Genomic DNA, 97,004 nt, shown 5'->3' on the forward strand with positions numbered 1-97,004 from the left:
ATAAATGTTGGGAATTAGTTTATGCTTTGATGCGTTTAAGTCGTCATAAGCTCGATAATTATTTACGAGGTATGAGAGCTATGAAGCTTATACAGTCTACTTTTTAGCTCTCATGTCGCCCCCCCAGCTTTGCAAATCAGACAGGTGATTTTGTTAGTGATGTATGGTATGTGACTGGTGGCCAAGTTACAAATCCGCAAAAAGCCAATAAAGCAGAAGAGAACTTTGGTAAACGATTTGATGCTCTTGCTGCACCATACCGTAAAGATTGGGAGGAGGGTAATTATGGAGAAGCGATTGGTCGTGGAGCTGTTGAACTATTCGGAACAAAAGGTATTGGAAAAGTTGCCAAGGCTGGCTCAAATCTAGAATTGCCCTCAGTATTACAGCGATCACCTGCTAAAGTTGCTGCTAGAGAACAAAAACGTTCAATTGAATATGGTAATGTTGATAAGCTGAGTAATAAAGACGTTTCAAATGTAACTGTTCTACAATTATCTCCAATACCTAGTGATAAACCTGATGGTAACTGGTTTCGTATAGTCTCGAATCAGGAAGAACTGGAAAAAATTAAAACTGGTACAGCCAGAGACTTTTCTGAATTGGTTCAAATCTCCCCTGGCTATAACCCAGATGCACCTTGGCATGGCACGTATAAGACAAATGCAAAAGTTTTCAATTATGATGGTCTTTTGGCTTCTGGTAAAGCATTAGAAAATCAACAATATGGCCCCGGGGGAGGAAATCAAGTTTATATTCTTAACAAACATCTTAAAAACCTCAGTCCTCAAGGTTCTTTTGAGCTGACAGATAATCTTGCTGACCATAAAATTATTGATAACAGGAATAAGATCGAAACTGAAAAAGCAAAGATTGAAGAAGATATTCGCAATATAAATCGTAAATTGAGTGCCTTTGATACAACTATTAAAACTGGAGTAGTATATGACAGACTAAATCATGATGATGAAGATTCATTTCTGGAACAAACGACCACTGAAACTATTGTCTACCAAAACCCTGAAAACCTGGCAGATAGTCAAACAGCCAAATGGGCGACTCGATCTATTACTCTTGAGGATGGAACAGTTGTAGAAGTTAAGGTAGATATTGAGACCGAAGAGATGCTAGGGATTCTTGATAAAGTAGAGCAAACAATTCAAGACCATGGTTTCCTAAATACTCACCCAACACTAGATACTCCCCTCCAAGATCGATCTTCGATTCAAGATCAAGAAAATCAACAAACCCCTATCATTCCTGAAGAATCCAAAAAAGATCCTGACAAACAATCTTACGACACAACCAATCCCGCTACTACTGATGTCTCTGTTGCTAATTTAGAACAAATTACCACAGAAAATATTATCTCCCCAAACCCTGAGGAACTGGCAGATAGTCAAACAGCAAAATGGGAGATTCGACACATTCTTAAAAATGGAAAGCTTGTACAAGCTAAAGTAGACATAGATAGTGAAGAGATTCTAGAGATTCTTGATCAGACAGACCCAACAACTCCAAACTCAGTCACACCAGCACTACAGGTTCACTCAACTCCAACAACAGAGTCAGACACAACCGAAAACAATCAAACCCCAGAAGCAGCAACCACTCTAGAAACTGCATACAAAATAATGCCGAATGGACGTTTGCTTGAAGTGACTACTGATACCAGAGATAACATCCAAGCAGAAGGAGACATTGTCAATGCCATAGACCAAGATACCCCAACCATAATGGATCATCAAGGTCAAGGTGTAGCCGTTGATGAGTTGATATCAATCCCTTTCTCAGATTTTAATTCTTCACTTACTAATTCATATCCATCAGAAAATCAATCACAAACCCAAGAGCCTGTAGAACAGCAGGCGGATCAAGCAGTCGAGCCAAACTACTCCTACAAAATACTACCTAATGGTCTTCTTGTTCCAAATGTACCTGATTTCCCAGATGTATCTGATACCAATGACCACAGCCAAATTGAGCAGACAGTAGATAGTCTTTATTCTGATGCTGAAGTGAATGGTAATTCCCTCCTGACACAAGAGACTTCTACAAACTCAAGCCACTATAATACACAGTCACCAAGTGATATTGATGCTGCTTGGGATGAAATTATGGCAAAACTTGAATCAGATCCAGAAGTCCCACCACCGATTTCAGAGATGAATTGGGAACACTCTGATCCATTTTCAGCCATCTTTAATTCTTCTGATCAATATGATGACCCATCAGCTGATCCCCTAGCTCAGGGACTTAACGAATTAAACTTTGATCACTCAAGTGGGATCCAGCAACCATCCTTTGCACCCGTAGAAGATAACTCATCATTTAACGATCCCAAGGATTCCCTTGAGGCACTGATTAATGAATCTTTTGAACGGGTTGAAGAAAGAATTAAACAAGAAGAGCAAGCAGCTTCTGGCTCAGGATTTTATTCAAGTGACCCCTATGACTCTAATTTTGATGAACATATTCCAGTTTCAACTATCGATGAAACTTCTACTTACGAAACTCCAACCTATGATGAACCGACGAGTTATGAATCCAGCTATGATTACGGAAATTATAATGATTCCTATGATTCCTATGATTCCTATGATTCCTATGATTCCTATGATTCCTATGATTCCTATGATAACTATTCGTGACTCTATGGATGATTTACTTTTTTTTAAATTTAAGTTTAACTTCAATAGATAAAAATATATTTTTTTTAATTATATTAAGGGCTTATATAAGTCCTCTTTATCCAAAAATCAGTTTGAAGGAGACATACAGTTATGGAAATTATGAAAGAAAAAATATTTCCTTATGATACAGAAAAGTTTATTCATCTTTTAATCCTATCAATTTATATAATTTTTCCTTGGCTACTAATTTCCCTAGTTAAAGTTCCCTTTGGGGATAAGGTGATTATTAAGTCTCTGGTTTTTATCGCTATTTATCTATTGGCGAGTATTCCTTGTTTTATCAAAATCAAAAATAAAGTGAATTACGATGTTCAGTTTGCTAATGCTTTTATTGTCATTGCAGTATTAGGTATGTTCCCTATCGTTTCAGTAATAGTGGCTGCCAACTCTCTATCTGAAACGATTATTTCTCAGTTCAGTAGCGATAGAAATACTAGTCTGATAATTGCTGGCTTATTATTTATGCTATCAGCCTATGGACTAACAATAGAATATAAAAACCTAAGCGAGCTTTTTAATGAAGTTTTTGAAGAACTTTTCTCGCTTTTAAGGGATTTCATAAATCATGGTATTATTTCTATAATACTAGTAGTTGTATCGATGATTGGAATCCGTATAGCTGAAATAAATCCAATTCTTGGTGCTATTCTGTTTATTTTGGGTATTGGTGTTTCAATCATAACGCTGGGTATAAGTTTTTTTGCTATTAGTAAATTTTTAAAGCTGATAGTTTGTTCGATATTCTTGATTATTACGTTTATTCCAGGTTTAATTGCATCCTTAATATTTGTTGGTGCTAGCCATACAATAGGTAATCTCCAACGTATTAGCAGCATCTTTTTTCCCAACGAAAAAAATTGGAAGCCGTTCATTTATATCGATGATGCTTTGAAAAATAATTCAATACCGTTATTAGCTATCTCCCTAACATTATCTACGCTATTGTATGGTTTATCAATTTATACTTTAGCCTCTCAATAAGCTTTAATTACGAGCCTATCGGTGAAGGTACTAGCTCCGATTTTAAACAGTGAAAAATCTATAATGAAATCACCTGAAAGCGATATTTGCCAAGAAGTCACAGCCCTGGAAAATGCGCCTACCTTAAGGCCGGGACAACAGGGTGATAAAGTTCGTATTTTGCAAAAGCTCCTCCTGAAAAAATATGGTTATCGGCAGAAGCAGGTTCCCTTGGATGGAACATACAATGATGGGACTGTAGCAGCAATTAAAAAATTTCAGCTAAAAAATAGCTTGAGTGCTGATGGGATTGTTGGTCCTCAGACATGGAAGTTATTAGTGGAGCAAAGTGGTTGCTTGTAGATGAAAAGGTCTAGAGAAGTATTCAGGTATCAGTCGTGAAGCTGATACCTGAAAGCTGAATTCTCACCAATATCAATTGATTCAATATCGCTCTAATAAAAGCTCGACTTCTTCCTCCAACTCAAAATCTTTCATTGCCTCCCACTCGGCTTTCCTTACCGCTAGATAGGCTTGAGCCAATTCTACTCCTAAGGCATCCAACAGTACTTGATCACCACTTAAGTTACCAATCGCTTCCCCTAAAGTAGTTGGCAATAACTCAATACCCCTCTGACTACGTTCTAATTCTGTCAAATGTCCCGGATCCACTGCCACGGCTTCTCCCAATTCCAAACTGTTACGAATTCCATCCAAGCCAGCCGCAATTACTGCTCCCAAGGCTAGATAAGGATTAGAAGAAGCATCAACAGTTTTTAGTTCAAAATTGGTTGGACTCTCACCGTCTGGGTTACTCGGTACCCTTACCGCTGCCTCTCGGTTATCGATTCCCCAACAACGGAACGCACCGCTCCAACAATGAGGGCGAATCCGTCGATAGGAATTAGTACTGGGTGTAGTTAGTGCCATTAAAGCTGGTAAATGCTGTAACATTCCAGCAATAAACTGACAGGCGACTTGGGAAAGCCCCCCATCCCCTTCTGGATTGAGTAACAGGTTTTTCCCATCCCGCCATAGGCTGATGTGGAGGTGACAACCATTACCAGCTTGGTCAGCTAGGATTTTGGGCAGAAATGAGGCAACCAGGTGATGTTGAAATGCGATCGCTTTTACTGTCTCCCGGAAGGCTATTTGTTGATCTGCCGCTGGTAGGGCTTGGGTGTACAGTATAGAAATTTCCTGTTGACCAGGACCACATTCTGGGTAATACTGCTCTACGGGCATCCCTTGCTCCACCAAGGCTTCAGCAATGTGGTCAATCACCTCTTGATGTTGATCCATTGCCAGCGTCGAGGCAAATACGGTATTGTCTACCGGTAGAATCCCCTCAGGGGTTGGCTGCAGCAGGTAAAACTCATTTTCAAATGCAGCAACCACTTGTAAGCCCTCACTTTCCGCTTCTGCTACCATCCTTTTGAGGAAGTTTCGGGGACAATACGGCCATGGGCTACCATTGTTGACCATATCCCCAAACACACGGGCATGACCAGGAGCATAGGGTAAGGGGGTTAAGGTTTCCCAATCCGGTACTAAGCGGATTTCACCGATGGGTCCCAAGCCACTGCCTGGGACTGGGACATCATACATCACCGGTAGAGCTTGCTGGGCTGCTGAAATGCCCACACCGTGCTTGAGGTAGTCTGGTAAGGTTTTCCAGTGGACTGCTTTACCACGGATGATGTTAGCATTGTCGCACCAGATGATACGCACAAATCGAATACCTAGTTCATCTATAGTGTTCAGGATTTTATTTTTCATTAAAAATTTTTTTTAAATTATTAGTTTTTAGGGTGTTTAACTAGTAGCAAATATCATCTCAAAAATCTAGACTCAGTATATAATAATTAATGGTTAATTGTTACTATTGTTAATAGTTAATGGTTAAAGTAATTAAGCATAAATCGGGTTTCTTAATATAATTACTGGATTTCAGCCTTTGATTTATAGCGATGCAGCGCGGTCTTGGGGGTTCCCCCCATGAGCGACTGCATCAAGACAAACAGAAACCCGGTTTGAAGGGTCTTGGTGCGTCAGTCCTGATTACTGAATACTAGTGATAATGAGGTGCATTGATGACATAGCACTTTCTTGCCCCTCATCCTACTAATACCACTATTACCCATCATCCCCCTATTCTTCACCTCCTCACTACCAAGGTCAAGACTTATCGGTCAGGGATAAGGCTGAGATGGGAATGCTCAAACTGCTATCTTGGAATGTGTTAACTTGTCCATCCTGGAACTACTGAAGACTATGACACGAAAGATTATCCGTACCCCCAATGCCCCAGCACCCGTAGGACCATACAATCAAGCGATCGCAGTCAGCGGTCAAATGATTTTTGTAGCTGGTCAAATTCCCCTTGACCCTAGCACCGGTGAGATTGTTGGTGATAATGATGTAGCCAAGCAGACAGAACAGGTAATGGCTAATCTTGAAGCTATCCTAGTCGCTGCTGGAGCTAAAATCCCGGACATAGTCAAAACCACCGTATTTCTGGCAGATATGAATGATTTTGCTACAGTAAATCAGATCTATGCCAAATACTTTAACGAGGAAGATGCTCCAGCTCGTGCCTGTGTTGAGGTTTCCCGACTACCTAAGGATGTTTTAGTCGAGATTGAATGCATTGCTGTGATCTAGGTTTTGTTTAGAAAATGATAAATTCAGTAAAATTACTCAGGTAAATTTAGGGAAGCGATGCTCTGAAAGAGCCGCTACGCGAACGCACTGTCAAGGTAATCTAACCGATTCCCAATCGCAGACACTCAAACCTTGGGATAGTCAACTGTTACCTGCCCAAAAACCTAGCGGTATCGCTACCCAAATACCTTGGACAATTTAGGTTGTAGACACCCGTTAGTAGTTGAGTCCCCGTTTTTGATAACGATACTTAGCCACAATCGGATAAACTATATTACGTAGCCGGTTGAGAGCTCCCACAGGACGATGAACCACTAAGCCATTCCACGGGGAAAATCGCAGGTTTTCAGCAGAGTCGTATTGTTTGTCAAAATCGATGATCTGATGCTTGACGGTAAGGCGACCAACCGTAAAAAATGGTGATTTCTTCTCACTCCAACGAATTGTGACATCATCGATGGACATTTTCGGGTTAGTTTGGAATTGGATGCCAAAGTCCCAGCAATAAAGGGCATCGGTTTTCGATAGTTGTTCGATCAGCTCGTCTCGATAGTAATTGTCCGGTTTGCTTCCATCCAATCCCAGAGCCTTGGCGCGATCGAAGAAGGGAAGTTTGGGAATACCTGGTCGGGACTGATATCGCATCCTTTGATGGGGAGGCTGGCATGAAACAGGGGTAAACGCATATTTGATCACAGCGGGATAGTCAACAGGAACTAGGCCCGGTTGAGACTGATCAAAATCTGGTTTGAGTCCAAGGGCAGAAGCAGAACCACTCCAATACCGTTCCGTTAATAAACTCTTTGGGGTTCGAGCTGTTACTTTAGCTAGGGCTAGCAATTGCCTGGGATGACTCCTGAGCCACTTCTGGGCAGCTTGCTCTGAGTCAACTATGGAGCCAAAAAATTCATAATAATATTTGATGGTTTTGATAAAAAAGATCTTGGCATTTTGAACAATAATATCTTGAGTGTTTGGCTCGTAGCTTTGTTCTAGGCTTTCTCCTTCAACACCAATCACTTTCACAGACATTGAGCGTGTGTCTGCGACATAGTCGTTTTCAACGTTTGTTCGCCCATTGGCAAATCGCAGCTGAACAGGATATTGTTTCGGTGTCGCAAAGAGTCCTTGCTTGAGGGAAATCCCATTGAGTTGCTCTTGAGTAAGCCGAGTTCGTTTCGCTAGTTCGCTTTTAATTTTATGTTCATCAAAATCAAAAATTTCTAGGTTTCCCTCCACCGATGCGTGGGTTTTGGCATGGGTGTCTCGCAAAGCCCGTTCCTGATCCTTGTAAAGCTTATCCATCTGAATCCTGACTTGCTCGGCTACAAGGTTGTAATAGTTTTGTTCGTCCTTTTCGGGATATTCTGTAAATAGCTTCATGGTTATTTTTTCTAGACAAATTTTGATGAATTGGTTGTGATCAAAAATGGGTTAGGATAGCAGCGGATTTGATCGGGTACTGTCAACTTAAGTGACCATAGATCTGGTGATTGAGACTCAAATTTTACTTAACCGGTGATTTCTCAATCAGAGAGCTTGAATTTTTTGTTTAATTTTTGCTTGACAATACCCGATGCCTTGCTTACGGATTGTCAAATGTTACTTTATACTTTTTATCTTGCTGTGGACTATTCCGGTTTACCAGATCTGAGAGAGTATTTGTGTTTTGTATTACTTCCCAACCGACCGGAGAAAAAGTTTCTTCGTTGAAGATATTTTCTGCCAACAGGGGATTGGTCAATGCTTGGGAAAAGGCATCAACTGCTATCATTCGGGTAACCAGGGGAGCTACTGCTGCATTTGGTGGCACATCCTCGGCATAGAGTCCCACATAGAATTCTATATTGTTGACATCACCGTATAACCGTTTTAGTTCCCTTTGAGTATCTTCATCCCCCGTGATCTGATCGAAATCCGTCACCCGAGGAAACTGACATATTTCCCGGTAATCATTATAGCTAGCCAGTTGAGCTTCACGACCTAAGTCGATACTTGCTAATTCAACAGGTATTAGGAATTCTGACGTGTTAAACAAACCAATTTTGCTGCCTGGTTGGGAACAGGTCTCCTCAAATAATGGTCCCAAGCCTTTATTGATCAGCATCTCATTATTCCAGAGGCTATCCACCATGGGAATTTGCTTGCTGTCATAGGTAAGAGTCTCGGGAAGGGCACTGTGCCAACGATACACCAAACTAAACTCCACTGTCATCCAATTCTGGCGATACCACTTCTGATTGGTAAACGCTGGGGGATCGACAATGAAATTAAAGTGATAAGAGGTAATGTGATTAACATACTCTTCCACCACAATTTTCATGATTAACACCATCACGATGTTTCTGGCCGTTTGGAAGAGTCGCTCGTCATCCCAATCGGGATAATGCTTAGCCAGTAAATCACACAGGCGATTGTGTTCCCTCAGACACAGAACGTTATGCATTACATAGCCAATTTGGACATTAGCTCGTTCTACACCCATGGCAAATAGTTTTGCTTTCTTGGCTGGGTCGAGTCGCTTCTCATCATTGAGCGGTTCATACAACCCGTCAAACTCTGGTTTGACCACTCCCTTTTCTGGATCGTCGTAATAGAAGAGAGGATATTCTTCACCATTGATGATCTGGCTTTTCAGTTTCCCGCCCTGATGGGATCTCAGCATGTCTGTAGATTTTCTGTTCAACCCATAGACGGGAGATAAATCGATGCCATGGTTAGAGGTATTCTTTAATCTATTGTAGCGATCAGTGCGCAGAAAGCCGTCGGTAAACCACTGCACCCAATAGGGAAACAACAGGGTAGATTTCTCGGAATAGATGGTTTTCCCCTCTTGTTTGCGAAACAAAACAGCAAGGTCTTCGAGAGGGGGAAGGTTCCCTGCTTTGTTGAACTCTGGATCGGGGGGTAAATGTCGTCCGATCCAGGTTCGGTCTGTTAATGAGTCCCAAGAGGTATAGGGTGCCATCGCACTTAACTTATGGGGACGAGTGGGCATTTTGTAGACGGCATTGTTAATGATAGTTTTGTTGACTTTACGTTTGAGAGAGTCGTTGCTTTGAATAAAGTCCCAAATCCCCTTGAATTTGTTTAAACCAACGCTTTCTAACTGGTTCCTAAATCCGTCTCTAGATGTATTCCTTTTTTTTGTCATTGAACTAGTTCCCTTTTACTATTTACCTTTTGTGTATAGCAGGATTACTTGTCCCAAAAGTTATTATAAGGTAAGTCTTCAGCTATCAGCGTGTCGCGTATCAGCTAATGCGCTACGCGCACGCTACACCGAACAGCTATCAGCGTGTCGCGTATCAGCTATTGAATAAAATAGATCAGCATTCGTTTAATCTGAGTTCCGTCAGCTAATGCGCTACGCGCACGCTACACCGAACAGCTATCAGCTTTTGAATAAAACAGGTCAGCATTCGTTTAATATCTATTACGTCTGCTGTTCGGTGTAGCGTGAGCCTTGGCCATTCGCGAATGGCTGACGGCTGACGGCTGACTGCTGACTGCTGATAGCTTACGTCTTATCCACAGTTTCAAAGGATTCTGAACCCAGTGGACTGGGTTTCCAGCCTTGAATATTGGCGCGCTTACCTAAAAGCGGTTGGGAGTGGACAATGGGAATGCGCACGGCTTGTTCAAATAAAATTTGATCCACTTGGCGATAGATTCTTGCCCTAGCATCCTTGCCTTGGGTCTTACGACCGGTTTCCAATAACCTTAGGATTTGGTTATTCTTCCAACGTCCAAGGTCAGCGGTAGCATTAGGTCCGAAGTGGGAATAGTAGAAGTTATCTGGGTCGCCATATTCCCCAGTCCAACCCAATATAAACCCTTGGAAACCAGGAGACTTTTGTCGGTCTTTCAGATAATCTTTCCAGGGTTTTGTTTTTAAAGAAACCTTGATGCCAATCTTACCCAAGTCATCAGCTATGGCTTGGGCGATCGCTTTCGGATCAGGATAGTAGGGGCGGAAAATTTTCATATACCAGAGTTCGAGGTCAAAGCCTTTGGGGTAGCCAGCTTCCCTCAGCAGTTGCTTGGCTAGCTTTGGGTCATATTTATAGCTACCAAAATTAGATGACTCAGACCAATCCAGTAGGGGTGGGGTGAAGTGAGCATCACTCTCCCCTAAACCCTGCCAATTTTTTTCGACAATCTTTTGCTGATTAATTCCTAAGGCGATCGCAATCCGTACCTTTTGTTTGGCAAGGGGTTTGTAGTTGGTATTGAGGGATAGATATCCGACATTGAAGGAGGGACGGAAAATAGATTTGAGGTTAGCCTCACCAACTAAATTTTCTAATTGCTTAGGAACTAGGTCTGAAGTGAAGTCAATCTCTCCAGATTTCAACATGGTCAGGCGTTTGCTAATATCCGGGATGAACCGCACGATTACCTTTTCTGCTTTAGGTAGGTTTGGTTTCCAGTAGTTCGGACTCTTTTCTAGGATAATTTCCTTGCCATTACGCCACTCTTTGAATTTAAATGGACCTGTCCCTACTGCTAGAGATGACTCACGACCATACTTAGAACCTGCTTTCTTGATGGCTGTTGGGCTAGCGATACCAAAGTAGCCTGACCCAATCATAGCTGGAAAAATGCTTAAGGGCTGTTTCAGGACAAATTGAATTGTATACTTATCTTTGATGACTATCTGTTGTAATAGGGATTTCGAGTTTCCCTTGAAGCCACCAAATAAATCAGCCCAAATTTGATACTTTCTGTCTTTATCGCGATAGCCGTATTTGTTTTCCGGGTCCCACCAACGCTCGACATTGAACTTAACCGCTTGAGCATCGAAATCAGTGCCGTCATGAAACTTTACCCCTTGGCGCAGTTTAAATGTCCAAACTCTGCTATTGCGAGACGCTTGCCAATCAGTAGCTAATCCTGGTTCCAGTTCAATCGTTCCCAGCTTGTATTCCACCAGGCGATTGTAAATTTGTTTCTGGACAACCAGGGATTCCCGGTCGCTGATATTACCTGGTTCTAGGTTTTCTGGTTGTCCCACTGCTCCGTAAACGATAGTCCTGCCCTTGGAATCCTTAGGAGGTTTAGTTGGGGAAGGAGTAGGAGTAGGAGTAGGACTAGGAGTAGGAGTAGGGCTGGGAGTAGGGCTGGGAGTAGGACTAGGAGTAGGGTTGGGAGTAGGGCTCGGGGAAATACTAGGAGTAGGACTCTCAGACACAGTAGGAGTAGGACTCTCAGGGGTATTTTTCCCAATCCAATTAGAAGGGCTAACGCAGTTAGAGAGAACTATAGTTAGGACAAAAGCCACAAGCAACAGTATGGGTCGCCATCGCCTCATTGATAAAACTCCTTTATATTGCGGCTGTTGCCAGGAATCGGTAACTAATAGTAGTCATTTGTGATTAGTTTTTATTGACTCGACTTACCCTTGCTTCTGTTCCTTAACCATAATTGTAGGGGGGCAATGGTTTCGTCATCACTATATGTAGCGCAACTGCTGAAATCCTAATGGGTTTATGTTGATTTGGATACATGCTCCCATTATAAAAATAATTTCCGAACTTTTAGCCGTTAATTGTGTTATTTAAGTTGTTTATGTTATCACAAAAGTGGTCAAACCCAAATTAACCAAAAAGTTGGAAGCCAGAACTTTGGCCAGGCGCACGCTAGTTTCCCGCTCCCGATCACTTGCTCCCTATCACTAAAGACACAATAATTATGGTAAAACCGATACTTTTTAGCTACCATAATCTCCCAGAAAGTCAATTTTGGCTCGCCAATGCAAGCTGATTACGAGGGCCAGGGTGTATCTACCAAAGCCCTCAGGAATATCCCACGAGCGCCATTAATGTCACGTTCGCACCTCAAGCAGCGTCGGCTTTGCCGAAAGCGTGACCAAAGGTCAATCCATAGATCGCCCATCGATTTTTGATTTAATTTTCTTACTGCCACCAATATTGATCAATTCACCTGTCCAGCTAACAGTTTTGCTAGTATAGGCTTCACAGACGTCTACCATTGTTTTTCCTGTTTCTAAGGCTTTGTGCTTGAGAAACTCTTTGAAGCGATAATGAGCAAAAGAAAGCAAATTACGAACAGTTTTAGACCTGATCTTCCTGCTTCCCTTCTTGGCCATTTCAGATGTTTCAAAAGTGGGCAGTAGTATGACGTCGAAGTTGTTAACTAAGAAGCGGGCAGCTTTGTGATGTAATTCGTTAATCAGATTCTGAATTATGATAATTATTCGTCTGGCAGCTTTTCTCATTCGGCGTTTTTGCTTTCTTTTTGCCTTACTTATTTTTGATAAAAGGCTATCAAGGTGAGAGCAAAGTCGTTGAATCCGATAAAAATCCCCACAACCAATTTTCCCAATAGAATTTTCGCCCTTAGAACGTCAAGAACGTTCTAACACCAGGGTCTAAGGCTACTACTATACCTTGGTTCTCGGTTTTTACTTGAGTAGTCTTGTGGGGGACTGTCAGATATAGCAGAAGTCAGAAGTCAGAAGTCAGAAGTCAGAAGTCAAACTCTTGCGCTTACAAAGGGTGTGAGACTTTTGTCATGTCCTAACTGCCCTGGCGACTGCTATAATAGTCCCCATTAGTGCTAGTTAATCGACAATCTCCGATATCGCCTGGAAGTGTCTCAGCGAAGGTCAATTCACCCAGTTTTGTATGGTAAATCCCTTTGCTAGAGACAGCAGACTTGGGTATGTAGCAAGACTGAACAGGATTTTTACGAGATCTAAATCTTACCCGATTTATCTGTCCAGTCTTTTTGTATTTTTTCTTTGCCTCCCTGACAGCAGTGCAAGCATCCTTAATCGCTATAGATTTAATCTGATAAGGTACTGTCTTACACCACTCGGGTAGGTCATTTAATATTCCAGTCTTAATGGCTTTCCAGTTAGCTTTAACTTCGCCATATGTTCGCGTAGCGGCTCCTACGGAGCAAAGTATTTTGACAGTTTTATTAAAAACATAACGGGACACTCCAAACCACTGGCGAACTATTGTTCGCGTAGCGTGGCCTACGGCCAATCGTTGCTCAGGGTTTAGGAAGACTCGCATCTTCTTTGATTTTTTTGCCGTATTTTCGGAGTCCGTGGACGCGGCAAGAGAAGACGTGAATGATGGATAGAAGATCTGCGGTAAGTTCCGATTCTGGACAACTTTCATGGTTGTCGAGAACCAAGATTTTTCCACCGTTGATACTGACCAAGTACTCAAAGAGTTCAAACCCGAACCTGGTAAGTCTGCAAGGGCAGGCAACAATAATTGTGAGCTGATCTCCTTGCATAAGCCGTTCCAATATGATTCTAAGACCTTTTCTTTTGTAGTTAAGTCCTGAACCGATGTCCTTGACGATTTCCGCTTCCGGGAAGAGCGAATGCATGTAGGCGATTTGTCTGGCGAGGTCGTCTTTTTGTTTGTTACTACTGACTCGGCAGTAACAGATCGTAGCTTCTCTGTTTCCTTTACTTTTTCCAAGGCTGAGTAAACTAGTTGTGTCAAAGAGACGGTACCCGCTTGGGGTTCGTTCACATTTGATGATGCCATTATCTGCGTACTTCCGCAAAGTGTTCCTGGAGAGTCCCGTAAGTTCGACCGCCTTACGGATTGGTATTAATGCCATGAATATAGTCTAACAACTAATTTAATACTTTGATAGACTATGTGATACTTTTCAATACTGTCTACTAACCCCCGATTACACTACCACTGGCTCCACCTTATAGGCAGTACCTTCCCCCTGTCTAGCTTTTGCGTACGCGTAGCGTGGCCCTTCGCGCAGGGTGGCCCAAAGGCCAAGGCCAATCCCATGATGATTGATTGATAGTCCACTTAACCTTGACTTGATAACTCGGCACCATTACTGGATGCAAGACTGGATGCAAGATTGGCTTGTTTCACCTCATCTATCGCTTTCCGTCGTGCTTCGATAATTTGACCAATTTCACGGGCGAGACTTGGTGTACTTTCTATCATCTGATTAACCAGATCTGAATAAAGCGCAATAGTTTGCAAATCTTCCACAACGGTAACGGATACTGAGCTTGGTTTGCCGCTAAACAGTGCCATTTCGCCAAAAAACTCACCACTCGACAGAGTCATCACCTCCTGTTGTTCACCATAACTATCTTTGAGGTTGAGTACAGCTTTCCCAGCAATAATAATGTAGAGAGCATGACCAGGATCCCCTTGACGGATTACGGTTTCTCCCACACCGAAATGTTGTAGGACTGCTCCTTTCGAGAGATTCTCCAAGTTCTTTTGCTGTTTAGCTACAGGGACAAAGACAGGCATTGACTTCAAGCTCTCGGTAAACTTTGTCAAAGTGCTATCTGCCTGATTAGGGTCACTATCGAGTTTACGGAGTCTATAGATCGGAATGGTAGGTCCAAGATTGTTCCGTTGGGCTGCATACCAGATACGGGTCATCAACTGTTCACGGATTCTGGGCGCATCCTTATAGTCTTCGATAGAAAACTTGACCTCATAGTTACCCCGATAGTCGTTATATTCCATGGTGCGGATCTCTGGGGAAGGATCACTCAATATCCCTTCTGTCGCCAGTGCTGTTTCTTTTAATACTTGCTTAATTAGGTTGGGTGGATCATCACTGTCGAAGTCAATCCTAAAGGTTTCTACATGAATCGGTTTCGGTTTGCTGTAATTGAGGACTATTTCTCCTCCAAGTACCCGATGGGGAATAATAATCATGTCACCGTCCCGGGTTACCAGGTGAACAGCTCGCCAATTCATATCAATGACCTGACCAACTTTGTCTCCAATCTGCAACCAATCACCGACTTCAAAGGGACGAGCAAACAGTAGGGCAACGCCAGAAAAGACGCTGCCTAGAGAGTCCTGAAGCGCCAAGCCGATAACAATAGAACCCACACCCAAGGCAGTAGCTAGACCAGCGAGGTCGGCTCCCCAAACTTTCGATAGCACAATGGCAGCACCAAGGGCTACCAAAAAAAATCTTGACAAATCTAGGAGTAGTTTTGGGATCCGTCCTCGCCATGTATTTTCTCCAGCGGCTTCAAACAACACCGAATTGATTAGAGACAGAGAGGCGTCTATAACAAATATCCAGAGCAGGGTCTCGACAAGCTTGACAACATTGTTGTCCAGGTCTAATTCAACCACATTCTGGATAAATAGCAGGAATACTAAGACGGGTAAGACACGGTTACGAACTAGGCGGAGCGTAACTGCTATAGGCTGACCGCGTCTTTGTAGACGATGAGTAATTTCTGTGAGAATAATTACCAGGAGCGGGAACCCTATCCCTAAGGCTATTGCCCAGATAAACCAATCGTTTTGCCATATTACTTTGCTCATCAAAATAATCTCCTTGTCCCCTTATTTTTCTATCCCTTGAACAAGAGGGTGAACCCTCTGAACAAGTTTTCATCCCCCACAGGATAATGCTCGCGCGGGGGTTCTTAATTTCGTGTATTATGGTAATCTGAAAAGAATGTAATCAAGTATAGTTTGTTCAGTTACCAATTCCCCATTAGCAATTCCCCATTACCCTTGGGTCTTTAATAATTTGGCAAAACTGGGCAAAGCCCATGTCTACACTGTTGAAGCTACTAATTCCTGTGCAGTTTTTAACAACCAAGCTTTCTGCTGATTTTTGCCATTAGGTGTGATGTCCTCAGCCTGCTCAAAGTCGTAAATATCATGGAGACTGTTGTAGACATTTTGAGACACTAATATAGCTCCCCGTGGGCAGTCAAACATCAGCTTATTGGCAACATTGACTGTATCGCCCCAAACGTCGTAGACAACTTTTTCTCGACCTACAATACCAGCAACAATATCTCCGGAATGGATACCGATTTCCAGGTCTATGTCAAATCCTCGTTCATGACTGAATCGGTGGGTCAACGCCAGCATTTCTAAAGCAAAATCTACCGCCCGTTTTTGATGGTCTATATGTAATATTGATAATCCACAGACTGCCATGTAATTGTCACCAATGGTTTTAATCTTCTCTATCCCGTATTTGGCCGTGGCTTGATCGAACAGACTTACTAGATCATTAAGAATGGCAATGACTTCATGGGTATCCATGGACCTAGAGAGCTTGCCGAATCCAGCAATGTCGCAGAACAAAACCGTAACATTGGAAACACTCTCAGCAATGTTTGTCTCTCCCCGTTTGAGACGTTTGGCTACGGAGTCGGGAAATACACTTGTCAGTAACTTTTCATTTTCGCGATTTTTCTGCTCGACTAGTTTAGTTTGAGTGCGTAAGCTGCCAACCATTTGATTAAATGACTCAGCTAACTCCCCAAATTCGTCTTCCGAGTTTATATTCACCACCGCATCAACTTCTCCATCCGTGACTTTTCGGGCGCTAGCAATTAAAGCCCTAACTGGTTGCACAAACAGATGGGCGAGCACCATAGCGAGTAGGGTGATCAGCAGTATGATCAAGGCAGCTGAAACCAAAACTCTCTTTTGAAAGGCGTAAACTGGGGCATAGGCTTCGGCAAGATCCATCTCGGAGAGGATAACCCACTCCAATCCATCGATGTTTAAGGGAGCGTAGGAACTCAAAACTTCAATACCCCGATAATCATTGATAATTTGGGTACCTTCTTGCCCAGCTAAGGCTGCTTTTACAGCTTCTGTCTTTACTGGCTGTTGTAGAATTGATGTACCAAACTGCTCGATTCGTTTAAGGATCTGTTCCTTTACACCCTGTTCTCGCAAGGCTTTACTATAAGCTGTGGGGTCTTGAATTAGGAAACGGGAAACTGATCGCATCAGATAATCCTCTCCGACTAGATAGATCTCCCCTGTATCCCCGAGACCATTACTCTTCCATTTACGGTAACCTGTCATGACATTGTTAATCTGATTAACCGGAAGCTGGAATGCCAAAACACCTATAAATTTGGAGCCGTCATAGATGGGAGCAGCAATAAATGCTACTGGGGCTCCAAAAGAAGGACGGTAGGAATCAAAATCAAATATCTGCACATAATCCTTTCCCTTGGCTTTTCGGAGGTCGCCTAAGGCGAATGCCAAGTTACTATCACTGTATGGTCCAGTGGTGAGATTGGTGCCAAAGTCTGTTTCTTTAAAAACTGAGTAGACAATCTCACCGGTTTGAGGATCGATCAGCAACATATCCTGGTAAGCAAACTTTTCAACAATGTTGCGAAAAATTGGGTGGTAGCGGGTGTGAATACTACTGTACTCACTCTTGTCTTCTGGATCATCTAGGAGATGTTTCTCCCCAGCTGGGTTGGGGTTAGTGGCGATGTAATAGTACTGGAGGTAACGAGCCGCAGAGGTTTCTGGTAAGTAGGATTCTAATACAGGCTTCCCGTCGCTAGTTTCCGCTAGTTTGGTTAAAAATTCTTTACGGTAGTATTCTTTGAGGGTGTCCTCTAAATCAGTTGGTGTATCAGTTGGTGTCCTAGATTGTTGCAGTTGGTTGTAGGCTGTTTTAAATTCCTGCATCGCCTCGACCACCATTAAGTTTTCACTCAGGGTCTGGGTCTGATGGCGAATATCTTCAAAGTATGATTCTATTTGATCTGCTTTGGAAGCTCGTAGACTGGTTAACTGGTTTGATACTGTTTTGCTCAGATGAGACTTACCACTCCGATAACCGATATAAGCAGTCACGAACAGCGAGCAAGTGCTCAGAGCCAGCAACATAAATATAAGTTTTGACCTGATACTGAAGTTGTTGAGCAATCCCATGAACAGCCTCCCTGATCCCCAATTGTGAATGATGATACCTGTTACCTTGTGTGATCCTCAATTGCCTCACTCCACACCTGAGAGGCTATGGAATTTGATCTATCTTCTTCCTGCTCAGGAGTAGGTAAAGAGTTCGATAACAAAACTCTTAGAATGTACGCAGTTGGAATCTTGGCTAGATAATAAGCTATGAAAGGGCATTGACTATGGGGGGTTACACCCCCCAAAATTATTACAATTGACCATAACTTGAACAGGACTTACGCAAAAGGTGCGACCCGTGGCGAATTTAATAATTAGATGCGGAAAGCGCACCTCACTGGCTCCTAAACGCGCTAATGATGTAGGGTGCGTTAATAAGGCCCCCTACAGGGATGGAATGCTTTAGTTCATTTGTACGGGGGAACTTCAGTAAAAAAAAAGTTCGCGGCAAGCACCAGCAAAATCTAAGTCAACTAAGTATTTTTACTCGGATTATCTTAGAGAATTTGCGATCGCACTCGATAGTTCTTTTGTGCTACAAAATGAAGTGCGGAAAGTGGGCTCGCCCGGACTAAGCAAACCATTAACAACCAATTGGGTAAGCCGACGGCTACCCCGACTCGGCGCTTGGTATTTCAGTGCTTTCAGTCGATTCATTTAGTTATCCTGGGCGGAGTCGAGCAAATTGTCAACTTAACTCACGAGCATCACAGGATTCTTCGCTTTCTTGGTGCTCCCTGCCAAAAATATTATCTACTGGTCTGACAAACCTGCGGAATGTGGGAAATAATATTTCTGATCAGGCAATAACCACAGGGTAAACGCAATAATCAATAAGGCGGCATTATTCTCAACAATATTAATATAAATTTGCAATAGTGCTGAGCAATCTTGGCTTAATATGGTCATCATCCTTGCCGTATATCACATTTTTGCTCAATTTTTCTTGCGCTTACCCTGTCACCAGGATCAGTTTTATCCTAACTTTATCCACTGACTAACACAAAAAAATAACATTTAACAATTAATTAATAAAATTAGCAGTTAATTTCTTGCGATTACAAACTAAATCATCTATTCTTTTATTGAAAGCAAGCATTAACACCTTTCTGCATCCCTAAGGATACTTCACTATGTTTATCACCCAATCAACAACAAAAAACACCCACTTTAGTTCTCTACCAGATGACTTATTCGCAGCTATTGAAGATCTCAAGAAGGAGCTAAATGCAGTTATTTTAGTTCACTACTATCAAGAGCCTGATATTCAAGATATTGCTGACTATTTGGGTGATTCTTTAACCTTATCTCGCCAGGCTGCTACTACAGATGCTGATGTGATCGTCTTTGCTGGAGTTCATTTCATGGCAGAAACTGCCAAAATCCTTAACCCTAACAAGTTAGTATTATTACCTGATTTAGATGCGGGTTGCTCTATGGCTGATGGCTGTCCTCCCGAAGAATTTGCTGCTTTCAAAGCTGCCCATCCAGATCATTTAGTGGTGTGTTACGTTAATTGCTCTGCTGCGGTTAAAGCAATGAGCGATATTATTTGCACCAGCTCTAATGCGGTAGATATTGTGAATCAAATCCCAAAAGATCAGCCAATTATTTTCGCTCCTGATAAAAACCTTGGTCGCTATGTTAGCGAACAAACAGGAAGGGATTTAGTACTTTGGGATGGGAGTTGTATGATTCATGAAATTTTTTCGGAAAAGAAGATCGTACAACTCAAAATAGAACATCCTCAAGCAGAATTTATTGCTCATCCCGAATGTGAAGCTCCAGTGTTACGCCATGCGGATTACATTGGTTCAACGAAAGCTTTGTTTGAGTATAGCCAGGGAAGTGCTGCGGAACAATTTATCGTCGCCACTGAACCCGGTATTCTGTATCAAATGGAAAAGCATATGCCACACAAGCAGTTTATTGCTGCACCAGCGACGGGTAACTGTGCATGTAATGAATGCCCTCACATGCGGTTGAATACTTTGGAAAAGTTATATCTAGCAATGAAAAATCGGGCACCAGAAATTACCTTACCAGAAGACATTCGGATTGCTGCACTCAAGCCCATGCAACGCATGTTGGAGATGTCAGCGCAACTTTCCGTTACTAAATCTATGTTGTCCAGTGTCTAAATCGTGATTGACTGACGAAACTTCTAAAACCCTTGATTTTACTACGAAGCAAGATTTGTCAGTCAACAAATTATAAATCTTAGAGGATGTTTGAAAAAGTCTGTGAAGGATTGATTTTCAAACATTCTCCGATATAATTATGACACAAAGTATGACTAAAATTAGATATGTTATTACCTTAAAGTAATCATGACATTACCGCAATTGGAGAATCAATATTATTCCTCAAAAGACGCAGCTTTACTTTACGATTGGCGCATTTATAGTATTCGTCAAGCCCTTAAGCAAAAAGGAAAAGCTACCGGAACTTTAGAAATTCAAGACTTGCTAGATTTGGGTCATCTGGATCAATATCACTACTTTGGTAGTCAAGCTTGCGATCGCGCCATCAATTATTTATCGCTCAATCCCAACTCTCGCGTTTTGGATATAGGAAGTGGTGTGGGTGGGCCAGCTCGATATATTAGCTATAAAACGGGATGTCACCTCCAATGTGTGGAATTAAGACAGGACTTTAGTGAAATTGCCCAAGAACTCACCCAACGGATGGGACTCGATCAGCGCATCCAATACCTGACTGGCAATGTTCTCAGTTCCGAAATCATCGATGCCCTGTTACCCAATTCATTTGACAACATCATTTCATTTCTATCCTTATTACACATTGAAGAGCGTGACAAAGTCCTTGAAATTTGTTTTCGTGCTTTGAAAGAAAATGGCAGTATCTACGTTGAGGATTACGTGGCAAATTGCACCCTGACACCAGACGTAAAAACCACTTTAAAAGAAGTATTTAAATCTTCTTACGTGCCAACCCGTGAAACCTACCGACAGCACTTCGAACGTGCAGGGTTTACTGAAATTTGTTTCATTGATTTAACAACCGGATGGCAACGTTGTATAAAAGAACGCTATCAGAAATTCATCGATTCCAAGGAAGAATCAATCAAACTCTTCGGTGAAGACATTTTTGAACACCGCAGTCGATTGTATAGAATTGGTCGGGATATGCTTCAAGGGGGTAGCGTTGGTGGAGCATTGATCACTGCTAAGAAACCCTGTGCTCCAAAGATATACCAAGTACCAGACACCTATTTTTCTGCTTTAACCTCTGTTTATAATGAGCAATACCATTTCTTTCTCGAAGACGGCTCTCTCCTTGCTCTGAGACATTTTAAAACCAAAACCCTTGAGCATTACTCCGCCTGGTGGAGTGACACTCAGGGCAACTCTCAGGAACTGATTAATACCTCGGAACAAAGAAGCTCAGCTGAGCATATCTCTATCCAAAAAAACGATCAAACTGGAATAATTTGTTTGCCAGAAGCCAATCTGGAAGTGCAATTTGAAGTGACGACCCAATTCACCTGGGGTGTTCCTGGTGAAGAAAATCAGCGCGATGTTATCCATCAGCCACAACTTGAATGCATTGTTCATACAGATAATGGCACTCAAAAAGCGCAAGGATATTGCAAAATTTATGAGGGGAATTATCCTAGGTTTTGGGGCTACCATTTTGTTTATGCACTCTTCCCTGATTACGGGATTATTTGGAGCGCTGATGCCACATTTGGTCAAGAAAGAAACAATCATTTCAATTTCCTCAATACTTCTAAACTTAATACTTCAGAACTGGATAATTCCCAAACAGAAAAGCAAATATTGTTGCGCGGGGAAAAGTCTTATCATCGCCAAACAAGTGCTCATGCCAGCATTCAAAACAGAATGTATGACTTGATCTTCGATAGAGCCTTTGCAACTTGGTCAAGCATTCTGCGAAATCGAACATCAACGATGGAAAGTAACCTCAGCTTGGAATATAGGGAGGCCATTTTAATAATAGATGACCAAGAAGTGAGCAAAGGAGTTTGCTTAAAAGAATCTTGTTTTGGCACAATTGTATAAGGGCAAAACTATGCAAGACTCTCAAATTTCTCTATGTAATCCCTCAGAATTGCCAAATATTCCCTCCCAGTTTGATGTTATAATCATTGGCTCTGGTGCAGCAGGGCTCTATTCTGCTTTGTCTTTGCCTTCCTACTTGCAAGTGGGCTTAATTACCAAAGATGCCCTGAAAACCGGAGCAAGTAGCTGGGCACGAGGCATTGCTGCGGCAATCGATCCCTCAGATACTCCATTGTCCCATTGGGAAGACACCCTCAAAGCTGGGGCAGGTCTTTGCGAACCAGAAGCAGTCAAACTTTTAGCTGATAATGCTCCCGGTGCGATCAAGTCCCTTTTAGAGATGGGAGTCAACTTTGACCGCCACGGTCAGAAACTAGCCCTGGAGCTAGAAGCGGCACACTCTCGTCCTCGTGTCCTCCATTCTGGTGAAACGACTGGAAAGGTGCTGATTGATGCACTCACGGCTCAAGTTTTGGAACGGGAAAACATTCAGGTGTTTTCCCAGGCATTTGCCTTGAGTTTGTGGCTGAATGAAGTCACAGGGAACTGTCAGGGGGTGAGTGTCCTCTATCAAGGATATATTCGCTGGGTTAGAGCTGCGGCAGTGGTCTTAGCCACTGGCGGCGGCGGTCAAGTTTTTTCCCACACCACAAACCCCACGGTCAGTACTGGGGATGGGATTGGTCTGGCTTGGCGTGCAGGAGCCTTGATCCGAGATCCAGAGTTTGTTCAGTTTCATCCGACGGCGCTAACAGTAACTGGAATCCCCCGTTTCTTGGTTACTGAAATTGTGCGGGGGGAAGGGGCTCATTTAATCGATGCCCAAGGACAGCGTTTTGTGTTTAATCATCATCCTGATGGAGAGCTGGCACCCAGGGATGTGGTCAGTCTGGCAATTTTCTGTCACTTACAGCAAACGAAACCCGATCCCTATTGTGTTTATCTGGATTTGCGACCCATAAAAGCCCAGAGGATGCGAGATCGTTTTCCTAGTATTATTCAAGCCTGTCAACAGTGGGACATCGATTTGTTTACACAGCCCATTCCTATTGCTCCTGTGGCTCATTATTGGATGGGGGGAGTTGCGACGAATTTGGAGTGTTGTACCTCCATCAAGGGGCTATATGCTATCGGTGAAACTGCCAGTACAGGAGTTCATGGTGCTAATCGTTTAGCTAGTAATTCCCTACTAGAATGTATTGTTTTTGCTGCTCAATTGTCCCAGCTAAGGATTAACTCCAAGGTTAATGGTGGTGATGATATGGGATATCACTCTCTGCCAGTAAAGCAGGAACAGGATTGGAATAACGAGATGGATACGGTTAACTCAATCAGACAAAATTTACCTAAACTCATGTGGCAAAGTGCTGGTATTTCTCGCTCTCAAGCAATACTTGAAGATGCGATCGCACAACTAAATAGTTGGCGTTCTCAACTGACTGAGTTGAATATTATGGGATACTTACTCAAGGCGACACCCAAGCAAACAGTGCAATTAAACTCTGATCGAGCTGAGCAGCACCTGAGGCTAGCTGCAGAAACTCTAAATTTGACCGATGTTGCTTATTTAATCTTGAAAAGTGCGGCTTGGCGCACTGAAAGTCGAGGCGGACATTACCGTAGCGATTATCCTCAAACCTCTGATGATTGGCTATTCCATACCCTAATTCAGGGAGATTGTTGGCATAAGTCCGGCAAGATTACCAGTTAAACTGAGTTGGAAACAGATGAGCCAAAAAATGTCAGCATTCAGCTATCAGCATTCAGCTATCAGCTGATAGCTTACCCGGGGAGAGGTCACTAGGGAGTAATTTTCAAATGCAATTTTGGATCTTGTGCTGCCCAACCCCCAGGGGAATTCAAACGAACCTCAAAATGTAGATGGGCTTGGTCAATGTCAGGATTTCCGGTAGTCCCCACTGTCCCCAATAACTGTCCAACATTAATCTTCTGACCTGGACTGACAGTAGTACGGTTTAAGTGAGCATAGCGGGTTTGGCGTCCTCCCTCATGATTAATCACCACCAAATTCCCATAAGTGTCTTGTGGTCCAGCATAGGCAACTATACCGCTATCAGTAGCAACAACCTGAGTACCTTCCTGTGCCAGTAAATCGACACCAGCATGAAACTTCTTTTCTTCCTCACCAGCATCTTGCCGCCAACCGTAATCCAGTCCTATCCGTGCCACAGTTGGTAAGGGATAATTAGTCAATCCGGTGTACCTATCTACAGTTGGAGTTTCCCTCGTTGCTGTGGGAATACCTATCCCAAGGGAATTCAACCCTGGGATAAAGGCTTGCTTAGAGGGTTTTTTACAACCATTTAACTCAAATAAAACGGCAGCACGGACACCGTAGGCGTCTGCTAAGTCTTGCCAAGTGGCATTCAATGGCACATTCACCAAGATGCCATTGAATGGCGGAATCAGAATCTCTTGCCCCACTGGCATTGACTGTCGGCTTAAGCTTGGATTCAATCTAAGTAGTGTAGCCTCCTCAAGGTTGTATTGGTTGGCAATACTCTCGACAGTTTGACCTGCAGCCACTTGGTGGCGAGTTAAGCGGGAGAGCACTGGCGGTGGACAAATATCCTGTATTGTTGTGTTTTGACTTACTGTGTTTTGTGCCTGTTGTACTGTTTGTACTGTCAGGGTTGAAGGGTTTAGGTTGGCTGCTTGAAGTGTGGAATGTTTGAAATTTAACTGGCTTTGCGTTCGCTGAAAGCGGGACGAAGTCCATCGCCAACCATCATCTACAGATAAAGAATCAGGATAGGAATAAGTTGTTCCCAAGTTTGAACTAGCAACAGTTGGGGTCACTAGCCAAAAAATTGTAGAAATAATTGGGAGCCAGCGCACTACATTCATTGTTAAGGATTGAGTCATAGATCAAGACTAGGGCACAGGTAAACGGTTTCAACTTTTAGACTTCAAGCAAACAACCTAACCTTCGGGAATAGCTATGGTTTGAACTTTCTCCGTTCGCGTAGCATGGCCTTTTGGCCAAGGAATTTGATCAACCCTCTAAAACATTAAACCTTCAATAGCGTGAACCTTCAACTATTAAACCTTCAACTATTAAACCTTTAGAGCACTCTTAAAATGCTAGGAATACTATCGACTGCCTCTAGAGACCGAATTTCATCTAGAGCCTGTCGAAAGTTCCCTTCACGCACATCATGAGTGACGACCACAATCTCTGCTAAGTTTCCTTGGAAACCAATTTGCACCACAGATTCTAAACTGACATGATGTTTGCCAAAACAGGTGCCTAAATGCCCAATTACACCAGGATGATCTTGACTGAGGAAGCGCGCATAAAAGCGGGTGACCAGGTCTGAAATAGGAGCAACAGTACAATAGTGCTGATGAGCACAACTAAGTAGAGGATGTAGTTGCTTGGCTTCGAGATCGGTTTTGAGGACAGCAGCAATGTTTAAGATATCCGACACTACCGCACTGGCTGTCGGACCAGAACCTGCACCAGGACCAGAGAAAATCACTTGTCCAATCGGTTCGCCTTCTACCACAATCCCGTTATAAACATCATTAATACTGGCAAGGGGGTGAGTTTTGGAAACAAGGGTAGGATGTACCCTCAGCTGAATAGTTTCAGACTTTGGGTTATCCCCAGTTGCCATTGGGTCTCGCTTGGCTACAGCTAAGAGTTTAATTACAAACCCCAGTTTCTCAGCATAACCAATATCTGCTGCACTGACCTGACGAATTCCTTCACAGTGGACATCAGATAAATTAATCCGTCCTGCAAAAGCAATAGAAGCTAAAATAGCAATCTTGTCAGCGGCATCTAATCCATCCACATCAGCAGTGGGGTCAGCCTCAGCATATCCCAACTGTTGCGCATCAGCCAGAATATCGGCAAATTCTCCCCCTTCCCGTTGCATCCGGGTCAGGATGTAATTGGTAGTACCGTTAACAATGCCAGTAATACTATGAATACGGTTCACTCCCAATGCCTGTTTTAGGGGTTGAATTACTGGGATACCCCCCCCAACTGCTGCTTCTAACATGACGTAGACTCCTGCCTCTTCCGCCGCCGCAAAAATTTCATCTCCATAGCGGGAAATAACGGCTTTATTGGCAGTGACAATATGTTTACCTTGGGCAATCGCTTTGAGCATAAGCGATCGCGCTGGTTCTAATCCTCCCAGTAGCTCTACTACAATATCTATCTCTGGGTTGGTGACAATTTCTTCTAGGTCCGTTGTCATCAACTCCAGTGGTAGTTGCACTTCTCTGGGCTTATCAAGCGATCGCACTCCTACCTTGGCAATTTCTATCCCTTGCAGTAGTGGGTTACGTCCAGCTGTGTCGAGTAAAATCTTTGCTGTCCCTGTACCAACCGTCCCTAATCCTAATAAAGCAATCTTAAAAACCACAGTATTTATCCTGAATCTATATGCTTGCCAAACTAGCGTTCGCTGAAAGCGGGATGAAGTCCATCGCTGAAAGCGGGACGCAGTCCATCGCTTAAAGCGTGCAGATCGCGAATCTTTTTCTTTTCTAGCCTACTTTGCGGTTAAAGGTTCATCCGTTGAAGGTTGAAGGTTCATCCGTTGAAGGTTGAAGGTTCATCCGTTGAAGGTTGTTTCCTGCAATCTGCCAACCGGCTAACCTGCCAACGGGCTCACCCAGGTATAAGGGTTTCAACGTGTTTATATTTTTATTAATTTGTTGCTTTATTAATTTAGTGTTATTGATTTTTTTAGTGGATAAAGGTTTCATAATTTAGATGCATTTGCTTTATAGCTCAACAAAATACATTAAAATTACTTTTTTTTGAGCATCACATCTTTGGCAAACTGTTGTGTATTAAAAATATATAACAGCTTAACTGCTTACCTCACCATTGCCATTGGCATCTTTGCCGATATCCAAGCAGATTAGGTTTTGTTGGGTGCATCTCAATGGATGAAATTAAGCAAAAATTCGCGCGAGAATTCCCACACTCCCCGCGCCCCACACTCCCCGCGCCCCACACTTCCCACACTTCCCTTTTTTTGACAAATATGAGATACACCCGGTTTTGTTGACCTCTTTAATCTCCTCTGTGCTTGAGGCTGAAGCCTCTTTGCTGTTCCGCCTTACTTCCTAGAATACGGGGATAGCCACCTTCGGGTTATTATTTATTTTGGTTAACTCTTACTTTACCAAACACTTATAAATAATAAATGACCTCAACCCCATCAATCAAAGATAATAATCGCGTCTCCGTGACCGATATAGATATGCCTCCGACGCTGTTACTCGGACCTGGGCCATCTAATGCCCATCCTTCCATATTAAAAGCGTTGGGAATGCCCCCAGTTGGTCACCTGGATCCCCGTTTTATCGCACTGATGAACGAAGTGCAAACCTTACTCCGCTACGCTTGGCAAACTGATAACCCGATGACCATTCCCATGAGTGGCACAGGTAGTGCGGCAATGGAAGCTACTCTAGCCAATGCAGTAGAACCAGGTGATGTGGTTTTAGTTGGGGTAAACGGTTACTTTGGACACCGACTTGTGGATATGGCTGGTCGTTATGGTGCTGATGTCCGTAAACTAATCAAGCCTTGGGGGCAAGTCTTTACCCTTGATGAACTCCGAGAAGGCTTGGAAACCCATCGTCCTGCTGTCTTGGCTTTGGTTCATGCTGAAACGTCAACCGGTGCCCGTCAGCCCCTTGAAGGTGTGGCTGAGTTGTGCCGAGATTTCAATTGCTTGCTGCTGGTTGACACAGTCACCAGTTTAGGTGGGGTGCCACTGTTTATTGATGAATGGGGGATTGATCTGGCCTATAGTTGCTCCCAAAAAGGGCTTAGCTGTCCACCAGGCATTTCTCCTTTCACTATGGGAGCTCGTGCCCTCGAAAAACTCAACCAGCGTCGTACCCAAGTCGCTAATTGGTATTTGGATGTATCGATGTTGAGCAAATATTGGGGTGACGAGCGCACCTACCACCACACAGCTCCAATTAATATGAATTATGCCTTGCGCGAAGCGTTGCGATTGGTTGCTGAAGAAGGACTAACCGCTTGTTGGGAACGGCATCAAACTAATGCTGAATTGCTTTGGGAAGGTTTGGCTGATTTGGGTCTAGAATGTCACGTGGAGCAAGAATTTCGTTTGCCTACCCTGACCACGGTTCGGATACCAGACGGGGTGGATGGCAAGGCAGTTACCCGCAAACTGCTGGATGATTACAACATGGAAATTGGTGGCGGCTTGGGTGAATTAGCTGGTAAAGTCTGGCGCATTGGTTTAATGGGTTATAACTCTCAGCGAGAGAATGTGGAGCAAGTTTTGAGTGCTTTAAAGGAGGTTTTAGGGGATTCTAAATAAAACTTAATGGCAAGGCATTGGTAAGCGATGCAGCGCGGTCTTGGGGGTTCCCCCCATGAGCGACTGCATCAAGAAGGGATGTAACAGATGGGGTGCATCCTAGCTTGTTCAGAAATCTGGTGATTAGCTTATAGCTGACTGCTGATAGCTGAATCATTACCCTTGCCAAGCGGAAAAATACCACAAAGGGTGAAATGTTAAAAATTTCATAAGAACCAGAGCGATAGGATAAAACGTTGCTCGGATTATGGAATTTCATGATTCATCAATTGAAAAATAGGTAAATAGTCAAAAAAACTATACTTTTTGACTATTTACTCGTCAAATCCTCCTGACAAAGGATTAAGGATTTAATTCAGGATTTTTTTTCAGCATTTATTTACCATTATTTTATTAAAAATGCTACAATAATAGTTTAAAATTTTAATAGTGGCGAGTTCAAGCAACTCAAAATGATCTATGCTATACAGGTTCAGTAATAGTTAAAGGAGAATTGATAATTGTCTCGTCGCTATTTATTTACCTCTGAATCAGTTACCGAAGGTCATCCTGACAAAGTCTGTGATCAGATTTCTGACACTATCCTAGATGCTATGCTCGCTCAAGATCACCAAAGCCGTGTTGCGGCTGAAGTGGTCGTTAACACCGGTTTGGTATTGATTACTGGTGAAATTACCTCCCAAGCCCAGGTCAATTTGATTGATTTGGCGCGGAAGAAAATTGCTGAAATCGGTTACACTGATGCTGACAATGGTTTCTCTGCCAACAGTTGCTCTGTTTTAGTTGCTCTTGATGAACAATCCCCTGACATTTCCCAAGGGGTGACTGCTGCCCAGGAAAGTCGCGAGGAAATGAGTGACGATGAACTAGATGCCATCGGTGCAGGGGACCAAGGTCTGATGTTTGGCTTTGCCTGCAACGAAACCCCAGAACTGATGCCTATGCCAATCAGTTTGGCTCATCGGGTTTCTCGCCGTCTGGCAGCTGTACGTAAAACTGGTGATTTACCTTACCTGCGTCCTGATGGCAAAACCCAGGTCAGTGTGGCTTATGAAGATGGCAAACCGGTTGGGATTGACACGATTCTGGTTTCCACCCAACACGATGCCACTATTGGTGATATTACCGATGAGGTAGCTGTCCAGGCAAAAATTAAAGATGACTTGTGGTCAGCAGTGGTGGAACCCTGTTTCCAAGATATTGAGATTAAGCCGGATAACAACACACGCTTCCTGGTGAACCCCACAGGAAAATTTGTGATTGGTGGTCCCCAAGGTGATGCAGGTTTAACTGGTCGCAAAATTATTGTAGACACCTATGGCGGTTACTCTCGCCATGGTGGTGGTGCTTTCTCTGGCAAAGACCCCACTAAGGTAGACCGTTCCGCTGCCTATGCCTGTCGCTATGCAGCTAAGAACATTGTGGCAGCAGGTTTAGCAGACAAATGCGAAGTCCAGCTCAGTTACGCGATTGGGGTGGCTAGACCCGTGAGTATCCTTGTAGAAACCTTTGGCACTGGTAAAGTGGACGAGGAGATTTTGCTGGAATTGGTCAACAACTATTTTGAACTGCGTCCTGCTGGAATCATCCAAACTTTCAATCTGCGCCGATTACCCGCAGAACGGGGTGGTCGTTTCTATCAAGACACGGCAGCTTATGGTCATTTCGGGCGTACCGATTTGATTCTGCCTTGGGAAGAAACTGATAAAGCAGAAATCCTTAAGGAAGCTGCTGGTAAATCTGGTGCTGTATCGATGGCATAAACTAGTACTCGGTCAATGTACTTTTGAGAGTTAAATCAAGGTGTTAAGTGTTAGGCATGAGGCTTTAGGGATTAGTGAAAGCCTCATGGCTAGTGCTATTAAGCTATCAGCAATCAGCTATCAGCAATCAGCTATCAGCAATCAGCTATCAGCAATCAGCAATCAGCAATCAGCAATCAGCAATCAGCAATCAGCAATCAGCAATCAGCAATCAGCTATCAGCTATCAGCTATCAGCTTTTGTGAATAAAACAGGTAACCATTTGTTTAATCTGAGTTACGTCAGCCTAATGCATTAGGCTGACCCCTGACCGCTGACCGCTGACCCCTGACCACTGACGGCTGAATGCTTACCTAATAATGTCTCTAGGGTTTTTCCTGATTATCTCCCTTCTTAGTTTCAGCAGGTTTACTGGGTTGAGAGCGTTTTTTCAACTGAACAAAAAGTTGAAAGCGGGTGCGATTGGGGTCGATTTTGGCAACCGTTAAGCCGATGGTATTAATTGCCTTTGCTAAGATTTCTTGCTGGGTTGGTAGTTGGGCGAGATTGAGATTACTGCTATTGAGGGTACGCTCAACATCAAGGAAAAATTGACCAGTGTTGGGATTAGGTTTGGTTGGTACGGTGTTTTGAAACAGAGGTGCTTGAATTAGTGTCTTTTGGGGTTGAGGGAGCAGTTCACTAGCAATGGGGGCTCCTAGGGTGAAGAAGACTACATTCCCTTCTAACCAGCCGTGGGTAGCATTCACCCCTCCTAGAGTAGCTGTCCAGCTCACCATTGGTTGACCGTTCACCTGAGTTTCTACTACCGGTAACTGATAACTATTGGTGATTAAGTCATCCAATTGCTGTAGGGTTGCTTGAGCACTAGAGCGATCGCTTACTTTTACCATCAATGCTAGCCCAGCTCCTAAGGGCGCAGAGTAAGGGTTATCCTGAAGCGCCAGTTTTTCGGGAGACATTGGTATTAAGGCTAGGGCAAACTCCCCTTCCATCCAAGAGAGTAAATCCTTTTCCCAATCCAAGCCTAAGGTAGTTTTCAATCCACCTTGGAAATTGTCTGGGGAAATGGGGATGAGAGAATTTAATGCTCCTTGTTCGGTATAGTATTGCCAAAATTGTCTGATGTTACCCCCAGATATAATCGCTAGGGTACTCGCTGGCATCCGTCTAGGCAAAAAAGAACCGCTAGTGTCGTTACTGGCCTTAACAGTGCTTCTGGGTTTGACCCAGGAAATCCCTTCAAAACTTATCCCCTCTGGTGTTAGGGTTACTGTTGTGACTATGTCTTGCTTTAAGGGTTTAGCTGCTGTTTTTTGAGCCTGCTCCTGGGAATCAGGGGCTACTGCGGCTAAAAAAGCTGGTAGATTAATATACAACTGACCAAAGGACTGATCAGCTTTAATCTGAGCGATCGCATCTTGGTACCCAGCTTTACTAGCTACGGAAATAGCTCCTTTGTAGGTGTCAATCACCTGATCAATAATTTTGGGGTTTTCACTCACTACTAGAAAACGCCCCAGCACTGTTACTGAGTACTTTTGTGAGTACTTTTGGGAGTTACTCTTGTTTGTTTCGTAAACCTGAATACCTCTGTAGGTTCTCTCAACCCACTGTTTCCCTGATTGAGACTTGGCTTTTTTGAACAGCTCCATTGCTTGGGTTAGTTTGTCAATGGGTAGTACAATCAAACTGGGAAAAACTGATTGATCGTTTGATAAGACTGCTGGTGATAAGTCTCTAGGGCTAAAGTATGCTAAGGTAACTTCTTCACCCAACCAAGGTTTGATATCTTGCTGATAGTTGTAGCCGTTAGCGTTTAGTAAATTTTCCTGCAACTGACCAAGCTGTTTTTCCAAAACTTGTCGAGATTCAGTTGTGCCATAGTTTAGCAACTGTTGCCATTGTTTGGAGTCTGTAGAAATTGATGCAGTAAAAAAGGCATTTTGGGGAACTAACTGGGTACTTACCTGAATATTTGGTTTGAAAATCTGCCGCCGAACTAGCAACCAGTAAGCGGTTACTCCACCGCCTACTACCAAGACGGCTGCTGCAAAAATTAGCAGTAGAAAAGATTTCTTTTTTTTGGTCATGGATTTGATTGCTAGGGACATAAAGATAAAAGGTTATATCTCTGTGTGACCGTTGAATGTGATTACAATTGGTTGTTCGTAAATTACCAATTACTAATTACCAATTACTAATTACTAATTATCAATTACAAATTACCAATTAACAGGTATGGTATCAACCAGATTAGAAGTGATTAACTGGACTTGATCTTAGCTGTAAATCGTATCTCGTTGCTGATAGGGACGGCCAATGGATTGAATGGCTGCTTGTAATGTTTCTACTTCCATACAGGTACCCCCCATAGCTCCGGCCATGGTGGTGATATGCTCCTCCATTAATGTGCCACCAATATCATTACAACCCCATTTAAGGGCATCTGTCGCCCCAGCAAGACCGAGTTTTACCCAACTGGGTTGGTGATTTTTAATCCAGTTCCCTAGGAAAATCCGAGCTACAGCTGTGAGTAACAGAGCATCTTTCAATACCGGTTGATCCCGTCCAACCCGATGGCGTAATGGTTTGGGGGCTTCCTGTCCGACAAAGGGCAGTAAGATAAATTCAGTGATTAAGCCAGGGTATCCCTGGTTACAGGCTTTTTGTTGAAGCGATCGCAATTTTTCCAAGTGTGCCACTTGTTGTTGGGGTGTCTCAATATGACCCGAGAGCATAGTACTGGTTGTGGGCATTCCCAATTGATGAGCTGTTGACACAATCTCTAGCCAAGTGGCGGTATTGGTCTTTTCTGGACAGAGAATACGTCGGACATCATCATCTAAAATCTCTGCTGCTGTTCCTGGCATTGAACCAAGACCAGCCTCTTGTAGTTGAGCAATTACCTCGGCATAGCTAAGTCCATCTTGCTCAGCAATAAATTGCACTTCCTGGGGAGAGAAAGCATGGAGATGCAGCTGAGGAAAGTCTTGCTTAATGGTTTTTACCAACCCTAGGTAATAGGGCAAGGTTGACCCATTCATCTTTGCCTTGGGGTTGAGTCCGCCCTGCATGCAAATTTCTGTAGCATCCCGCCGCACCGCATCCGCTGCCTTTTCATGAATTTGCTGCCAATCGAGCCAATAAGCACCCTCTTCAGAGGCATCCCGCCGAAAAGCACAGAAACTACAGTGCTGGGTACAGATATTGGTAAAGTTGATATTACGGTTGATAACATAGGTAACCGTATCCCCAACTTGTTTATAGCGCAACCGATCCGCAGTTTCTTGAATTGACGCTACGGCCTGAGGTTCAGTTTGCTTCAAAAGCACAACCCCTTGATCGGGTGATATATCAACACCCCCTAAGGCACGGTTGAGAATAGTATCAATACTAGTGGTAATCACAGGCATATTCAGTAAACCTACATTCAGTAAATCTACAATGATCGCAGTGATCGCAGTTGAACACCTCCATGGTGTAGCCGGAAGGTGAAAATAACTTAGGGGCTAAAACCCCCTGTTTCCATATATTTTGTCTGTCATCTATTTCCATTCCATTGGCAAGTGTGCTCCTTTGCTGATTGAGGTTACTATTGTTGAAAATTTTCCTGAGAAGTCTCTGGTTCCACCCCCTGTTGCTATTGTTTTGGATTGCTATTGGCAGTGTTTTACGCTTCACTAACCTAACCCTGAAGTCTCCCTGGACTGATGAATTTGCCACAATCGTGTTCAGCTTGGGCAATAGTTATCAAACCTTACCCCTAGACCAAGCCATTTCCCTCTCTACCCTGTTACAACCACTGGCATTTAATCCAGAATCGGGAGCATCAGCAGTTATTCATCATTTATTCACTGAGGATCACCACCCTCCTCTATACTTTGTCCTCGCGAACTGGTGGATGAGGCTATTCTCCTTCGGTGTACAGGCGTTTGATGGAACATCCTTACAGGATAGCGACTTAGTAATTTGGGGAATGCGATCGCTTCCCGCCCTGTTCGGTATAGTATCAATTCCCGTAATCTATGGACTGAGCTGGGTAGGGTTTCGTTCCCGGTTAGTCGCTCAACTAGCAGCAGCAATTATGGCTGTGTCTCCCTACGGTGTCTTTCTAGCCCAGGAAGCCCGTCATTACACCTTAGCTATTTTGTGGGTAATGGCATCCCTGTGCTGCTTAGTTATTGCTGTACAACATCTTCAACGCCATACTGTTCTACCGATTTGGATATCCCTGTCTTGGGTAGTGGTTAATTGTTTAGGTATAGCAACCCACTATTTTTTTATCCTGACCCTCTGTGCTGAGGCCATGGTTTTATTAGGACTTTGGGGATTAGCCAAAATTTCTCCTTCTCGACCCTCTCCCATCCGGCGCATTGGTGCAGTTGCGGCAGGTAGTGCCATGGGAGGATTAGTTTGGTTACCAGTGTGGCTATCGAGTTACGATGCTCAGATGACTGAATGGATTATCAGTAGCAGTGAAGGGAGTTGGGCTTGGTGCAAGCCAATTTTTCAAGCTATCGCTGCTTGGATCACCATGTTATCGCTATTGCCCGTAGAGTCATCTTCCCTGATAGTGGTCATTGCTTCGGGTTTGGTGATGTTGCTGTTTCTAATCTGGTTGCTTCCGATTCTCTATCGCTATCTAAAAATACAACTAAATCACCCTCAGACTGCTTTGGTCACAACGGTTTTAGGGAGTTTCTTGATTAGTGCGATCGCATTATTTTTTGGTATTACTTACTGCCTTGGTACCGACCTCACCCGTGGTGCTCGGTATAGTTTCGTTTACTTCCCTGCTGTGATTGTATTAGTAGCAACCGCCCTAGCCGTGAGTAAGCGTCACCCTTCAACACCAAATCCCACTGACAATAGTAGCCATGGGAAACCGAAAACTATAGCGCTAGTTTTGTTAATGGGGTTTTTGAGTAGTATTACCGTAGTCAGCAATCTAGGCTATCAAAAATACTATCGTCCAGATTTATTGGTACCGATAATCGAACAAAAGTCATCAGTACCGATACTAATTGCTACTACTCACAACACCTTGGTACAGACTGGTGAAATGATGGGACTGGCTTGGGAATTCCAACAGAAGGCTGATCAAAAACTATCTTCAGTAAATCCCAAATTTCTATTGGCACATCAAGACCAAATTCAGTGCCAGCAGACCAATTGTCCGGCTGCTATCACTCTTAAAAAGACTGTTGCTAATTTGTCAAGTACCCTAGATGTATGGTTGGTGAATTTTAACGCAACAGTTGAAGAGTTACCTAATTGTTCTGCTGAGAATTCTGTTAATAATTTAATATCCGTGGATGGTTACCAAGCTCAGGTTTATCACTGTCTTGATTCTAAGCATTCAGCTGTCAGCTATCAGGCGTCAGCCGTTAGCCGTCAGCCGTCAGCCGTCAGCCGTCAGCTTATTTTATTCAATAGCTGATAGCTAATAGCTGATAGCTAATAGCTGATAGCTAATAGCTGATAGCTGATATCTGATAGCTGATAGCTAATAGCTGATAGCTTAAGCAAAATATGCGATAGTATCTTTTGTAACAAACTCTAATTAAACCCACCCCCATGAGTATCGCCCCCCTAACCTGGCAAGAACTAGAAGCTCTGACGGATTTTCAAATAGATACTGTTAATGGAGCTACTAACGCTCAATCCTGTTTGCGCCTATTTGGTTTTACTGAATCTGATATTCGGGTTACCCTATACCGCGATAACCACGCTTGGTGCCCTTACTGCCAGAAAACTTGGCTATGGTTGGAAGAAAAACAGATTCCTTATCGTATCAAAAAAGTTACCATGTTTTGTTATGGTAAGAAAGAAAGTTGGTACAAGCAGAAAGTGCCATCGGGGATGCTACCAGCTCTAGAGCTAGATGGTAACTTGATTACCGAAAGTGATGACATTTTAATCGGATTAGAACGGGTTTTTAAACCCTTAGAACAAAGCATGAAAGACCCCGCTGTCATCAACCTACGGCAGTTGGAGAGACTTCTGTTTAGAGCTTGGTGTACTTGGTTGTGCTATCCTACACGTTCATCTAAAGAAGAACAAAATCACCAAGACCAATTTGTTAAAGTGGTGGAGATGGTGGAAAATGCCCTAAGCTCCACTCCGGGTCCTTACTGTTTGGATCAGTTCGGTACTGTTGATGTGATTTTCATGCCTTATGTCGAACGCATGAATGCCAGTCTTTATTACTACAAAGGCTATTCTTTGAGGGAAGAAAATCCTCGATTGGCAGCTTGGTTTGAGGCCATGGAAACCCGACCTACCTATCGTGGCACCCAGAGCGACTTCCACACCCATGTCCATGATTTGCCTCCCCAGATGGGGGGCTGCTGGCCAAACGATAAACCCCAGACGTTAATCAATCAGGCACGGGTGGACAATGGTCCTTGGGAAGGGCTACCGGATGTAACTTACCCAGAACCGGAAACTTCCCGTACTGAAGCTCTCCAACGAGTGCTTAAACACCGCACCAATATCATTCGAGTTAACCCCGCCGACGAGACCTTGTTTGATCCAGCCCTGCGTTGTGCCTTGACACACATGATTACCGGGGAAACCTGTATGCCACCCTTGGGTTCAGATCCTGCTCTGCGATATTTGCGCGATAGAATTAGTGTTCCTCGGGATATGTCTATCTATGCTGCTAAGAGGCTCAGAGAGTCTCTGGAAAAAACTGCCTCTTTAGTAGGAAATGGTCAAGGTTCTGCTATTCCCATCCGTCACCGACGTGACCAAGATCCAGCGAACTTTGCCAAGGCGATCTAGAGTTGCGATCGCACTAATTGGGTGTATCTTATATTTGTAAAAAAGTGATTAATCGTAGGGTGGGCAGTGCCTACCAACCCTATGGGCAGCTTCGTGAATCTGCCTGATCCACTGCCCACCCTACATCTTACCAACTACATCTCAGTAAGGTGGGCAGTGCCTAGCCACCTGATGGGCAACTTGGTGAATCTGCCTAATCCACTGCCCACCTTACATCTACATCAACTAGAGTTGCGATCGCACTAAGTTTATCCAGCATATTAATCCTAGGGTGGGCAGTGCCTAGCCACCTGATGGCCAGCTTAGTGAATCTGCCTAATCCACTGCCCACCCTACATCTACATCAACTAGAGTTGCGATCGCACTAAGTTTATCCAGCATATTAATCCTAGGGTGGGCAGTGCCTAGCCACCTGATGACCAGCTTGGTTAATCTGCCTGATCCACTGCCCACCCTACATCAAGCTCAATACAAATACAGGGTTGTATAGCAATGAAAAATAAATCTATGAATGGGGATCAGTCCCAACGGGCGAGCAAAAAGAAGCATCTACTAGCAGCAGATAGTAAAAAGAAAGATAAGAAAAAATTAAATAAGAAAAAATTAAATAAGAAAAAACTTAAGAAACAAAAGAAGGCCAATCTCCCAAATTCAGAACGAAAAGTGTTCTACCACATTTCTGAGGCAGAAGGCAGCTCTAAACTTCCCAGGAAAATTTATGAAAAGGAGCTTGCCCGTCTACAATTGGAACTGGTGAAAATGCAATACTGGACTAAGCATACTGGTACCCGCATTGTGATTGTGTTTGAAGGACGTGATGCAGCTGGTAAGGGGGGCACTATTAAACGGATTACCGAACCCCTAAATCCACGTGGCTGCCGAATTGTGGCATTGGGTACACCGAGTGATCGGGAAAAGACCCAATGGTATTTCCAGCGCTATGTCGCTCATCTGCCCGCAGCCGGTGAAATTGTCTGTTTTGACCGCAGTTGGTACAATCGCGCTGGGGTGGAGCATGTGATGGGTTTTTGTACCGATGCACAGTATCAGGAATTCATGCAAACCTGCCCAGAATTTGAGCGGATGTTGGTCAGATCCGGCATAATTTTGCTGAAGTATTGGTTTTCAGTTAGCGATGAAGAACAAGAGCGACGCTTCCAATCTCGCACCACCGATCCCGCTCGTCGCTGGAAGCTCAGCCCGATGGATCTAGAATCTCGCGATCGCTGGGTGGAATATTCCCAAGCAAAAGACAACATGTTGGCTCACACCAATATTCCCGAAGCCCCCTGGTTCACGGTGGAAGCTGATGACAAAAAGCGGGCTCGTCTTAATTGCATCAGTCATATTCTCAGCAAGATTCCCTACATTGATATGACACCGGAACCTCTAGAATTACCCCCACGCAAGAAGGCTCCCAATAACTATGTGCGCCCACCTCTGTATGAGCAATTCTTTGTGCCCCAGTTGTATTGACATTTGGGAACGTCCTAAAATTCAGGACTTAGGGGTTTCTTCCTGTATTTTATTTCATTATCCTTTGCCTGAGACAATAACTGATAACTATTTCGATAAGCTCCTCTAGGGTCAAGTAAAGACTGAATCTTTTGTGATGTTTCTTCAATAGCATGTAGAATCCTGCCAACGATATCAGTTTGCTTAGCTTTAACTAGCAACAAACACTGATTAGGGTAAAAAACAACAATCAGCAAAGTATCTCTAGATTCCATGAATATTTTTTCGTTGTTTACCAGACTAGGTAAGCGGTTAATCGATTGGTGAAACTCGATTATTTTATCGGCTATTTTTAGAATTTCAGTTTTATTTAATTTACCTATTAACTGAGTAATTGGCAACTGTTTATAGAGGATAACTGCACCTAAAATGTCATCATTATCAGCTACTAAATCCCTAACAATGCTATCGTAATCTTGTGTGTTTTTTGACATATTGATTATGTTCATGGGATTAATTTTGATTAAACTACTCTAGCAAAGGGAACAGGGAACAGGGAACAGGGAACAGGGAACAGGGAGTAGGGAATATGGCATCAAAATTATATCAATTGCTACACGGATTGCTATATTGATAGTCTTGATCGGTATCCAATAAAACTATGATCACACTATTCCTAAACTAATTTCATTTATGATCATAATCCTTTGGCTTAGTTTGTCTGTATCAAATTAAACTTATTTGCTGGAAAATACTGTTATTGATTACCTTCATAACCGGCTGAATCCTAGAATTTAATGGGTTTGCTTGTATCTACAGAACAGTGTGTTAATTTTGTCTTTGCTGATCCCTCAGCGGTGATTGCTTGAGATCTCCCTTAAACAAAAAGCCACTGTAGGCATTCATACGGTGTTCGTGGAAATCTAGACCTTCAATTTCTGCTTTTTCTGTAACCCTTAGACTTGAGGAAAGTATACGTTTAACTAATAACCAAGCTAGCCAGCTCAGGAAAACCGTTGACACATCTACAGCAACAATGCCGAGTAGTTGAATAAAAAGCTGCCGGATACTATCTATCCCGCCACCACAGAATAGTCCGGCTACTGGACCGTTACCAATACTATACAAATCACCAGGTCCTTCACTGAAAAGACCTAAAGCCAGTGTTCCCCAGACTCCACCGACAAGATGGACAGAAATAGCACCTACTGGATCATCAATTTTCATCCTGTCCCAGAAGTCTACTGAAAAGACCACTATTATTCCTGCCAGCAGACCTATGGTGATAGCGCTACCAATGGTAACGAATCGACAGGATGCGGTAATGGCTACCAAACCCGACAGTACTCCGTTAATAATCATAGTGGGGTCAGGCTTACTGTCAGGATCCCTTGGGTCAAGCCAGGTAGTTAGAGCTGCGGCAATACCCCCTGCACAAGCTGCTGTATTAGTGGTGAGGACAATATGGCTAATTGCGTTGGGATCTAAATTCGTCGTTCCGGGATTAAAAATCGTTGAGCCGGGGTTAAAACCAAACCAGCCCAGCCATAAAATCAAGCAACCTAGAATCGCCAGGCTGAGATTGTGTCCGGGCAGCCCATAGGAAACGCCATCTATATATTTGCCCTTGCGTGGTCCGAGAAGGTAAGCACCTACTAAGGCACAGCAACCGCCTACGGAGTGAACTACCGTTGAACCAGCAAAGTCCCAAAATTTCAGCCCTTGTAGCCAGCCTCCTCCTAGCCAGCCTCCTCCCCAAATCCAGTGACCCGTGATTGGGTAAATGATGCCCACAAGTAGAAGGCTGAACAGACAAAAGGCAGAAAATTTGATGCGCTCGGCCACTGCTCCAGAGACAATAGTGGCAGCAGTTCCAGCAAAAACCAGTTGAAAAAAGAATTTGGCGTTGAGGGGTATACCAATATCTTTTAGTGAATAGAAGACACCGTTGTAGGCTTCTCCTATGGCTGGACTATTATCTGATCCCGAAAGGAAAAAGCCATTGAAACCTAAAACAGGGTTGCCATCACCAAACATGAAAGCAAAGCCAACTGCCCAGTAAGCGGCTGTAGACAGGGCAAACACAATCAGGTTTTTAGTCAAAATGTTGGCGGCATTCTTTTGGCGGCAAAGACCAACCTCCAATATCCCAAAGCCCGCGTTCATGAAGAATACTAAACAACCAGTGAATATCACCCAGATAGTATTCACGGTGATTTGGAGCGATTCAAGGGTAGTCTTAAAAGGTGGATTCTGGGCTACTGCTACCTCGGCACACAACAGAATAATTATTGCGATTAAGGGCAAGCAAACTTTCCAGCTTTGCAGCCTCCAAGCGCTGATGCACCTTAACCTTTTGCGCTTTTGTTTAGACATTAGTAATCAAAGGTTTAGTGCTTAGAATAAAAATCAATACTTGTAAGCATTCAGCTGTCAGCTTACGTGGTAATCGACAGTGGTATGGGAATCATGGTCAAATAATTGATTCCAAATCCTGTCGATGGATACCTACAATCTCGGTTATCTGTGATCATTATGAATTAGTACAAATAACCTAGTAGACAACTGAATTAATTAATTTTTTTTGGCCTTGGGCTACTAGTGAAAACTCTTTTGGCGTAGATAAAATGTTGGCGTAGATAACACCCTAATCTTAAATCAGCCTAAGTCATGAGTGACCATTGACTTGGCTTATCCTTACACTAGTTCCCTTGATTCTATGAGTAACTATAACTATTAACTCCCCGGGCACTTGACAGTGTTTTTCCAGGAACAGTTAAGCACTATCTTACTCTTAGAGTAGACGATATTTTCACTATTGTATGCTAGCATTACCCTTTTTCTTTTTTTATTCGTCGAAATATATTCCTGTTTTTTTACTCTCATAAAATGTAATTATTCAGCAGTCAGCTGTCAGCCGTCAGCTGTCAGCCGTTGGCCTTTGGCACCTCAAGTAGCACCTCAAGTAGCGGATTAGCTGAATGCTTACAGTTGCGGCAGGAAACGGGCAAGATGCCCGTTCCACCAAGATGCCCATGGCACCAAGATGCCCGTTCCACCAAGATGCCCATGCCAGCAAGATACCCATGCCAGTAAGATGCCTGTTCCACCAAGATGCCCATGGCACCAAGATGCCCATGGCACCTACCGGGTCAAACCGCAAAAATGAGATGCACCCAACCAGGATTGATGATCGTGATTTTTTTTTGCATGATGGAAGTAACTCCTATTTAGGAGGGAGGAAAGCCGCGCTGGTCGTGGTTAACAGGTATTGCCAGCGCGGCTATTAGTTTCAGTCGTCACCTTCTATACTATACATAACTCATCGAAAAAATGCAAGGCTTAATTAAAGTTTTTTACATTTATTTACAAATAGTATTGATAGCCATTGATGTACTAAATTATGTTTAATTTGTACAGGTTTTTTTTATGGGATTATATTTTGCTCGAGCAGGGAACAGGGAATAGGAAATATCAAAAAATCTGTTTAACTGATAGAGCATCAAGAATATTAATGTAGGGTGGGCAGTGCCAAAGATAGATAACAGCAGCTGGCGATAGCATTAGTAGGCACTGCCCACCGCGCGAATTAATCACAATAGAGAATATTGATGTAGGGTGGGCAGTGCAAAAGATAGATAAGAGCAGCTAGAGATAGGATGACTAGGCACTGCCCACCAAAGAATTAATCACAATAGAATATTGATGTAGGGTGGGCAGTGCCAAAGATAGATAACAGCAGCTGGCGATCGCATTAGTAGGCACTGCCCACCACGGGAATTAATCACAATAGAGAATAGTGATGTAGGGTGGGCAGTGCCAAAGATAGATAACAGCAGCTGGCGATCGCATTAGTAGGCACTGCCCACCAAAGAATTAATCACAATAGAATATTGATGTAGGGTGGGCAGTGCCAAAGATAGATAAGAGCAGCTAGAGATAGGATGACTAGGCACTGCCCACCAAAGAATTAATCACAATAGAATATTGATGTAGGGTGGGCAGTGCCAAAGATAGATAAGAGCATCTGGCGATAGCATTAGTAGGCACTGCCCACCCTACTAACTACTAACTAACTCACCCAATTTAAAAATACTATAATAAACCAAGACTCTGAATAATCTCCTTCAAAAATGGAACCATTAGCTGCTGCCGTTGTCGCTATTGCTACTGTGCTAGGAACTAAAGCCCTAGAAAAAACTGGGGAAAATGTCGGGCAAGTTGTCTGGAACCAGACTAACCAGTTTCTGGAATCCCTGAGAAACCAGTCTCCAAATACAGTAATGGCGATCGAGCAAGCTCCAGAGCAACCTCTTGATTATGCCGAAGTGGTATTGGAGCTAGAAACAGCAGCGAAGCAAAATCCCGAAGTTGCCCAAGCCATGGAGCTTTTGGTGACTACGGTTGATGCTGAAGCTTTGCCTAATTTAGAGGAAATTATTCAAGACATTAACAAAGCCTTGGAATCCCACAAAGCTAAGCGTGACAATTACAACATTGAGAAAGTAGATAACCAGGGTAACTTCGTCCAAGGAGAGAGTATTCATAAAGATAATACTAATATTGGAGGAAGCCAAAATATTATTAAAGGCAACCAAATTATTAATCATAATACTTGAGTGGAGTCGCCTGGGAGGCAGGTTAACCAAACTCGACAAAATCAAGTACCCCCACTACCTCTGTATTATGTCGAACGCCCGGAAGTAAGTGAACAACTAAAACAAATTCTGTTATCCCAAGAAACAGCTAGAGCTGGCACCTTAGTAGTTAGTGCCATCTATGGCTTAGGAGGAATTGGTAAATCCACGTTAGCTGCAGCTTTAGCCCGTGATGAGGAGGTTCAATCCCATTTTACCGATGGGATTTTTTGGGCAACCTTAGGTCAGAACCCTGATATTTTATCCTTTCTAAGTACGTGGATACAGCAATTAGGTGATTATGATTTTAAACCGATTAATATTCATAGCGCTTCCTTACAATTAAGAACGTTATTATCCGATAAAAAAGCGTTGCTAGTGGTTGATGATGTTTGGAATACAGAGGATGCACAATTCTTTAATTTTGGTGGACCGAGTTGTCAAATTTTGGTAACAACTCGTGAGGCTGCGATCGCTAAAATTCTCAAAGCCATAGAATATCCTCTGGATGTGATGCAGCCATGGCAAGCTATGAAACTGCTAACCGAAAAACTAGGACATAACCTCACTGATACAGAAACTCAGGAAGCTGAAGCTTTAGCCAAAGAGGTCGGTTACCTGCCTTTGGCCCTAGAACTAATTGCTGCACAGGTGGCTGGTGGTACTTCTTGGAACGTTTTATTACAAGATATGCAGCAAGAGGTAGCTCGGTTAAAAGGATTGGATCAACCAGGGGCTAGAGATGCTAAGGATGAGGCAAGTTTAAAACAGCTCAGCTTAACTGCATCATTAAACTTGAGCATAAAAAGATTACCAGCACAACAACGAGAAGACTTTATTTGGCTGGGAATATTACCGGATGATGTAAACATTACTCAGGCAATGATTGCAACTCTCTGGGATATGGATGATGAGCGGGATGCAGCAGATGAGTTGCACTACTTCCAAGATAAAGCGCTGTTATTGTCTGGTATCCCTGGGGTAGATGGAACACCAACCTACCGTTTACATGACTTATTTCATGACCTTGCACGTAATTTATTGATTGCTCCTCCAAAACCGAAACGCAAAGGAAATCTACCAGGATTAGGCATAACTCTGCCTGCTGCTCATGGCACATTATTGGAGAAGTATCGAAATTTAACCGATAACAACCTCTGGCATACCTTATCCGATGATGGTTATATCTATAGCCACTTAACCTGGCACCTAGAGAAAGCCCAAAAGATAGATGAAATTCATCAACTCCTGAAAGAAGAAACTCCAGCAGGAGATAACGGTTGGTATTGGCAGTGTGATAGACAGGGAAACACTGCTAATTTTGTTAAGGATGTATCAAAAGCTTGGGCAATAGCAGCAGCTAAGTTTACAGAAAATCCTACAGAATCGATTAGTTTACAGTGTCGTTATGCTCTGATTACCACATCCCTCAATAGCTTGGCTAGAAATATTTTTCCAGAGTTAATGGCAGCATTACTGGAGAATAAAATCTGGACTCCAGCTCAGGCACTAGCTTATGTGCGACAGAATAAAGATTCGAGGAGTCAAGCAGAGAGTTTGAAGGCAATTAGTGAGTATCTTCCCGCTTCTTTATTACCGGAAGCCTTAGATTGCGCCAGAGGGATTTCCTATGAAATATACCGAGCATTAGCCTTAGTCGCCTTAGCCCCTCACTTACCGGAAGTGTTACCTCAAGCCTTAGATTGCGCCAGAGGGATTTCCAATGAATACGAACGAGCAAAAGCCTTAATCGCCGTAGCTCCCCACTTAAGCGATGTTTTACCCCAAGCCTTAGATTGCGCCAGAGGGCTTTCCAATGAATACGAACGAGTCTATGCCTTAGTCGCCTTAGCCCCCCACTTACCCGATGTGTTGTTACCCCAAGCCTTAGATTGCGCCAGAGGGATTTCCGATAAAAAAGACCGAGCCTATGCTTTAATCGCCTTAGCCTCCCACTTTCCCGATGTGTTGTTACCTCAAGCCTTAGATTGCGCCAGAGGGATTTCCGATAAAAAAGACCGAGCCTATGCTTTAATCGCCTTAGCCCCCCACTTACCCGATGTGTTGTTACCTCAAGCCTTAGATTGCGCCACAGGGATTGACCATGAATACGAACGAGCCGATGCCTTAGTCGCCTTAGCCCCCCACTTACCCGATGTGTTGTTACCCCAAGCCTTAGATTGCGCCAGAGGGATTTCCGATGAAGAACACCGAGCCGAAGCCTTAGTGGCCTTAGCCCCCCACTTACCGGAAGTATTACATCAAGCCTTAGATTGCGCCAGAGGGATTTGCAATCAATACTACCGAGCATTAGCCTTAGTGGCCTTAGCCCCCCACTTACCGGAAGTATTACATCAAGCCTTAGATTGCGCCAGAGGGATTTGGGATGAATCAGACCGAGCCAGAGCTTTAGTGGCCTTAGCCCCCCACTTTCCCGATGTGTTACCTCAAGCCTTAGATTGCGCCAGAGGGATTTGGGATGAAGAACACCGAGCCGATGCCTTAGTGGCCTTAGCCCCCCACTTACCGGAAGAGTTGTTACCCCAAGCCTTAGATTGCGCCAGAGGGATTTGGCATGAAGAACACCGAGCCGATGCCTTAGTGGTCTTAGCCCCCCATTTACCGGAAGAGTTGTTACCCCAAGCCTTAGATTGCGTTAGAGGGATTTCCCATGAATTCCGCCGAGCAAAAGCCTTAGTGGCCTTAGCCCCCCACTTACCGGAAGTATTACATCAAGCCTTAGATTCCGCCACAGGGCTTTCCCATGAATACCACCGAGCAAAAGCCTTAGGAGCCTTAGCCCCCCACTTACCGGAAGTGTTGTTACCCCAAGCCTTAGATTGCGCCAGAGGGATTGACCATGAATTCCGCCGAGCCGAAGCCTTAGGAGCCTTAGCCCCCCACTTCCCGGAAGAGTTGTTACCCCAAGCCTTAGATTTCGCCAGAGGGATTTCGGATCAATACTACCGAGTCAAAGTCTTAGAAGCCTTAGCCCCCCACTTACCGGAAGAGTTGTTACACCAAGCCTTAGATTACGCCAGAGGCATTGACCATGAATACCACCGAGTATTAGCCTTAGTGGCCTTAGCCCCTCACTTACCGGAAGAGTTGTTACCCCAAGCCTTAGATTGCGCCAGAGGGATTGACCATGAATACGACCGAGCCAAAGCCTTAGTGGCCTTAGCCCCCCACTTCCGTGATATGTTACCGGAAGCCTTAGATTGCGCCAGAGGGCTTGACCATGAATACTCCCGACCCGATGCCTTACAGAACTTAATTAAGACCTTAACTCCTTCATCAGTTGATTTTCCTCTTTGGCAACAAATTCTTGATGGTTTAGCTAGTCTAACCCGTCCCCATTTTCTTGAAGCTCTTCCTGAATTAGCGCCTTTAATCATCAAGTTTGGGGGTATTGAAGCCCTAAGAGAAACGGTGGCAGCGGTTGATGATGTTAGTCGATGGTGGAAATAGGGAAAAGGGAATCGGGAATCGGGAATCGGGAATCGGGAATCGGGGAGAGTTTTCCATCAACGTTATGGATATTTCAATAGATTGAGTTCTGAGATAAAGCGATAATCTCGTTGATTTTTACTGAGTAGAAGAATTTGATTTTCAATAGCGGTAGCAGCAATTAGAGCGTCTGGGATTAGGAGTCCATGACTGAGATAGTAGCGGCCCATCAACTGTTCTGCTTTGAGGGATATCTGAGCATTGAGTTGAATGATAGAAAACTGTCTGAGGAATTTATCCAAAGAGTCTAATTCTTGTTTATTTCGACAACCAACAATTAATTCTAGTTTAGTAATAATACTGATTTGAAATAGAGATGTTTTAGATTCTCTTACCAGGCGTTCTTTAGCAAGTGAGTCGTTATTGGCAAGATCAATCAAAATATCAGTGTCAATTAGAATTACTGCCATTTTACCCCTGCCAATGCTTTTGTCTAATTCTTCTCACCCATTCGCTACTATTTTGAGTATCTTGTCGATCACTCCACATACCAATAAAAGGTTGATTGTCTAATTCCAGAGGATTAAGAGATGCCGGTTTTTTCGTTACATACTGTTTTTTGAACACCTCAATGATATCGGCAATAATGTTTTGAGCGTCTTCTGGTAGTTCTTGAATATCTTTGGTCAGTTGTTCTAGGTCACGCATAAGTCTTAGGAAGTATGTTATAGTTATTGGCATGCCGAAAAAAATAAGACAATTAAAACAAATGTTGCAGAAAGCAGGATTTCAACTCTTGCCTAAGCGGGGAAAAGGTAGTCATTCTTATTGGGTTCATCCACTAATCACAAATCCTGTAGTTCTGTCTGGTAAAGATAGTAACGATTCCAAGCCTTATCAAGAAAAAGAAGTAATAGAAGTACTCAAAGAACTGGCACAATTAGAACAGGAGGATGAATCATGAAATATAGCATTTTAATTCAATGGTCAGAGGAAGATAACTCTTATGTGGCTAGTTTACCCGAATGGGGTAACTATGCTCGTACCCACGGTGACACCTATGAGGAAGCTCTTGAGAATGCTAAGGAAGTTTTAGAGGATTTGGTGTACGCCTATAGCCAAGTTAATAAAGAGTTACCAACTCCAAAGATACTAGAGGTAGCATTAAATTAGCCTAAAAGTAAGCATTAACCTATTATAGCAATTTTACGACTTGTGAGGTACAAATATCTGGGTTTTAGGGAGCAGGGAGCAGGGAGCAGCGCTGCATCGCTATTGCCTATTGCTAGCATGCCTATTGCCTATTGCTAGCATGCCTATTGCCTTGCGCTATACATCTTCATACAAAGCTTCAATACTAGTCCTAAAATCCACAGTTTCTAGATGAATCTCACTGCCCGGATCATAAAATTGCAATGTCCAAATTCCCTCGGAATTCCGGCGAAAGCAATCTAAGCGTTGACGGTTTTGGCTAATTAAAACATATTCCACCAAGGTGTCTAGTTTTCGATAATCATAAAATTTATCACCCCGGTCAAAGGCTTCAGTTTTTGGAGATAAAACTTCTACAATTAAACAGGGATATTTTTTATAATTGCTCAATTCTCGGTCTCTGGCATCGCAAGTCACGAAAACATCAGGATAATAATAACTATTGGATGCTTCGACATAAGCTTTCATATCTGCCATATAAACCCGACAGCCAGTGCCCCTGACATGATTTCTTAACAGAGCAAATAAGTTACCGGCAATAGTAACATGGGCATCACTCGCGCCAGCCATGGCATAGACTTCTCCATCAATATACTCGTGTTTGATGGCACTATCTTCTTCGTAGGATAGATACTCTTCGTTTGAAATGTAATTGGGGCTTGGATCAGCAATCATGACAATTTCAAGACAGTGACTCTATTAGTATATAATAAAGGGAGTCGGCAGTCGGTAACAGGCAAGAGGCAAGAGGCAAGAGGCAATAGGCATGCTAGCAATAGGCATGCTAGCAATAGACAAGCCGATTCCCGATTCCCGATTCCCGATTCCCGATTCCCGATTCCCGATTCCCGATTCCCGATTCCCGATTCCCGATTCCCGATTCCCGATTCCCGATTCCCGATTCCCGATTCCCGATTCCCTTGTTTACATTTCAACTAGAGCCATTCTCTTCAAAAGAACGCACCTTAATAACTTTAGCAGGAATTCCCACTACCGTTGCGCCAGCAGGTACATCAGATAAAACTACAGCATTAGCACCAATATTTGCCCCATTACCGATAGTAACCTTGCCAAAAATCTTGGCACCAGCCCCAACATTGACACTTTTTCCTAAAATGGGGGCATCCAAAGGACGATCTAAGTAACGATTCCCCAAAGTTACTCCTTGACGGAGGATAGTATCATCACCAATGGTGCAATCCCCATGAATCACAATCCCACTTTGATGCTCAATAATTACTCGGCGACCAAGCTTTACGGTGTAAGGTAATTCAATCCCATAGGTATTACGAACTTTACGATATAATGCTCGGTAGAGAATACTAAACGGAGCCCGTAGTAACTTCGGCTCTATGTTCATTCTCCAAACTCCAAACCGCTGCACCGCTACAGCCCGAAATCCCGGCTTAGTCCAATCACAACCATGGGCTTTCCAATCTTCTTTAATTTGTTGCCAAAGTCCCAAATTATCGGTTTTTGGCTGGGTAGAATTTGCCGTTAAATCTGTTGGCATCACCATAATCTGTTTTTAGAATGTAGAATTTAGAATGAAGAATTTAGAATTTAGAATTTAGAATCGGGAATCGGGAATCGGGAATCGGGAATTGTAAGCGGTCAGCGGTCAGCGGTCAGCTGACGTAACTCAGATTAAACCAATGCTTACCTGTTTTATTCAAAAGCTAAAAGCTGATAACTGATAGCTGATAGCTAATAGCTGAAAGCTAATAGCTGAAAGCTGATAGCTGATAACTGATAGCTGATAGCTAATAGCTGAAAGCTGATAACTGAAAGCTGATAGCTGATAGCTGAAACCTAATCACGAAATCTTCGGACTACTAAAAGCACCTCCTTTACAAAACACACTATTGCGCAGAAAATCAGTAAGTAACTGGGGTGGGTCATTATCGGGCTTACCTTGAACCATTCGGCGCAATTGCCACAATAAATAACTAGAAGCCCAGGTGTGATCCGCTAGAGCAGCGTAAAACCAACCATAGTTTTTAAGAAAATACCGTCGTCGAGAATCAAACACATACTGGGGTCGGCGTTTGGGTGGACGCTTGGTGTCGGTAACACCTGAACTTTGTCCAACTAAGTGGACTACGCGACTTTCAGGGACATACCAGCATTCCCAGCCAGCTCTCTGGGCTTGCAGGCAAAAGTCCATTTCTTCGTAATACATGAAATACGCTTCATCGATCAGGCCAACCTGCTCAAACACTTCCCGGCGAATAATCATACTTGCCCCAGCTACCCAATCCGTTGGACAGGGTTGGTCAGGAATCGGTGGCCAAACTACCCACTCCGATAATAATGTCGATACGATACCGAGACGCAAACCAGAATCTAGCTCACTGAGGACGGTATGAAACCGAAATGCTGAACACTGAGGGGTACTGTCAGGCTCTTCCAGGCGAGAGCCAGCAATACCCACCTGGGGATGGTCACTCATAAACTCCACCAGGGTTTTGATCGCCCTAGGACGAACAATGGTGTCTGGATTGAGCAACAACACATAATCCGGTGGCTGATTAGACTTCAGGGCTGGGCGGATCACAGCGTTATTGCCAAAGGCAAATCCACCATTGTGCTCTAGTGCCATCACCGATGCCCAACTACCCCAGTTTTCGTTTGCGATCGCATTTTTAATGGCAACAGCCGATCCATCCCCAGACGCATTATCTGCCACTACCACCTGAGTATTCGATAAACCTGGGATTTCATCCGCTAGAGAGCGTAAGCAATCAATAGTTAAACTAGGGGTTTTGTAGTTAACAATTACTATAAGTAAAGAATTTACGGGATTGTTTTTTAGTTCATTAGACATAACTAAATTTGGCGTTTTTTTTCCTTAGCTAAATAATTATTATTTGTTAGTTAATTTATATTTTTTTAGTAACAAAATCCTGTTGTTGATCGTAATAATTTACACAGATTTTTTACCCTACTCCCTACTCCCTACTCCCTACTCCCTACTCCCTGCTATATCATCCCTAATTCCGTTGAACTTGTCTTCGTTGATTACGATTTTGATTACGATTTTGATTACGATAACGCTGGGCTGCCAATGCCGGGACTTTTTTAACCTTATTGGTTGTAGGTTCTTGGATCACCAATCCTGATAGTCCTCCACAAGCCAATACAAAGACTGGATTACCATGGGCATTGAGCATAAATTCCACCATGTATAACGCTACGGCCACGGTCAGCACCGCCACTGGTGACGCTTGCCGCTTTGGCCACAACTCGGCTGGACAACGGAACCAAAACATAGTCAACACCGGCATTAGTAAGGATGTGGTCAGGCTGGCTAGTCCAACGGTACCAGTTTCACCAAACGCAATAATCCACAAACTATCTGGAACTGTAACTTGCTCACCCTTGTCATTAAAGATCAGACTTCTTCCCCATCCTCCCCAGCCAAACACGATCCGTTCCCGTGCTTTATCTACAAGTAGCTCTTCATTATCAAATCTAAACTGTAAGGATTGGATACGGTCTGCAGGAACCACACTCGATACATTTGAGATAATCTGATCACTAACGTAGGTTTCAGTCTGTGAGTTAATGTATAAGTAAGAACAAATAAGCCCAATTAGGATAAAGACTGGCAAAGCAGTACGAAATTGCTTGCCCACAAACAAGATGCCAACTCCCAAGAGTAGTAAAAAATAGGCACCAGTGGATTTGCACAATATAAATGTGATCAACAACGCAGCTACCAGCCACTTCATGGGAATATTCCAGAGTTGTTTGATCACCCCAGTGTGCCATAGCCAAATTCCCACTAAACTAGCTGCCATCATCCACATACCCACTGGCAAACCGTGGATCATAAATACTGTCGGTCTCCATCCCCCGTAACGCATTGTTTGGCCAAAGTCAGGATGAGCATGGAAGCCGTACAATATCCTATGGAGCTGGGGACTAAAACGAATTTCGTACAAACATAGGGGAACATATACCAACCCCCCCATGAAAATCCCAATTGCCAAGTCACGTAATCCACTCAAGTTATTGAGATAGATCCGACCGAGAAAATAGGGTACTCCCCAGGTCAAGGTTTGCGTCAAAACAGTAGAGAAACCATCGTAAGCCCCCAAGCCATTCGTAATAGATGAAGCCAATGGACATAGGCACCAAATCAGGATGGGCAAGTCAATCCAGCTGAATTTAAAGGAGCTAATACGCCCAACATCGTATATAAAAGTAGCCAACAAAATACCGTAGCAAGTTGCCGACATCTTAGTATAGTCAGGTAGACCAGGCAAAGCATATTCTGCCACAGGTAAGAATAGCCATGCTACGATGAAACTCACAATGACTGCCCGCTGAGCTGGAATTCTCATGAAGAGATAAAGAACAACTGGAATCCAGCCGAACATGACGATGGGGACTAAAAAACTCATTGGCTTTTTTGGGCATGAACGTGAACAGAGTTGTTTGAGTAATTATCAGCTATCAGCTATCAGCTATCAGCTATCAGCTATCAGGTATTAGCTATCAGCTATCAGTGATCAGCTTATGGGTTAGGTCACAGCGTCGAACCCTGGGGAGCATGTCAATTTTGTTAATCCCTGTTCAGATCCCCCGTTTCCCTTAATAAGGGGGACTTTTAAATCTAATTCCCCCCTTTTTTAAGGGGGGCTAGGGGGGATCTATGTACCTAATTACAAAGGTGACATGCTCCCAGAAGCCTGTTCCACGCTACTTGAGGTGCCAAAGGCCAACGGCTGACCGCTGACCGCTGACCGCTGACCACTGACCGCTGAATTCTTACTCAATAATTAACTTCTTAATAAATTTCTTGACTTTGGTTACTGGAGATTTTTTAAGTTGTATTTTTTCTCCTGGTCGAGCCTTAAATAATGTAGAATGGTCGCCACTATTAGAAAGCTCTTCAGCTGGTCTGCCATTGCTGTAGTAGTAAAGTGCCAAGGATTTCCGAGTCCGTCCTTCTGGACAAGTTAATGGCTCAGGATGTCCGTGATAGGAAAAATCGGTAGTATTAAATATGACACATCGGTTGAAGACGGGGAGAATTTTTTTCTGAGACTTTGTCATCTCTTTATCCCACATTTCAAAATAACCACCATAGTCTTCTTGCCAATCTTTGTTGAGATAGATCAGAAGATTTAAGCGGCGGTCAAGGCGCAATTTTGTATGGCGATTGAAATCAGCATGGATTTTTAAGTAACCACCTTTTTCGATCTGATGTAAGCCACCACCAACAAAATGAGGATCAGGGATTATTCCATCAATGCCAGTTAAGGTTTCTAAAAAGTTAAGGAAAGTTGATGAATTGAGCTGATACAGAAAAAATCGGGTGTACTCTCCCATTTGTATTTCCGATTTTGAGGCCAGTTTTTTTTCTGGTGCAGCATCAAACTTTTGCCAATCAATTGCATCAGCTTTAGGAAACTCATTCAGAATCTTATCTAGGACATCTTCTGGAAAAAAGTTATCCATGATAATGTGTGGAAATGGCTCAGACTGGGCGTATATTTCACAATTATCATTCGCAAATTTAGTTAATTTTTCTGGCTCTAGGCAATAGTTTAATTTGGAATACATTTTATCATCCATTAGTTTTTTTAATTAATTTTAGTTTTATTAAATAATAGCAATCCTAAATAGATTGTAATAATTTTTGTTACCTGTTCCCTGTGCCCTGTTCCCTGTTTTAAAAAAGTCCACTGATGGGATATCCAAAACCCAACATATATCGAGCCCAAATCACCCACATCAGTAATGTCAACAGTAGTGCAGTAGCCCAGAGGTCTTGCTTAATAAAGGAAAGCCCTTCACGACAGAGACCATAAGTTATTACTAGATAAGGGAGAATGTCATTGAAAGCAATCACGACTACTGCTCCGAGTGCTCCATTTCCCAACTTTTCCATCAGATAAAATCCTAGGGGTATGCCAATACAAACCTTAAGACTCTTGACCAATTGACTGTAAGCGTTATAGTTTGGCTTGCCAAGAGCCATCAGGGCTTGCTGAACGGTATCAATTAATAATGCAGGCCAGATGCCTAGGGTCAGGATTGGTAACATCCAAGCCGCCTCATAAAACCTCTCATCATATAAGATAAAAATCGCAACATCTCCAAAAGCAGTACTGACTGTCAACATCAATGCTGCAACCACTAGGATAAGTTGCCGATTGTACCAAATCTTGATCCGAAAGGTTTCCCGAGGCAAATCAGCCAGCTGAGAAAACGTTGGCAAAAGCACCTTGGAACTAATTGCCGAGATTACCTGGGAAGGTAGGTACGCTAAATTAAAGGCAACACCATAAATTCCCAATAGCTCAAATGAAAACAATTTGCCTAGAATTAGTCGGTCGGCTTGGGTCGCGAGAAAGGTAAGGGCCGTTGAAATAAATATCCATTTCCCGAAGGAAAAAATGCTGTTAGCTGCCTCTTTCTCCCAGGTAAAGCGGTTTGATTTTCCAGGAATTAACCAATGACTCATTACCATTTTGACCAATGCCGTCAGCACATTTCCAATAGCAAGAGCCCAGATTGTCCGATTGACAAAAGCCCAAGTGACCATCAAGATCAGGCCGGACAATTGCCCCACCAGCTCAAACATCATGATCTTGCCAAATGCCATCTGGCGGTTGAGGCTCCACACAGCAGTGGAGTTGAATCCCTCAATCAGTGGAATCACACCAATTACTGGCATCAGCCATAACAGCTGCGGGTTATTATAGAAGTGGGCAACTGGCCAAGTAATTATAAGACAAGCCACCCACAGCAAAAGGCCCCGCAAAACCTGAATAGTCCAGATAGTATTCAGAAAAACTGGGTCATCCCCACGTTTATTCTGGATGATGCTTGCACCAATACCGACATCGGAGAATAACCGTAAGCCAATGATGAAAACGTTGGCTAGAGCCATTAAGCCGAAAAACTCTGGTGCAAGCAGGCGGGTCAGAACAAGATTACTTGCCAGTCTCAGAAACTGACTTGTTCCATAACCAGCTACTGTCCAAATAGCCCCACGGAGGAGTTGTTTTTTAAGTGATGAGGACATGGTTAGATTTCCGAGTAGGTAGACGGGATGGGTGGGGTTGCAGACTTAAAGGCATCAGATAATTTAGTTAGTTTTAAAGATTGGCTCTACAGCTGATATCTGAGCATGTTGTGTAATGTAGGTTTTAAGTTACAGCTAGGTAGATAATAGTTGTTGAGCACCAGATGAATACTCGCGAACGGTCTTTTGCCAGAAACGGGCTGGCTCTTGAGATGAGAAATAACGACTAATATAGTCGTGAGCATTGCGTGAAATATTGTCACGAAGTTCTGCATGCTCTAGTTCCAAAAGACATCGTGCTGCCGCCTCAGGAGTCTCGGCAGCCATAGCAGTCTTACGGTGTTCCATGCAGAAATTTGCCCCACGGGCAGTCTTGCCCACTACCACAATTCCTGCTGCCATGGATTCTTGGGGAGGAAGGGCACAACCCTCAACCTCTGCAGATGCCAGGAAGACTTGTGGTCGTCTAAACTGCTTTGCTAGTTCGTGAAAGGGAAGTCCATCCACACGCTCAAATCTCCAGTATGTACCACCTAACTTTTGATACCATTCCTCAGTCTCGGTGATGAACTCAGGACCTTTTCTGGGAAAGGCGAAGACCAAACCTGCTTCTCTTTCTGCTTGAGGAATAAATGGAAATGCCTTGTTGTCAACTACATTGGGAACGATCTCAATGTCTTTGCCAGGATAAGTGGCTTCGCATATTTCCTTCATGAAGGGAGAGTCTGTCCAAAGAGCCACACGGCTATCTCGATAGTCAAAATCCGCTTTAACCAAAATTGGAACCTGGAGATAAGCGATCGCTGGTCCTTTGACATCATTGATCAATAGTGTGAGCCAATCAGGAATAATGCATACATCATCGGGACGACGATCTGCCCAACGGATAAAGGGTAGATCGTGAATCCCCCAAGTATTACCAAAGGTGTTACGACCAGTCATGGTGGCAATTACTGCATCAGCCCCAGATTCCCGAGCTGCCAAGCAGTGACGCATGATATTCAGGTCTCCGCCGTTTACTTCGGATTTATAAAGCCACCTACGCCTGACCCAACTCTGAATTGGCTTTAGCTTAGGACGGCGAAGGACACGGTATATTCCCTGCCAAGTGGTGCTTGTTGAAAAGTCTGAAAGCAAAAATACAAAACGCATCAGCTAACTGTTACAAATAAGGGAAATTATTCAAAATGGGGCGTTGCTAATTACAGGTATGATTTTGCCCCCCAACCCCCAATTCTGGGGGAGAAAGATAATTTCAAGTCCCCCAATTTTGGGGGACCCACGGGGGCGTTACTGAAACAAGACAAATAAATTCATACTTCAATTCAGCAACGCCGAAAATGCTCATCTGTTGCCCCGATTCACAATTTGATTCACAATTTAAATACGTGAGAGCTTAGCACTCCTTGGTGGTGCCTCAATCGGAGCTTGCTTTGGAGGTAGTTCAGGATTAGACAAAAATAGGGCTGACAATTTCTTGGCTTCTGTTGCGACATCATGCCGCCTAGCCACCCGCTCCGCCCCAGCTTTACCCATTTCCTCCAGGGTTTCCACCGGGGAGTTTAAGGCTTCAGCCATTGCTGCGGTTAAAGCTTCAACAGAACCGGGTGGCACCAGCCAACCACAGCTGCCATCACCCACCAACTCCGGTATCCCAGCAACATAAGTAGTAATCACTGGACGACCCAGGGCTAAAGCTTCCATGAGCACGACTGGTAATCCTTCCGCAAAGCTGGGCAGTACGAGAGCCCGTGCTGCTAAAATTTGTTGCTGAACCTCAGTATTACTAGCCCAGCCAGTAATCTCAATGTGGTCTTGCAAACCCAACTGGGCAATAGTTGCTTCAATTTGCGTACGCAACGGTCCATCACCCACTAGTACCAACTTGAACTGCAAGCCCTCAGCGGCTAACTGATGGGCCGCTTCAATCAAGAGTAGATGTCCTTTTTGTTCACTGAGGCGACCAACGCAAACTAAGCGTGGCACCTCTGGTATCGGGGTGTGGGTTTTACTCAAAAACATCTCATCCACACCACAGTGGATCACATGGATTTTTGACCACTGTTTGTGGCTGCACCATCGATAAAGCTGGCTTTTGCCAAAGGAGCTAACCGCGACCACAAAAGCAGCTCGGTTGATTTTTTCTCTTAAAGCGAGAAGTTGGGATTTATCAAACTCTTCTGGACCATGAACTGTGAAGCTGTAAGATGGTCCACCGAGAGCATGACATAACATCGCTACTGTAGTTGAGTTTGTTCCGAAGTGGGCGTGAACCTTCTCAATATCTGACTCGGAAAACCAACCCAGCAGAAGGCAAGCCTCAGCTAAGTACGCTAGATGATTCAAAACTCCTCGGTCTGAACCCCAGCCGATTTTGAGGGTCAGCTCTAAGGTCTTCAAAAGACGTATCGGTCTGGTTAAGGCAGTGCGTAATAGGCTAAAACACAAGCCCACGATGCCAACTCCTAAGACAAATCGAGTCTTCTGTAGCTCTAGTTGATCGGCTTGATCAACTAGTTCAGAGGCGCAGGAACGGATAGAAAAACGTTTGACTTGAATATCGCAAGCCTCAAGACCTGCAATCTCTCGCCGGATAAAGCTGTGACTTACCTTAGGATACTGATTAACTAGATAGGCAATTGTCATCGTGAACTCGGGGCAACGGTATGTCTGTTTCTATGAATTTTTCGTAGTTCGTAGATTGACACCTTATCTAAGAGATGGAATAGATCGAGAAAAATCTTCAAATGTTTCAAGGGATGTAACGCCTTCATTAACATCACCTGATTAGGCTCCATTGTCCGTACCAATTTTGCCGCCTCCTTAGACTAAAGCAACTTTGGTGACAGTATGTTATTAATTGTTCTTACTAACTGTGAACTCAGAATCCGGATTGCGATCCCATGGAGGATAGGTAATATCGTATCCGGCAGAATAAGTTTCGGTGGCAGGTTATTCGCGTAGGGTGGCCTAAAGGCCAAGGTTGTCTGTCAGAATGCAGAATGTAGAATGTAGAATGTAGAATTTGGAATTCTAAATTCTTAATTCTACATTCTTAATTCAAAAATGGCGAACAACCGAATAACCTTTAAGAACCGATGTTCTAGGGTGAGACAGTCAGGGAAGATGGTTGGACACGATTAACTACTACGCCCAGACAGGTTAAGCCAAACCTGTCTATTTGATCGAGGACTTGCTTGAATTGAGATTTCTTAGTTCCTCTGAATCCGACCACCATCAAGATTCCATCTGTATGGGCAGCTAGGAAATTGGCGTCTGTATAGTTCAGTAGATTAGGAGTGTCATAGATAACCAAGTCAAATTTTTCCTGAAAATGCCCCATAATCTTTTCCATGCGAGGAGAGGCCAGATCTGGAGCAGATTCTACTAAGGCTTGCCCAGAAGTCAACACAAAAAGATTATCTGAGAAAGGCGATCGCTCCATCACAACCTCTAGGTCGTTTGATAGCAAGTCGCTCAGTCCTGGCAAGTTCTGTAAATTCAAATTGGTGTGAAGTTGAGGTGAATGGAGATTACCATCTACTAATAGAACTCGCTGACCTCTGGAGGCTGCCATGTGAGCTAGGTTTAAGGCGACACTAGACTTACCATCCCCAGCCATAGCCGAGCAAATGGCGATGGAGCGAAGGGGTGGATTACAGAAGCGGAAATGCATGTTAGTGTAGAGAGATTCGAATGCTTTTTTAAATCGATTATCCTCAGAAATTCTGTCCTCATCGTTGTCAAAATCTACACTAAAATTATTGAATGGTTCAGGATTTTTACTAAATGGTATTTCTCCTAAAACAGGTAAATTATGGCCTTCTTCAATATCCTTGATTTCATAGAAGATATTCCGATACTTATCATAAAGGATAACTGTCCCCATCCCTAAAGCTAAACCGCCCATAACTCCCATCAAGATCAACTTATTCTGACTAGATTTTCCGATCGGTGCACCGGTCGGATCGCGGTAAAGCTGAGGTTGAGAAACTATCTCCCAAGGCACTTCCCGTTGAGCTTTCTCCACCTGCAAGGTCTCTTTCTGAGTTTCTAGTTGGTTGAGAGTTTGAGTAGCAATTTGTAACTGCCGCTGTAGATCATTATACTTACGGACAAAAATCGGGAATTCTTGGACTTCGCGATCAACAGTGTTTTTGGTTTGTATCAGAGCCTGATTACGAACCTGTAGTACCTCAATTTGGTTGGTGGTATCAACCAATTGTTGAATCAGTTGTAAACGAATTGGATTTTGAAGGGTTCGCACTCGGGGGTTAATCGGTTGACCTCCTAAGTTCTGACCCAGAATCCGTTGTACTTCCCGATTGAGAAGAGTTTCTAGGTTTTGCCGTTGCTCTAGTAGGGTTTGAATATTAGGGCTCTCTGGCTGAAAGCGGGCGGATTCTATCGCAATTCTACTTTCTATTTCTTTAAGATCCGCCAGTAACTTCTGATAGTTAGGATCTTCACTCAAGGCAGAAGAAGCTAAAGCTTCATTTGGCGATAGTTTTAATTGTCTTTGTAAGCTGTTTTTTAATTTAATTAGCTCTTGTAGCTGCCTGGTTGTATCTCTTTTTTGGTCGCCAATTTTACTAACTTTGTTTGATAATTGTCCCCCATCAAATTGAGGTTCAATTAGCTGATACTGCTGTTGCAGGTTTTGCAAATTTCCTTGGATAATATTAACTCTATCCTGTAATTTAGGAAGTTGCTCATTAATAAATTTAACCCCTTGGCCAATGCGAGTTTTTCGGTCTTCTAAACTATACTTTTCATATTCTTCAGCTGTTGTCTTTAAGACCAACTCTACTAGTTTGGGATCTGTCCCACTATAAGTAACTGATAGGATTTTAGTATTTTCACCTTGACTTTCTTCTTCGAGACGTTCAACTGTTAAATAATACTGAAGTAGCCCAAGCTTAAACTCTGGATACTGGAATTTAATTTTATTGACGATTTTAGATAAGACTTCAGGACTGGTTAGGATTTTAATCTGAGTTGCATAGTCCAGTTCAAAATTTCTCTCACCAGGTATTCTTCCCTGACCCCGAGTAAGTGTCATTGGTTCAGTGGATATTGCTGCAGCAGATGTGACTGGTTCGACTAACAGCTGAAAATTACCTGAATATATAGAGGGAGATTTGCTACTCAAAAAGGTAGCAGCAACAGTCACTAAACCTGCAATCCCTGCAACCACCATGGCTTGGCGTCGGGCAATCCTCAAAAGCGGACCTAGATTTAATCCTTTTTGAGGAGTATTTAACTCATCTTGCTCGTTTAATGTTAGTTGTTGCAATTGTCTGCCCCTTTTACTAGTTGATAAGGTTTCAGCCCCCTGTTGTATATCCAAGAGGATGCTAATTTTTGCAGGGAGACACTAATAATTACCAACTCTCAGGGCAATAATCCGGATTGTCCAGGTTTATAACCCTTTTCACATCGATGCTATAGTTGATCGATGTAGAAGCAAAACTTATCAATATTCCGGAGTGCTATCAACTCCTTTGGCTTGGGTTATTTATAGTATTTTTTTCACAATACTTTTGTCATGTCAAACTTGATTTATCTTAATAAATGTAAATCAATTTTATACCAATTCTGGAAATTACGGCTACAGATAAATTTAATCTTACCATCTCCTAATCTGGATATGTAGTCCTACTTTAACTACTTGGTCTTATCCGCCGCCGGTTTAATTATCTTTGATAATACACTTCTTTGATAATACACTTATGATGCTACCATCTTTGATAGGATTTGTGGGCAAACTCTAAAATAGTTAGATCCAAAATCGGTAAGCCCAAGGATAATTCCGTGGGCTAAATTATGGCATTAAAAATTTAATTAACCCTGATTATGAAACAATTAATTAGCAATCCTATAGCTATAACAATTCTATACCTAGGACCAGAGAATGATCTCTCCTAGTAGAATCAGTTGATGGCTGCATCTCAATGCATGCAAAAACACTCTTCGGCAATAGAAGGCTAATATCATGTTATGACAATTACCCTTAATAAAAATCTCCCCCATCTCCCTATATTCCCCTCCTGGTCGGGGTTAGGGGTGGGTTCCTATCTCCTCACTTGGGTAGGTTTTTTACATTTGGGCGAGTACGTACTGGCATTGGGAATAAATTTCTCAAAATATGTCGGAAAATCTCCCAGAATTTCCACCGATTACCGACCCATCTCCCGCTCTTCCCCTCCTGGTCGGGGTTAGGGGTGGGTTCCGATTAGCCATTCCCCATTCCCCATTCCCCATTCCCCATTCCCCATTCCCCATTCCCCATTCCCCATTCCCCATTCCCCATTCCCCATTCCCCATTCCCCATTCCCTATTACCTATTACCTATTACCTATCTCCAAAGTAAAAAACCTACCCTTGTCAGCCCCACACTTCCCACCCTCCCCACACTTCCCTTCTTTTTTACAAATATGAGATGCACCCCAGTTGATTAGGATGATGGGGTATCGACTGCATCCCGTTCTGTGCGAATCCACTTGGTCTGAGGTTCCACCAGAAAAGCCAGATAGAGGGGAATTTTCCACAGAATGTAAATCGGGACAGCTAAGAGCATCAGGAGCGGAAAGTCTGCTCGGCAAAACTTAGCCCAACCTTCAACAATCGCAATTAACAGCAGCACCCCTTCTATGAGTAACACAATAGTACTTATCCATGATGCTCCCAATGCTCCCCCGAGTAAAGCTCCCCCTGTAGCAGCCACCCAAATTAGAACCAATAGGGACAATGGTGGCACACATAAGTCTAATGCGATCGCTAATAGGTCTATTCGTCTTTGACGAATAGACTCTTTGAGCAACTCAGGAACTTGGTTTAGCAAAGTCTCGATATGACCATGCTCCCAGCGTGACCTTTGACTCTTTGCTGAACCCTGTTTCATCAGACGACCTGTGACTCCTGCTTCCTGGCAATATATTGGGGAATGTCCGATGATCGCTAAATCCAAAGCCAACTGCATATCATCAACTGTTTTACTGCCAGCCAAAGAGATTTTGCGAATCACTGACCAGGGGAAAGCCATTCCTGAACCTGTTAACAAACAAGGCAAGCCCAGTCGATGTAACCCACTCGGACGGACTGTATTTTTGAATTTAACCGCCAGGGTAGAGATCAAATCCTTTAGTACCGGGTTGTCTGGTTGTGTCATTAAGTAAGTTGACTGAACCGGTCGTTGTGTAGCGATCGCAAGGCGGGAAATCCGTGAAATCGTTCCTTGAGCAACAATACAGTCTGCATCAACCACCACCACGACATCCGGTGGATTAGGCTCAATAAACCCCATACCGAAGTCTAAGGCATATCCCTTACCTCTGCGCTCATGATCTTGTCGTTCAATTACAATAGCGCCAGATTTCCGAGCCACTGCTGCAGTGTCATCAGTGCAATTATCAGCAATGACTATTAGTCGGTCTTGCTCCGTAAGCTGAGGTAGTAATGTTTCCAGGGTGGCACTGATATCAGAGGCTTCATTGTGAGCTGGAACTAAAACAGCCACCGTTGGTCGGGGTTTGCTAGCATCCGACCATGGCTCAGAGCCATTAGGCAAAATTGCTGCACTACATTCAATAAAAAGAACTGTAATTGGAACGATAAGGGCAAATGCTATTACCAAGAATGGAATATCAATCAATGAGATGAATGGCTGATTAGCTAACACAATTCAACATCCTTAAAGCTTAAAATAAGTTATTTTTTTAGGGAACAGGGAACAGGGAATAGTGATTAGGGAACAGGGAACAGGGAATAGTGATTAGGGAATAGTGATTAGGGAATAGTGATTAGGGAATAGTGATTAGGGAACAGATCAGAGGTTTTAGTCAACAAAAAAAACTTTATTTATATTTTTTGATAAGTATTAACAAAAAAATATATATTATATAGAGCCAATAAATAATCGTTAAAGTCTAAAACAAACCTAGAGATAAATGATACATATCCAGATATTATCTAATAAAATTTAAATAAAAAACAATAAAATCAGATTTATTTGATAATGTTTAAGGTTACCTATTACCTGTTTACTATTACCTGTTTACTATTACCTTTTGCTATCAATCCTTTGTTTACAACTCAAATACAAACGCTATCTAACTGTTAGTATTAAGTACAGTTTTGTACTCAACCAAGTTACTACGCTGTCCGAGCAATCGATTTAGGTGAAATTGAATCTGACCTTGGACCTGAGGAAACTTGCCGATCATGCAAGACAGACTATAAAGTAAAGCATCTGTTGAGCTCAAACCTGTCTGGGACTTATGACGATAGATCCGGTAAGTCATCAGAGGATAACCCAACAACAGCAATAAGCTCAAGCCATGGGTGAGCCATGCGATCGCAAATACTAATATAGGTAAGAGTAATCCCCAGAACCAAATGCTCCGGCTTTCTTTGACCCAATGGCGTTCTGGAGTGTGACCGTGTAACCAGGCTCCCTCAGCGTAACCATGACCTGCTCTCAAGAACCGCTTCCAGCACTGACTAAAACGTGTCATTTGGGCATCATGCAAAGTCATTTCAGCATCTAGGCGAAAAATCTTCCAACCCTTCTGGCGCAGCCGCAAGCACAATTCCGGTTCTTCACCAGCAATTAGAGTAGGATTAAACCCTCCGACTTGTTCAAAAGCTTCTGTGCGCATCATTGCATCACCACCACAAGCGGAAGCTTCACCCACTGGTGTATCCCACTCCATGTCACACAATCGGTTATATATAGATGTTTCAGGGAAGCGCTCTCGTCGGCGACCACAGACTACAGCGACATTAGGGTTGGCTTCCAGTTCCTTTTGAGCATAGTTGAGCCATCCCCCTACTACCTCACAATCCCCATCCACGAATTGGACAAACTTAAGATTTGGCTCTAAATGTTTGAGATAGATATATCCCGCATTTCTAGCACGAGCTGCAGTAAAGGGTTTAGATAGGTCGAGTCCAATCACCTCTACCCCTAAAGAATGAGCGATTTCCACACTGTCATCTGTGGAGCCAGAATCGACATAAACCACACGAGCCACGTTTTTAATCACAGACAGTAAACACTGGCGTAGGCGTTCACCTTCATTGCGTCCAATCACAACTAATCCAATTTGCTTCAAACCTTGGGCTTTGTATTCTACAGCTGAGAGAGTGTTCATCGTTTAACTGCCTTGAAAATTTAGCTCTTTTCTTGCACTAGGCAAGGAATTGAAACGCAGAGGTAGCACTGAAACGCTGTTTCCCTAACGCTATCGTTGTTGGTGAAAAATTTTAGCCAGATTAAACTGTAACAGATTCACCCTTGTATAGCTTTCTAGGGAAGTTTACAGGATCAGGAATTTTGATCGATAAAGTCTATTAAGGCATCATACTTGGGTGAACTCTTTTGGTATACATGTTCTAAAGCCCCCCAGCTCCCCCATTTACTGGGCTTCTTGATATCAGAAAAGTGCATAAATAAGCCACCGCCCTGATTCTTCCATTCATTCAGGAGTTGTGTATAAATTTTATACATTTTTGGATGTCTATTAAGCTCAATGAAAAACTCAGTTAGTTTTTGATTATCGGACTTGACAAGATGTTGACCACCTTCGTAAACCACTAACTGTAGTTTTCTCTTATCTGCTACTTTGTGATGATAGTTAAAAATTTGATCAATATCACTTAAACTCTCATAGTCTTCTTCTTTGGGAAGTAACCCCCCGGATTTGATCTGCTTAAACGCTTTTGACACTCCCCCATCGGGTTCATTCAACCAAGATTCTATGGTGCTTTCGTTTTCTTCCGCGTTTAAGCTGCCATTAAAATATCCCGCGATCGCAAAAGCATCAATACTATGTTGATAACAAGGGGCATTACCCTCTGCTACCCACAGAGGACAATCCAAAGCAGCATTTTCCAAACCAAGCCATACGGTATGGGTAGCCATAACAGACACCACTTGATTGCTGTCACTACCAAATACATTTTTCCAAATATCAGACATTTGAGCAGTACGCATTCCATACCATTGCATGTATGCATCTCCTTTATCCTTGCCCCACCTAGCTTGACCTTGAGCTAACGCATAGTTAGCTTGTTGGAATTGCCAATTCCACACTTCATTAGACAGTTCCACATAAACCCTTAGATTTGGATCTAAGGTATCTTTAACTATTTGGGCAAAATTAGTGATATAGTCATCTGTAGCTTGATGGGGCATATTAAACCATGGATCAGCACCAATTCGATTGGCCAGTTTAACCATGATTTCTACAGGTACACCTTTACCGTAAGCGTAGGAGGCATCATCTACTTTTGGTATATTTGCCCATTCCCTTTGCTTAGAATGATTGGTTTCCATCCAGTCCATAAAACGGATGGCTTTAAATTTTTTAATTTTATTGATGAATTCCGGATTAAAAAGTTCAGACTCGTAAGTATCTTCATACTTAGCTTGAACAACACGAATGTTGCGAATATAATTACCCGTGTTATTAGGATCCGTAGCGGTAATTATTAAATAGATACTAGCCCCGGATGGCGTTACATTAATTACATCTCTTCCTGGCCTTGACGCTACCTCATCTTTGGTGGCATCAAACTTATATTCTATAGTGCCTTCTCCATCGTATAAAACCACATACTTTCCAGCTGGATAATTTTTCATCCCTGTAAAAAGTAGTGTAGCCACACGAGTATATTCAGGAGGAGCTTCTGGAGCAGGTAAAGACTTAACCCAGCCCTGTTCGTCTAAATCCAGTTTATCGTATTCCTCAGTATCCCACGAACCACTACAGCCTGTTTCTCCAGAGACACATTGAGTAATCCATGGTCTCGACGATTTGAAGGCATCTAAGAAAGGAAGTTCAGTTGACCAATCAGCAATTCCATTCAGGTTAGTTCCTAATTTAGGAGTTGTAAACGGAGAGTTTTGAACCGTTGATTTACTTAAAATAATATTAAGTTTTTGATAAAATTGTTCAGGATATGTTGGATGAAGCGCAATGAATAAAGTTAGACAAAAACTCAAAAAAAATAATGTAATTATTTGGAATTTATTAAAAACTATACTGTACACTAATTTTAACTATCAGGGCTAGCAAAACTGACTTGATAATTGGAAGTTATTGGTAAGCTGACTTCACTCAAGTAGCGTTCGTGGCACAGGCTTATAGCCTGTGACGCACGCCCATTAGCTTACTGCTTACATGGCTGGTAATTATCACCACTAATATATACTTAATAAAAAACAGCTATCCGGATTTTTGCTCTAGAGATTTTTATCAAAAGCTTACGCTATATATTAATTTAAGTTAATCTTGTTATAAAGTTATAATAACGAGAAGGATTTTTAGAAATCCATAGGTAAAGATCAAAGCAGGGGTATAACGGTAAACTTAGCTGTTGTATAACATAGACCAAATCGAGTTTAATGTCACTCTAAGACTTGCCAAGATTCACAAATGCCCCTGGTTAAGTTGCAGGTTGCATCTCCAGTATTAACATTTACTTTTAGAGAAATGAACAAGCCTGTTATTGTCATTGGACTAGATGCAGCTCAGCCCTCTGTCCTTGAGAAATGGATGTCTCAGGGACATCTCCAGACTATGCGTCGTTTGCGCGACCAGGGAACCTATGGACGCCTGAAAAATTTTGAAGCGTTTAGTGCAGAAACGCCTTGGACAACATTTTTGACTGGCTGCTCGCCTCACACAACTGGGTACTGGTCTCCCTTGGGATTCCGAGAAGGTAGCTATGAGTGCTACACCAAGGCCGCCTATGACTATAGTGAGTATCCTCCATTTTATGCCCTGGGTGAAGATTATCGAGTGGCAGTCTTTGACATGCCTCAAACTCGGCTCTGTGAGGAGGTAAATGGTCCCCAGGTTTTAGCTTGGGGAGCCCATTCTCCTCAAGTAGCTAGTGGCTCTTTACCGGCTTCACTGTTCCAAGAACTGGTTGACAAACATGGAGAACATCCAGGACTCCATAAGGACTATGCTGTGTGTGTTGATTTAAAGGGAACACTTCGACTTCGGAAACTTCTGGAGACAGGGATCTCCCGTCGCGCTACTATTTGTCAAGATCTCTTGGAACGAGAGTCTTGGGACTTGTTTTTAACAGTGTTTGGCGAAGCCCATGCACTGGGTCACAATTTCTGGCAGTTGAGTCAACCGGAACATCCTCTCTATGAGCATTTTAGTTCCCGTGTTTCAGGTGATCCCATGCTCGAAGGCTTTCAAGCCATTGATCGGGCAATCGGCAAGATTTTAGCCAAAGCACCAAAGGATGCTCATGTCGTCATTTTCTCCGCTCATGGCATGGGTCCTAACACCATGGATGCCCCCAGCACCACCTTCCTGCCTGAGTTTTTATATCGCCTTAGTTTCCCTGGGAAATTTGCCCTGGCTAATGGTACTGAGTTGGGAACACCCCCTGAACCGATAATTACCAAAATGAAATGGAACTATTGGGAGCGACATCTGTGGGGTACCAAGTATGATCCTAATCCCATTAAAAGGTTTTTGAGACGAGAAACTCCCACCAAGCTTTTCAAACTAATCGAGCCATGGTTAGATTCTTCTCAAGAACCCGATCTGATCTCCCCATTCAGGCTAGCGAAGGAAACCGATGTAGTACCTTTCCAACCAGCCGCTTGGTATGCACCGGTCTGGCACAAGATGAAAGCGTTTGCCCTACCAAGCTTTTCAGAAGGGTATATCCGTATCAATCTTCAGGGACGAGAACCCCAAGGATTGGTACCGGAATCGGAGTATGATGCTTTCTGTGATGAACTGATCCAAAAGCTTTACGCTCTTAAAGATGCCCGAAAAGGTGTACCCATGGTCAAGGAGATCATCAGGACACGGAAGTCGCCCACTGAGCGAAATTGTAAGCTGTCTGATGCCGACTTGGTACTTGTCTGGCAAGATGAGTATGCCACAGATGTGGTGGAAAGTCCTGATGTTGGACGTATTGGTCCTGTACCCCATTATCGTGCTGGCAGCCATCGCCCTGAGGGATTTATCATCGCCGCAGGTCCAGATATTGCGTCCGGTGTTGATTTCGGAGGCGGTCATGCTCTTGATCTTCCCCCCACAATTTTGGAATTGATGGGTGCACCAATTCCTGAATACTTTGAAGGTAAGCCACTACCATTGCTAGCAAAAGAGCTTGTCAACGGTTAATATGCTTACCGGCTTAGAGTGTGGTCAGAAACATTGCCCTCATAGTTAAGTCTTTGTAAATTAGAAATGAGGGATAAGGTAAAGAGGGGATGAGGATATTTTTACTCCTCTTTCCCCTCTTCATTTTATTCCAAATCTCACAAATCCGACAGGAATCAATTGAACATGCTTATCATCACACGATGTATACGTTCTGCCCATTTATCCCAATTTAGAGACTGATCGTATTCTTCTCTAGAAGACTTTACTAACTGTTCATAGACTGCCCGATCACCAAAGTTATTTGCTATCACACTAGCATACTGATCACTTGAGGCAGATAACGGTAACATATAACCATTTTTGCCATTTTTAATAATTGTCGGAATTCCTCCGACATCAGTTGTGATTACAGGGAGACCAAATGCATTAGCCTCACAAATCACAATTGGTGAACAATCAGCACGGGTGGGAAACATCAAAAAATGGGATTGCAAAAATAATTGATTAAGTTCCTCTCGTTGCTTAGGATTATTTTTATTCAAAAAAGGAATGACGTTGAGCCGCTCATGCTTAATGTCATCCGGTGGCACACAACCAAGCATAACTAGCTCAGCGTCAATTCCCATGTTGAGCAGAGATATCAGAGTTTCAAAGGCAATATTTCCACCTTTTCTCTGCCAATCTTTACCAATAAACAATAAACGGCAACGGGAAGCATTACACTTGGAAAATAGTTGATATACTGAGGGGATATCATCTAAATTTGCTCCAAAGGGAATTACTTCAACTTTCTCTGGATCTGCCTGATAGTCGCTAATGGCAGATTTGGCAGCCCAGTCTGAAGAATAAACTAGTTTATGAGATTTTGATAATACAGTAAATTCCTGTTTTTCTCCTAGTTCAAATTCTTCTATATTTCGGTAAATTTTATAGTATTCATTGTTGATTAGCTTCGGAGTGGCATCGGATAAAAAAATAATAGGAATACTAGTGTCAATTAAACTTAATTCTCCTGATGCAACGGGGCAAAATAGTAAATCACATGGGGTTTCTTTGAACTGTCTTTGAACTGTCAGTATGAATCGATTGAGCTGTTCATTGTGATCAGAAGACTTGAAACCTAAAAATGAATGGATTAATTGGATAGGCTTGACTAGCTTATGCCAATAGGATACTTTTTTGGGATTGCCGAGATTAATCAACTGAAGGTCTCTTGATGCCAGAGACCTATGCATATAATAAAGGGTGCCAGAAAAAGTATTTTTATCTAAATAATTCTGAGAAGAGAAAAAACCAACTCTCAAGGGCTGCATCATCGGTTTTACGAAGGTTGAATCTTGCCATCAAAATGTACCGCTTCAATTATAGCTCCCTATTAGTAAAGTATTTGATGTTAAACCAGCAGTATTATTAAATTGATTGATAATTTATTGCTCCCCAGTAGTTTACTTTTTAATGTAATCATTTTTAGGGATTTTTTAAAAAAACTAAGCAAAATTGCTTAGTTAGCTCTAGGTTAACACGGCATTAGGATTTTCTTTAAAGGTTTCAGGGGTTTCACCATACGCCTCAACTTATTATCAACATAGATCATATAACAGTCAAGAGGCTCGGCTCCAAAACTTTTCTTAAATGCTATAACTCCTGGCAATCCACCACTAGGATTAAAATCAAACCAAGAATATCCTTGTTCACAAGAATCTTTAACAATTTCATACATAACTAAGTTAACTGGTCTTAGATTCAAGTATTTTTCTAAGGATGAGCCATGCCAATACACCACATGTTTCTTGGCGTAGAAGCATAGTGCTCCGCTGATAATTTGGTCTTGATAGTGGGCTAGCCAAAGCTTAACGTTAGGTGACTTAAGTTGAAAAATTGTTTTAAAAAGTTCCCAATTATAGCTACCAAGACTATTATCTCCCCATCGTCGTAATGAATCTTGATAAACTTGATAATATTCCCACCATTGGTCTAGGGTAGATGCTGTAGTTACTGAAACTCCTTCCTTGATAGCTTTTCGGACTTTTCGAGCCATAGAACTACCGCCCTTTTTCCAAGTTTTGGAAATTGTTTCAAAACCCACGTCTAAGTTAATGGCGTGAGTGGTATCCTCCTCTTGTTCACTGACACAACTTAGGGCTACAGCTTTACTAGCTAGTTCATTGTAAGGATTTACTCGCCAACTTAATTTACCCCAAAAATTTTTATCGAGAAATTTAACTAGTAAAATGGCATGGTCAATGGTAAGTTCGTCTGCGGAAATCCATCCTCCAAAGGTTCCGTCTGGTGAGGATGAGTATTTCTTGATAAATTTCTGATTTCCAAGTTTATAGGAAAGGGCAATCAAAGCTCTTTTTTGATCTGAGAATAGGATAATTAGAGGGTTTGGACGAAATTCTCCTTGAGTATAGGTATTCCAGATTTCAGCCCATTCTCTTGAATGAAAATAAGTTGAATAATTGCATTGTTGCCAAATTTTGTCCCATTCTTCAGAATTAGCGAGATAGGTTTTGGTAATTGATAGGCTCATTGACTACTCCTATAATTAATTTTTGTGACCCTAAGTATTAGAAATGCCCTAGTGAATTGCTTGATTAATCTTGACCAAAGAGAATACAAAGTAAGCGTTCGCGTAGCGTGACCTACGGTCAATCGCTTACCTGGAAACATCAACAAAGCGATGCAGCTTCGGAACAGGGGAGGCAGCGCGGTCTTGGGGGTCTCCCCCACTCGCTATTGCCGTGGTTTCCCCCACTCGCTATTGCATCAAGAAGGGAAAAATGCGATTGACCGTTCGCGCAGCGTCGGGCTTTGCCCGAAAGGTCACGCTACGCGAACGCTTGAGTATTGGATTTATCGATTTAGATAGCTGGGCTGATTTTCACCTATCTATTTATTTCACGACTTACGCAGTAACTCTACTTGTAGGGTCTCACCCTACTATTTCTAGTGTTTGTTACCCAATTTTGCGTAAGTCCTGTATGTCTTAAAGTTCTGGTAAAGTTCAGAAAAATTTCTTAATTGATGCCACAACCCTTGCTTGGTCAGCCTCAGTCATATCGTTGTAAAAGGGCAGACGAAGTAAGCGATCGCTTACATCCTCAGTCACCAAGCAGTCTCCTTCTTTGCCCCCAAACTCTCGTCCCATATCAGACAAGTGCAATGGCAGATAGTGAAAAACGCTGTAGATGCCTTGAGCTTTTAAGTGAGCAATCAAGGCTTGGCGCTTCTCTAGGGACGGTAAGAGTACGTAGAACATATGGTATGCCTGGTCACAGTACTCTGGCACAATTGGCAAGCGGATACCGTACTCCGGTGCCCAATCCTTGAGATTTTCGTAGTAGTACTCCCAAATTTGCTGTCGTTTGCTCTGAATCTGTTGGCGACTTTCTAGCTGAGCATACAAGAAAGCTGCGAGTATGCCTGAGGGGAGATAACTCGAACCAATGTCTACCCAGGTGTACTTATCAATTTGACCGCGATAGAAGCGAGTGCGATTAGTTCCTTTCTCCCGGATAATCTCAGCACGTTCGATATACTGCGGGTCGTTGATCAACAGTGCGCCACCTTCTCCACAGGTAAAGTTCTTAGTCTCGTGAAAACTCTGGGTAGCTAGACAACCAAATGTACCTAGATACTTGCCTTTATACTTAGCAAATAGTCCATGAGCATTGTCCTCAACAACTGGTATACCGTAGCGCCCAGCAATCTCCAAAATAGCATCCATCTCGCATGCTACACCGGCGTAATGTACAGGGACAATGGCTTTGGTGCGAGGGGTAATCAGTGATTCTAATTTCTCTTCATTTAAATTGAGGGTATCCGGGCGGATGTCGATAAAGACAGGTTGAGCACCTCGTAAGATGAAGGCATTAATGGTAGAGACAAAGGTGAAGGAGGGAACAATGACTTCATCCCCTGGTTGGATGTTTAATAGTAGTGCCGCCATTTCCAGAGCATGGGTGCAGGAAGTGGTTAGCAGAACCTTTGGAATTGACAATATTTGTTCGAGTAGAGCATGACATTGTTTGGTAATAGCACCATCACCGGAAAGATCCATGTTCTTGATGGTCTGTTGGATATACTCAAATTCCGTTCCGACAGTAACAGGGCGGTTAAAAGGTATAGTTGACAAAGTAACTTCCATTTTTAGTTAGCAATTATTAGTTTCTACTTGGTATTAATCCGATTAATTTTTACAATGCACCTGAAATCCTATAGATTCTGACTTCTTGCTCTGGCTGGTTATTGCTAGTAATCCTAATAATTAGTAAATTTTTATTAGGGAGATGTTTAGTTGTAGCGCCCTGAACTTAACCGATGCTGAATTAACCACTGTTCATTTTCTGGTGAGTCATGTAGCCATCGCTTAATTAGGTCAGCAAATTTTACTGGAAGCTGCAAACTCTTCCAGGTTTCGTAAGAGGCTATAGACAGATTATGGTAAAGATCTGAATCGGAAAGCAGCTTTTGAATAGATTCTGCTAAAGCAACAGAGTTGCCAGCAGGAAAAATTTTCGCACTGATGCCATCTTTTAGTTTATTAATAAACATTGGGTGATCTGAAGCAATGATTGGAGTTCGAGCGCAAAGGGCATGAGTAATTGCTAGTGGGAAACCCTCTGGAAATTCGTGGCGACTAGGAACTAATACAAGATCAGATTCTCTCATCAGAGGAACTACGGTATTATTTGGTACTATTCCCAGAAACTCTACACAGTCTTCGATTTGTAGCTGCTTAGCTTTATTGACAAAGAAACCTGTTTTATCGTTACCAGCTATCTTCAATTTTATTGGAAACTTATTAGCTTTTAATTTAGCGATAGATTCTAATATATCCCCAACCCCTTTAGCTTCAATCATTGACCCAATGTAAAACAGTTGCCAAGACTTGGCCTGTGCTGGGAGAGTTTTTGGTGACAAGGATTCTGGGGTTTCAGTAACAATAAAAGTCCAAGGAATTATCTTGTCAGATTGGACTCCTATGTCCTGGAGTACTCGGGAGGAATCAATCCCATAACTACCAATCCATTGGATTCGATCATTATTTAATAATTGGCTTAGTAAATAATTACGAAACTTGTTACGCACCTTTCTGGTTGGAATAGATTCAGCAAATAGGGCTAGGGTTGGAACATTATTCTGAATTGCCCAACGAAAAACTTCCCGAATTGGTGTGCGAACAACTAAATGAGTGGGATGGTAATCTTCAATCAATTTGATTAAATTTTTAACCTTAATCTCTCCATTAAACCCTGCACCAATGGCACGAACTCCTTTTTCCAGTAGCTGATTGTAGGGTTTTTCGGTCATACAACAGAGAGTTGCAACTTCCCCAATTTGTTTGCCAATTTCAGCTACCGCATCTACAGAATATTTCTGAGCATAGTATGTCTCAGGTCCACCGTTAGCTAAGCGTTCAAAGGCTTCACGGTAATCTCCAGCATACTGAATAATCAATAAACGCATGAAATTAATTACGTTATTCTAACTCAATTTTCCTAAAAAACATTAATTTTTTTATAAATTACCGTTATTTTTTTTAATAAATAAAACTATACCCTTAATATAGACTATTCCATTTGATTAATTGTCATGATAGTGATTTTTAGTATAAATGTGTGATTTTTTAAAAATTAGCATACACTACCATTGATTTATTATCGAAATCCTTAAAGATTAAGTAAATAATATCAAGACTAGGTAACGCTAATTTTTCCTATCCATTTAATTTAAAAAATAGATAAAAAAAAGCTATAGAGCATCAGGTGTAAGCTAATAGGCATTTATAGCAGTCGAAGTAAAGCTTAAGACATATTTATGCTCCCTGCTCCCTTTAAACCAAAATACTCTGTCCTAAACTATAATTCGGTTGCTATAAATTTTAAGATCGATCCAGTTGTGCAAAAGGCTTCAATCCATCTCCCAATCTCCCAATCTTCCAATCTCCCAATCTCCCAATCAGCACCGATTCATAATTTACATGCGTGAAAGCTTAATTATCAATACAAGCTCAATCAAATAAATCCGGATTATTGAGCCTATTTTTAAAAACCAATAAAGTCAAACTGAGTGCCCTGGTCTATAGAGAAAATTTTGTTAAGGGTGGTTATTAATTAGTGGTTAGTTTATTTTTTTTACTAACTACTAAATAGTCAAGTAATAACCACCCTCCAAGGAGGTAATTAATCCGATGTTACTAGAAGTGAGCAGCACAGAAAACTGCCTAGATTTGGTAAGTAAAGGCAGCTTTGGTGGATAAAAATTAATGCACCATAGACGATGGACAATTACCAGCTTCCCTGAAGCGTAAGGAGCATGCCATTGACCTTAAAGAGGTTTGAGAGTATTAGCCAAAAGTGCAATGGCATCTTTAACGTCTCCCTGAGCTGATTCTGTGGCGCAAATTAACATCACCACCACATTTTTACCCAGCTGACGCGCTAAGATCACTCCACTGACTGGCTGAGTCTGACCACCTAGGGTTAAGCTACCTCTCCAAGGAAGAGACACCCCTCCTGGTACTGGCTGAAAATTACCAGTTTGAAATCCTTCACCCCGCCTAAACTGTTCAATAGCAATCTGTGCTAGGGAAGGGTTGCTTAATGGACGATCTGTCGCTCTTTGTTCTACAAGCACCGTGTAGGCTAAGTTACCATCGGGTGCTTCAATTAATGGGAAACCACCCATGGTACTAACCTTATACCCTTCCAGTATACCCACCTGAAAGCGCTTTGTGAGATCTTTATAAGGTTCTTGATTAAGTCTTAAAGTATGGGCTGAGGTATCAGCAGTAGTGGGAAACGCTGCTAGGGCAGACAATTGAGCTTGAGCTGGTAATGATTGTATTGGTATAGTCAATTCCTCAGGTTTAAACCAAGGGGTGCGCCCCCCAATTATCAGTAATAGGGTAGTTAGCAGAGTTAGACCAATCAGCCATACTTGGTTACGTTTCATGGAATTATGCAGGAGGAATTATGAAATATCAATTACAATTTTTACCATTTCAGAATTTAGAATTTAGAATTTAGAATTTAGAATTTAGAATTTAGAATTTAGAATTTAGAATTTAGAATTTAGAATTTAGAATTTAGAATTTAGAATTTAGACTTCACATTTGCTGACTTGAGACTATTTTCCCAAAATTGCTGGGTTGCCGAAATCAAACACACCAGCAATACAGCCAGTCATGTATGTAGCTAAAGTTGCTGCCCAGAGAGCTTTCCAGCCAATGGCGCTAATGTCAGCACGACGTTCGGGAACCAGACTTGCTAAACCACCAACAAAAATGCCAAAGGAGGCAATATGAGCAAAGCCACAGAGGACATAGCTGATAATCAAAATAGCGCGATCGCTAATTAATCCCTGGGCTGATAGCTGGGCTAACTTAAGATAGGAAGGAATTTCGGTTTGTAATAACCGTTGACCGATTAAGACAGAGGCTTGCCACAGTTCTTGCCAATTTAGGGAAATACCAGTGAGAAAGGTCAAGGGCAAAAATAGTACCCCAAAGATATTATCCAAGGTAATCACACTAAAGATATTACCGATTAGCTGTAGTAGGGGATTGTCACTAGCAGTCAAATTAGCCAAATATGCAAAAAAAGTATTGACGAGTGCGACTAAGCCTAGGATTGCAATGACTACAGCGGCAATTCCCACAGCCATCCTCACTCCATCCGATGCTCCCACAATTAAACTATCGATGAGGCTAGGTTTTTTCTGATTCGGGTCTTCTTCCTCTGTTGGTACCTTCCCTAAGGTTTTCGGCACATCGGTTTCTGGCACAATCAGTTTCGCCATCACGAAGCAGGCGGGGATAGTTAGCACAGAAGCGGACATCAAGTGACCAGTAATTGTGGGGAAAGTGGGTCGCAAGAAACTGGTATAGAGAGCTAATACTGTTGAAGCAATCGAACCAAAGCAGCATGTAAGAATAGCACACAGTTCGCTGCGGGTCATATCGGCTAAGAATGGCTTGACTGCGATCGCTGATTCAATCCCTACAAAAATATTTGCTGCTCCTGATAGGGATTCAGCACCACTAATACTCATAGTTGCCCGGAATAGTTTGGCAAAGACCTGAACCACTGGCTGGATCAGATGCAGTCGATACAACAGAGCAATTAAGGCGGAAAAGAAAACCACCTGGGGTAGGGAGCGGAATGCAAAAATAAAGCCGAAACTCAGATTATCTGGAGTGAGGCGATCCCCTGGGACAGAAACGTAAGGAGTTCCCACTGCTCGGTAAATCCAGCGTCCCGCTGGACCAGGACCAACCATCAATTCTGGATCAGGAACAAAGGCAGAATTACCACCACCGAGCATAAACCTAGCTCCTGCTTCTGAAGCATCCAAGATAGCATTGAGAGCGTCATTCAAGCCGAGGATGAATTGGCGGGTGGGGGCAAACAGGAATATTAACAGTCCCATCACCAGTTGTAAACCAATGCCGAAAATGATCACTTTCCAAGGAATTAGGCGGCGATGCTCAGAACTGAGCCAAGCAATGAAACATAGGGCAAAAATACCACAGAAGGAAATAAGATTGAGATATAACGGATGAGACATGGGCCCTTGTGTTTTCAATTAGGCAATATCGTCAGCCATGAACTAGCACGACCAGATCCTATGGCAGAGGTACTGCCTCAAGCTAACTAAAACAATATCCGATTCAGGGGAATTTATAGATGGTACAACCCCTAAAATAGTCTCAGGGAAATCAAGAATCCCAAATTAACGTAACTATTGCTAACTATTACCCCCCGAGACCCCGAGAGGATTGCTATATATATGGATGCTTTTGCCCCCTTACCGCCTCAGTGGACCAAATCAGCCACCCATGCCTTGGAATTCTGCTGTCCTAGTTGTCGAGCATCTGTTCTAGAAGCTGAGAAGGTTTGGATTAATCGGTCCTCACCAGTGATGGGTGAAGACCACCGCCGGAAGTGGCAAGAGTTTTATCAATGTCAGTGTGGCTATGTATGGTGGGCTTGGAGTAGCGATCGCCCACCCTCAGAATTGAGCAATCGAGAGAATCCTCCTATCGTTTAACCCCCGATCGTCCTTCCCGTTCTTTGCGTCTTCGTGGTTAAGTAAAAGCACTCTCAATTTTATTTGCGCTACCATATTGTTCACCAAATTAACACCCTTAGTGTTAGATGACCAGCAGATCACCAGGTAAACAGGCAGCTCCAAAAATGCGAACGCAAGAGAACGACTGGAGACTTTTCCTACGCCTAGTCCCCTACGCCCGTCGCAGCAAAGGCCCGCTATTTATTGCAATTACTTTATTGATACCCCTGTCCGTAGCAAGTGCCATTCAACCCTTAATTGTTGGGCAGGTAATCTCTTTAATTCGTCAAGAAGATCGAACTTGGTCTTTCCTATTAGAGCGCTCTCTCTCACAGAGCATCAATATTCTGATCTCTATACTACTATTAACCATACTAATCCGGTTAGTGTTCGTTGGGATTCAGGGATTCGTGGTGGTGAAGATAGGTCAACGAATCACTGCTGCTATCCGGGAAGACCTATTTGAGCACGTCACCTCCCTAGCGGTGCGATTTTTTGACCGCACACCAGTAGGGAAATTGATTACCAGGCTCACTAGCGATGTGGAAGCCCTAGGCGATGTCTTTTCCACCGGTGCCATTGGCATCGTGGGTGATTTACTATCCATGATAGTCATTGCTAGTACCATGTTTTTGGTGCAATGGCAACTGGCATCGATCTTAGTGCTAATGCTCCTGCCAGTGACTACTATCATTATTTACTTCCAGAAACAATATCGCAAAGCTAACTACAAATCTAGGGAAGAACTTTCCTCCCTAAACGCTATGCTGCAAGAAAACATCTCTGGCATTAATATTGTGCAACTGTTTCGCCGTGAACAATACAATGCCGAGATGTTTCGCACGGTTAACCAAAAATACGTCACTGAAGTAGACAAAACCATCTTTCACGATTCAGCGATTTCAGCAACCCTAGAGTGGATTTCCCTGGTAGCGATCGCAGCAGTGTTGTGGAGCGGTGGTCATTTTATCCTCAAAGATCACCTGAGTTTTGGTGATTTGTCTGCCTTTATCCTCTATGCTCAGCGGCTATTTGACCCCTTGCGTCGGTTTTCAGAAAAATTCACTATGCTCCAAGCTGGTTTCACTGCAATTGAGCGCATCAGTGACATTATGAATGAAACCATTGAAATTCGTGACCCCGAAGGGTTGCAGGTCAGACGGTTGCAGGTGGCAAGTTCTCCAGAGTTTGAGGGAGGGAAACAAGACCGGAAACAATCTGGGGATTTACCGATAAAGCCTCCAAGCAGCTTGAATGGTGATCTAGCCCATCACTCTTCTAACTTATCCTTGGGCAATGGTTATACCGAACAACCGTCTAACCTTGGCCAAAAGGCCACGCTACGGGAACAACCTTTGACCAACGGTCACGCTACGGGAACAACCCTAAACGGAGAGATTTGCTTTGAACACGTTTGGTTTGCTTACAAAGAAGATGAATATGTTCTCAAAGACTTGCACTTTACCATTCATCCAGGGGAAAAAGTTGCTTTAGTTGGTCCGACCGGTGCGGGTAAAAGTTCCATTATTCGGTTGCTCTGCCGCCTCTATGAACCAAGCCAAGGGAGAATTCTCGTAGATGGGATTGATATTCGGGATTTACCCCAGGCAGAACTACGACGCCACATCGGGGTCATCCTTCAGGAGGGATTTCTTTTTGCTGGTGATGTTAAGAGTAATATTTCCTTAGGAGAAACCTACTCCATTGAGGCAATTAAAACCTCAGCGGAGGTGACGAATGTGGCTAGCTTTATCGAAAAACTGCCCCAAAGCTACGATACCCAGCTGCGAGAGCGAGGAACTAATCTGTCTGCTGGCCAAAAACAATTGTTAGCCTTTGCTCGTGCTGCAATTCGTAACCCCCAAATCTTGGTGCTGGATGAGGCAACAGCTAGTTTAGATGTGGCTACCGAGGCTCTGATTCAAGAAGCGTTGGAACGGCTGTTAGAACAGCGGACTGCAATTATTATTGCCCACCGGCTGTCCACTATTCGTAATGTAGACCGGATTCTGGTACTCAAGCGAGGAGAGTTAGTAGAGTCGGGAAGCCATGAGGAATTGTTAGAGCAAAACGGATTATACGCTAGTTTATATAAATTGCAGATGCTAGGAGATTGATGGCTAATCTAGCATTTTCATTTAATGTGAAACTAGGATTGATGGGAATAGGGAACAGGGAATAGGGAACAGGTAACAGTAGGAAAGAGCGATGGAGCGCTATAAGACCACGCTCAATCATTCCTTGTTGCCTTGTCCGAAGTTCCCTATTCCACCTCAAGTAGCACTATATATAAAAATTCTCGTTTCTGCTTAAGATGCGTTCGCGTAGCGTGACCGTTCGCGTAGCGTGGCCTTTTGGCCAAGGTCAATCGCTAACTCCGGAAGAGTGACAGGTTCTACAATCTGTCGTCCCACTGCTGCTGCCACCGGCTTTAAGCTATGAACCAAATCCACCATTGCTTCGATAGAAAGCGCCTGTCTAGCATCAGAAACAGATTTTTCTGGTTCCGGATGACATTCAATAATCAGTCCATCTGCACCAGCGGCCACTGCAGCTTTTGCCAGAGGTGCCACTAATTCCCGCTTACCCACAGCATGGGAAGGGTCTACAATCACTGGCAAGTGAGTCAACTGCTTGAGTGCTACTACTGCTCCTAAATCTAAGATATTGCGGGTATAGTTATCGAAACTGCGAATACCTCGTTCACACAACACCACCTGAGAGTTACCGTGACTGAGGATATATTCCGCTGCCATGACGAATTCCTCAACAGTAGCAGCTAGTCCCCGCTTTAGCAGTATCGGCAAGTCTTGCTTACCCAAGGCTTTGAGTAAGTCAAAGTTTTGCATATTGCGACTACCTACCTGAAGCAGATCAGCGTGGTTAGCAATAGATTCAATTTGCCCAATCGACATCACCTCCGTCACTACTGGGATTTGGTGACGCCTGCCGATATCAGACAAAATTTCTAGTCCTGCTAGTCCTAGCCCTTGGAAAGAGTACGGGGAGGTGCGCGGTTTGAAGGCACCTCCCCGCAATGCTTGTACCGGGGCAGCTTTAAGTTTAGTAGCCACTGTTTCCATCTGGGCGTGACTTTCTACGGTACATGGACCACCAATAATCACCAGTTCTGAACCACCGAAGACAACTTGTTCTGAGAGTCTAACGATGGTTTGGTGATTGGGGTTAGTAGCTAATGCTAATTTAGCGTTCAACATGGTTATGGACTCCTTAGTTACAGATTTAGTTACAGATATGGACATAAAAAAAACCCGGAACCTTCAAGGAACCGGGTTGCTGTGAAAGGTTGGCACGACCTAACTACCCGGAACGATTTCTGGGCCAAAAAAAGTAAAAGCCGTAAATGTTGTAAAGGTAGGTGGTCATGTCTTGCTCTTGTCGCTGCTTTACCTAAAAAAACAAAGGACCGCAGATTATATTGCTGCGGTCCACCGGGGGGTTCCATATGGAACTATCCTCACCTCCGGTGAACCTTCCTAAACCAAAAATAAAAGTAATAGCTGGGGCTGAACATGTCTTTTTGGGGCGTTAGCTATAAAAGTTTGGCAATTTCTTTTTACTGGTACTACCCTAGCAAGGGTAATCGCCTCATGTCAATAGTTACTGGGAAATCAGGAAAATTCTGAGCTACTACCCCTGGCTTCGATGCAGCCTAATCCCATTTATAGTCGTCTAGTCTTTCACGATTTTTGCCCAACACATGATTTAAGATCACAGTATTAGTGCTCATTGCTCAGTTTAACGAGGCAAAGCCGTTGAATGCTAGTTTGATTGAAGTCAAAGTTCATTCCTCGTTACGGGATTTTTTGCGATCGCAGGGTCAACCCAATTGGCCTCACCAATTGACTATGGCGAGGCTAGTGGCACGAGCCTTGCGGTTAGGGCGTTCTGCTTTGATTCAGACCGGTTTAGAACCCTTGCAGGAAACCTCTCTACAGTCTTCCTATCGCCTGAGTTACCTGGCACCAGCCCTGGTTTGGTCTGGACCTGTGATCGTAGTAGCACCCTTATGGATACAAGAATGGTTGCTGCAAAAGGAAATTCCCCTTTTACAACAGTGGTTTGGTAGCGATAAGGTAATTCATACCAGTGATAGGTTTCCCGATCAACCCTTCCAAGGACTGTTGATTACTTCACCAGAATCGTGGCTAACAGACCGCTTGAAGCACAAGGGCTGGTTTCCTAATCACATCCCTACTGTGATTGATGGTGTGGATGACCTAGAATCTTGGACCAGTAACCAACTTAAAGGCTGCATCCAGCCCCAAGACTGGGACGCACTGATGCAAGCCCATCCACAACAGGCTGATGTGATTCGGGATGTGCGGGTAAAGCTAACCAAAGCCTTATTTCAGCGCCCTGCTAACCCCTATGAGTGCTACCTGATTGAAGCAGATCAGCAAGATGGCTTGGAACAGCTATTTGATCGACTAAGTTCCCTCAGCACTGAAGCACAATCTCTGTATCTGCTGGAACCCTGGAAAGATTTTTGGGACTGCTGGCAGCAGTCAGGTCAGCTAATGTGGGCAACCGTTGCGCGATCGCAAGGTCAGTTTTCCTTATATAGCGCACCAGTAGAAGTCGCTACAGCCTTAAATCCCATTTGGTCGAGACAGCCAGTAGTGCTAATCGGTGGGGCTCTAGATTTAGAGAAAACTGCCTCTGTGTACCGTCAGCAGCTCGGATTAGACGAATTAACCTGTTTGAAGTTTTCCCCTCACCGACAGATTCAACTGTATTTGCCCGATCGTCTACCCATGCCCAATACAGAGCGATTTCAAAACGCTCTGACTCAAGAAATTGGCACCCTACTGACCCTAAGTACTGACATCACCAGACCAGTAGTTATTTTAGTTGGAGATGTCCCCCTCAAAGCCCAGCTAGGGGCAGTCTTAGCAGCAGAATTTGGTTCCCGGGTGCAGGTAGAAACCACCAGTCTCAGTCACAGAAGTATTTTGATTTGTGGCTGGGAATTTTGGCATACCTATCAAGCTCAAATCCCCCGTCCCCAACTGTTGATGATTGCTACCTTACCAATTCCCTCTTTGGAAAATCCATTAGTTGCTGGTCGAGTCGCTTACTACAAGCAGCAACGTCAGGATTGGTTTCGTTTGTATTTGTTACCAACAGCATTGAGAGAATTACAACGAGCAGTGGCACCAGTTAGAGCTACTCAAGGCTGTGTTGCTATCTTAGATAATCGTGTCAACCGCCGCAGTTATGGACGCCATGTGTTATCAGCCTTGAGTCCTTTTGCTCGAATTAATTATTTAGATGCTAGTTGGTTTAATTCAGATTCCCCAGAAGGACAAGATACTTGGCTTTAGAAAGTCAGTAAGCTAAAACGAATTTAAAATGCGTTTTAGCAAGGCAAAAGGCAAAAGGCCTGCATGATAAAGGGGACTGGAATATATATTTTTTAGTTGATTTCACGGGCTTATACAGTTTAAATTCACAACAGTTTAGGTTAGTAAAATTAAAGCCAAAATGTTGAGTAACCCAAGTCCTAATTACAATCCAAGTTTGAATTAACTGTTTCCCACCCCTACAGAATTATCAAATGTCAACATTCAGCTATCAGCTCTCAGCTATCAGCTCTCAGCCATAGGCCAAGCCTGATGGCTGACGGCTGACGGCTGAATGCTTACTATCAAATTGCCGTATTGATAGCACATATTCCCCTTGATTTGCACTATAATTTGTTGAAACATCAAACACTAAACCATCTGTCTCAGCCTTGATATCAATTACATTCGGTAGATTTCCTTCTTTATTAAAGCTCAGTAGCTGATAAAGTCTATCTCCTACTTTGACAACACTCCCTAACTCAACTCTCGATTGAATCATTCCTCCAGCCGGAGCATAGTATCTCTCGATGTTATCTTTAGATGCTAATTTCATTTGGTAGGAGTCTGGATCAGTTATCGGAAAATCCGGCAATTGTAACATTCCTTTTTTCGACAAATAGTTTTTGATACCGTATACTCCCCGTTTCACATAATCTGGATTCATTTGCATCCCAGAACCCAATTCTAGAGTCCATGATTCAATATCAAACTGAAGGGTTCTGCCTAACTTTGCCAAGGCTTTCTCTAACCCTTGCCAAGGCTTAATAAATGCCTCATCGAAAGCATCCCCATCATACTCATCCTCATGCATCACAATTCCATAATCAAGAAGAAAGTCTTTGGCGCTTTCTTCCCGAGAGTAGAAGCCATACAAGAAATCAAGTCCTTGATTAGTAGAACTATGGATATCAATCACATAGTTAGCATCTACACATAAAGATTGCAGTTGATAGCGGTAAAGGTGACGAAACGGTAATCCCCTAGGGGAGTAGCAATCCTCTAAGTGTTGTTTCAAGCTAGACTGGATCCGTGCTAAATAGTTATTTCTGATTTCATCAGGATTAAAATTAAGTTGAGATTGGGCGAAATCCTCTAAATCATCACACTCTTTTTCATAGTCCCAAAAAATTCGATTCCAGTCTTGACCATCGTAAGGATTGAATCCTCCTGTGGCAAAGAAATGACTACGCTGATTAGTGCTAGCTGGATTACAAACAGGAACCAGCCAGATTTCCCCAGTCAGCTGAGTGTCATCCAGAGTGCTCAAAAAGTCAATCAACTGGTGAATCACCGCATTACCAACAATTTCACAACCATGGAGATTGCCTTGTAAATATGCCTTTTTTCCTGGTTGGGAGCCAACGAATTTATATACTTGGAGAGAGATGCGATCGCCTGACGTGAGTTGCTGAATTGGAATAGTAGAAATAGTTGGATTCATATAGCAGTTTGAAATTGGGTTAGGGAAAACGTCCTAGTTTTTAGGGAGTAGGGAGTAGGGAGTAGGGAGTAGGGCTAATAAAATTGACTGTACCTCATAAGGATACCATTTATAAATAGGTCATTTACAAATAGGTCATCAACAATATTGCTGATTTCTCATAACATCAAAAACTCTTCGCTTCTCTTTCCTACTGTTCGATGTTCCCTGTTCCCAAGTTCCCTTTTTCTATCAATCCTAATCAGCCCTCACCTCTACGCGGATATTCTACAAGTGGCGGGAGAGTAACTGGTGCATCTCAGATTTGAAAATCTTGCGTAGGGTGCGTTAGGGGGGCCTCATTTTCCGCCTGGTAGCTAGGGTTATGTTGCTGCCCGTAACGCACCACCTGGTCAAACAGCTTTTAGGAGATGCACCCAGAGTAACTGGCAACCTGAAACAGATGCGATCGCTTTCCCTATGCTGAGTTACCGAACAGACCTCTGTCACCTTCCATATTTGGCTAGCCAATCCGAGGTCCACATAAACGGAATTCCAGCTGCAACGGCTGCCTCAGCATCTTCGTTGCGATCGCCAACCATCAAAGCTGAAGAGCCGTTGGTTTTAAACTGCAAAATCATTCCCGGCTTTGGTTTTCGGTATTCTCCAGCATATGCTTTACTGGTTACTTCAGAAAAGTAGTGCCCCTCGCAATAATAACAGGTTGTCCCATAGTCAGGACAAAAAATAATTCCTTTGAGCTGGGGAAGTAATTTAAGAGTTTTCTGTTGCTCTTTAATACAATTTTTCAGGGTTTTATGTCGGGCTGCAACTCCAGCCTGATTGGTCACCCCAAGAATGATATAACCCTTATTTTTGAAACATTGCAGAGCTTGATCAGCTCCTTCAATCACTTTTTGCTGGTCAGGGTGGTCGATAAATCTACCTTGACCACTCGGCTGGCGAATGGTCCAGTCGCAATCTACAAATAGCTCAAGTTTTGAATTCATGAAGCTTGCTGAGTGGTACACCAATTAGCGATGCAGCAAGGGAACAGGGGAGGCAGTGCGGTCTTGGGGCTTCCCCCCATGAGCAACTGGCGTGGTTTCCCCCACTCGCGCTTTGCATCAAGACACGGAATGGAGTTATTAGCCGATGATGGAAATGTAACTTATCAAGATCATAAGACGCTAGATCGTCAGTAGCCATGGATTCATCCTTGCTCACCCCATCCATGAGCTGTTTAGTTTCATCAAGGTCGATCCACTCCCAGGCTAAGCAATCAGTTGGTTCTATAGCAGTCGCCAGGGCAGTTAGGACATCGACATTAGTCTCAAAGCTAAGTATAGCAATAGTTTTACTTCTGACTTCTGACTTCTGACTTCTGACTTCTGCTATAACTTGGTGTTAATTGCATCTTCTCCAAGTCCAGGGTAAGCGCAAGAATCAATAAGCCGTGGCTTACCCTCGAAAAAAAACCGCGTCATTCTCAACAAATCAACTCTATTGCGAGTACAGTTCTACGAGATTATAGGGGTTTCGAGGGACGATCAACCGATATCCAGCCAATGCACATTATGAGCCATTTTTTCTTGCGCTTACCCTGTCTCCAAGTCTTTTTCATCAAAGCTTCATATAGTTACTGGTTTAGTTAATGTTTTCGTCAATTTTTATGGAATTGTGAAAATTTTGCTGAAGTTATATCTATAATTGCTTTTAAAATAAAATTCAGCCATCCAATTCAACTAGTTCCTTGATATCCTGAGTACTTACGTCCATGCTTACGACATTTTGCTTGGATGTTTAACTTGATAGTACTCGCTGATTAAGATGCTCGCTTATTGTCTAAATAATTTGCTAAAACCAATTGTTTTTTATGCCAATTTATTTTTTAATTAATGACTAGAAAATTGAGATAATATTAAGGACAGGTTGTGAGGATATAGTGTGAATATTTTCCTGATTGGTTATTACGGCTATGGTAATATTGGCGACGATTTATTTGTCAATCAGTTAACTAATTATTTCGCTAGCAAAAAAGATGTCAAAAAAATATTTATCTGTTGCCAAACTAACTATTACCAAGGTTTGAGTGACAAAGTTGTGTTCTTTAGGAATGCACAACTATCAAAACTAAAAAGAACGTTATTACTTTTGAAAAGTGACTGCATAGCCTGGGGTGGGGGAACCTTAAACCTGCAAGACAGGCCAAGGAATTTATCAAGGATGCAAGCCTTGTCAAAATTAATGGGTAAGCGTTTCTGCTTCCTCGGTGTTGGATTAGAAAGCGTGAAATCTGAGAAGAAAAAAAAGATAGCTGATATCTTTGAAAAAGCCGACCTGCTATACCTTAGAGATAACCATTCCTATGATATGGCATTGCAACAGCTTCAACTTTCCAAATCACCTGACTTAGGAGGTGACTTGGCTTTCTTGGATTTGACTATGTATGAAAAGTTTGTCAAACCAGCCCAGCAAGCTAGTGATATTGCCAACATATCCTTCTCTGGAAAATTTTGGTGGGGTGAAGGCAGAGCTGAGTTTTATGCCAAACAGTTAATGCCACTCATTGACAAGTATAATTGTAGGATTCATTTGCTACCAGGACATGTAGGAAATGAAAGAAATGATAATCGCTTCCATGAACGACTGAAGAAATATTTACCCGCTGCTAATTGCCAAATCAAGTCATGGAAAAATCCGGAAGAGTTTCTAGCAATCCTGAGGCACATGGATTTTCACATAGGTAATCGCCTGCACTCAATTATACTAGCCGATCTCCTTGGGATTGCCAATATTGGAATTGTTAATTCCGAATCAAAAATTAAGCATTACATTGATAAGTCAGAAATGCTACCGACAGCAAGAGTGGTAAATTTTATGGAGCCCTTGTCTCTAGAGCGGATAGAAACAGTTTTCAAAAATTACAAAAGACCAGAAGAGTTTATCTTCCAAGAATCAAAAACTGCGAAAGAATGTCTTGAGAAAGTTTTTGCCAATAGATAGTTTTCCCTTTATTCAACTACACTAATAAATCTTATGAAACTACTGCATGTTGAAAAAATCATTGCTAATGACACAGTGAGACTTGTTGGTCTCGTGCAGGTTGATAGCCTTGACCAAGAAATAGAGATTTATTTTGAATATCCTCAACGATTCGCTGATTTTGTCAGTGAAAGCGCCGATGCTTTTGTTCCTGCCTTACTTTTACCGGCAATGGAGAAAGGTGAAAATCTGGAGATAAAACCGCTGATTTCTGCCAAGCTTTTCCGAAATTTACCTACCATACAAGATATCTTTCATCAGTGGTATCCATCCCAGCTTAAAAAAGTTTTAGTTACCGCAGAATCCCCAACAAACTATGATCAAAAATCAACTAGCAAAGTTGGTGCATTTTTCTCCTTGGGCGTGGATTCGTTTTATACCTTTATTAAACATACGAAGACCCCTAGTAACTTTGGACTTCCCCTTTCTCATTTAATTTATATGAAAGGCATTGAGCGACCTTTACGCATTTATAAACATGGTCAAGAAAAAAAGGTAATTTCAAGGATTATGGAAGTTGCCAATGCAGCCAGTATAGATTGTATTGTAGGTGAAACAAATATCCGCAATCATTTTAACTTACAATGGGGACCTTATTATCATGGGGCTGGCTTGGCTTCAGTGTCACTTTCTCTTTCAGCAGGTTTAGAATCTGTTTTAATTCCTTCCACAGATTCTTATAAAGATGTTTTTCCTTGGGGAACTAGCCCATTACTCGACCACCTATGGTCAACGGAAAAAACTAATATAGTTCATGACGGTTCAGAGACCCAAAGGGTTGAAAAAATTGCTAAATTTTTAGTAAAAGACCCTTTCGCTATGAAATATTTGAGGGTATGTACTAATAATGAAGGTGGTGAAACCAACTGTGGAACCTGCCCTAAATGCGTGAGAACTATGCTACCTTTACTGATTTCTGGCCATTTAGAAAAAGCCATAACATTTCCAGATAAATTACCCAGTAATTGGAACAGAATATTGCAAATTCAAGATACTCATGATCTAAGTCATGCCGTAGCAATTTTGAAGCTGGCGAAAGACGTTAAGGCCGACGAAAAACTAGTAAACACTCTTCATAGCAAAATAGAAAATGGTAAGGCCTATCTATTTTGCAAAGGCAAAACTATTGCTGGAGTAGTAGCTTCAATACTTCATGTTTATTTTATTAAGAAGCCATTTGATTTGGTCAAACAACCAATCAAAGATATTCTAAATAGCCTAAATTTATATAGCGCAAACCAGAGCTGAATGACACCCTGGTTAAGAGCGAGCTTAAGCGAAAAACTTGGAAAAGTCTGGTAGAACTGATCAGCATTCAGCTATCAGCACTCAGTAGTCAGCCGTCAGCACTCAGTAGTCAGCCGTCAGCCGTCAGCCGTCAGCCGTCAGCCGTCAGCCATTCCCGTAGCGTGCGCGTAGCGAATTAGCTGTTCGCGTAGCGTGGCCAAAGGCCTTTAGCACCTCAAGTAGCACCATCTGTAGCGCATTAGCTGATAGCTGATAGCTGATAGCTGATAGCTGATAGCTGATAGCTGATAGCTGATAGCTGATAGCTTACTCGCTAACTAACCCCCTGATAAAAACTGAGGCTTCGGCCAATGATATTGGTTCTTAACAGGTAACGGAGCTGGCTTACTTACCTTTTCTTTCCTAGCACCTTCAATAAAACTCCCTTGGCAAAGCATCTGAGCCATCAAAATCATTACAGTTTCAAATACTGAGGTCTTATTATTGGGATTAACAGCTACAATCGGGGGTTGATTAGGATCACCGACGTATGCCATGCGCATCATAATTTCCTCTGGAGTCCATGCCCCTGCAACATCAGTATGAGTCAGACCAATAATCATTGGAATAGTGACCCGCTCCTGCATAAACGATAAAATCTGACGAGCACTAGCAAAATCACTGCTTCGATTAGCTGCCATCAATAAAATATAGGCGTGAGCTCGGCGAATCAAAATGTCCCACATAAAATCAAAGCGAGCTTGACCAGGAGTTCCATACAGGTGCAAATCCAAGTTCCGATTTAAGGGACGCAAACCAAAGTCTAAGGCAACAGTCGTTTTTTTCTTAAACAATGATGTGGCATCCGTAGCCGTTCGTTCTGTTTCAATAACCGCACCTTCGCTGAATGTTCTGACAAAGGTAGATTTGCCAGCCCCTATTGTTCCCGTTACTACAATCCGTATATTGTCCATTGGGTTATGCTTCTCTAGCAAATACTACAGGTTATCAACTGTGCCAGTAAGTTGGGGTGAATCAAGGTAATTTGTTGACGATGGATGGTTGACGGTTGACGGTTGACTGTTGACTGTTAGTGGTCAACCTTGAACAAAAAATAGCTTACATTGAATTTCACACACCCACTGACGTTATACCAATAATCCAGAATGCGAACAACAATTTAACAAAAAAAAATACTATTTATAATGGGTAATGGATAATTAATACTAGTCTTTTAATTACCCATTACCCATTATCTATAAGCCATTACCAATGACTATCAATTACTATAATTTATCCCTTTTATCAACCAAAGTATTAGTAAACTAATTTACACAAATTTACTATAGCAACATTGGTTTTAATTCAGCCAGAGTTCGTTTAATTTCTAACATCAATACTCCCTGCTTAGCTGCTTTACTAGCTAGAACCAGAAATACCGCTTCTTCACCACAACTGGTCAAAACGCTAAATCCCTCTTTACCCTCAACATAGATCCGGTCGATTTCACCTCTAGCCAGTTCTGAGCCAATTCGCTCACCCAAGGAGAGCATAGCCGCAGACATCGCTGAAACCCGTTCTTCATCCATTTCTCCAGGCAAACTAGATGCTAACGGTAAACCATCGGTTGTGACTACAGCTGCTCCCTGAATATCAGCAGTCGATGTAACAAAATTATGCAGGATATACCCCAATTTTTGAGAATTGATCGCCATTGTTGTCTTACTCCAATTGCAGAATGTGTAATTCGGTTAGTTTGTGTTCCTCGAAACTGAGAGCTGATAGTTAAGTAGGAGTAGTGCCAATTTGCCAGAACTTATAGACTATTGATTTAGTTTCCAACAAAATCGACAGCTAATCTAGCAATCCTATCGGAAAAGTAAACAGTCACAGGTCTTACTCAGGACTCATAATTATCCGAGTCAGAACTATTTTATTCAGAGGTATTGTTCAGAAATGATTTAGGATTGCTCTAGTTACATAGAGCTAGCCCCAGTACTAATCAGACGTCTAAATAGACCCTCTGTCCAGCCAGTTTCTCTGAGAACCGCTGCCGAACTCACTTCTACATAGGCTTGCTCAATGAAGGCTAAATCAATCATGCAGATCCGACTCAGGGCATCCCGCAAGGCTTCATCTTTACTATCAGTTTTTATCCGGTTAGTAAATGCCTGCACCACAATTGCCATGGCTGGGACGACATGTTGAGGACCGATACCAATTTTCACATGTACTAAACCTATACGCCAACGACGTTCAGCATAGGCTTGTCCCCAGTCATCCATACCAGTGAACATTTCGTAAAACCATTGCACAAAGGTTGCCCGTAGGCGCTCCATACGACCTTCTTTCTCTTTCATAATGGCATCCATTTCTTCATCATTACCTAAGTAAGTATAGAAATGGTCTGCCATTTCAGAAGCAATTTCTTTTCCCCAATCTGCGTGTGATTTTAGAAGCGCTTTGTCTTCACTAGTCAACTTGACACGCTTTTCCATCTTGGTCATAAATTCCTGGGGATTTAAGCTCATAATTACTCCGATATAGCTGAATCTAACTCTAAGTTATTACTTGACTATTTAGCAAAACACCCCGATTTAATTTTCTAGTATTTAAACACTATAGCAATGTTTTTATGAATTATTATCTGAATAGATAATTTTCTGCTAATAGCTAATCCTGTAACTTGGTTATATTTTAGCTTTTTTAATTTCTAAAATAAAAGATTTACAAGTATTGTTTTGTATAATTTTAGTGAAGTTTATAGTTTAGGTTTACGATAAGTTTAAACTATTTACTTCATCTATCGTTGAATGTACCTATAACCTAAACTACTGGATGTTTAGTAGTGGAGACTACATTTATAGGTAAACTGTATAACGTTTACTTACTAACCTTTTCACCAAGGGATCCGTTCAATCCGGATTACTTTTTTTAGTGACGCTAATTAATGATTTGTGTAGTTTTATAAACACAAATTACAGAAGATGGCAATTCTTAGAAACGATAATCCTTGGGGCGAAGTATTCGGCTAGCAAATTTGGGAGCAAACCAAGAATTTATGTGCGAATGCTTAGCCCTGACAAACGTCCTTTCTTTTATGGGTTTCGACCTGACAGGGGTTGGTCACTTATTTGACAGTTATTTGAGCTGAACTGTACTAGCTACTGGCTGGTCTAGGAATCTAGGAGATCCATCAAAAGCACCAAAGCCTCAAGCACTGAGGTTCGCTGATTGGGATTAAGTATTACAGTTGGGGGTTGATTGTGAGGGTTGCTATAACCGAGAGTTCTGATAATTTCCTCTGAAGCCATTGCCCCTGGACAATCCATATGGGTTAAACCAATAATCATCGGAACATTTACTCGCTCCTTCATAAACAGGAGAAGCTCACGAGAGTGGTTCAAACTGCTGGGTCGATGAACCGGGACCAGTACAATGTAGGCGTGAGCTTCACGAATCAAAATATCCCACATGAAGTCAAAGCGAGATTGACCAGGAGTACCGTAGATATGAACATTTAGATTGTTACCAAAGGTAAGGCTACCAAAGTCAAAGGCAACGGTAGTTTTTTTCTTTAGCAGAAGTATTTCGTCGGTGGCTTTACCTTCTATTTCCACAGCTTCAAAATTACTTGCTGTCCTCACAAAAGTAGATTTGCCAGCTCCTACAGTTCCGGTTACTACCACACGGATACTTTTCATGGGATTTACTCCACCAAGGCTAATTAATACTGAGTAGATTTCTGTCTTAGCAAATTAGAAAGGGAAATTTGGCGGCGTAAGTCCTGTAATTTGAGTTATAGCAGTCGCCAGGGCAGTTAGGACATGACAAAAGTCTCACACCCTTTGTAAGCGATGCAGAGGTGCGACCCGTGGCGAATTTAATTCGCCAACGGAAAGCGCACCTAAGCGGTCTTGGGGGTTTCCCCCACTCGCTATTGCATCAAGAAGCGCAAGAGTTTGACTTCTGACAAATGACTTCTGACAAATGACTTCTGCTATAAAGGAGGGTTATCAAAGCGAATTTGGTATCAACACTTAACCTTCAACAGTATTAATCTCAAGTCCTCGACTTTGTATAGTTTGCTCAAATAATGGCGTAGACAGGGCTTGTTCCACCGGCCAAACTCCCGGTTTATTGAGTTGACCAGTAAGCATCAGTTCAGCAATACTACCAGTACCGACCCCAGCAGCGACAGCAGTATTCTGATGGACTAAGGTTGAGCCAGCACGGGCTGATTTACCATCTTTGTAACCAGTAACCTCTGAGCGAATGGCAACACCAACGCCACTAATGCGATCGCTTACATCGGTCATGATGTGGCTGACATGGGACAAAAACTCGATTCCAGCGGGATTTTTCAGCCAAGATGAGGGGAAGATATGGGCGGCTATCCAGGTCAGATGATTATAAAAATCGGGAACTGAGCCAAATTTAGTGATGACGGTGTTAACAGGGAATGAGTCCACTAAGGTCAAGGCTTCTGGCATATCAAACCAGTAGACACCAGCTTTACCATAGGGAGCAGGGAATTGGATGGTTTCCCTTACGCTATAAGGTTTCACGGTTTGCCACTGATTATCAATCCAAGCTTCAAACGGTTCTTGCAATCCTAGGAAAGTAGTACGCATCACCGTCACTCCAGCACCACCAGAACCGGCAACTACATAGCTGAGGTGAATCCGTTCTGCAACATCTAACTGTTCTACATCGTGACGCACCATGCTATTGGAGATACCAGGAAAAATGCCAGAATTGACAATAGCGGTGACACCAGCAGCAGTAGCTTGTTCACGGAAGGCTAAGGCTTTACGGGTAAAAGCACGGTTGTCACTGACATCGAGATAGTTAACTCCTTGTTCGATGCAAGTGTTTAGGACAGTAGCGTCTCGGTAGAGAAACGGACCAGCACAATGGATGACTAGGTTGTGAGATGCGATCGCATTTCTTAACCCCTCCTGATCAGCTAAGTCTAGAGGGATAAACTGCACGGGGGGCTGTAACTGTTGTGGCAGACCTAGGTCAAGTTTACCCTGACGTCCGGTAATCGTAATTTTCGCCTGAGTATGGGCAAGTAAGTCTTGCGCTACACTGTTCCCGATGCGTCCTTTGCCTCCTAGGATTAAAACCTGGTCTGTCATTAGATTATGTCTGCTTGAATACTGATCGCAGTTCTATCTTACGGTTGCTAGTTTCACTTAATGTCATCATTGGATTCAAGTCTAATTGAATTGTGTCCATTGGGTTTTACTAAAAGTAAATTTTTGAACTCTAGGGATCCCTGTAGGAATTGTGATAATTTTTGATGCCATATTCCCTACTCCCTACTCCCTACTCCCTACTCCCTTTAACAATATAGCAATTTTCAGGTATTGAAACGTAATAGAAGTCAGTCCGACTTTGGGGAGATTCTTTGCTATCTTCCCCATCTTTCCCATCTTCCCCATCGCCATCTTCATCAATTATCCCGATGTTGTGCAAACCCCTTCAGGGGATAGGCTTCACCTGCGCCATTTAGTTAAGTTTTGTTACAAAATTGCGACATCCGGCATAAACGGTAAGGCTTAATCCTGATAAGTATTAAAAGCCTTAAAACTAGCAACTAACTACCGTTTGCAGGACATGACCTAGCTCCCCCAAACTGATCAGTGTGAAATCGCCTCTGACGAGACTATCCAACTTTTTTTTAGAATAGGTCTACAAGATGAATACTATCACCAACTCTTTAGAAAGGGCAAATACTCAAGCACAACAGTTAGATCAGGTTTTCTTACAAGGGATACTGGAAGGATTTATTGATGGCATTTTGATTTTGAGTACAAAAGGAAAGATACTTCATGCCAATGAATCTGCTCGCCTTCTGTTGCATAAACTCACACCAGACAGTAAACCATCTAATTTGGTGCCTAAACAAATCTGGCGTATCTGCCAAGCTTTGAAGTACAGTTTTAAGTCCTATCATTCTCAGGCAGTTATTATAGATTCTTATCTTACTACGAGTCAGTCAACTCCTGTTCGGATACGAGTTCGATGGCTCAAATTAGAGTTATCCAAAGAGCCTTTTATTTTAGTCACTCTTGAAGACCAACATCAATCCATTCAAAATCTAGTGCTTGCAGAAGTTTACCACTATGGTTTAACTCCTCGTGAAGCAGAAGTCTGGTTACTGCGTCGAGTCAATTACTCCTATAAAGACATTGCCGCTAAGCTATTCATTACCCTCAGCACAGTGAAGAAGCACATGAAAAATATTCATGCTAAACGTAAGCTGACAGCCGTCAGCTGTCAGCTGTCAGCTTAAAATAAACCTCGAACGGTCGAATTTAATTCGAGATTAATGAGAATTGAAAGGGGTGCATCTCAATGCATGCAATTAGGCAAAAATTCTAATAAAATCTCCATACTTCCCACACTCCCCGCGCCCGGGCCCCACACTTCCCGTCTTTTTTACAAATATGAGATGCACCCAATTGAAAGTCTGGGGAAAATCCCATCAGTAGAAGTAACTCACATTAAACGAATCCTTGCCTCTTTTCTTCAAAAACTGTTCGCGTAGCGCATTAGCTGAATGCTTACAGCTAAAACCTTAAGCCAGTGCTTTGCAGCTAGACCAATGATTTGAAGCGAGCAGTTGTGGACTAGCTGCTGCATCTGGCTTACCAATTAGAGGAGTTGCACTCGGAGGGTTTGTTGTAGTCTGTAGCAACACCCCCGACTCAGGCAAACTCTTGTCAGGCTTACCTCAATCAATGTTAGGTATTGAACCATCAGACTAGACGAGGGCAAAATTCCCCTAACCGATCACCCCCTATTCACCAAGGGTTTCTATTGTTAATGATAAGTCAGTTTTAAACGTTATGAAAACTACTTTATGCAAAAAACATTTTAAATTCATGCAAAATATACATTAAAGATTTTTTTATGTAAAAAGCAATTGAATTTCATGCACCCGATACATAGTAACTCTATCTATTTAAGTTATTGTTGTCCATGATGAAAAAATAACCAATTCTCGTAAAAGACAACTGGGTCATGACAACAATGACATCAGAGACGGCTCAAGTATCATCGGTAAATCAAAGGACTAATCAGACGGAAAAATCAGATAGCTACAATCAACCCGTCAAGCTAGCTTATATAAAGCTAATCCTCTGCGCTACAGGGATTGGCATTGCTGGCGGATTAGTAGCAACTAGTTACTATTTTGTCCTAGAACAGTGTTTGCATTTTGTTTGGCATTGGTTGCCCGAATTTCTAGAACCCTATTTCCCCAGTTGGATACCCTCTTGGAATTATGTGTGGATTGCCACTACCATTGGTGGGTTTTTCGTGGGCTTATCCCTGTACTTCTTGGGGTTACCCGGTGAAATGGCGTTGGTGATCGAAAAAGTTCACGATCCAGGTAGGATGGAGCCTCGTCAAACTCCTGGCATGATTGTGACCTCTCTAATTTCCATCACCGCTGGCGGGAGTGCTGGACCAGAAGCACCTTTGGTACAGATTAATGGTAGCTTAGGTAGCTGGCTAGGAGTCAAGCTTAAACTGGCAATCAGCCATATCCGGATATTGACCTTCTGCGGGATGAGTGCTGCTCTTGGTGCCTTTTTTGGTGCGCCGATCGGGGGGGCATTGTTTGCCCTAGAAATTCCCCACCGCCGGAGTCTGGAATACTATGAAGCCATCGTACCAGCCATTGTCGCGTCAATTTTTAGCTTCTCTGTTTTCCGCTTTGGTACTGGGTTAAATGTGGGAGGAATTTACCGCTTTAACCTTTTTGATACATTACCTACTCTGTCCTGGCTAAATTTAATTGAGGGTGGATTACTCGGGGTTGCTGGTGGATTAGCTGCTATCGTGTTTATCTATATCTTTCGCTTTACCAAGTCTTGGATTAAATCTATTGAACATCGCCATATTTTGCTAGCTACACTAGGCGGATTATCTATTGGGTTGATTGCTGTATTCTTTCCCCAAACCCTATTTTTTAGTGAGGAGCAAATTGAAACAGTGATTGAACAAGGTCCCACTTTGGGGGTAACCATGTTACTGGGGATTGCCTTGGCAAAAATGTTTGCGATCAGTTTTACCCTCCACGGTGGGTTTAGAGGCGGATTTATCTTTCCTCTATTTTTCATCGGTGCCAATCTGGGTTTAGCTATCTCCATCGCCTTACCCGAAATTCATCCCACCATTGCTATGCTTTGCCTGATGGCAGCGGTGAATGTGGCTGTCACCAAAACACCGGTCAGTAGCACGGTTATTCTTAGCGTTCTGTCTGATACATCGATTCTTCCAATTATTGCTATTGCTAGCTTTGCCAGTTTCTTGTTAACTACTAATATTTCTTTGCTGAAAACTCAGCGATCGCGTAGTCAGGAGGGTATACCAGTAATGGCTTAAGAAGACTTAAGTCTGAGTTAGTCAAGGATTTAGTCAGTCAACAAAATCAGTTTTTTTGTTGAGAAGTTAGCTAATTGGGTAATTAAGAGTCAACCGCCAAAAAAAACCATCAGTTAGGTAAAATTGTATCGTTAACAGCTTCCTAGATAGGTACAGGGTGAAATCTTTAAAAGAGTTCTGTCTAAGTGTTGTTGATCTCGAATTGATGCCAACTGCGCTGAGGGTGGCTTTGGTCGTTGGCTCAGTTCTGTTTGTGATCAATCATGGTTCTGCTCTCCTACAAGGACAGATGACTCAACAGCGATGGATTTCAGGGGGTTTAACCTATATAGTTCCCTACTTGGTCAACATTCATGGTCAGTACACCATGCGTTCTAGGCAAACCGCTCGAAGAGGAAAAGCAGATTATAATCGCAATTCTGGTTGATTACGATATCCCTCTTCTGTCACTTTCCGAATTTAATGATTAACAAATAAGCCATATTATCCAGACTTAAAAAAGGATTGATATTGATGAATTTCACTAATTAGCTGATTCAACCCCAGCAATAATTTACTATTAG

The 97,004-nt window shown here is 42.8% G+C and carries 74 protein-coding genes and 3 pseudogenes; 31 read left to right on the forward strand and 46 right to left on the reverse strand.

Annotated features, from left to right (window positions below; translation table 11 throughout):
- The first annotated feature begins 170 nt into the window (after positions 1–170).
- The 3 genes from F6K63_RS21945 to F6K63_RS21955 all read left to right on the forward strand — a co-directional run bounded on the left by F6K63_RS21945 (position 171) and on the right by F6K63_RS21955 (position 4,016).
- Complete coding sequence (locus F6K63_RS21945; protein WP_287313118.1) at positions 171–2,651, forward strand: hypothetical protein; 2,481 nt, start codon at positions 171–173, stop codon at positions 2,649–2,651.
- Between the two features lie 132 nt (positions 2,652–2,783).
- Positions 2,784–3,674, forward strand: coding sequence for a hypothetical protein (locus F6K63_RS21950; RefSeq protein ID WP_287313119.1), 891 nt, complete (start codon positions 2,784–2,786; stop codon positions 3,672–3,674).
- Positions 3,675–3,737: 63 nt separating this feature from the next.
- Positions 3,738–4,016 carry a peptidoglycan-binding domain-containing protein gene (locus F6K63_RS21955; protein WP_287313120.1) on the forward strand — a complete coding sequence of 93 codons (279 nt, stop codon included), beginning with the start codon at positions 3,738–3,740 and terminating at the stop codon, positions 4,014–4,016.
- 81 nt (positions 4,017–4,097) lie between these two features.
- On the opposite strand, the gene F6K63_RS21960 is transcribed toward F6K63_RS21955, so the two are convergent.
- Positions 4,098–5,432: a glutamine synthetase family protein gene (locus F6K63_RS21960; RefSeq protein WP_287313121.1), complete on the reverse strand. Its 1,335-nt coding sequence runs from the start codon at positions 5,430–5,432 to the stop codon at positions 4,098–4,100.
- Between the two features lie 495 nt (positions 5,433–5,927).
- Here F6K63_RS21960 and F6K63_RS21965 point away from each other — a divergent pair, with 495 nt between their 5' ends.
- Positions 5,928–6,317, forward strand: a complete 390-nt coding sequence (locus F6K63_RS21965) for a RidA family protein (RefSeq protein WP_009148845.1) — start codon at positions 5,928–5,930, stop codon at positions 6,315–6,317.
- Between the two features lie 216 nt (positions 6,318–6,533).
- Here the strand turns inward: F6K63_RS21965 and F6K63_RS21970 are convergent, their stop codons facing one another.
- The 8 genes and pseudogenes from F6K63_RS21970 to F6K63_RS22005 all read right to left on the reverse strand — a co-directional run bounded on the left by F6K63_RS21970 (position 6,534) and on the right by F6K63_RS22005 (position 17,950).
- Positions 6,534–7,700, reverse strand: a complete 1,167-nt coding sequence (locus tag F6K63_RS21970; protein WP_009148852.1) for a catalase family protein — start codon at positions 7,698–7,700, stop codon at positions 6,534–6,536.
- Between the two features lie 202 nt (positions 7,701–7,902).
- Positions 7,903–9,471, reverse strand: a complete 1,569-nt coding sequence (locus tag F6K63_RS21975) for a peroxidase family protein (protein WP_009148856.1) — start codon at positions 9,469–9,471, stop codon at positions 7,903–7,905.
- 366 nt (positions 9,472–9,837) lie between these two features.
- Positions 9,838–11,631 carry an ABC transporter substrate-binding protein gene (locus tag F6K63_RS21980; protein ID WP_287313122.1) on the reverse strand — a complete coding sequence of 598 codons (1,794 nt, stop codon included), beginning with the start codon at positions 11,629–11,631 and terminating at the stop codon, positions 9,838–9,840.
- A 424-nt stretch (positions 11,632–12,055) separates the two neighbouring features.
- A pseudogene (locus F6K63_RS37950) lies at positions 12,056–12,778 on the reverse strand (zinc ribbon domain-containing protein); the annotation flags it as partial.
- A 105-nt stretch (positions 12,779–12,883) separates the two neighbouring features.
- Positions 12,884–13,363: pseudogene (locus tag F6K63_RS21990) on the reverse strand (nuclease/transposase family protein); the annotation flags it as partial.
- A complete protein-coding gene (locus F6K63_RS21995) occupies positions 13,341–13,928 on the reverse strand; it encodes an IS607 family transposase (RefSeq protein ID WP_009148864.1) in 588 nt (195 codons plus the stop codon). The gene F6K63_RS21995 and the pseudogene F6K63_RS21990, both read right to left, overlap by 23 nt.
- 209 nt (positions 13,929–14,137) lie before the next feature.
- Positions 14,138–15,643 (reverse strand): mechanosensitive ion channel family protein, encoded by a 1,506-nt coding sequence (locus tag F6K63_RS22000; RefSeq protein WP_009148866.1) that lies wholly within the window; start codon positions 15,641–15,643, stop codon positions 14,138–14,140.
- 237 nt (positions 15,644–15,880) lie between these two features.
- Entirely contained in the window at positions 15,881–17,950 is a 2,070-nt protein-coding gene (locus F6K63_RS22005; RefSeq protein WP_207554311.1) for an adenylate/guanylate cyclase domain-containing protein, read from the reverse strand.
- A gap of 621 nt (positions 17,951–18,571) precedes the next feature.
- On the opposite strand from F6K63_RS22005, the pseudogene F6K63_RS22010 reads away from it, so the two are divergent.
- The 4 genes and pseudogenes from F6K63_RS22010 to nadB form a co-directional block, all read left to right on the forward strand.
- A pseudogene (locus tag F6K63_RS22010) lies at positions 18,572–18,775 on the forward strand (IS1634 family transposase); the annotation flags it as partial.
- 368 nt (positions 18,776–19,143) lie between these two features.
- Complete coding sequence (gene nadA, locus F6K63_RS22015) at positions 19,144–20,151, forward strand: quinolinate synthase NadA (protein ID WP_009148870.1); 1,008 nt, start codon at positions 19,144–19,146, stop codon at positions 20,149–20,151.
- Positions 20,152–20,340: 189 nt separating this feature from the next.
- A complete protein-coding gene (locus F6K63_RS22020; RefSeq protein ID WP_009148872.1) occupies positions 20,341–22,056 on the forward strand; it encodes a methyltransferase domain-containing protein in 1,716 nt (571 codons plus the stop codon).
- Positions 22,057–22,066: 10 nt separating this feature from the next.
- Entirely contained in the window at positions 22,067–23,767 is a 1,701-nt protein-coding gene (gene nadB / locus F6K63_RS22025) for an L-aspartate oxidase (protein ID WP_287313123.1), read from the forward strand.
- Between the two features lie 89 nt (positions 23,768–23,856).
- On the opposite strand, the gene F6K63_RS22030 is transcribed toward nadB, so the two are convergent.
- From F6K63_RS22030 to F6K63_RS22040, 3 genes are all read right to left on the reverse strand, one after another.
- Complete coding sequence (locus tag F6K63_RS22030) at positions 23,857–24,924, reverse strand: M23 family metallopeptidase (RefSeq protein WP_287313124.1); 1,068 nt, start codon at positions 24,922–24,924, stop codon at positions 23,857–23,859.
- A 218-nt stretch (positions 24,925–25,142) separates the two neighbouring features.
- Complete coding sequence (locus tag F6K63_RS22035; protein ID WP_287313125.1) at positions 25,143–26,456, reverse strand: homoserine dehydrogenase; 1,314 nt, start codon at positions 26,454–26,456, stop codon at positions 25,143–25,145.
- 148 nt (positions 26,457–26,604) lie between these two features.
- Positions 26,605–26,727, reverse strand: a complete 123-nt coding sequence (locus F6K63_RS22040) for a hypothetical protein (RefSeq protein WP_267872074.1) — start codon at positions 26,725–26,727, stop codon at positions 26,605–26,607.
- A gap of 521 nt (positions 26,728–27,248) precedes the next feature.
- Between F6K63_RS22040 and F6K63_RS22045 the strand changes: the two genes are divergently transcribed.
- Positions 27,249–28,403: a pyridoxal-phosphate-dependent aminotransferase family protein gene (locus F6K63_RS22045; protein ID WP_287294394.1), complete on the forward strand. Its 1,155-nt coding sequence runs from the start codon at positions 27,249–27,251 to the stop codon at positions 28,401–28,403.
- Here F6K63_RS22045 and F6K63_RS22050 read toward each other — a convergent pair.
- Complete coding sequence (locus F6K63_RS22050) at positions 28,396–28,662, reverse strand: hypothetical protein (RefSeq protein ID WP_287294396.1); 267 nt, start codon at positions 28,660–28,662, stop codon at positions 28,396–28,398. The two genes, F6K63_RS22045 and F6K63_RS22050, sit on opposite strands and share 8 nt — an antisense overlap.
- 241 nt (positions 28,663–28,903) lie before the next feature.
- Here F6K63_RS22050 and metK point away from each other — a divergent pair, with 241 nt between their 5' ends.
- A complete protein-coding gene (gene metK, locus F6K63_RS22055) occupies positions 28,904–30,166 on the forward strand; it encodes a methionine adenosyltransferase (RefSeq protein WP_287294398.1) in 1,263 nt (420 codons plus the stop codon).
- Positions 30,167–30,531: 365 nt separating this feature from the next.
- On the opposite strand, the gene F6K63_RS22060 is transcribed toward metK, so the two are convergent.
- Positions 30,532–32,259, reverse strand: coding sequence for a DUF3352 domain-containing protein (locus F6K63_RS22060; RefSeq protein ID WP_287248592.1), 1,728 nt, complete (start codon positions 32,257–32,259; stop codon positions 30,532–30,534).
- A gap of 189 nt (positions 32,260–32,448) precedes the next feature.
- Positions 32,449–33,582 carry a 7,8-didemethyl-8-hydroxy-5-deazariboflavin synthase subunit CofH gene (gene cofH, locus F6K63_RS22065; RefSeq protein ID WP_009148889.1) on the reverse strand — a complete coding sequence of 378 codons (1,134 nt, stop codon included), beginning with the start codon at positions 33,580–33,582 and terminating at the stop codon, positions 32,449–32,451.
- A gap of 185 nt (positions 33,583–33,767) precedes the next feature.
- Between cofH and F6K63_RS22070 the strand changes: the two genes are divergently transcribed.
- From F6K63_RS22070 to ppk2, 4 genes are all read left to right on the forward strand, one after another.
- Positions 33,768–35,609 carry a glycosyltransferase family 39 protein gene (locus tag F6K63_RS22070; RefSeq protein WP_009148891.1) on the forward strand — a complete coding sequence of 614 codons (1,842 nt, stop codon included), beginning with the start codon at positions 33,768–33,770 and terminating at the stop codon, positions 35,607–35,609.
- Between the two features lie 137 nt (positions 35,610–35,746).
- On the forward strand, positions 35,747–36,955 hold the full coding sequence (locus F6K63_RS22075) for a glutathione S-transferase family protein (protein WP_287253135.1): 1,209 nt from the start codon (positions 35,747–35,749) through the stop codon (positions 36,953–36,955).
- A 66-nt stretch (positions 36,956–37,021) separates the two neighbouring features.
- A complete protein-coding gene (locus tag F6K63_RS22080) occupies positions 37,022–37,201 on the forward strand; it encodes a hypothetical protein (protein ID WP_131827118.1) in 180 nt (59 codons plus the stop codon).
- A 246-nt stretch (positions 37,202–37,447) separates the two neighbouring features.
- Positions 37,448–38,431 (forward strand): polyphosphate kinase 2, encoded by a 984-nt coding sequence (gene ppk2, locus F6K63_RS22085; protein ID WP_009148897.1) that lies wholly within the window; start codon positions 37,448–37,450, stop codon positions 38,429–38,431.
- A 14-nt stretch (positions 38,432–38,445) separates the two neighbouring features.
- Here the strand turns inward: ppk2 and F6K63_RS22090 are convergent, their stop codons facing one another.
- Both F6K63_RS22090 and F6K63_RS22095 read right to left on the reverse strand, forming a co-directional pair.
- A complete protein-coding gene (locus F6K63_RS22090) occupies positions 38,446–38,904 on the reverse strand; it encodes a hypothetical protein (protein WP_009148899.1) in 459 nt (152 codons plus the stop codon).
- A 334-nt stretch (positions 38,905–39,238) separates the two neighbouring features.
- Positions 39,239–40,786, reverse strand: a complete 1,548-nt coding sequence (locus F6K63_RS22095; RefSeq protein ID WP_287313126.1) for an ammonium transporter — start codon at positions 40,784–40,786, stop codon at positions 39,239–39,241.
- 605 nt (positions 40,787–41,391) lie between these two features.
- Between F6K63_RS22095 and F6K63_RS22100 the strand changes: the two genes are divergently transcribed.
- From F6K63_RS22100 to F6K63_RS22110, 3 genes are all read left to right on the forward strand, one after another.
- Positions 41,392–41,700, forward strand: a complete 309-nt coding sequence (locus tag F6K63_RS22100) for a hypothetical protein (protein WP_287313127.1) — start codon at positions 41,392–41,394, stop codon at positions 41,698–41,700.
- Positions 41,701–42,543: 843 nt separating this feature from the next.
- Complete coding sequence (locus F6K63_RS22105) at positions 42,544–43,029, forward strand: hypothetical protein (RefSeq protein WP_287313128.1); 486 nt, start codon at positions 42,544–42,546, stop codon at positions 43,027–43,029.
- Positions 43,030–46,518 (forward strand): NB-ARC domain-containing protein, encoded by a 3,489-nt coding sequence (locus F6K63_RS22110; RefSeq protein WP_287313129.1) that lies wholly within the window; start codon positions 43,030–43,032, stop codon positions 46,516–46,518.
- 62 nt (positions 46,519–46,580) lie between these two features.
- Here the strand turns inward: F6K63_RS22110 and F6K63_RS22115 are convergent, their stop codons facing one another.
- Both F6K63_RS22115 and F6K63_RS22120 read right to left on the reverse strand, forming a co-directional pair.
- Positions 46,581–46,967: a type II toxin-antitoxin system VapC family toxin gene (locus F6K63_RS22115; protein ID WP_287313130.1), complete on the reverse strand. Its 387-nt coding sequence runs from the start codon at positions 46,965–46,967 to the stop codon at positions 46,581–46,583.
- A gap of 1 nt (position 46,968) precedes the next feature.
- The gene (locus F6K63_RS22120; protein WP_287256913.1) at positions 46,969–47,205 is read right to left on the reverse strand and encodes a hypothetical protein; all 237 of its coding nucleotides are present in this window, start codon (positions 47,203–47,205) and stop codon (positions 46,969–46,971) included.
- Between the two features lie 31 nt (positions 47,206–47,236).
- Here F6K63_RS22120 and F6K63_RS22125 point away from each other — a divergent pair, with 31 nt between their 5' ends.
- Both F6K63_RS22125 and F6K63_RS22130 read left to right on the forward strand, forming a co-directional pair.
- Positions 47,237–47,461 (forward strand): type II toxin-antitoxin system HicA family toxin, encoded by a 225-nt coding sequence (locus F6K63_RS22125; RefSeq protein WP_044494309.1) that lies wholly within the window; start codon positions 47,237–47,239, stop codon positions 47,459–47,461.
- The gene (locus tag F6K63_RS22130) at positions 47,458–47,670 is read left to right on the forward strand and encodes a type II toxin-antitoxin system HicB family antitoxin (RefSeq protein WP_009148918.1); all 213 of its coding nucleotides are present in this window, start codon (positions 47,458–47,460) and stop codon (positions 47,668–47,670) included. Before F6K63_RS22125 ends, F6K63_RS22130 begins: the two co-directional genes overlap by 4 nt.
- Before the next feature lie 156 nt (positions 47,671–47,826).
- Here F6K63_RS22130 and F6K63_RS22135 read toward each other — a convergent pair whose 3' ends face one another.
- Positions 47,827–48,384 carry a Uma2 family endonuclease gene (locus F6K63_RS22135; RefSeq protein WP_009148920.1) on the reverse strand — a complete coding sequence of 186 codons (558 nt, stop codon included), beginning with the start codon at positions 48,382–48,384 and terminating at the stop codon, positions 47,827–47,829.
- Between the two features lie 15 nt (positions 48,385–48,399).
- Here F6K63_RS22135 and F6K63_RS22140 point away from each other — a divergent pair, with 15 nt between their 5' ends.
- Positions 48,400–48,648, forward strand: coding sequence for a hypothetical protein (locus F6K63_RS22140; RefSeq protein WP_287313131.1), 249 nt, complete (start codon positions 48,400–48,402; stop codon positions 48,646–48,648).
- On the opposite strand, the gene F6K63_RS22145 is transcribed toward F6K63_RS22140, so the two are convergent.
- The 8 genes from F6K63_RS22145 to F6K63_RS22180 all read right to left on the reverse strand — a co-directional run bounded on the left by F6K63_RS22145 (position 48,641) and on the right by F6K63_RS22180 (position 60,047).
- Positions 48,641–49,228: a serine O-acetyltransferase gene (locus F6K63_RS22145; protein WP_287251617.1), complete on the reverse strand. Its 588-nt coding sequence runs from the start codon at positions 49,226–49,228 to the stop codon at positions 48,641–48,643. The two genes, F6K63_RS22140 and F6K63_RS22145, sit on opposite strands and share 8 nt — an antisense overlap.
- 297 nt (positions 49,229–49,525) lie before the next feature.
- A complete protein-coding gene (locus F6K63_RS22150; RefSeq protein WP_009148925.1) occupies positions 49,526–50,536 on the reverse strand; it encodes a glycosyltransferase family 2 protein in 1,011 nt (336 codons plus the stop codon).
- Between the two features lie 166 nt (positions 50,537–50,702).
- Complete coding sequence (locus F6K63_RS22155) at positions 50,703–52,118, reverse strand: hypothetical protein (protein ID WP_044494311.1); 1,416 nt, start codon at positions 52,116–52,118, stop codon at positions 50,703–50,705.
- A 367-nt stretch (positions 52,119–52,485) separates the two neighbouring features.
- A complete protein-coding gene (locus F6K63_RS22160; RefSeq protein ID WP_009148933.1) occupies positions 52,486–53,295 on the reverse strand; it encodes a 2OG-Fe(II) oxygenase in 810 nt (269 codons plus the stop codon).
- 97 nt (positions 53,296–53,392) lie between these two features.
- A complete protein-coding gene (locus tag F6K63_RS22165; RefSeq protein WP_009148936.1) occupies positions 53,393–54,751 on the reverse strand; it encodes an oligosaccharide flippase family protein in 1,359 nt (452 codons plus the stop codon).
- A gap of 135 nt (positions 54,752–54,886) precedes the next feature.
- Complete coding sequence (locus F6K63_RS22170; protein ID WP_044494313.1) at positions 54,887–55,903, reverse strand: glycosyltransferase family protein; 1,017 nt, start codon at positions 55,901–55,903, stop codon at positions 54,887–54,889.
- A gap of 228 nt (positions 55,904–56,131) precedes the next feature.
- On the reverse strand, positions 56,132–57,397 hold the full coding sequence (locus F6K63_RS22175) for a glycosyltransferase family 4 protein (RefSeq protein ID WP_009148942.1): 1,266 nt from the start codon (positions 57,395–57,397) through the stop codon (positions 56,132–56,134).
- Between the two features lie 457 nt (positions 57,398–57,854).
- Positions 57,855–60,047, reverse strand: a complete 2,193-nt coding sequence (locus F6K63_RS22180; RefSeq protein ID WP_063747945.1) for a GumC family protein — start codon at positions 60,045–60,047, stop codon at positions 57,855–57,857.
- Between the two features lie 852 nt (positions 60,048–60,899).
- On the opposite strand from F6K63_RS22180, the gene F6K63_RS22185 reads away from it, so the two are divergent.
- Positions 60,900–61,124 (forward strand): hypothetical protein, encoded by a 225-nt coding sequence (locus F6K63_RS22185; protein ID WP_154659878.1) that lies wholly within the window; start codon positions 60,900–60,902, stop codon positions 61,122–61,124.
- Positions 61,125–61,208: 84 nt separating this feature from the next.
- Here the strand turns inward: F6K63_RS22185 and F6K63_RS22190 are convergent, their stop codons facing one another.
- The 3 genes from F6K63_RS22190 to F6K63_RS22200 form a co-directional block, all read right to left on the reverse strand.
- Positions 61,209–62,432 (reverse strand): glycosyltransferase family 2 protein, encoded by a 1,224-nt coding sequence (locus F6K63_RS22190; RefSeq protein WP_009148951.1) that lies wholly within the window; start codon positions 62,430–62,432, stop codon positions 61,209–61,211.
- A 430-nt stretch (positions 62,433–62,862) separates the two neighbouring features.
- Positions 62,863–63,906: a glycosyltransferase family 2 protein gene (locus F6K63_RS22195; RefSeq protein ID WP_009148962.1), complete on the reverse strand. Its 1,044-nt coding sequence runs from the start codon at positions 63,904–63,906 to the stop codon at positions 62,863–62,865.
- A gap of 173 nt (positions 63,907–64,079) precedes the next feature.
- Positions 64,080–65,807, reverse strand: a complete 1,728-nt coding sequence (locus F6K63_RS22200) for a cellulose-binding protein (RefSeq protein WP_131827116.1) — start codon at positions 65,805–65,807, stop codon at positions 64,080–64,082.
- A gap of 442 nt (positions 65,808–66,249) precedes the next feature.
- On the opposite strand from F6K63_RS22200, the gene F6K63_RS22205 reads away from it, so the two are divergent.
- Entirely contained in the window at positions 66,250–67,917 is a 1,668-nt protein-coding gene (locus F6K63_RS22205) for an alkaline phosphatase family protein (protein WP_044494346.1), read from the forward strand.
- 155 nt (positions 67,918–68,072) lie between these two features.
- On the opposite strand, the gene F6K63_RS22210 is transcribed toward F6K63_RS22205, so the two are convergent.
- Both F6K63_RS22210 and F6K63_RS22215 read right to left on the reverse strand, forming a co-directional pair.
- Entirely contained in the window at positions 68,073–69,215 is a 1,143-nt protein-coding gene (locus F6K63_RS22210) for a glycosyltransferase family 4 protein (protein ID WP_229414650.1), read from the reverse strand.
- Positions 69,216–69,415: 200 nt separating this feature from the next.
- Positions 69,416–70,432: a lipid II:glycine glycyltransferase FemX gene (locus F6K63_RS22215; protein WP_009148971.1), complete on the reverse strand. Its 1,017-nt coding sequence runs from the start codon at positions 70,430–70,432 to the stop codon at positions 69,416–69,418.
- 150 nt (positions 70,433–70,582) lie between these two features.
- Between F6K63_RS22215 and F6K63_RS22220 the strand changes: the two genes are divergently transcribed.
- Complete coding sequence (locus F6K63_RS22220) at positions 70,583–70,771, forward strand: hypothetical protein (protein WP_131827115.1); 189 nt, start codon at positions 70,583–70,585, stop codon at positions 70,769–70,771.
- A gap of 135 nt (positions 70,772–70,906) precedes the next feature.
- On the opposite strand, the gene rffA is transcribed toward F6K63_RS22220, so the two are convergent.
- From rffA to F6K63_RS22240, 4 genes are all read right to left on the reverse strand, one after another.
- Complete coding sequence (gene rffA, locus F6K63_RS22225) at positions 70,907–72,049, reverse strand: dTDP-4-amino-4,6-dideoxygalactose transaminase (RefSeq protein WP_009148972.1); 1,143 nt, start codon at positions 72,047–72,049, stop codon at positions 70,907–70,909.
- A 146-nt stretch (positions 72,050–72,195) separates the two neighbouring features.
- On the reverse strand, positions 72,196–73,371 hold the full coding sequence (locus F6K63_RS22230) for a glycosyltransferase (protein ID WP_009148973.1): 1,176 nt from the start codon (positions 73,369–73,371) through the stop codon (positions 72,196–72,198).
- A gap of 861 nt (positions 73,372–74,232) precedes the next feature.
- A complete protein-coding gene (locus tag F6K63_RS22235; RefSeq protein ID WP_287265434.1) occupies positions 74,233–74,859 on the reverse strand; it encodes a hypothetical protein in 627 nt (208 codons plus the stop codon).
- A 174-nt stretch (positions 74,860–75,033) separates the two neighbouring features.
- Positions 75,034–76,473: a NupC/NupG family nucleoside CNT transporter gene (locus F6K63_RS22240; protein ID WP_287265433.1), complete on the reverse strand. Its 1,440-nt coding sequence runs from the start codon at positions 76,471–76,473 to the stop codon at positions 75,034–75,036.
- Between the two features lie 222 nt (positions 76,474–76,695).
- Between F6K63_RS22240 and F6K63_RS22245 the strand changes: the two genes are divergently transcribed.
- On the forward strand, positions 76,696–76,956 hold the full coding sequence (locus F6K63_RS22245; protein WP_071105323.1) for a hypothetical protein: 261 nt from the start codon (positions 76,696–76,698) through the stop codon (positions 76,954–76,956).
- A gap of 107 nt (positions 76,957–77,063) precedes the next feature.
- The gene (locus F6K63_RS22250; RefSeq protein ID WP_287265431.1) at positions 77,064–79,094 is read left to right on the forward strand and encodes an ABC transporter ATP-binding protein; all 2,031 of its coding nucleotides are present in this window, start codon (positions 77,064–77,066) and stop codon (positions 79,092–79,094) included.
- A gap of 192 nt (positions 79,095–79,286) precedes the next feature.
- Here F6K63_RS22250 and aroF read toward each other — a convergent pair whose 3' ends face one another.
- Entirely contained in the window at positions 79,287–80,240 is a 954-nt protein-coding gene (gene aroF, locus F6K63_RS22255) for a 3-deoxy-7-phosphoheptulonate synthase (protein WP_071986924.1), read from the reverse strand.
- 480 nt (positions 80,241–80,720) lie between these two features.
- On the opposite strand from aroF, the gene F6K63_RS22260 reads away from it, so the two are divergent.
- Positions 80,721–82,325 carry a helicase C-terminal domain-containing protein gene (locus F6K63_RS22260; RefSeq protein WP_353813071.1) on the forward strand — a complete coding sequence of 535 codons (1,605 nt, stop codon included), beginning with the start codon at positions 80,721–80,723 and terminating at the stop codon, positions 82,323–82,325.
- A 271-nt stretch (positions 82,326–82,596) separates the two neighbouring features.
- Here F6K63_RS22260 and F6K63_RS22265 read toward each other — a convergent pair whose 3' ends face one another.
- Positions 82,597–83,787 carry a succinylglutamate desuccinylase/aspartoacylase family protein gene (locus F6K63_RS22265; protein WP_287313132.1) on the reverse strand — a complete coding sequence of 397 codons (1,191 nt, stop codon included), beginning with the start codon at positions 83,785–83,787 and terminating at the stop codon, positions 82,597–82,599.
- Between the two features lie 485 nt (positions 83,788–84,272).
- The gene (locus F6K63_RS22270) at positions 84,273–84,776 is read right to left on the reverse strand and encodes an HAD-IIIA family hydrolase (RefSeq protein ID WP_287313133.1); all 504 of its coding nucleotides are present in this window, start codon (positions 84,774–84,776) and stop codon (positions 84,273–84,275) included.
- A 937-nt stretch (positions 84,777–85,713) separates the two neighbouring features.
- Between F6K63_RS22270 and F6K63_RS22275 the strand changes: the two genes are divergently transcribed.
- Both F6K63_RS22275 and F6K63_RS22280 read left to right on the forward strand, forming a co-directional pair.
- A complete protein-coding gene (locus tag F6K63_RS22275) occupies positions 85,714–86,772 on the forward strand; it encodes a polysaccharide pyruvyl transferase family protein (protein WP_287313134.1) in 1,059 nt (352 codons plus the stop codon).
- A gap of 33 nt (positions 86,773–86,805) precedes the next feature.
- On the forward strand, positions 86,806–88,059 hold the full coding sequence (locus F6K63_RS22280) for a hypothetical protein (RefSeq protein WP_287313135.1): 1,254 nt from the start codon (positions 86,806–86,808) through the stop codon (positions 88,057–88,059).
- 317 nt (positions 88,060–88,376) lie between these two features.
- On the opposite strand, the gene F6K63_RS22285 is transcribed toward F6K63_RS22280, so the two are convergent.
- From F6K63_RS22285 to F6K63_RS22310, 6 genes are all read right to left on the reverse strand, one after another.
- The gene (locus F6K63_RS22285) at positions 88,377–89,012 is read right to left on the reverse strand and encodes a GTP-binding protein (protein ID WP_287313136.1); all 636 of its coding nucleotides are present in this window, start codon (positions 89,010–89,012) and stop codon (positions 88,377–88,379) included.
- 369 nt (positions 89,013–89,381) lie between these two features.
- The gene (locus F6K63_RS22290) at positions 89,382–89,753 is read right to left on the reverse strand and encodes a roadblock/LC7 domain-containing protein (protein WP_287313137.1); all 372 of its coding nucleotides are present in this window, start codon (positions 89,751–89,753) and stop codon (positions 89,382–89,384) included.
- A gap of 261 nt (positions 89,754–90,014) precedes the next feature.
- On the reverse strand, positions 90,015–90,569 hold the full coding sequence (locus F6K63_RS22295) for a protoglobin domain-containing protein (protein ID WP_287313138.1): 555 nt from the start codon (positions 90,567–90,569) through the stop codon (positions 90,015–90,017).
- A gap of 645 nt (positions 90,570–91,214) precedes the next feature.
- Positions 91,215–91,766, reverse strand: coding sequence for a GTP-binding protein (locus F6K63_RS22300; RefSeq protein WP_267872075.1), 552 nt, complete (start codon positions 91,764–91,766; stop codon positions 91,215–91,217).
- A gap of 312 nt (positions 91,767–92,078) precedes the next feature.
- Positions 92,079–93,182 carry a saccharopine dehydrogenase family protein gene (locus F6K63_RS22305; protein WP_009149024.1) on the reverse strand — a complete coding sequence of 368 codons (1,104 nt, stop codon included), beginning with the start codon at positions 93,180–93,182 and terminating at the stop codon, positions 92,079–92,081.
- Positions 93,183–93,372: 190 nt separating this feature from the next.
- Positions 93,373–93,522, reverse strand: a complete 150-nt coding sequence (locus tag F6K63_RS22310; RefSeq protein ID WP_287256685.1) for a hypothetical protein — start codon at positions 93,520–93,522, stop codon at positions 93,373–93,375.
- A 223-nt stretch (positions 93,523–93,745) separates the two neighbouring features.
- Between F6K63_RS22310 and F6K63_RS22315 the strand changes: the two genes are divergently transcribed.
- From F6K63_RS22315 to nrtS, 3 genes are all read left to right on the forward strand, one after another.
- Positions 93,746–94,342: a helix-turn-helix transcriptional regulator gene (locus F6K63_RS22315; protein WP_287313139.1), complete on the forward strand. Its 597-nt coding sequence runs from the start codon at positions 93,746–93,748 to the stop codon at positions 94,340–94,342.
- A 740-nt stretch (positions 94,343–95,082) separates the two neighbouring features.
- Positions 95,083–96,441 carry a chloride channel protein gene (locus F6K63_RS22320; protein WP_009149027.1) on the forward strand — a complete coding sequence of 453 codons (1,359 nt, stop codon included), beginning with the start codon at positions 95,083–95,085 and terminating at the stop codon, positions 96,439–96,441.
- Between the two features lie 157 nt (positions 96,442–96,598).
- On the forward strand, positions 96,599–96,868 hold the full coding sequence (nrtS, locus tag F6K63_RS22325; protein ID WP_009149028.1) for a nitrate/nitrite transporter NrtS: 270 nt from the start codon (positions 96,599–96,601) through the stop codon (positions 96,866–96,868).
- Positions 96,869–97,004 lie beyond the last annotated feature (136 nt).

This window comes from Moorena sp. SIO1G6 (genome assembly GCF_010672795.1).
GTDB lineage: Bacteria > Cyanobacteriota > Cyanobacteriia > Cyanobacteriales > Coleofasciculaceae > Moorena > Moorena producens.

What these genes read in the sequence shown, in the direction of transcription:
- F6K63_RS22130 (WP_009148918.1), top strand. Translation starts at nt 47,458, where the DNA reads ATGAAATATAGCATTTTAATTCAATGGTCAGAGGAAGATAACTCTTAT.
- F6K63_RS21995 (WP_009148864.1), bottom strand. Translation starts at nt 13,928, where the DNA reads ATGGCATTAATACCAATCCGTAAGGCGGTCGAACTTACGGGACTCTCC.
- F6K63_RS22170 (WP_044494313.1), bottom strand. Translation starts at nt 55,903, where the DNA reads ATGCGTTTTGTATTTTTGCTTTCAGACTTTTCAACAAGCACCACTTGG.
- F6K63_RS22090 (WP_009148899.1), bottom strand. Translation starts at nt 38,904, where the DNA reads ATGTCAAAAAACACACAAGATTACGATAGCATTGTTAGGGATTTAGTA.
- F6K63_RS22105 (WP_287313128.1), top strand. Translation starts at nt 42,544, where the DNA reads ATGGAACCATTAGCTGCTGCCGTTGTCGCTATTGCTACTGTGCTAGGA.
- F6K63_RS22050 (WP_287294396.1), bottom strand. Translation starts at nt 28,662, where the DNA reads ATGAAATTCCATAATCCGAGCAACGTTTTATCCTATCGCTCTGGTTCT.
- F6K63_RS22270 (WP_287313133.1), bottom strand. Translation starts at nt 84,776, where the DNA reads ATGAATTCAAAACTTGAGCTATTTGTAGATTGCGACTGGACCATTCGC.
- F6K63_RS22210 (WP_229414650.1), bottom strand. Translation starts at nt 69,215, where the DNA reads ATGATGCAGCCCTTGAGAGTTGGTTTTTTCTCTTCTCAGAATTATTTA.
- F6K63_RS22290 (WP_287313137.1), bottom strand. Translation starts at nt 89,753, where the DNA reads ATGGCGATCAATTCTCAAAAATTGGGGTATATCCTGCATAATTTTGTT.
- F6K63_RS22205 (WP_044494346.1), top strand. Translation starts at nt 66,250, where the DNA reads ATGAACAAGCCTGTTATTGTCATTGGACTAGATGCAGCTCAGCCCTCT.
- F6K63_RS22240 (WP_287265433.1), bottom strand. Translation starts at nt 76,473, where the DNA reads ATGTCTCATCCGTTATATCTCAATCTTATTTCCTTCTGTGGTATTTTT.
- F6K63_RS22285 (WP_287313136.1), bottom strand. Translation starts at nt 89,012, where the DNA reads ATGGACAATATACGGATTGTAGTAACGGGAACAATAGGGGCTGGCAAA.
- F6K63_RS22135 (WP_009148920.1), bottom strand. Translation starts at nt 48,384, where the DNA reads ATGATTGCTGATCCAAGCCCCAATTACATTTCAAACGAAGAGTATCTA.
- cofH (WP_009148889.1), bottom strand. Translation starts at nt 33,582, where the DNA reads ATGCCTGTGATTACCACTAGTATTGATACTATTCTCAACCGTGCCTTA.
- F6K63_RS21970 (WP_009148852.1), bottom strand. Translation starts at nt 7,700, where the DNA reads ATGAAGCTATTTACAGAATATCCCGAAAAGGACGAACAAAACTATTAC.
- rffA (WP_009148972.1), bottom strand. Translation starts at nt 72,049, where the DNA reads ATGGAAGTTACTTTGTCAACTATACCTTTTAACCGCCCTGTTACTGTC.
- aroF (WP_071986924.1), bottom strand. Translation starts at nt 80,240, where the DNA reads ATGTCCATATCTGTAACTAAATCTGTAACTAAGGAGTCCATAACCATG.
- F6K63_RS22175 (WP_009148942.1), bottom strand. Translation starts at nt 57,397, where the DNA reads ATGACAATTGCCTATCTAGTTAATCAGTATCCTAAGGTAAGTCACAGC.
- F6K63_RS22195 (WP_009148962.1), bottom strand. Translation starts at nt 63,906, where the DNA reads ATGAACACTCTCTCAGCTGTAGAATACAAAGCCCAAGGTTTGAAGCAA.
- F6K63_RS22320 (WP_009149027.1), top strand. Translation starts at nt 95,083, where the DNA reads ATGACATCAGAGACGGCTCAAGTATCATCGGTAAATCAAAGGACTAAT.
- F6K63_RS21950 (WP_287313119.1), top strand. Translation starts at nt 2,784, where the DNA reads ATGGAAATTATGAAAGAAAAAATATTTCCTTATGATACAGAAAAGTTT.
- F6K63_RS22030 (WP_287313124.1), bottom strand. Translation starts at nt 24,924, where the DNA reads ATGAATGTAGTGCGCTGGCTCCCAATTATTTCTACAATTTTTTGGCTA.
- F6K63_RS22155 (WP_044494311.1), bottom strand. Translation starts at nt 52,118, where the DNA reads ATGAGTTTTTTAGTCCCCATCGTCATGTTCGGCTGGATTCCAGTTGTT.
- F6K63_RS22265 (WP_287313132.1), bottom strand. Translation starts at nt 83,787, where the DNA reads ATGAATCCAACTATTTCTACTATTCCAATTCAGCAACTCACGTCAGGC.
- F6K63_RS22145 (WP_287251617.1), bottom strand. Translation starts at nt 49,228, where the DNA reads ATGGTGATGCCAACAGATTTAACGGCAAATTCTACCCAGCCAAAAACC.
- F6K63_RS21965 (WP_009148845.1), top strand. Translation starts at nt 5,928, where the DNA reads ATGACACGAAAGATTATCCGTACCCCCAATGCCCCAGCACCCGTAGGA.
- F6K63_RS22250 (WP_287265431.1), top strand. Translation starts at nt 77,064, where the DNA reads ATGACCAGCAGATCACCAGGTAAACAGGCAGCTCCAAAAATGCGAACG.
- F6K63_RS22230 (WP_009148973.1), bottom strand. Translation starts at nt 73,371, where the DNA reads ATGCGTTTATTGATTATTCAGTATGCTGGAGATTACCGTGAAGCCTTT.
- F6K63_RS22245 (WP_071105323.1), top strand. Translation starts at nt 76,696, where the DNA reads ATGGATGCTTTTGCCCCCTTACCGCCTCAGTGGACCAAATCAGCCACC.
- F6K63_RS22125 (WP_044494309.1), top strand. Translation starts at nt 47,237, where the DNA reads ATGCCGAAAAAAATAAGACAATTAAAACAAATGTTGCAGAAAGCAGGA.
- F6K63_RS22000 (WP_009148866.1), bottom strand. Translation starts at nt 15,643, where the DNA reads ATGAGCAAAGTAATATGGCAAAACGATTGGTTTATCTGGGCAATAGCC.
- F6K63_RS22165 (WP_009148936.1), bottom strand. Translation starts at nt 54,751, where the DNA reads ATGTCCTCATCACTTAAAAAACAACTCCTCCGTGGGGCTATTTGGACA.
- F6K63_RS22215 (WP_009148971.1), bottom strand. Translation starts at nt 70,432, where the DNA reads ATGAGCCTATCAATTACCAAAACCTATCTCGCTAATTCTGAAGAATGG.
- F6K63_RS22295 (WP_287313138.1), bottom strand. Translation starts at nt 90,569, where the DNA reads ATGAGCTTAAATCCCCAGGAATTTATGACCAAGATGGAAAAGCGTGTC.
- F6K63_RS21960 (WP_287313121.1), bottom strand. Translation starts at nt 5,432, where the DNA reads ATGAAAAATAAAATCCTGAACACTATAGATGAACTAGGTATTCGATTT.
- F6K63_RS21955 (WP_287313120.1), top strand. Translation starts at nt 3,738, where the DNA reads ATGAAATCACCTGAAAGCGATATTTGCCAAGAAGTCACAGCCCTGGAA.
- F6K63_RS22160 (WP_009148933.1), bottom strand. Translation starts at nt 53,295, where the DNA reads ATGGATGATAAAATGTATTCCAAATTAAACTATTGCCTAGAGCCAGAA.
- F6K63_RS22120 (WP_287256913.1), bottom strand. Translation starts at nt 47,205, where the DNA reads ATGCGTGACCTAGAACAACTGACCAAAGATATTCAAGAACTACCAGAA.
- F6K63_RS22115 (WP_287313130.1), bottom strand. Translation starts at nt 46,967, where the DNA reads ATGGCAGTAATTCTAATTGACACTGATATTTTGATTGATCTTGCCAAT.
- F6K63_RS21975 (WP_009148856.1), bottom strand. Translation starts at nt 9,471, where the DNA reads ATGACAAAAAAAAGGAATACATCTAGAGACGGATTTAGGAACCAGTTA.
- F6K63_RS22315 (WP_287313139.1), top strand. Translation starts at nt 93,746, where the DNA reads ATGAATACTATCACCAACTCTTTAGAAAGGGCAAATACTCAAGCACAA.
- F6K63_RS22045 (WP_287294394.1), top strand. Translation starts at nt 27,249, where the DNA reads ATGACCTCAACCCCATCAATCAAAGATAATAATCGCGTCTCCGTGACC.
- ppk2 (WP_009148897.1), top strand. Translation starts at nt 37,448, where the DNA reads ATGAAAAATAAATCTATGAATGGGGATCAGTCCCAACGGGCGAGCAAA.
- F6K63_RS22020 (WP_009148872.1), top strand. Translation starts at nt 20,341, where the DNA reads ATGACATTACCGCAATTGGAGAATCAATATTATTCCTCAAAAGACGCA.
- F6K63_RS22280 (WP_287313135.1), top strand. Translation starts at nt 86,806, where the DNA reads ATGAAACTACTGCATGTTGAAAAAATCATTGCTAATGACACAGTGAGA.
- nadA (WP_009148870.1), top strand. Translation starts at nt 19,144, where the DNA reads ATGTTTATCACCCAATCAACAACAAAAAACACCCACTTTAGTTCTCTA.
- F6K63_RS22150 (WP_009148925.1), bottom strand. Translation starts at nt 50,536, where the DNA reads ATGTCTAATGAACTAAAAAACAATCCCGTAAATTCTTTACTTATAGTA.
- F6K63_RS22075 (WP_287253135.1), top strand. Translation starts at nt 35,747, where the DNA reads ATGAGTATCGCCCCCCTAACCTGGCAAGAACTAGAAGCTCTGACGGAT.
- F6K63_RS22100 (WP_287313127.1), top strand. Translation starts at nt 41,392, where the DNA reads ATGCTTACAGTTGCGGCAGGAAACGGGCAAGATGCCCGTTCCACCAAG.
- F6K63_RS21980 (WP_287313122.1), bottom strand. Translation starts at nt 11,631, where the DNA reads ATGAGGCGATGGCGACCCATACTGTTGCTTGTGGCTTTTGTCCTAACT.
- nadB (WP_287313123.1), top strand. Translation starts at nt 22,067, where the DNA reads ATGCAAGACTCTCAAATTTCTCTATGTAATCCCTCAGAATTGCCAAAT.
- F6K63_RS22185 (WP_154659878.1), top strand. Translation starts at nt 60,900, where the DNA reads ATGTCGGAAAATCTCCCAGAATTTCCACCGATTACCGACCCATCTCCC.
- F6K63_RS22095 (WP_287313126.1), bottom strand. Translation starts at nt 40,786, where the DNA reads ATGTCTAAACAAAAGCGCAAAAGGTTAAGGTGCATCAGCGCTTGGAGG.
- F6K63_RS22220 (WP_131827115.1), top strand. Translation starts at nt 70,583, where the DNA reads ATGCAGCTTCGGAACAGGGGAGGCAGCGCGGTCTTGGGGGTCTCCCCC.
- F6K63_RS22305 (WP_009149024.1), bottom strand. Translation starts at nt 93,182, where the DNA reads ATGACAGACCAGGTTTTAATCCTAGGAGGCAAAGGACGCATCGGGAAC.
- F6K63_RS22235 (WP_287265434.1), bottom strand. Translation starts at nt 74,859, where the DNA reads ATGAAACGTAACCAAGTATGGCTGATTGGTCTAACTCTGCTAACTACC.
- F6K63_RS22060 (WP_287248592.1), bottom strand. Translation starts at nt 32,259, where the DNA reads ATGACCAAAAAAAAGAAATCTTTTCTACTGCTAATTTTTGCAGCAGCC.